Consider the following 115343-nt stretch of genomic DNA (forward strand, 5'->3'; position numbering starts at 1 on the left):
GTCGAGATCCCGGTCGACCCGCGCGCCGGCCTCGATCTCGACGCACTCGCGGATGCGCTGGACACGCATCCGGTGCGCGCGTGCTGGTTCATGACCTCGCTTCACAACCCGACCGGCGCGACGCTGTCCGACGAGCGCAAGCGCGCACTGATCGACCTGCTCGCGTCGCACGAGGTGCCGCTGATCGAGGACGACGTGTTCGGCGAACTGCATTTCGGGCCGTTGCCCACGCGCCCCGCGAAACTGTACGACGATAGCGGGCTGGTGCTGCATTGTGGGTCGTTCTCGAAGTGCCTCGCTCCCGGTTTCCGGGTCGGCTGGGTCGCGGCCGGACGCTACGTGGAACAGATCAGCCATGTGAAGAACGAAAGCGCGCCGGCCGCCGACGTGCCCGCGCAGATGGCCGTCTCGAGCTACCTGCGCGACGGCGCGTACGACCGCTTCCTGCGCCGGCTCCGGCGCAACCTGGCCGCGCACCAGGCGCAGATGCTGGCCGCCGTTCGCGCGTACTTTCCGCCCGACACGGAGGTGTACGCACCGCGCGGCGGGTATTTCCTGTGGATCGAATTGCCGCCGCACGTGGACGCGATGCAGTTGTTCGACGACGCGATGGACAACGGCGTCAGCCTCGCGCCCGGGCCGATCTTTTCCGTGACGGGCGCATTTCACCGTTATGTCCGGCTGAACTACGGCCGGCCCTGGACCCCTGCCGTCGAAGACGCGATGCGGACCATCGGGACGCTCGCCGGGCGGCAACGACAGACGAGGTAGCAACACCATGCAAGTCCTGCTCAACCGGAATGTGCGGACCCGCGACACGCTGCGCGGCGCACTGAACCTGCGTGCCGAGCCGCACGGTGCCGTCAGCCAGCGCTGCCGGGAATGCGGCTTCCTGGCGTTTCGCGCCAGCGAGCAGTGCCCCGTCTGCGGTGTGGGAGACTGGCCGTTCACGCCGCTGCGCGACCGGCGCGGCGACGCACATGCCGAGCAGGCCGCGCCCCCGCACGACACGCAGCGGCCTGTGCCGGCGTGGTCGTCGCGCGTCGCGGCCGCGGTGCGCAGCGCCGCGATCCGGCGGCCGCGCCCGTCCAGTGCGCCGCTGCTGAGCATCCTGACCGTCGTGCTGATGGTCGGCGGCTATGTGACGTTCGACCGGACATGCCGGGCGGACCCCGCCTGTCGCGGCCCGGCTACGCCCGGTGCGACGACGATCGATGCAGGCGTGCACGGCGCCGATGCGCCGACGTTGCCGGTCGTGCCCGTGCCCGTCTATGCGTTTCATCGTGCAGACGATAAGCCGGTCGCCGCACACGAGACGCCGGTCGCGGCCGACGACACGCAGATCGCGGCCGAGCAGCCGCGCGTGGCCCCGCGCGTGGCCGATACGAGCCGGCGCGCAACCTCACGCTCCACCGCACGCGCGACCACGACACTCGCGCGACATGTGCCACCGGTTCGCGAGCCACAACACGCGCGCAACGGCGTCCGCGTCGCCGACTGGAAAGGCGCCCCGGCCCGGCGCACGCATGCGCTCCATCGCGTGAGTGCGCATACACGCCACGGGCGCCGCGCCGCGGCGACCGACATCCAATTGGCCGGGGTCTATCGCGGACACTGAGCGCGCCGCACGCCCACAGCGACAACGGGCGGCACCGTCTCCGGTGCCGCCCGCTTCATGCGCTTCGTGCTTCGTGCGTCAGGCCGCCAGCAAACCGTGCGGATCGATCACGAATTTACGCGGCGCGCCGCCGTCGAACTTCTTGTAGCCTTCCGGCGCCTGATCGAGCGAGATCACCTCGACGTTGACGATCTTCGCGATCGGCAGACGGTCGAACAGGATTGCCTGCATCAGGTTGCGGTTGTACTTCAGCACCGGCGTCTGGCCCGTGAAGAACGAGTGCGACTTCGCCCAGCCGAGGCCGAAGCGGATGCTCAGGCTGCCGTGCTGCGCGGCCTTGTCCTTCGCACCCGGATCGTCCGTCACGTACAGGCCCGGGATACCGATCGCGCCGGCCGGTCGCGTGATTTCCATCAGCGAGTTCAGCACCGTCGCGGGCGCTTCCTCGGAATGGCCCGACGAACCGTGGCCGTGCGCCTCGAAGCCGACGCAGTCGACCGCGCAGTCGATTTCCGGCACGCCGAGAATCTGCTCGATCTGCTCGCCGAGCGACGCGTCCTTTGACAGGTCGACCGTCTCGAAGCCCATTGCCCGCGCATGCGCGAGGCGTTCCTCGTTCATGTCGCCGACGATGGTCACCGCCGCGCCCAGCAGGCGCGCCGACGCGGCCGCCGCCATCCCGACCGGGCCCGCGCCCGCGATATAGACCGTCGAGCCCGGCTTCACGCCCGCGCTCACCGCGCCGTGATAACCGGTCGGCAGAATGTCGGACAGGCAGGTCAGGTCGCGGATCTTCGCCATTGCCTGATCGCGGTCGGGGAATTTCAGCAGGTTGAAGTCCGCGTACGGCACGAGCACGTACTCGGCCTGGCCGCCGATCCAGCCGCCCATGTCGACGTAGCCGTAGGCGCCGCCGGCACGCGACGGGTTCACGTTCAGGCACACGCCCGTATGCGTGTCCTTGCACATCGCGCAGCGGCCGCACGCGACGTTGAACGGCACCGACACGAGATCGCCGAGCTTCAGCGTCTCGACGTCGCGGCCCACCTCGACCACTTCGCCGGTGATCTCGTGACCGAGCACGAGGCCGACCGGAGCGGTCGTGCGGCCGCGCACCATGTGCTGGTCGGAACCGCAGATGTTCGTGCTCACCACTTTCAGGATCACACCGTGGCCGATCGCGCGGCCGGTCGGGTCGACCATTTTCGGATAATCGATCTTCTGTACTTCGACCTTGCCCGGGCCAAGATAGACGACACCTCGATTGCTGCTCATCGTATTGTCTCCATGTCTCGTTGGATGGCGCTGCGGTGCGCCGGCGGGTGCGGCGCTTACGCAACGTGCTGTTCGAGAGTAGTCCCGGAGGCGGGGGCGCCGATGTCTCAAACCCGACATGCGTTTGATCGGTGCCGACATCGATGGCGCAAACGCGAAAGTCGGGCCGGAAAGCGGCCGGAAGGCAGTACCAAGGAAGACGCGGAGCGCGCGGCCCGCAAAGGCCGGCCGGTTCAAGTGATCGGGGCAGCCCGCCCCGCCGGCCGGGCGCGCGTTATCCGCCCTGATTCTCGCGAATGATCGCGGCGGCAGCCGCTTGCGCGTCGCTCGCGACGCCGTCGTGCATGCGCGTGCTGACGGCCGGCGTCGGCGGCTCGCTGTCGAGCGCATGGCCGTCGCGATTGCGCGTATCGACGGTCGCGCGCATCGACAATCCGACCCTGAGCGGATGCGCGGCCAGGTCGCGGGGATCGATCGCGATCACGACCGGCACCCGCTGCACGACCTTGATCCAGTTGCCGGCCGCGTTCTGCGACGGCAGCATCGAGAACGCGCTGCCGGTGCCGGCCGAGAAGCCCTGCACGCGGCCGCGATAGACGACCCGCGAGCCGTACAGGTCCGACACCACGTCGACCGGCTGGCCGATGCGCATGTGGCGGATCTGCCCTTCCTTGAAGTTCGCTTCGATCCACAGCCGGTTCAACTGCACGATCGACATCAGCGGCACGCCGGGCCCGACCTGCTGGCCGACCTGCACCGAACGCTGGCCGACCGTGCCGTCGACCGGCGCGACGATCGTCGTGCGCTTCAGGTTCCGGTACGCGAGCCTGAACTGCGCGGCCGCCTGCACGACGGCCGGGCTTTCGTCGACCGGCAGCTTGCTGCCGAGCGCCCGCGCCGCTTCGAGCTGCGCCTGCGCGGCCGCGAGGTTCGCCTGGGCGCCGGCGACCGCCGCGCGGGCGCGCGCCAGTTCCTCCGGCGCGACGATCTCGACCGAGGCGCCCGAACGCGCGGCGAGCGCGCGCTGCGCGAGCGACAGGTCGGCCTGGCGCGCGTTCACGGCTTCCACGTACATCGTGTTCGAGATCTTCGCGTTCGCGACCTGCCGCACGGCCTGCACGAGCTGCGCCTTCGCCTGCGCGAATGCAACGGACGCTTCGGTGTCGTCGAGCCGCACGAGCGGCTGCCCGGCGCGCACGGCCTGCGTATCGGCGACCAGCACGTCGGTCACCGCGCCCGGGATCTGCGCGGCGACCTGCACGATGCTGCCCGCGACGTACGCGTCGTCGGTGTCCTCGACATAGCGGTCGTGCAGCAGCCAGAACGCGATCCACACGAGCGCGGCCAGCAGCACGACCGCGAAGAACCACGTGAAGCGCTTGCGGCGGGTCGCCCGGCGCGCGTCGAGTGCCGGGTCGTTCAGTGCGGCCGGCTGCGCGGCGGTATGAAGGTTGTCGTGGTGCATCAGTCGCTTTGCGTAACGATCAGGCGGTCATGCTGGAACAGGGGGATCGCGCTCACGCGCGGGTCGGACGAGACGCTGGGTACCGCGCTGCGCGTGTCGGTGCTCACGCTCGCGCTATCGGCTGCCGCACTGCGCGGCGTCACGATCGCCGCCGGCGGGTCGATTGGCGCGGCTCCATTGACGGACGTGGCCGCGCGACGCGCTTCCGTGCCGGCGTTCGTCGCGTTGCGAGCGGCCGCGTTCGTCATCGCGCCGCGCTTCGACCGCGCGCCTTGCGCGGTACGTGTCGCGACCGCCGACGTGGATGCCGACGCCATCGCCGTGCCCGCATCGAACCCACCGCCGAGCGCGCCGACCAGCCCGACGCGCAGCGTCCGTTGCCGCCCGAGCAACGCGATCAGTTGCGCGCGCTCGTCGATCAGCGTGAGGTCCGCGACATCGACGTCCTTCTGCATCAGCACACCGCGCCGATGGCGGTCGGCCGCGATCTGCACGATCTTCTGCGCGGCGGCGACGGCGTCCTGCTGCTGCGCGACGAGCGTCTGCGCGGTCTGCAGCGACGTGACGATCTGCGCAACCTGCCCGAGCGCGTCGTCGACGGTCTTGTTGTACAGCCCGATCGCGACGTCGGCCTGCGCGACGTCCGCACCGAGCTTCGCCTTCAACCGGCCGCGATCGAACACCGGCAGCGAGATCGCCGGGCCGACGGAGCCGGCGATCGCGTCGCGCGAGAACAGGGACGCGGGCGTCAGCGCGAACACGCCGCCGAGCGCGACGAGGTTCACGTCCGGATAGAACTGCGCGCGCGTGGAATCGGCATTCGCGAACGCGGCTTCGACGCGCAGGCGCGCGGCGACGATGTCGGGCCGGCGGCCGAGCAGGTCGGCCGGCAGCCGCCCGGGCAGCGCGCCGCCGGGGAACGCGCCGACGCGCGGCCGCTGCAGCGAGAGCCCACGCTCGGGCCCGCGACCGGACAGCACGCCGAGCTGCAATTGCGCGAGCTTGATCTGCTCGTCGTTCAGCGCCATCTGTTCGAGCAGGCGCGTGCGCTTGATCGACGCGTCGCTCGCGTCGTACGCGTTGTCGAGGCCACGCGCGGTGCGCTCGCGCAGCACGGCCGTCACGCGCTGGCTGATCTTCAGTTTCTGCTGCAGCAGATCGCGCACCGCGTACGCCTGGTCGAGCTGGCAATACACGGTGACGATCGCGACCGCGAGCGTGAGCCGAACCTGCTCGGCCTCGACGCCGGCCGCGTCGCGCAGCGACATCAGGCTCTTCGTCGCCGCGCGGTTCCTGCCCCACAGGTCGAGCTGGTAGGTCAGCCCCACGAACACCGACGACGGCGACACGACCGGATCGCCGAAGATCTCGACCGGCACGCGATAGCCGCCGACGGACACGTCGGCGACGTCGCCCGGCTTCGGCATCCGCGCGCGGCTGACCGTCGCGCCGGCCGTACCGGTCAACCCCGTCAGCGAATCGAATTGCCGAAGCTGCGCCTGCGCGATCCGCAGCCGCGCCTGCGCGACCTGCAGGTCGGGATTGTTCCGCGACGCCTCCGCCACCAGTTCGTCGAGCTGCGGATCCTGCAGTTGCTTCACCCAGTCGGGTGCGGGCCACGCGCCGTCCACGCCGGGGCCCGCGGTGTGCGCCAGCGCGTCTCCGGCCGGTGCGCGCAGCGACAGCGACGGCAGGAACCCCGACGGCACGCAACCGCCCAGCGCCAGCAGCGCGGCCGCCGCGAGCATCGTCCAGCCGCCCTGCTCGCCGCGCGCCGGTCGCCCCAATTTAGTGATGCGTTCCATCGCTTCCCTCAACCCTGCTGGACGCGCTGCGCGCGTGCGGCCAGACGCGGCCGCGCGCGCTCGAGCGGACCGAGCCGGCCGAGCAGGCCGTCCGCGATGCCGTAGAGGATGCCGGTGAGCTTGTCGCGCTTGTCGCGCTCGACGAGCGCGATCTGCACGACCTGCCACACGGTCAGCAGGTTCGGCACCATCGCCACCGGAAAGCGCAGCCCGTACTGCATCCCGAGCTGCACCGCATTACGCGCGCTGTAGTAGCGCCGTTGCCACGAGTGATTCATCGACGTCATTTCGAAAGGACCGAATGCATGCCGCTGCTTCGCGCCGATCCGGTGCTTCAGCACCAGCGACGGCACGACATAGAGCGGCACGTTGCGCGCGAGCGCGCGGAAGCTGTACTCGGTATCGACGTGATCGATGAACAGCGTCTCGTCGAAGCGGCCGAGTACGTCGAACGCGGCGCGCGACACGACGCAGCCCGACGAGATCAGGAACGCGCAGCGCTGCAGCGGCGCGTCGGGCGCGACGCGCAGCCGGCGCAGCGAGATCCCGTTCGTCGCGAGTTCGGGCAGGAAGCTGCGCGCGTTCTCGTCGAAGATGCGCGGGCCGGCGAGGAAGGCGCGCCCCGTGAGCGCCGAGCACACGTCGCGCATCGTCGCGAAGTAACCGGCCGGCACCGACGAATCCTGATCGAACAGCGCAACGGCATCGACGTCCCGCCGAAACAGCGCCGCGAGCCCCGCGTTGTACGCGCCGGCGACGCCGCCGCGGTTGCCGTGATGCAGCAGCGCGATGCCGTCGCGCGCGCACAGCGCGCGGGCGCGCGCATCGGGCTGCGGCGTGTTGTCGACGACCAGCAGCGCATCGCACGCGTGCCGCCACGCGCCGAGCGCCGCGAGCTGCGCGTCGGTCGGGTGATACAGGATCACGAGTGCGCCGAGTGTCGTCATGCCCCTCTCCTCAATGTCCGAGCGAAACCGCGGCGCCGCGCTTCGGCCGCGTCAGCCACATCATCGCGGCGAGCACGACGCAGGTCATGCTCGCCATCCAGAACATGTCGCCCGTCGCCATCATGTAAGCCTGCTGCATCACGACCTGGTGCAGCGTCGACAGCTCACGCACGCCATCCACGCCCATCGCGTTCAGCGTGTGCACGAAGCGCTGCGTGTTCGTCGATGCGTGCGTGACCGATTGCGACACGACGTCGTAGTGATAGGTCGCGCGGTTGTCCCACAGCGTCACGCTCATCGCGGTGCCGAACGCGGCGGACAGCGTGCGCAGGAAGTTCGACAGGCTCGACGCGGCCGCGAGCCGGTCGTCCGGAATGCGCGACAGCGTCGCGGCCGTCAGCGGAATGAAGAAGCACGGCAGTCCGATCCCCTGGATCAGCCCGGGCGCGGCGATCTGCGCGAATGTCATCTTCAGCGTGAAATGTGCGTCCCACGCGAGCACGGCCGCGAACACGACGAAGCCGAACGTCGCGAGCACGCGCGCATCGAAGCGGTGCGCATGCAGGCCCACGAGAATCGAGAACACGAGCGCGAGCACGCCGAGCGATGCGGTGGCGAGGCCCGCGTGAAACGCGTTGTAGCCCATCACCGCCTGCATCCACAGCGGAAACACGACGCCCACCACCGAGAAGCTCATCATCCCGAGCGAGATGATCAGCACGCAGAACGAAAACGTGCGGTCGCGAAACAGGCTCAGGTCGACGACCGGATGCGCTTCGCCCGCCTCCCAGATCAGCAGCGACGCGATCGCGAGCCCGGCGACCACCGCGAGCGTGACGATCAGCGGCGAATCGAACCAGCCCTTGTCGTGCCCGAGATCGAGCATCGCCTGCAGCGAGCCGACGCCGATCACGAGCAGAACGATGCCCGGCACGTCGATCGGGCCGGCCGCGCCGCGCTGCGCGTCGGGGCGCAGCATCGCGGTGCACACGGCGAACGAGAACAGCCCGATCGGCAGATTGATCAGGAAGATCCACGGCCACGAGAAGCTGTCGACGATCCAGCCGCCGACCACCGGCCCGAAGATCGGCGCGAGCAGCACCGTCATCGCCCACAGCGCGAGCGCGACGGTACGCTTGTCCGGCGGGAACGTGCGCAGCAGGATCGTCTGCGACAGCGGCACCATCGGCCCCGAGCACAGCCCCTGCAATGCGCGGCAGACCACCAGCACGTGCAGGTCGCGTGCGAGCCCGCACAGCAGCGACGTCAGCGTGAACAGCAGCACCGCGCCGACGAACAGCCGCCGCTCGCCGACGCGGCGCGCGAGCCAGCCGGTCAGCGGCACCGCGATCGCGGCCGCGACCGAATACGAGCTGATCACCCACGTGCCCTGGCTGTTCGATACGCCGAGACTGCCGGAGATTGCCGGCACCGCGACGTTCGTCACGGTCGAGTCGAGCACTTCGATGAAGGTCGCAAGCGACAGCGCGAACGTCAGGAGTGCGAGCCGTGCGCCGCGCACCGGTGGCGCGACAGGCGCGTCGAACGCGGCGGGCGCCGAGGCATCCCGAAGCGGCGATACCGTGCTCATGCGCCCGCCATCGCATCCGCGGCCGGCGAGATCGCGCGTCCACGTTTCGGTGCAAGGCGCTCGATGAAATCGGCGGCCGTCTCGCAGCCATTCGGCGCGGCGTTGATCAGCGTCCGCGCGCGCTCCGCATACACCGCGAATTCGGGCTCGTTCAGTACGCGCATGAGCGCCGCACCGAGCCGCGCGCCGTCGACCGGCGCGTCGATGCGTATGCCGGCACCGCTCGTCGCGACGCGCTGCGCATTGTCGAACTGGTCGTGCGCGAACGGCGTCACGACCTGCGGGATGCCGGCTTCGAACGCGAGCGCCGCGGTGCCGATCCCGCCGTGATGCACGAGTGCGCGGCAACGCGGCAGCAGCGTGCGCATCGGCACGAAGCGGCGCACCAGCAGCCGGTCGCCGTCCGGTGCTGCATCGTGCGGGCTCAGCAGGATGCCGCGCGCGCCGGTCGCGCGCATCGCGTCGGCAACCGCACGCGCATACGCGGCGTGATCGACGCGCGTCGAGCCGGCCGTGAACACCACGGGCGGCTCGCCGGCCGCGAGAAACGCGTCGAGCGCGGGATCGTCGTCGGGCGTCGCGACGTCGTTGAACAGCGGAAAGCCGCTTTGCAGAAGACGCGCCGGCCAGTCACGCTGCGCCGGCGCGAACCAGTCGGGAAACAGGCACAGCACGCCATCGGTCGAATGCAGCCAGCGGCCCAGCACGCGCCGCGCGGGCGCGAGCCCGAGGTCGCGGCGCGCCGCATTGAGCGCCGGCCCGCACACGCGATCGAGCACCTGCCGCTCGATCAGCGTCATCAGCGCCGCCTTCACCGGCAACGGCCAGCGCGCGGGAATCGTCAGGCGCGGATGCGTCGGCGGCACGTGCGCGGACAGCAGCGTCGACGGCGACACCTGCACCGACACGTACGGCGTGCCGTGCCGCTCCTGCATGAAGCGCGCGGAAAACGCCCATAGCGTGCCGACCAGCACGGTGTCGCGATCGGTCAGTGCGCACAGCGCGTCGTAATGCGGGCGCAGCACGGGGGCGATCACCTGCCACAGCGTGCGAAACGACGTGCGCGGATCCCACAGCGCCGGGTTCGCCATCGCGGCCTCGTACTCGGCCGCGGTGCCGACCGGCACGAACGCGAAACCGCAGCGGCGCACGGTCGCCTCGAACGGCGGATGCGTGCAGAACACGACCTCGTGGCCGCGCATCGCGAGCGCGCGCGCGACGCCGAGCAGCGGATGCACGTCGCCAGCCGAGCCGATCGCGGTCACGATCATCTTCGCCATCGCGCGCCTCGCGGAAAGATCAGTAGAAACCGGGGATCAGCGCCGCGACTTCGCGACGGTACTGCGCGTACGCCGGCCCGAAATGGCCGGTCAGCCAGCTCTCCTCGACGCGCACCTTGTACGCGAGCGACGCGAACACGAGCGCGACGCCAAGCGCGCCGCGCCACTCGCCGCCGATCAGCGCGGCGCCCACCAGCGCGATCAGGCAGCCGGTGTAGATCGGATGACGCACGAGGCCATACGGACCGGTGCGCACGAGCTCGTGGTTCTCCTTCAGCGTGACGGACACGCTCCAGTTGGTGCCGAGATGCAGCCGCGCCCACACCGAGAACAACAGCCCCGCGATCAGCACCGCGAGCCCGCACTGGGCCTGCAGGCCGAAGCGGTGCCAGTCCGGCACGAACGCGCGCAGCGTCGGGTCGGGCAGGATGATCAGCGCGCCGCCGACGATCAGCGGAATCGACTGCAGCGTGCGCGAGCGCGACGCCTCCTTGCGCACGGTCGTCTTCACGGCCTGCGACGTCATGATCCAGTAGGCGAGCCACGCGGCCCACGGAACGACGATGGCGATGGTCTGAACGATATTCACGGCTGGCCTGCCTCGTGTGGATGAGAATTCGGATGCGCGCGGCGTGCGCGGTGCGCGACGTGCCGCGTCACGACGACATGGCCGGCATCGGCGCGGACACGCACGCGTGTGCGGCGCCGAGCCCGACGCCCGCGGCAACGGGCGGCGCGTCGCAGAAGAAGCCGAGCAGCGCGGCACGCGTGGCCTCGCGCTGCGCGCGGCCTTCGATGTCGAGGAAATGACCGGCGTCGGGAATCGTCCCGAAGCGCGCACGCGGCACGTGCGCGGCGAGCTGGCGGACGTCGGCCGGCGTCGTATATTCATCGCGCTCGCCGTTCACGAACAGCAGCTCGGCGCCGATGTTCGAGAACTCGCTCAGGTAGCGCTCCGGCTGCAGCGACAGGATCTGGTCGACGTGGAACGCGACCTGATCCTGCTCGTCGCGCGGCAGGCGCGTCAGGTAGCGGTAGTTGTACAGCTTCATGATGCGCGGCAGGTAGCGGCCGACCGTGTCGTTCAGCAGCTGCGCGGCCTTCAGGTTCTCGCCGGCCGCGATGTGGTCGCGGGCGCGCGTCACGTAGTCGACCATCGCGTCGTTCAGGAACGGCGAGAACGAACAGATCGCCGCGCGCCGCACGCTCGGGCACCCGCGCGCGAGCGCGAACAGCGACGCGACGCCGCCCCACGACACCGACACGAGGAACGCGGGCGCGAAGTGCTCGACCAGATGCTGGAGGATCGCGGCTTCGTCGTCCTTCGTCAGGATGAAGCAGCCGGGGTTGTGCTGGCGCGACTGCCCGGCATACGGCAGGTCGAAGCAGATCGTGTTCATCCGCTCGCCGAGATACTGGACGGTCTGGCCGAACGACGCGGTCGTCGCGAGCGCGCCGTTGACGAGCATCGCCGTGTCGAATGACGGATCGAACACGTTCCGTTCGACGTAGACCTTCAGACCATTCGGCAGCGGGACCACGTGTTTTTCGGTCGGCATCGTCGTTCTCCGGTGGATGCGGCGTCTCGGCGTCGCGGCATGCTGCAGGTGCGCAATGGCTGGCGCCGACCGTGTTCCGGCCGTTGACCCCGCCCATTGCCGACGCACCGCGGAAAATACCCGCGGCGCCGATTCATTCCTTGTGATGCGGCGCCATCCTAATACGGGAAATATTGCTTACTCAAGTCACCCCAACGATTCCCTCTACTCCACCGGGGAATACAAGCGATTCAAATTTTTTCAGCATTTTTTATGGTAGGAGGAATCGGACGAAAAGAGGTCGCAATCGTTTGCGAGTGCGTCATGAGATGCGCCGCGCGACCAACAATATCCTTTAAACTCAACCACATAAATCGTTTAAATCGCCTGATTGAAACGAATTTCCGGAAAATGCGGGCCTCGTCTTCGGCAATTCAAATTTCCGAATCCAAAACCATTCTCACATAGCTCGACATTCTTTCGACATGTAATAAATCGGATTCGGAAACAGCCGAAACTATTGCATCGGCTTTTTCCGATCCGTTTTAAACAAACTTAAAATTATTTAACTGTCTTTCAATTCATTTTTCCGCATCCGCACAATCGCGGCGACGCCGTCGGTTTCCGGCCTCCGACACCAAATCCACCGTCAGACCCCGCTTTTTTATTGATTGAACGATCAATAAAAAACCGCTAAGCTTTCGACTTCCAGGAACGGGCCCGTCCGGGCGAAAGGAGTGCGCGATGCCGAAAGTCGGAATGCGGGAGATTCGCCGCGCACAGTTGATCGACGCCACGCTGCGCTCGATCGACGAAGCCGGCCTGCCCGGCACGACGCTCGCCTCGGTCGCGCAGCGCGCGAACATCTCGACGGGCATCGTCAGCCACTATTTCGGCGACAAGGACGGCCTGCTCGAAGCGACGATGCGGCACGTGCTGCGCGATCTGTGGGCGGCCACCACGCAACGTCGCGTCGCCGCGCGCAAGGATCCGCGTTCGCGGCTGCGCGCGATCGTCGCCGCGAACTTCGACGACACGCAGGTCAGCGCGCCCGTGATGAAGACCTGGCTCGCGTTCTGGTCGCAGAGCATGCACGACGCGATGCTCAAGCGCCTGCAGCACGTCAACACGCGGCGCCTCCATTCGAACCTGTGCGCGGAATTCGCGAAGGCGTTGCCGCGCGCGAAAGCACGGCAAGCCGCCAGCGGCCTCGCCGCGCTGATCGACGGCCTGTGGCTGCGCGGCGCCCTCGCCGGCGGCCCGATCGACACCCGGGCTGCATTGAAGCTCGCCCACGATTACATCGACCTGCTGCTCGCGTCCGACTGACGCGCAGGCAGTCGCCCTCAAGGAGATCCTCATGTCCGTATACGGTTTGCAGCGCCTCTACATCGGCGGCGGTTACGTCGACGCCACCAGCGGCAAGACTTTCGACACCTTCGATCCCGCCACCGGCGAACTGCTCGCGCAGGTGCAGCAGGCGAGCGCGGCCGACGTCGACCGCGCGGTCGCGTCGGCCCGGGAAGGCCAGCGCGAATGGGCCGCGATGACGGCGATGCAGCGCTCGCGGATCCTCCGCCGCGCGGTCGACCTGCTGCGCGAACGCAACGACGAGCTCGCGGCCATCGAGACGCGCGACACCGGCAAGCCGATCGGCGAGACGCTCGCGGTCGACATCGTCACCGGCGCGGACGTGATCGAGTACTACGCGGGCCTCGCGACCGCGATCGAAGGGCTGCAGGTGCCGCTGCGCGCCGAGTCGTTCGTCTATACGCGCCGCGAGCCGCTCGGCGTGTGCGCGGGCATCGGCGCATGGAACTACCCGATCCAGATCGCGTGCTGGAAGACGGCGCCCGCGCTCGCGGCCGGCAACGCGATGGTGTTCAAGCCGAGCGAGGTCACGCCGCTCACCGCGCTGAAGCTCGCCGAAATCTATACGGAAGCCGGCGTGCCGGCCGGCGTGTTCAACGTCGTGCAGGGCGACGGCTCGGTCGGCGCACTGCTCACCGGTCACCCGGACATCGCGAAGGTGTCGTTCACCGGCGGCGTCGAGACCGGCAAGAAGGTGATGTCGCTGGCCGGCGCGTCGTCGCTGAAGGAAGTGACGATGGAGCTCGGCGGCAAGTCGCCGCTGATCGTGTTCGAGGATGCCGATCTCGACCGCGCGGCCGACATCGCGGTGACCGCCAACTTCTTCAGCTCGGGCCAGGTCTGCACCAACGGCACGCGCGTGTTCGTGCACCGCTCGGTCAAGGACGCGTTCACGCAGCGCGTGCTCGAACGCGTGAAGCGGATTCGCGTCGGCAAGCCGACCGATGCCGACACCAACTTCGGCCCGCTCGTGTCGGCCGCGCAGCTCGACAAGGTGCTCGGCTTCATCGACAGCGGCAAGGCCGAAGGCGCGAAGCTGCTCGCCGGCGGCACGCGCCTGACCGACGGTCACTTCGCCAGCGGCCAGTACGTCGCGCCGACCGTGTTCGGCGATTGCCGCGACGACATGAAGATCGTGCGCGAAGAGATTTTCGGGCCGGTGATGAGCATCCTCGATTTCGAATCGGAGGACGAAGTAATCGCCCGCGCGAACGACACGCACTACGGCCTCGCGGCCGGCGTCGTGACCGAAAACCTGTCGCGCGCGCATCGCACGATCCATCGCCTCGAAGCCGGCATCTGCTGGATCAACACGTGGGGCGAATCGCCGGCCGAGATGCCGGTTGGCGGATACAAGCAATCCGGTGTCGGACGCGAGAACGGCATCACGACGCTCGAACACTACACTCGAATCAAGTCGGTACAGGTCGAGCTCGGCCGCTACAACCCGGTGTTTTGAGAACGATAGGAGATACCCCGTCATGACGACACGCGAATACGACTACATCATCTGCGGCGCCGGTTCCGCGGGCAACGTGCTCGCGACGCGCCTGACGGAAGATCCGAACGTCACGGTGCTGCTGCTCGAAGCGGGCGGCCCCGACTACCGCTTCGACTTCCGCACGCAGATGCCGGCAGCGCTCGCCTATCCGCTGCAGGGCCGCCGCTACAACTGGGCCTACGAGACCGACCCCGAGCCGCACATGGACAACCGCCGGATGGAATGCGGCCGCGGCAAGGGGCTCGGCGGCTCGTCGCTGATCAACGGGATGTGCTACATCCGCGGCAACGCGCTCGACTACGACAACTGGTCGACGCACAAGGGGCTCGAGAACTGGACGTATCTCGACTGCCTGCCGTACTTCAAGAAGGCCGAGACGCGCGACGTCGGCCCGAACGACTATCACGGCGGCAACGGCCCCGTGTCGGTCACGACCAGCAAGCCGGGCGCGAACCCGCTGTTCGAGGCGATGGTCGATGCAGGCGTGCAGGCCGGCTATCCGCGCACCGACGACCTGAACGGCTATCAGCAGGAAGGCTTCGGGCCGATGGATCGCACCGTCACGCCGAAGGGCCGCCGCGCCAGCACCGCGCGCGGCTACCTCGACCAGGCGAAGGGCCGGCCGAACCTCGAGATCGTCACGCACGCGCTCGCCGACCGCATCCTGTTCGACGGCAAGCGCGCGTCGGGCGTCACGTACCTGCGCGGCAGCGAGCGCGCGACCGCGCACGCGCGCCGCGAGGTCCTCGTGTGCAGCGGCGCGATCGCGTCGCCGCAACTGCTGCAACGCTCGGGCGTCGGCCCCGGCGCATGGCTGAAGGAACTCGACATCCCGATCGTGCTCGACCTGCCCGGCGTCGGCCAGAACCTGCAGGATCACCTGGAGATGTACATCCAGTACGAGTGCAAGGAGCCGGTGTCGCTGTATCCGGCGCTCAAGTGGTGGAACCAGCCGAAGATCGGCCTCGAATGGATGTTGAACGGCACGGGCCTCGGCGCGAGCAATCACTTCGAGGCGGGCGGCTTCATCCGCACGCGCGACGACGATCCGTGGCCGAACATTCAGTATCACTTCCTGCCCGTTGCGATCAACTACAACGGCTCGAATGCGATCGAGATGCACGGCTTCCAGGCGCACGTCGGGTCGATGCGTTCGCCGAGCCGCGGCCGCGTGAAGCTGCGCTCGCGCGATCCGAACGCGCACCCGAGCATCCTGTTCAACTACATGGCCGAAGCGCTCGACTGGCGCGAGTTCCGCGATGCGATCCGCGCGACGCGCGAAATCATGCGGCAGCCCGCGCTCGACCGCTATCGCGGCCGCGAGCTGAACCCGGGCGCCGACTGCAAGTCGGACAAGGAGCTCGACACGTTCGTGCGGGCCCGCGCGGAAACCGCGTTCCATCCGTCGTGCTCGTGCAAGATGGGCTACGACGACATGGCCGTGGTCGACGAAGAAGGTCGCGTGCACGGGCTGGAAGGGCTGCGCGTCGTCGATGCGTCGATCATGCCGATCATTACCACCGGCAACCTGAACGCGCCGACGATCATGATCGCGGAGAAGATCGCCGACAAGATCCGTGGCCGCCAGCCGCTCGCGCGTGTCGACGTGCCTTACTTCGTCGCGAACGGGGCGATGGCGCGCAATGTCGCGAAGGCGGTGCGGCAGCCGGAGACGGTGTAATCGCACCAGCGCCTCCGCCCCGCGCACAGCGGCGGTGGCGGCAGCAACATGCACGGCTCGCGGCGTTTTCGCCGCGAGCCGTTTTTCATTCGGCGCGCCCGGCGCCAGTACGGAACCGTGTGATGGTCGCCCGCCTCGGCCGCACGCGTTTCGCACGCACGATCGGATTCGCGCGCGACGTCAGGCTCATCGCGCCGCGCAAATGCTCGAACGCGACCTCCTCCTTCCGCCCGAAGCGGCCGACCGCCGGCCACGCCAGCGTTTCATCGAGCCACGCCTGCCACGCGTCGCCGTGAAAGCGGCGCGCGAATTCGCGCACTGTGTCCGGCGCCGCGATCACGATGCCCGCCAGCAGGTAATACGCCCAGAAGCTGCCCGCGCCGACGAGCCGGTCGAGCCGGCACGCGGACACCGCCGCGAGCAGACCGTCCACCGACGCAAGATCGGCGCGGCGTTCGCGAATCGCGCGCGCGACGAGATTGTGCTGACCGCCGTATGCGGCAAAGGAAATCCCCTTGCCGGCGGCCAGCTCCGCGCAGAACATCGCGAGCGCGGCCATCTCGTCGATGCGCGCGGCATCGTCGCGCGGCCCGCACACGCGCAGCACGATCGCATCGATGACGTCCCCCGGCCGTGCCGACGGCTCCACGCACGCCGCCGCGACGGCCGCGCGTCGTTCTCTCAGGTTCTTCGCGCTCGGCGCTTCGCCGTTCGCGGGCCGGGCTCGTGCGTCCTGCTCGTCGGCATCGTCGCTGCCTCGATCCACGCCACGAGCAATCCGCTCGAGCGCGGCCCAGCCGTCGTCGGGATCGTCGAAGGTCCACGCATCGACGAAGCCATGCGCGGCTTCGAATACCGCGCGCGATCCCGGGCAGCATCGCTCCGCGTACGCGAGCTGCCGCGCGTCGGGCACGTGCATGCATGCGCCAGGCGGATCGCTCGCATCGCATGCGCAACCGCCGCCGTCCGTTGCCATCCACGGCGCGAGCGCATGCAGGACGGCGATCGCTTCGTGCGACAGGTTCAAGCCCGCTCGCACGCGTGCCGCGCGCGACGACGGCGGAACGTCAGTCGCGCCGTCGTCGTCGGCCGCCGCCACGCAAGCCGCTTCGGACAGGTGTTCGATCAGATACTGCAGCCACGCGGCCGTGCGCAGCCGGTCAGGCGTCGCACCGCGGGCAGCGCCATACTTCGCTGGGTCGGTGAGCATGTGGCGAATCGGAATGGTTGTGTTGTTTTGGGTTCGGTCGAAGCAGGCGGCACGGTGCGTCGCACCGGCCCCTGGTATGGCCGCCCGCGTCGGATCGCGACGCAGGCGGTCAGCCGGTCGCCGCGCCGATACGCGCGACGACACGAATGCAGCTCGAAACCGGAACGCCCGCCGCGCATCCTTGCACGGCCCTCGTCGATGGCGGGCGCCCGGCCTCGATCACGCGACGCTTACTGCACGTGGAACTTCGGCGACGTGACGACCGTGCCGCCGACCGTACAGTCCGGTGTCAGCACGGCATTGTTGAACGTCAGCGACGAGTTCGGATCGTTCCACGTCGTCACGACCTTGCTCGGCCCGCACGTGCCGAGCAGCGTGACGTTCACCTTCACGTTGTTGATCGACAGCTGCGTCGTACTGTCGGCCTGCCCGGTCCACGGCGACGCGCTGGTCGCGCTGCCGCTGATCAGGCCGCACGTCGCGCCGCCCGTAAACGTCGTCGACGTGATGTTGACGACGCCCGTCGATGAGATCGTGCCGTTGAACGTCGCGTTGCAGGTCGCGTTGATCGACCCCTTGGCCAGGGCCGTAAGGCCCGTCGCAGAGAATGGCTCCCCGTTCGGGTTCATGGCCTGACCGTCGGCGCGCGACACGGTGACGGCGAAAGCAGGCGCGGCCGAAACCGCGGTGAATGCCACTGCAGCAACAAGCGATACGATTTTGCGAATGCTCATTTGAACTGCCCCCTCTCTCTTCACAAATGGCGGCATGCCGCCAGGAACGCGACGTCCCGGCCGGATCGCTCCGGCCGCTCGGTCGCAGGAAGCCGCCGGCACGCGTGCCGCACGGCTCAGAACTTGTAGGAAATGCCGACGAACGTGATCAGCGGATCGGCCTTCAGCCGCGTGCGCGTAGTCGCGAGCGTCGAGCCGTCGGCCGCCTTGATCACGAGCGACGAGTAGGTCTTCAGCGGCATGTAGGTCAGCGTCGCCGTGAGCCCCCAGTGCTTGTCGATCGCATAGCTCGCGCCGACGTTGTAGACCGGCGTGAACGACGACGACGCCTTGCCCTCCACCGACGTCGGCCCCGGCTTGCCGGCGCCGGCCGCGAGCACGCTGCCGAGGTTCTCGTTGATGTCCTTCGCGAAGTTGCCGTTCAGTTCGATGTTGCTGAACCAGCTGTAGGCCACGCCGATCCCGACGAACGGACGGAACTTCGCGGTCGGCGCATTGAAGTAGTACTGCAGAATGATCGTCGGGCTCCACTGCCGCGCATTCTTCACGGCCGGCTGGTTCGACGTCTTGTCCATGTCGACGCTGCCGAGCGAGCCGGCCGGGCCGGGCGGCCGGATCACGCCGTGCCCGGTCAGCGTGAACTCGGGCGGCACGCCGAGCACCGACGTCACCGCGATGTGGTCGGTGAAGAAGTGCGTGAGCGTGAGGCCGACCGTATCGGCGTTGTTGACCGTCAGGCTCGTGCCCGGCGACGTGAACGAACCGGGCAGCCGCAGCGGCCCGTTGATCGGCATGTTCGCGAGATTCGTCGTCAGCCCGTTGGTCGAATCCTGCGGCATGATGTGCAGCCAGCCCAGCGTCGCGACGTTGTCGCCCGCCTGCTGGGCCGATGCGAGCGTCGACACGCCTGCGACGACACCCGCGGCAATCAGCTTCTTCATGAAACCTCTCCCCCTCGTTCTGTCCGGGCGCCGCGCATCCGCGCGCGGCGCCGCCGTGTCTCCATCCGCGTGTGGTCACTGCACGAACGCGCCGACCGTGAAGTACGGATTGCTCGTATCGGCCATGTCGAGGAACCCGAACACGCCGCCGGTGAACACGAACTTGCCGGTCGCCGGCCCCGACGCCGCATCCGCATGCACCGTCGTCACGACGCCCGGCACCTTCTGCGCGTAGTCGAGGTTCAGCGCGCGCGTGAGCGCCGCCTGCGACGCGTTGAACGGATCGAGCAGCGTCGCCTGCGCGCCGACGAGCGCGGTCGCGCGGTAGTTGAACGCACTGTCGACGCCCGTGTACTCGCCGTTCTGCGAGCCCGGCGCGACCGCCGCCTGCGGGCTCAGGAACGAGATGCCCGATTCGTCGTCCGCGCTCGGCGGGCCCTGCGTGAGGTCCGCGTTCGCGGCGCCGGTGCGGATGAAGACCGGCACGAGCTGGTTGCGCAGCTTGCCGACGATCAGGATCCCCTTGCCGGCCTTCGCCGGATCCAGCGCGGCGAGCGTCGGCGGCACCTGCGGCTGGTAGTTCAGCGACTGGAATGCCGGCGCGTCCGGGCGCAGCGTGAACGGCTGGTTCACGGTCGCGCTCGATGCGAACGGCTGCCCGCCGTTCTTCTTGCCGAAGTTGTCCGTTTCGACGTAGCTGCCGTCCGCGTTGATCGTCACCTGCTGGTCGAGCGCCACCGGCTGGAAGTTCTGCGACGGCACCTGGTGGTAGCCGAGCTGGTTGTATGTACCGGCGATCTTCGACAGATCGGTTTCGAGCGACGAGAAGCTGATGAACGGGTAGTACGGGAACGTCGTTTTCGTGATCTTGCCGACACCGATCACGCCGTCGAACTGGATCGTCGCGCCGGGAATCGCGCCGCCCAGCACGCCCTCGCCGAGGAACAGGCGGGCCGGCCGGCTCGGGTCGAGGCTCGCGTTCTGCATCCGGAACGTGCACTGGTTCAGCTTCACGGTCGGCAGGCCGGTCTCGTCGGCCAGCGTGCCGTCGACGACGTTGGCCGGCGCCGTGTCGCGCGTCGGCTGCACGGTACCGGTAGTGGTCGGCACGGGCGACGCGAGGTAGGTCATCCGGTACGTCATCTTCGTCGTGTCGAGCTGCACCTTCACGAGTTCGCCCGAACCCGACCCGCCGATGAACACCGTGTTGTAGTCGATGGACTGCGGGCACAGCCGCACCACCGGCGCGGGCGGCGGGTCGCCGTCGCCGCCGCAGGCGGCCAGCACGGGCGCGAGCGATGCCGCGGCCATCCAATGCTTCACATTCATAGGAATCCTCTTGAATTTCGATTCGCCGGCGGCGACGCATGCGCCGCCGGTGTTCCGTGTTCGTTACGCCGTTACTGGACGAACGCGCCGACCGTGAAGAACGGGTTGATCTTGTTGTTGTTGACGACCATCGCGTAGACATTCCCGGCCGTCACCAGCCAACCGGTGTCGCCCTTGCTGAAGATTGCCACGTTGCCGTTCGCACCCTTCGCGTTGAAGTCCTGCGACGCCGTGACCTTGATCTTGCCGGGCGTGGCCTGCGTGTAGTCGAGCGCGAACTGCGAACTCACGGACGACGTCTGCGGGTCGATGAATGCAGCGGTATTGCCCTGAAACAGTGTGGACGTGTAGTTGGCGGCGAGCGTCGACACGGCGCTGCCGTCCGTGCAGTTTCCGGCCTCGGGCATGAAGAACGTGCCGTTGAACGTGCCGGGCAGGTCCGGATGCGGCACGAGGCTGTCGAAGCTCGGTCCCGAAATCCCCGGTGCCCCATACACGCCGTTGGACGTCACGACGCCGCACGCGGAGGCGCTCGTCGCCCCGATGAAACCGCCCTTCAGCACATTCGTCGCGACGGCCTGCGCGGGCGACAGCATCGAGATGCCGACTTCCGCGTCGGCGACCGACGCCAGCAGGTTGCTTGCATCGGCGTGCGAGTAGCCGACGCGAATCACGATCGGTATCAGCGCCCCGTTCAGCTTGCCGACGATCATCACGCCATGCGCCTGGGTCGGCGACAGCAGCACGAGCGGCTGCTCCTGGCCGGCCGACGGATACGGCAAGCCCGGTTTCGCGCTGCTGACGAACACGTTGTCGGCACTGCCGTCCGTGTTCTTGCGCAGCGTCCACGGCGTACCGGTCGTCTGGCACGAGTAGTCGCTGCCCGGCGTGATCGTGCACGTGCCGTCCGCGCCGAGCGTCTGGTTCCAGTTCACGACATCCGGCTGCCAGCCTTGCGGGGTGGCGGTCTGGTAGCTGCTGCCCGTCGGCGACAGATGAATGCCGACTTCGTTGTACACGCCGGCCACCTTGGTGAAATCCGTCTCGGTGTCGGTAAAGCCGATGAACGGATAGAAATCGAACGTGCGCGACGGCACGGTGCCGATATAGAGACCCGGCGCGAGCGGAATGCCGTCGAACTGAATCGTCGCGCCCGGAATCCCGCCGCCGACCACGCCGTTCCCGACGAACAGCATCGGCGGATCGGTGCGCTTGATCGTCACCGAATACGCACCGTCGCTCGTCGCGCCGCTGTCGAGCACGAACGCGCAGCGGTTCTGCTCGGCCGTCGGCAGGTTGGTCGGATGATGGAACACGCCGTTGATCGTCAGCCCCGCGCGCGTGTCGTTGACCTGCCCCGCCGACGTCGGCACCGACGATTCGATGAACTGCATCTGATAGGTCAGCTTGATCGTGTCGAACTTCACCTTCACGTATTCGCCGCTGCCGGCGCCGCCCGTGTAGGTCGTCGTGTAGTCGAGCGAATCCGGACACAGCTTCGTCACGACGGGCGGCGTCGTTTCGGCGCCGCTCGGCCCGCATGCGCTGCCCGAGCACTGCGGCACGTTGATCGGGCCCGGATCGTCGCCGCCGCCGCAACCGGCGACGAACGGCAGCGCCAGCACGGCGCACGACAGGATCGCCTTCCGCCATTCAGGAATGCAAAGCATCAACCCCTCCTTTTCAGATACGACAGGTCTCGTGCGGACGGGCTGCGTGGCCCGCCGGTTGGTATTGCGCCGCCGCGAGCGTGCGCGGCGCATGACGATGCGCGCCATGCGCGCCGCGCGGCCGGATCGGCAGATGCGATCACGACCGCCGCGGCAGGCAAGCGCAGTCCGGCGGCGCCGTCATGCGGCACGGCGCCAGCGGGACACTCGAAACGGAATGGGGTGCGTCGCTACAGCGGTAACGCGATGCGATGACGCGGGCGTGCGACTCGCGTCGTGCCCGCATCCAGCGAAAAGCGCGGACATGACAGTCCGGCCGGGCCCTCGGATAGGCGTCTCATGTATTGGTCTCCGTACGTACGCTTGATTCGTTATCGTGATGCGTCGTTGGACGAGACTATGATCGGACGATCCGCACAAGTAAATGGATGCAGAGTTCCAAACGTGCGCGAACCGCGCAATCCTAGTGTGTTCAAGCTGCTTGACAGTTTTTCAAACGGCCTTCAATTTATTTGCTCAGACAAATACCGACCCGGTGTAACGCGCAGGGGAACGATGGCGGTCGACTCGCGCACCGGTCGGGCGCAAACGACGCGCATTGTTCGCTCGATTCAAATAAAGCATCCCTTTATTGAATGACGCATGTGCAATTCCCGCAAATCCCGCGCCGGCATCGCATGCCTTTTCCATCGAAATGCATTTCCATCTGCCGATTGCTAATATGGCGGTCCTGCGATCCCGCACCCCAACGCCGTTCGACATGACGCCCGTTCGCCATGCCGCCCCCGACCCCGCCCCCCTCAAGGCAGCGGCGCCGGGCACGTGCGGCGCGCGGCGTCGGACCGACCGGCCGTGCCATCCGTGAGCATGCAACCGATCCTTTCCGTCTCCGACCTTTCCAAGACCTACGCGTCCGGCTTCCAGGCGCTGAAGCACGTGACCCTCGACATCCGCCCGGGCGAGATCTTCGCGCTGCTCGGGCCGAACGGCGCGGGCAAGACCACGCTGATCGGCTCGATCTGCGGCATCGTCACGCCAACCGAGGGCCGCGTGACGGTCGGCGGCCACGACATCCGCGACGCGTATCGCGCGGCGCGCGAAATGATCGGCCTCGTGCCGCAGGAGCTGACCACCGACGCGTTCGAAACCGTATGGGCGACCGTGTCGTTCAGCCGCGGCCTGTTCGGCAAGGCACCCGACCCCGCGCACATCGAGAAGACGCTGAAGGCGCTGTCGCTGTGGGACAAGCGCGACAACAAGCTGATGACGCTGTCGGGCGGCATGAAGCGCCGCGTGATGATCGCGAAGGCGCTCGCGCACGAGCCGCGCATCCTGTTCCTCGACGAGCCGACGGCCGGCGTCGACGTCGAGCTGCGCCGCGACATGTGGAAGCTCGTCGATTCGCTGCGCGACAGCGGCGTGACGATTCTGCTGACCACGCACTACATCGAGGAAGCCGAGGAAATGGCCGACCGGATCGGCATCATCCTCGGCGGCGAACTCGTGCTCGTCGAAGAGAAACGCGAGCTGATGCGCAAGCTCGGGAAGAAGCAACTGACCGTGCAGCTCGAACACCCGCTCGCGGACGTGCCGGCCGAACTCGCCACGTTCGGGCTCGAACGCGCGGACGACGGCGCCGCGCTCGTCTATACGTACGACTCGCAGCGCGACGACGCGAGCATCGCGAAGCTGATCAACGCGCTCGGCTCGGCCGGCATCGGCTTTCGCGACCTGCATACGACGCAGAGCTCGCTCGAGGATATTTTCGTCAGCCTGATCGACAACCGCCGCAACGGCGCACAAGGGGCGTAACGCACATGGCGAACTGGAATCTGCATGGCATCCGCGCGATCTATCGCGCCGAAATGGCCCGCACGCGCCGCACGCTGATGCAAAGCATCATCGCGCCGGTGATCTCGACGTCGCTGTACTTCGTCGTGTTCGGTTCGGCGATCGGCTCGCGCATCAGCGACGTGAACGGGATCGGCTACGGGTCGTTCATCGTGCCGGGCCTCGTGATGCTGTCGCTGCTGTCGCAGAGCATCTCGAACGCGTCGTTCGGCATCTACTTCCCGCGCTTCACCGGCACGATCTACGAGATATTGTCCGCGCCCGTGTCGTACTGGGAGATCGTGATCGCGTACGTGGGCGCGGCCGCGTCGAAGTCGCTGCTGCTCGGGGTGATCATCCTCGCGACAGCCGGTCTGTTCGTGCCGCTGCACATCCTGCATCCGTTCTGGATGGTGCTGTTCCTCGTGCTGACGTCGATCACCTTCAGCCTGTTCGGGTTCGTGATCGGCATCTGGGCCGACAGCTTCGAGAAGCTGCAACTCGTGCCGCTGCTGATCATCACGCCGCTCACGTTCCTCGGCGGCAGCTTCTATTCGGTGGACATGCTGCCGCCCGCGTGGCGCATCGTCACGCTGTTCAACCCGATCGTCTACCTGATCAGCGGCTTCCGCTGGTCGTTCTACGGGCTGGCCGACGTGCACGTGGGGATCAGCCTCGCGGCGACCACGCTGTTCCTCGCGATCCTGCTCGCGATCGTCGCGTGGATGTTCCGCACCGGCTACAAGCTGAAGAACTGACGCAGCGCGTGCTGCCGTGCACCCGGCACGGCCGCTGCGATCGCCGGTTCGCGCATCGGGAGCGGCGCTGCTAGACTGGATCGGAAGATCGACCGCTGCCGCCTGTCGCACCGCAACCAGCGGGGCACGGGCGGCGCGGCTCCCGCCCCTTCCCTGCGCGAGGACCCCGATGAGCGCCTCCCGAATCGACGCCGTTCGCGACGGCCTGTTTCGCGCGACGACCTACGTCGACACGCTGAACCTGTGCTTCAGCCAGTTCTTCGTACGATCGCCGCACGGCGACGTGCTGTGCGTCGAAACGGGCACCCGATCGAATTTCACGCAGCTGAGCGCGGCGCTCGACGGCGTCGGCATCGCGCCGTCGATGGTCAGCAGCGTGATCGTCCCGCACTTCGAGGCGGACGAAATGGGCGCGCTGCCCGATTTCCTCGCGGCCAACCCGGCGCTCGTCGCGTACGGACATCCGATGTGTACATGGGGGCTCGCCGACGTGTTCGGCGTGCGCGCGATTCCGCTGAAGGATGGGGAGCCGACGACGCTGTCGGGCACCGGCGTCGTGCCGGTCTTCACGACGCACGTGCATCAGTGGGATGCGCTCGTCGTGTATCTGCCGGCGTACAAGGCGCTGCTGTCGTCGGACATTTTGATGCGCTTCGGCCGGGAGGACGCCGACGATCCTCTGCCCGAGATCCTTGACGCGATCACGCGCTCCGACTACCTGCCGTCGCTCGCGCACCTGGCGCGCGCGCTGCGCCGCATCCAGGCGCTCGATCTCGACATCATCCTGCCGATGCACGGCCCGGCGATCACGCACGACATTCCGCGCGTGATCGCCGGTGTCATCGCCCACTGCGAGGCGGCCGCGGCGGCGTAGCGCGCGCGGCGCCGCGCGGCCGGCTTTGGCCGGTCAGGCGCCGGTCACGACGAATTCAGCGGCCGCCTTGCTCTGGACCGCTGCCATCACCGCGAGCTCACTTTTGCTGTGCGGCTCGCCGGACGCGACGCCCGTCGCATGCCGGGCCTTCGCGCCGACCGGAAAGAACACGAACGACGCGCCGGCCGGCGCATCGGGCTCGGCCCGCAGGCGTTTGTTCAGGATCTTGAGGTATTTTTTCTTCGAGACTTCCTTCGTTGCCATGGCGCCCTCCACATGAACGTGATGCTGGTCAGCATACCAGTTTTGACAGGCGATTCCGGAGCCCCGCCGCGCGATCGATCTGCACTAGAATGAATCGGCTCACGCGACTCGCCGCGCAGGCCGCGGCCGTCATGTCATTAACGGAGCGTTTCCATGCATGCCGAATTATTCGCGCAGCATCATGATTGCCCGGGCTGGGAAGGCGAAATGGCCCGGCGCGTCGCTGCCTTCGACTGGTCGTCCACCGGTCTCGGCCCGCTCGACGGCTGGTCGGCGAGCCTGATCGCCGCCGTGCGCACCGTGCTCGCGTCGCCGCTGCCGCTGGTGATGCTGTGGGGCCGGCCCGGCTACATGATCTACAACGACGCGTATGCCGGGTTCGCCGGCGGGCGCCACCCCTATCTGCTCGGCCAGCCGGTCGAACTCGGCTGGCCCGAGGTCGCCGAGTTCAACCGCAACGTGATGAACACCTGCCTCGCGGGCGGCACGCTGTCGTATCGCGACAAGGAGCTCGTGCTGCTGCGCAGCGGGCGGCCCGAAGACGTATGGATGGATCTGCATTACAGCCCGCTGCCCGACGACGATGGCGCACCGGGCGGCGTGCTCGCCGTCGTGATCGAGACGACCGAACGCGTGCTCGCCACGCGTCATCGCGAACAGGCGGAAGCGGCGCTGCAGTCGTCCAACGATGCGCTGCGCCGCCTGACCGAAACGCTCGAGCAACGCGTGGCCGATGCGATCGCCGAGCGCGCGGCGGTCGAGGAGCAGTTGCGCCACTCGCAGAAGATGGAAGCGATCGGCAGCCTGACCGGCGGCATCGCGCACGACTTCAACAACGTGCTGCAGGTGATCAGCGGCAACCTGCAGATTCTGGCCGTCGAGCTCGGCGAGCGCGCGAGCGCGCAGCCGCGAATCGAAAGCGCGAACAACGCGGTGCGGCGCGGCGCGCAACTGGCGTCGCACCTGCTGGCCTTCGCGCGGCGCCAGCCGTTGTCGGCGACGGTGCTCAATCCGCATCAGCTGATCCACGGGATGAGCGAGATGCTGCACCGCGCGCTCGGCGAAACCGTGCGGATCGTCACCGCGCTGGCACCCGACGTCGGCAACGTGCTCGCCGATCGACACCAGCTCGAGAACGCGCTGCTCAATCTTGCGATCAATGCGCGCGATGCGATGAGCGGCGACGGCACGCTGACGATCGCCGCGTACAACGACGCGCATCCCACGCAGGCCGGCGGCGCACGGCGCTCGCCATTGCCGGCCGGCGAATACGTGACGTTCGAGATCAGCGATACGGGGGCCGGCATGACGGCCGACGTGCTCGAGCGCGTGTTCGAACCATTCTTCACGACCAAGCCGGACGGCGAAGGCACCGGGCTCGGGCTCAGCATGGTGTTCGGCTTCGTCAAGCAAAGCGGCGGCCATACGTCGATCGAAAGCACGCCGGGCCAGGGCACGACCGTGCGGCTCACATTTCCGCGCTGTCACGATGACTGCGCCGAAGAGCCTGCCCGCGTGCCGCAGCACGACGCCGCGCGCGGCCGCGAAACCATCCTGGTCGTCGAGGACGATGCGGAGGTCCGGCTGACCGTGGTCGACATGCTCACGCAGCTCGGCTACAAGGTGCTGACCGCGTCCGACGGCGAAGCCGCGCTGCAGATACTCGACTGCGACGCGCATATCGACCTGCTGTTTACCGACGTGATCATGCCGGGCCACATCAAGGGCGGCGAACTCGCGCGCCGCGCCGCGCAGCGCACGCCGCCGTTGCCCGTGCTGTTCACGTCCGGCTACACGCGCGACGAGATCTTCCACTCCGGGCGGCTCGATCCCGGCGTCATGCTGCTCGGCAAGCCGTACCGCCGCGACGAACTCGCGGCCCGGATCCGCGACATGCTCGACGCGCATCCCAAGGCGGCGTGAGCGGGTGACTTGCCGGCGTGCGTGCGCCGGTGCGGGCCACGGAGTCGGTCGTCGAGCCCGAAGCTTTGAGGCCCCCTGCCGCACGGACGATATCGGATACGCCGCGGCGCCTCGCCAGTCGCCAGTCAGCGGTCACCGGAATTTTTTTGTCCGCGATGTCGATTCGCGCGAGCGTCGCGCGTCGTAGTGTCGTAACCGATCGATTTGCCGGTCCCCACGGCCGGCCGATAGCGGATTCTCCCTTTCACGTTCAAGGAGCAACGACAATGCGCGTCATGGTGATCGTCAAGGCAACGGCCTCTTCCGAAGCGGGCGCGATGCCCGATACCGAACTGCTGGCCGCGATGGGCAAGTACAACGAGGAACTCGTGAAAGCCGGCGTGATGCTTGCCGGCGAAGGCCTCCATCCGAGTTCGCGCGGCAAGCGCGTGCATTTCTCCGGCAAGGACCGAACGGTCGTCGATGGCCCGTTCGCCGAGACCAAGGAACTGATCGCCGGCTACTGGCTGTGGCAGGTGAATTCGATGGAAGAAGCCGTCGAATGGGTCAAGCGCTGCCCGAATCCGATGCCGACCGAGTCGGACATCGAGATCCGGCCGATCTTCTCGCCCGAGGACTTCGGCGAAGCATTCACGCCGGAGCTTCAGGAACAGGAAGCGCGGCTGCGCGCGGAGATGGATCGTAAGCACGACGCGTGAGCCGGGCCGGACTGCAGTAGGGGCCCGGGTATCCCGGCCGGCGTCTCCGAACAAACGGATCGACGGAGATTGACGGCATCCCACCGAGTAACGTATCGTTTTGTCACGTTACTCGGCGAGGCCCTATCGTCATGCATTCCCGTTTCGACCGTTTTCGCGCGACGCCGCTCGGCGCGCAGCTCGAAGCGCTGATCGCGCAGCCCGAGCGCTATGTCGAATTCGCGGCGCTGTCGCGTGTCGGCGTCGCCGCGATCGGCGCGATCCAGCACGAGATCGCGCGCAAATTCCCCGAAATCGAGGCCGACACGACGGCCCGGCAGTTTTGCGGCGCGATGGTCGCCGACGTGATGCGCCGCCACGGGCACGACGTCGTACAGCCGCGCGGCCGGCTCGGCGGTGCACTGTTCAGCTACGGCGCGGTATTCAGCGCGGATCCGCAGGTGCGCCCGTTCGCCGACGTGGTCGCCGCGCTGGCCGCGATGCCTGCCCGAGTCGCCGCGTATGCCGCGCACGTTCCCGCCGCGCTCGTCACGCGCCGCCCGGCCGGCACGGGCTTCTCGCTCGTCGAACATGCGTGCCACCTGCGCGACCTCGACGCGGTGTTCACCGAACGCATCGATGCCGTGCGCACGCACGCGCTGCCGGTGATCGCGTCCGTCGACGGCACCGCGCTCGCCGCGCAGCGCGACTACCTCGCCCAGCCGCTCGACGACGCGCTCGCCGCGTTCCGCACCGGACGCGCCGCGCTGTGCGCGACGGCGGCCGCGCTGCAACCGGCGGAACTCGCCCGCTGCGGGCTGCGCGACGGCGTGCGCCGGATGTCGCTCGACGAACTCGTGCGCGAACTGCTCGACCACGACCTCACGCACGTGCTCGAACTCGACGAACTGCTCGCCGAACTCGAATTGCCGCCGCTTGCCTCCTCGGCCGCAGAATGAGCGCCCCCACCCCGCCCGTCGTCTTCGTCCACGGTTTCATCGGTACGTTCGACGTGCCCGAATGGCCCGGCCCGCATCTCGCCCCCGACCTGCTCGGCTACGGTATCCACCGCGCCGCGCCGTTCGACGCGATCACGCTCGCCGCTCAGGTCGAGCACCTGCGGCAGGCCGTCGACTCGCACTATGGCGCGCAGCCGGTCGACCTCGTCGGTCACTCGGTGGGCGGCGCGATCGCGATGCTGTTCGCCCACGCGCATCCGGCACGCGTGCGCCGGATCGCCAACGTCGAAGGCAACTTCACGCTCGACGATGCGTTCTGGTCAGCGTCGGTCGGCCGCATGTCGGCCGCGCAAGCCGACGCGATGCTCGACGCACTGCGCGGCGACCCGCTCGGCTGGCTGCGCGGCGCGATCGACGATCCGTCGCCGCGCCAGCTCGACGACGCACGCCGCTGGCTTGCGCATCAGCCGGCAGCGACGCTGCGCGCGATGGGCCGCTCGGTCGTCGCGACGACCGGCGAATCCGGTTATCTGCAGGCGCTCGCGGAAGTGTTCGAGCGCCATCCGGTGTGGCTCGTCGCCGGCGAACGCTCCCGTGCGGGCTGGCATGTGCCGGACTGGGCGCTTGCACGCTGTGCCGGCTTCGAAACGATCGCCAACTGCGGGCACCTGATACCGGCCGAGCGGCCTGCCGCGTTGCGAGAGACGCTCGCGCGCTGTTTCGGCTGACGCGCGCGGCCGCCCCCACCCACCTGACAACCCGTAGGTTTCGCCGAAATATGGTTGAAAGGCGCGGTTGCTAGAGTCGCCGTACAGGGTTTTCCCGATGCGAGGCACAATGAACCTGATACGCGCGTTGTGGCTAGTGCTGCTGCTCGCCGTCGCGAGCCCGGCCATCGCCTTCCAGGCGCGGGTCGTCGCGATTCCGAGTGCCGCGATGAACGAGACGCTGAAGGCGACCGTCGTGCTGCCCGACGACTACGCACGCCTGCGCCACGGCCCGGAACGCGGCGTCGAACGCTTTCCGGTCGTCTATCTGCTGCACGGCTCCGGCGGCGACCACACCGACTGGACCGCGAACACCCGCATCGCCGCGCTGGCCGATCGCTACCGCGTGATCCTCGTGATGCCCGACGGCGGCCACGAAAGCTGGTACATCGACAGCCCGTTCGACTCGGGCAGCCGCTACGAAACCTTCGTCGGCGACGAAGTCGTGTCCTATGTCGACATGCACTTCCGGACGATCGCGACCAAGCGCGCGCGCGCGATCACCGGGCTCAGCATGGGCGGCTTCGGCGCGCTGCGCATCGCGCTCGACCGGCCCGACACGTTCGGTGCGGTCGGCAGCATCAGCGGCGCGGTCGATCCGCGCTGCTGCGAGGACGAACCCGGCATCGACCACGTATTCGGCGACCCCGGCCGCCATGCATCGTTCTGGAACCGCAACGCGATCGTCGAAAGCGCACGCGCGTTCGTCCGCGCGCATCTGGACCTGACGATCGACTGCGGCCGCGACGACGCATTGGTCAGCTCGAACCGCACGCTGCACGAACGGCTCGTCGCGCTCGGCGTGCCGCACGACTATGCGGAGCGTCCGGGCGGCCATACGTGGGACTACTGGGCGCATGCGATCGGCTACCAGATGCGGTTCTTCGCGACGTCGTTCCAGCACGGCGGCTATGCGTAGGATCCGCACACCCGCCTCGCGAGCCATCCGGCGCGCATGACGCAGGCCGGCTGACGCACGCGGCAGCGTTGCCGCGTTGCCGAGTCCTCGCGCCGGCGCATCGCGCGGCAGCCCCGATGGTAGGATGCGCAGGCATCGACCACCCGACTTCCTCCATGCCGCGCGACAACTTTGCCGACCTGCTCGCCTTCATCGCCGTCGCGCGCGAGCGCAGCTTCACGCGCGCCGCCGCCCGGCTCGGCGTGTCGCAATCCGCACTCAGCCATACGATCCGCGCGCTCGAGACGCGTCTCGGCGTGCGGCTGCTCACGCGCACGACACGCAGCGTGGCGCCGACCGAGGCCGGCGAGCGCCTGCTGCAGAATCTCGCGCCGCGCTTCGACGAAATCGAGGACGAACTGTCGGCGCTCGCTGAGCTGCGCGACAAGCCGGCCGGCACCGTGCGCATCAACGCGACCGACTACGTGATCCGCACGCTGCTGTGGCCGAGGCTGTCGCCGATCCTGCGCGACTACCGCGACCTGAAGGTCGAGTTCGTGACCGACTACGGCCTGTCCGACATCGTCGCGCAACGCTTCGACATCGGCGCGCGGCTCGGCGACCAGGTCGCAAAGGACATGATCGCGGTCCGCATCTCGCCCGACCTCAAGATGGCGATCGTCGGCGCGCCCGCGTATTTCGCGGAACGCGAGCCGCCGGCAACGCCGCGGGATCTCGTCGCGCACGACTGCATCAACCTGCGCCTGCCGACGCACGGCGCGCTGTACGCGTGGGAACTCGCGCGCGGCGACGACACGCTGCAGGTGCGCGTCGACGGCCAGGTCACGTTCAACGGCACCTATGAAATGCTCGACGCCGCGCTCGCCGGCTACGGCCTCGCCTACGTGCCGGCCGAACTCGCCGCGCCGCACGTCGAAGCCGGCCGGCTCGTCAGCGTGCTCGACGACTGGTGTCCGACGTTTCCGGGCCATCACCTGTACTACGCGAGCCGGCGGCAATCGTCCCGCGCATTCGCGCTGATCGTCGATGCGCTGCGCCATCCCGGCCATTCATGAAGCGGTTCGATAACTGCATGCACATTGCTGGGGATTATCGATAAGCACGTGGGTGGCTACCATCGTTCGATGTCTAACCAACACGGGCGCTCGCCCGCACGGAGCCTCTTGCATGGATTACCGCTATCTCGGGCGCAGCGCGCTGAAGGTGTCGCCGCTGTGTCTCGGCACGATGATGTTCGGCGGCGAAACCGATGAAGCGACGTCGACGCGCATCATCGACAAGGCGTTCGACCAGGGCGTCAACTTCATCGACACGGCCGACGTCTATCACGCCGGACGCTCGGAAGAAATCGTCGGGCGTGCGATCGCGCGGCATCGCGACAGCTGGGTCGTCGCGACGAAGTTCGGCTATCCGGCCGGACCGGATGCCGGGCCGAACCGTCAGGGCCAGTCGCGCAAATGGATCTACGAATCGGTCGACGCGAGCCTGAAGCGGCTCGGCACCGATTACATCGACATCCTGTATTTCCATCGCACGCTGACCGATGCGCCGCTCGAAGAAGGGATGCGCGCGGTGGCCGACCTGATCCGGCAAGGCAAGGTGCGCTACGTCGGGCTGTCGAATTTCAAGGGCTGGCGCATCGCCGAAATCGTGCGCATCGCCGACCAGCTCGGCATCGATCGTCCGGTGGCGAGCGAACCGCCGTACAACCTGGTCGATCGCACGGCCGAAGTCGAACAGTTGCCGGCGGCCGCGCATTACGGCATCGGCGTCGTGCCGTACAGCCCGCTCGCGCGCGGCGTGCTGACCGGCAAATACGCGCCGGACACGCAACCACCCGCCGATTCGCGTGCGGGCCGCGGCGACCGGCGCATCCAGCAGACGGAATGGCGGCCCGAGTCGCTGCACGTCGCGCAGCAGGTGGCCGCGCATGCGGCGGCGCGCGGCACGACGTCCGTCGCGTTCGCGCTCGCGTGGGTGATGAAGAACCGGATCGTCAGCTCGACGATCGCCGGGCCGCGCACCGAGGCGCACTGGGACAGCTACATCGATGCGCTGACGCTCGAGCTGGGCCCCGACGACGAACGCTTCGTCGATTCGCTGGTGCCGCCGGGACATGCGTCGACGCACGGTTATACGGATCCCGGCTATCCGGTCGAAGGGCGAAAGGTGTGAGGTGCGGCTGCTGACGCGGTGGCGCGTCCGCACGCCGGGCGTGGCGCGACGCGGTAAACAAACGAAAACGATAAACGGAAAGCGACGGCGGCAAAAGCAGAAGCCGCGGCTTCAGTTGCCGTGCGCCGCGTCGGCGTTCACCACGCGATCGAAGAATTCCTGCGCACGCGCCAGTTCGTCCAGCGCGCGATCGAGACGCGACATCGCGCGTGCATATTCGCCGGACGAGATGTCGTCATCGCTTTCGGCGCGCACCGCGCGAAATGCCTGATCGACGTTGCGCGTCGCTTCGACGAAGCGTTGTGCAGCCCGTGCTTCCCGCGAACAGATGTGGGTCGACATCGACACTTCTCCCTCAGGTTGCTGTGTGAAGCAAGCCGACGCTCAGTGTGCGTGTTGCGCATGTCGGCGGCGTGAACGACGGCAGGCAGGCTGTCGACGCACAGCCACCATGCGGCGTGCTTCCGTGGCGATTGTCGCGCGACGCTCGCCGATCCGCTACGGCGAGATTGCAACAAATTCTTGCGCGCGCCGAAATGGCGGCGACACCTACGCGTGTCGTTGCGCGCACATCAGCTTGCTGCCCTGCATCCCGCGCCGCACATGAGCGGCGCCAACATCACGCGCGCCCGATGCGCGGATGCGCGATACCGCCGAACGCGGCCGCTTCAGACGACAGATCGAACAGATCACCAGTGAGCTCGCGCGGATGCTCGACCGCCGGCCGGCTGCGCAGCCTGCCGGCATGCGTGGGCGCGACATAGGCAGCGGCCGTTTCGATCGGCGGCACGTCGAACAGGTCGCGCGTGACGCCGCGCACGGCATCCGTCGGCGACCGGCCGCGCAAGCGCGCGACCAGCTCGACGAAGCGATCGAAATCGCCGGCCCGCGTCGCCTTGTTCACGTCGGCGAGATCGCGCGCCTTCAGCACGCATGGCTGCGCGAGCCGCACGAAATACGGCGCTTCGAGTTCGACCGACAGCGCGAGCGGATAGCTCTTGCCGGTTTGCTCCTTCGCACGCCCGACGCAGTCGACCACGGCCGCGCCCTGCGCGACGCCGAGCGGCTTGCCCGTGCTCACGCTGCGCAGGTGATCGGGGAACACGCGCAATTGCGTGCCGACCGTCAGCGCGGTGGACGATACGCAGACGAGCGCGTAGTGCTGTTCGCGGCGCCGGCCCGACGGCAGCGTCGAGCGGCTCGCGATGAACGTGTGCGGCGGCAGCGGCCGCACCTGGCCGCTCGCATCGACCCATGCATTCCACAGCAGCGCGTCCTCGCGCCTGCGCTCGCCCGAACGCGTGCGCGCCGCGACCGGCGAAAACAGCGCGAGCAGCGAGCCCGTGCGATGCGCGGCGACTTGCGCGCTGCTGCCGAGCGGCTGGTTGATGCCCCACAGAAAACGCCCGCCCCCGAGCCGGCGCTCCCATTCCTTGCGGAGCACGACGGTCGGCAGTTCCTCGCCGGACTCGGTACCGATCTTCGTCCAGCAGAACGTGGGAGGGAGATGTTTCAGTGTCATCGACTTTCTCGGGATACAGCCTCGCTGGTGACAGCAAGCCCATTCAACAACCGTAACTGTATAGGTATAATGCATCGCATGGAAGCCCCGGACCACGATTTTCCTGTACAAGACCTGTTACGCCGTCTGATGGCGGACACGCGCTCATCCAGCGAAATCGCGCGACTTTCCGGGGTCAGCCAGCCGACCGTCTCGCGCCTGCGGCTGTCGAACGGGCATCGGCTGCGGCGCAGCGGCCCATTCAACAAGCTATGCAGTTTCTACGGCGTCGATACTGGGCCGGCGCGCCGCCGTTACAACGATCTGCTGCGCGACGCGATCGTCGACGCCTGGGACGGCTCCGACGAGCACGGGCGCGCGCTGCTGGTCGTGATTCAGGGATTGAAGGATCTGCAGGCGAAGGCCGACGACAGGTGACGGCGCGCATGCGTTCACAACTGCGTGACTGGAAGGAAGGCTGGCGGCAAGTAACCGGCGGGCGGTGGCGAATACGATTCGTCATCGCCCGTTTGCATTGGACGATGCGACACGGAGCAAGCGCAAGCACGTCGCCGCACATGCGCATCGCAAGCGCGCCACACGCCCCCGTCGGCAACGCGCCGAAACTTTATTTACCGTCGGTTAAAAAAGTTTGACACGACGATTTCACTGAGATAAGTTTTGCGCAAGCTTCCGGAAAGCAAACGCGAACCGGCAAGCCATCACGATGCGCGGCGCGGCCCAAACCGCCGATCCGTTTCATTCCGTCGCCGCACGCGCGTCGCGTCGTGTTTCCGCAGCGCAGCACCGCAGCTCGCAACATCCCCGTTTCATCGAATGATGTCGTTCCGTTTCATCTGGAAGGACGAGCAGCCTGCTCCGTGCATTTGATTCGCAGTCCTGCGTGACGCGCATGCGTGGCGCTGCCGCTTTCCCGATGGTGCAGTTTCCTCTTCGTTGCAGGCAGTAATCGGCCCGGCCCGCAGGGGGTGTATCGCGGTCCGGTCGTCCAGACACAATCACAAGAACGAGGTCGGCAATGCAATTTCATTTCAGAGGATCGCGTCGCGCCTGGCTACCCGCGCTCGTCGCAGCGGCGACGCTCGCCGCGTGCGGCGGTGACGACGGCGGCAGCGTGGCGGGCGTATCCGCACTCGCGCAAGGTCAAGGTCAGGATCAACAGGGCGACAGCGCCGCATCGGCGGAAAACGCATCGGGACGCGTGTCGCCTTCCGGCGTTCCGTATGCGAATCCGGCCAGCGGCGGACGCTACCGGCCGGTGATCAGCAACGGCCAGGTACAACCGTCGCTGTCCGGCGGCACGATCGAGGAGAACGCGTGGGTCGACACGCCGGTCGATTCCGACGGCGACGGTACGCGCGACCGCATTCACGTGCGCATCGTGCGTCCGTCCGAAACCGCCAACGGCGCACGCACGCCGGTCATCGTGCTCGCGAGCCCGTACTACGCCGGGCTCGCCGACAGCCCCAACCACGACGTCGACGTCGAACTCGACGGCACGCCGCATCCCGCCGCGGCGGCAGCCGCGCCCGGCGGCGCATCCGCGCGGATCATGGCCGCCGCGCCGCAAGTCCGGATGCTGCAGCAACTCGAAGCGGCCGCGGCCGGCCGTTCATGGATCGAAGGTTATTTCGTGCAGCGCGGCTTCACGATCGTCTATGCCGATTCGCTCGGCACCGCCGGTTCCGACGGCTGCCCGACCATCCTCACGCGCGACGAATCCGTCGCGATGGCGTCGGTGATCCGCTGGCTCGGCCGCGATGCGACCGCGAAGGATGCGAACGGCAAGCCCGTCGTCGCGAACTGGTCGACGGGCCACGTCGGCATGTACGGCGTGTCGTACGACGGCACGCTGCCGAAGATGGTCGCGAGCCTGCGCACGCGCGGGCTCGACGCGATCGTGCCGGTCGCCGGGCTGTCGAACATGTACGGCTACTACCGCTCGGGCGGGCTCGTGCGCGCGCCGGAGGGCTATCAGGGCGAGGACGTCGACGTCTATATCAAGGCGCTGCTGACGAATGCGCATCCGGAGCGCTGCACGCACCTGATCGACGAGGCGCTGCAGCAGGAAGACCGCAAGACCGGCAACTACTCGCCGTTCTGGGCCGCGCGCGACATTCCCACCGCGTACGCGGTCGCGCCGGCGCTCGTCGCGCAAGGGCTGACCGATGACAACGTGCGCACCGACCAGTCGACGTCGTGGTATCTCGCGATGCGGCGTCAGGGCGTGCCGACGCAGCTGTGGCTGCATCGGCTGAAGCATACCGACCCGACCCGCGTGCCGGCGATGGCCGATGCGTGGACCGCGGAGGTGAACCGCTGGTTCACGCGCTACCTGATCGGCGTCGACAACGGCGTGGATCGCGATCCGCGCGCGGTGGTCGAGCAGGCCGACGGCACGCTGCTGAAAGAAGCGGACTGGGCCGCGCGGCACGCCACGCCGGTCGCGTATTTCGCGGGCGGCGACGGCGCCGGCACCGGCACGCTGCTGCGGATGCCAAGCGGCGGCCCGCTCGCGCGCTTCACCGACGATGCGTCGATCCCCGCGCTCACGCTGGCGAACGCCACGACCGGCGAGCATCGCGGCCGCTTCGAGACGGCCGCGTTCACGGCCGCGACACGCCTGTCCGGCACCGCGACCGCACGCGTGCGGCTGACCTTCACCGGCGTCGCGAACGTGACGGCGCTGCTGGTCGACCGCGCGCCGGACGGCACGGCGACGATCGTCACGCGGGCATGGACCGATCCGCGCAATCGCTTGTCGGACTGGTTCTCGGAGCCCGTGCTGCCGGGGATGCCGTATGACCTGAAGCTGACGTTCATGCCGCGCGACTACAAGCTCGAAGCGGGTCACAAGCTCGGCCTCGTCGTGCTGTCGAGCGACAACGAGGCGACGCTGCGGCCGACACCGGGCACGGGTCTCGCGCTCGATCCGGCGGGCACGTCGGTCACGGTGCCGCTGGTGGCGTCCTGACGCTGGAACGTGGCCGCGCACCCCGTGCTTCGCTCGCGCGTTGCACGGTGGTGCGCGGCTCATCGGTTGAGCCGAGCAACGCGTCTTTGCTCCGTCGCCGCCACGGCGTGCTGTTCCAGATTCGCATTGCACTGAACCCGCGCGGTGAGGTCGAGAGATGCCAGCCGCGCACGAACGGCTGCGCGACGAACATGCTGCCGTGGTGGTCGCGTTCCGCAAACTCGTGCACGCGCCGGTAGCGCATGTCCGAATACGCGACGCCGATGCGCGTCGCCAGCGGATTCACATAGCCGCTTGCCGCCGTTCTGCACAGCTCCGATCGACCGCCGCCTGACCGCAGAACGGCACGCTCACAACGGTGTCAGCACCGCCTGCCCGGCAAAATGCCGCGCCGCGTTGTCGAGAAACTGCTGGACCGACCGGTCGAGCGCCTCGGGCGACCAGCCGCCCATATGCGGCGTCAGCACGATATTGTCGAGACCGATCAACGCGCGCGGCGGCTCCGGCTCGCCTTCGTACACGTCGAGCCCCGCGCCCGCGATGCGTTTTTCGCGCAGCGCGTCCGCCAAAGCAGCGGTATCGACAACACTGCCACGCGACACGTTGACGAGAAAGCCGCCCGGGCCGAGCGCGTCGAGCACCGCACGATCAACCAGGTGCCGGGTGCCCGCGCCGCCCGGCGTGGCGACGATCAGGAAATCGGCCCACTGCGCGAGTGCGTCGAGCCGGTCGAAATAGCGGTATGGCGCGGCGTCCTTCCGCGAACGACTGTGATAGCCGACCTCGATGTCGAAGCCGGCCGCACGGCGCGCGCACTTCTCGCCGATCTTCCCGAGCCCGACGATGCCAAGCTTCTTGCCCGATACGTTCGGAGGCATCGGCAGCCCTTCACGCCACACGCCTGCGCGTGTTTTCGCATCGAGCCTCACGACATCGCGCACCGTCGCGAGCAACAGCGCGAACGCGTGGTCGGCGACGCAATCGTCGTTGGTGCCGGCGCCCGTGACGACCGTGATGCCGCGCGCCTTCGCGTGCGCGACGTCGATATGCTCGTAACCCGCGCCGAGCGCGCTGACGAACGTGAGCTGCGGAAGGCGGTCGATGTCGGCAGCCGCGAGGCCCGTGCTGCCGTTGGTCAGTACCGCGCGAATCGTGCCGCCGTGTTCGGCGATCGCGCGTTCGCGTTCGTCGGCGGTCGGGGCATGGCGCACGTCGAACGACGCGGCGATCTCGCGATGCGCTTCGCCGCGCAATGCGATGAGGACCAGCAGTTCTGGCTTCATGTCAGCAAGTGTCCGCAGGCGGGAACGGATTTCAGTGTAACAAGCCCGCATGACGGATGCGGGTAATCCCCACACGGGCTGTGGACACGCCGCCGCACGCGGTTTGCCAAAGCCGGCTCAGTCAAGTAACTTTCGGCGTACGCCCCCGTCCTGGAGATTGGCCTCGATGAAACTCGCTCTGCCCGCCCGGATCCTGGGCCTCGCACTCGCCGCCGCCGTCGCGCCCGGTGCGCATGCCGACACGCCCGTCGTGGTGTCGTCGAAGATCGATACCGAAGGCAACCTGCTCGGCAACGTCATCGCGCAGGTGCTGAAGGCCCACGGCATCCCCGTCACCGAAAAGATCGCACTCGGCACGACGCCGATCGTACGCAAGGCGCTGACGAGCGGCGAGATCGACATCTACCCCGAATACACGGGCAACGCCGCGTTCTTCTTCAACAAGGCCGACGATCCCGCGTGGAAGAACGCAAGCCAGGGTTACGACACCGCGAAGAAGCTCGACTACGCGGCGAATCATCTCGTCTGGCTCACACCGGCGCCCGCGAACAATACGTGGGGCGTCGCCGTGCTCGCGCCCGTCGCGCAATCGCAGCACCTGAAGACCCTCTCCGATTTCGGCAAGTGGACCGTGGGCGGCGGCAAGGTGAAGCTTGCCGCGTCGGCCGAATTCGTGAACAGCCCATCCGCGCTGCCGTCGTTCGAGAAGGCATACGGCTTCAAGCTGAAACCCGACCAGCTCGTCGTGCTGTCCGGCGGCGACACCGCCGCGACGATCAAGGCCGCCGCGAACCAGACCGACGGCGTGAACGCCGCGATGGTGTACGGCACCGATGGCGGCATCGCCTCGAGCGGCCTCGTCGTGCTCGACGACGACAAGCACGTGCAGCCCGTCTATGCGCCGGCACCGGTGATTCGCGAAGCCGCGCTGAAGGCGCATCCGCAGATCGCCGACTACCTGAAGCCCGTGTTCGCGAGCCTCGACCTGAAGACGCTGCAAACGCTGAACGCACGTATCCAGATCAATGGCGAACCGGCGGCCGGCGTGGCCAAGAGCTATCTGAAGTCGAAGGGCTTCGTCAAGTGACGGATCGCGCCGTGGCGTCCGCGCGGCGCATCACGCTCGACAAGGTCGGCATTCTGATCGGTGTCCTGACGATCGTCGCGGTGGTCGGCATGCCCTTCATGGTACTGCGGCCGAACCGCATCGCGGCCGGCACGGGGCTGTCGGTGTTCGCCGCGCTGCCGGCCGCGCAGGGTGCCGCGCTCGCCGCGCTGTGGATCGTCGGCGCGCTGTGGGCCATGACGGCGAGCCGTCCCGCATGGCGGCTCGCGGCCGGCTCCGCGTGGCTCGCGACGCTCGCGTATGCGGTCGGCGCGGCCGCCGCGCACGTCGTCGCGCCCGACGACATGCTCGCGCGCGTGTCGCCCGCGGCGGGCGTCTGGCTGCTGCTGTTCGCGTGGGCCGTGCTCGTCGCGGACGCGCTCGCGCGGCTCGCCTTCGGCCCGTGGCGGCGCCTCGTCGCGCTCGCGGTCGTAATCGCGGCGATATCGGTGCCGCTCGCGAGCGGCTGGTGGGACGGCCTTTCCGTGATGCGCGAATACACGGTGCGCAGCGACGACTTCTGGCGCGAGGCCATCCGGCACGTATCGCTCGCGGGCGGCTCGGTCGCGGCCGCGCTGGTCGCCGGCGTGCCGCTCGGCATCGCGTGCGCGCGGATCGCCCCGGTACGCACCGTCGTGATGCCGGTGCTCAATATCGTGCAGACGATCCCGAGCATCGCGATGTACGGGCTGATGATGGCGCCGCTCGGCCTGCTCGCCGCGCACGTGCCGCTCGCGGCCGCGCTCGGCATCCGCGGGATCGGCGTCGCGCCGGCCGTGCTCGCGCTGTTTCTCTACTCGTTGCTGCCGATCGCGTCGAGCGTCGTGGTCGGGCTCGAGCAGGTGCCGCCGCATGTGACCGAAGCGGCACGCGCGATGGGCATGACGCGCGTGCAGCGGCTGCTCGGTGTCGACCTCGTGCTCGCGCTGCCGGTGATCCTGAGCGGCGTGCGCATCGTGCTGGTGCAGAACATCGGGCTGACCGCGGTCGCCGCATTGATTGGCGGCGGCGGCTTCGGCACCTTCATCTTCCAGGGGATCGGGCAATCGGCCGCCGATCTCGTGCTGCTCGGCGCGATCCCGACGATCGCACTCGCGCTGGCGGCCGCCGTCGTGTTCGAAGCCGCGACCACGCTCGCCAAGGGACGTACTGCATGATCGAGATCGAACGCCTCGGCAAACGCTTTGGCGACATCACCGCCGTCGACGACGTGTCGCTGACGATGAAGCAAGGCACCATCACCGCGCTCGTCGGCGCATCGGGCAGCGGCAAGTCGACGCTGCTGCGGATGATCAACCGGCTGATCGCGCCGACCACCGGCACGATCCGCATCGACGGCGTCGACACCGCGAGCGTTCCGCCCGAGCAGCTGCGGCGGCGCATCGGCTACGTGATCCAGGGGCACGGGCTGTTCCCGCACTGGAGCGTCGCGCGCAATATCGCGACCGTGCCGCGTCTGCTCGGCTGGCCGGCCGCGCGCATCGACGCGCGCGTGCGCGAACTGCTCGAACTGTTTCACCTCGCGCCGTCCGAATTCGCGGACAAGCTGCCGCACGAACTGTCGGGCGGCCAGCAGCAGCGTGTCGGCGTCGCGCGCGCGCTCGCGGCCGAGCCCGCGATGCTACTGATGGACGAGCCGTTCGGCGCGCTCGATCCGATCATCCGCAACAAGGCGCAGGACGACCTCTACGCGCTGCAGCGCCGCCTCGGCATCACCGTCGTGATCGTCACGCACGATATCGAGGAAGCGCTGAAGCTCGGCGACACGATCGCGGTGATGGACGGCGGCCGGCTGCTGCAGGTCGCGTCGCCGGCCGAGATTCTCGGCAAACCGGCGGCGGGCGTGGTCGAACAGCTCGTCGCGGGCGTCGACCGGCCGCTGCGCCTGCTCGCGCTGACGCCGATCGATGCGGTGGCCGAATCCGGTCACGCCGACGGCGAACCGATCGCCGCGACGCGCACGCTGCGCGATGCGGTGTCCGAGCTGCTGTGGCGCGGCGTCGACGCATTGCCGGTCGACGACGGCAACGGGCGCGACGCACGCCGCATCACGCTCGGCGCGATCCGCGCGCACGCGAGGAAGCCCGCATGACGACGCGGCCCGCGCGTTCACCCGTGCCGCGGCGGTTGCCCGCGTACGTCGCGCGCGCGGCCGCGCTCGCGCTATTGCTCGTGCTGCTGTTGCGTCCCGCGTGGCTGCAGGGCGTGTTCGCGCCGTTCGCGGACAACGGCGCGCCGGTCATCTACGATCGCGCGAGCCTGCTCGATCTCACGCTCGCGCACCTCGGCACCGTCGCGCTGTCGAGCCTGATAGGCATGCTGATCGCGATCGCGGCCGGCATCGCGGTCACGCGGCCCGCCGGCGCGGATTTCCTGCCGGTCGCGCGCAGCGTCGTCGACATCGGCCAGACCTTTCCGCCGGTCGCCGTGCTCGCGCTCGCGGTGCCGGCCGTCGGCTTCGGGTTGAAACCCGTGCTGATCGCGCTCGTTCTGTACGGGCTCCTGCCGATTTTCGAGAGCACGATCGCGGGGCTCGAGGACGTGCCGCGCGACGTCGTCGACGCCGCGCGCGGGATGGGGATGAGCGGTTGGCAGCAACTGGTGTCGGTCGAGCTTCCGCTCGCGTTTCCGGTGATCGTGAACGGCATCCGGCTCGCGGTCGTGATCAATCTCGGTACCGCGACGATCGGGTCGACGGTGGCCGCGCGCGGGCTCGGCGATGTCATCATCGCGGGCCTGCAGACCTCGAACACGGCGTTCGTGCTGCAGGGCGGCGTGATCGTCGGGCTGCTCGCCGTGCTGGTCAGCGATGCGATCGGCGCGCTGGCACGGGTGGCGAGTGCGCGGCGGTCGTAGCACGCGCCTGACGTCGCGGCTCTGCGCGCGAAAAAGACGGCGCGACAAAAAATCGGGGCGGGCTTGATCCGGACTCCGATGCGTGTTCGTGCAACGATCCCGTCTGCGCACGGCGCGCGGCGATACAAGCCTACAACGCGCTTTCATCCGAGCCCGTGCTCGAACGCGTCAGACGATTGGCCGATATACTATGCGCCTCCCATTTCCCCGCACTACACCATGCGACGACGGTTTTTCTGGCTGATCGTGCTTTCGCTCGGCATTGCGCAACAGGCTTCGGCGCAGCAGGCGCCCGCGCTGTCTGCGTCCGTGCCCGAAGTGGCCGCATCCGCGCCGGCCGCGGCATCTGCGCCGCTCGCCAACGCCAACGATCAGCCGAACGAAGCAAACCGCCGCATCACGTCGTACCTGACGAAGAAATTCGGTCTCGCGAAGGAGCGCGCCGCGCGGCTCGCCGATATCGTGAGCGTCACTGCGACGAAATATTCGCTGCCTCCCGCACTCGTTTACGCGATTATCTCGATCGAATCGCGGTTCCAGGAAAAGGCGCGCGGCCAGCATGGCGCGACCGGGCTGATGCAGGTCGTGCCGGCCGCCCACCGCGGCCTGCTGCGCAACGTGAAGGATCTGACCGAGCCGAATGCGAACGTCGAGGCCGGCTCCAAGATCCTGTCGGGCTATGTGCGGGCGGCCGGCGGCAACGTGCAGGCCGGGCTCAAGAGCTACGGCGGATCGAATGCGTATGCGGCGAAGGTGATGCAGCGGGTCGACGCGTTCCGGTTCGTGCTCGAACCTGACGACGATGCGAAAGCCGCGAGCGACGGCAACGCGCACATGGTGCCGGTCAGCGATCCGGCGGCAGGGTCGCCCGCCGCAAGCCGCAACGCGAAATAAGCAAGCCGCATGGCCGCACGTTCGTGCGTGGCTATCCTGACGCAGCAGAACGCAGACGGCATCCATCGCCCGTCACGCTCGCGCGAAATGCGTGCGCAGAAACTCGATGAAAACCTGCGTCTTTAATCGTCTTCAGGCGAACGCCGCCCCACGCACGATCGGTGTCGCGGCAATTGCAGGCGAACCGCGCGAGTTCAGAGCAGTTCCACGTTGACCTTGGGCACCATGGGTGCAATGCGAAGCACTCGATCGGCCTGATCCAGAACGTACTCCGAAATACGGCGCACCCATGCCTGCTCGTCGCCCGTATAGACGTCCGATCGCGCCAGCTCGGGAGCCAGTTTCGCAGCCAGGGTTGCCATCCGCGTCATTTCGCGTGCAACGAGTGCCGGCCGGATCTGCGCACGATGTGCGAAGTCTGCGAGCGCGAAAGCGGTCAGTTCCTCGGTACGGAACACGTCTCCGTACGCCATCGCCATGTCTTGTACATACGCGTCTCCGTACACGTTCACGCAGACCAGATCGTACAGCGGCGCCGGATCGAGCCCGCCGCTGCTGACGAAAAACGAAATGTTCTTGCCATGCGCGTCGCTGTTGCCGATCAGCAGTTGCAACAATGCCCAGCGCAGCATGGCCGAACGCGCGGCGGCCGGCGTCTCGAGCGACGGCGTCAACGAGAACAGTCGCTCGAAGCTCACGCCTTCACGGATATTGCGTACGTCCTCGTTGTTACCGAGATTGCGCTCGTACTTGAGCGTCGCCGGTAAATCGAGGGCCTGGCACCCATCGATGATATGAAGTCGCCGCACCGCGCTCACGCGGTGCGGATCGGCCGGGTCGGTCGTCACGATCCGGTCGAATCGTTCGATCAGCAGAATCGGTTCGGGGATGCGCCGAATCTCGACATGCGCGACCGGCAGGCCCATGCGAGCCGCCAGCGTCATGCAGAAATGCTCGTTGGCGACCATGCACGGCGCATTCGGGCTACGCGACTCGGGCTTGAGAATATGCGAGCTGCTGAGCACGCCATCGACAAGCGAGAACTGCTCGCCCTCGACGAGCACCTGCAGTTTGTCCTGATGACCGGCGATCGACAGCCGTACCTGATCGTCCCACACGGCAAACGGGATCGCATCGCGCTTGCGGATACGGTCGGTCAGCTCTTCCACCGAAATCGGCCGGCGCACAGGTTCGGGGCTTTCGGGCACCCGCGCGGCCGAATCGTCGTCGGGAATGAAGCTCAACGCGCCGACCGGCTCCTTGCCGAGCATCCGGATCAGGCCGAAGACATTGTCCTTCGATATCTGATACATCGATGCGGCCACGTCGAGCGCGCGGCCCTCGGGCAGCAAGTTGCCCACGAAGCGCTGGACCGCGCCCGCCCGCGGCTTGCCGCCATCGAGCGGAATGCACGGCGATAACGCGAACGCATCGCCACGCGCGAGCCACGCCGGGTCGTACGAAAAGCCGTAATCGTCGCGACCGGCGTCGTAGGTCAGTTGCCCGACGGGCGAGCCGTCGGTCGACACGCGCAGGCGATGGACCATTACGCGCCCTCGTGCGAATCAGTTGACGCGGCACGCTTCTGCATATGCTCGCGCACTGCGTTGCGCGCCGCCGGTACGTCGCGTTTCGGCACGACGAGCAGATTGAGGCCGAGGCCATCCAGTACCTTGAACAGCTTGTCGACACTCACGGCGCGGCCGTTCTCGAGCCGCGACAGCACGTCCTTGGAGACGCCGAGCATGTCGGCCGCATCATCGATCCGCATCTGGCTCTGCGCGCGTCGGTTGCGCACGAGCGCCCCCAGCGCTGCGAGATCCAGCGCGAGCGGGTCGGGGGCCGCGATCGGTCGCGGTAAGGTACGCGCCATAATTCCGGGATTTCAGGAACAAAGCGCTGGCGCCCCGTGCCCGATCACATAGTTACGAGAATATCGGAATTATAGTCGACCATAGGCCGAAAGCCTAATTATTCCGATATTTCAGGAACAATGCAGAACACAGCGTCTCATCGCCCTTTGTTCCGATATTTCAGGAACTAAAACAAGCGCGGCGACGCTTCCGCGCCGCCGCCCGAGCTGCGACCGAATCGCCCGCGAGCGGGCATCACCCGCTCACAACTGCCCCGCCGCCCCCGTCCACCGCAGGTAATCCCCACGCGTCCAGTCGAGCGACACGCCGACGCGCTTCGTCCCCGGCCGGATCTTCGGCTTGTACATCGACAGCGTCAGCGACTCCAGCGCCGGCCATTCGCGAAACGACAGCACCGCGAGATCGGCGACGAGCGTTTCGAGCAGCCGCGTATGCGGCTTGTGCGACAGGAACGACGCGACACGCGCGCAGTAGCCGTCGTAGTCGATCCACTCACCCTGCTCGCTCGGCTCGCAGCGATACCCGAGCCGCGCATCGATCACGATCGGCTGCGGCGCCTCGTGCTCGTGCGCGTGGATGCCGATTCGCGCGGGCACCTTCAGTTCGTCGACGAACACGCTCCACCCGCGCCCGCGCAGGCGCGGCGCGTCGATCGCCACGAACGGTTCGTCGAACGGCTTCATGATGCGAGCGGCGCCGCGGCGTCGAGCATGATGCGCACGAAATAGTCGGCGAAGCTGCGACGCAGGACGATCTCGAACGTATCGTCGCCGGTCGGGATCAGCGTGATCGGCGACTTGAAGTAGTGCGACTGCGCGCACTGGCCCAGCTTGAGCACGCGCGGATGCAGATCGAGCGGGCAGCCGCGCGCGATCACGTCGCGCACGCGTTCGCCGCTGACCTCGACGACCGTGTAGCCGCTGCCGACGTCGACAGCCGCCGCATACGAACCCTGCACGGCCTCTGCGAGCTGCGCCTCGAGCACGCCCGCCTGGACGGGCCCGTTCGAGCGCACGAGCCACTCGTCGGGACCGAGCCAGAGCACGTCGTACTCGGCGGCGCGCACCACCGTGTTCGGCGCCGACGGCGGCCGGCAGCCGACCACGCGCTCGAACGCGCTGACGAATGCCGGGTCGCTCAGCTCGCCGCGCACGTTCACGAGATCGAGGAACGGCCGCTCGCGCAGCGTGAACTTCTTCGATGCGCGCGCCTGATGCGGCTTCAGCACATCGGCCGAGCCGACGAGCGGCGATTCAAGCGTCACGCCCGCGCCTGCCACCGGCGTCTGGTTTCTCGTTTCATTCCACATGCTGGCGCACCCCTTCGGTATCGTAGAAAACCGGGCTCGAGATCTTCGCGGTGACGCGCTTGCCGTTGGCCAGCGGAATCACGACGCTCTCGCCCATCTTGTTCAGGCCGCCCTTCACCACCGCCAGCGCAATCGAGCGCTTCAGGATCGGGCTGTAATAACTCGACGTCACGTGGCCGATCATCGGCGTCGGATCGACCGTCGACACCTGCGTGTCCTTCGCGATGATCTGCGCGCCTTCCGGCAGCACGAACTGTTCGTCTTCCGTCAGCAGGCCGACGAACTGCTTGCGGCCTTCCTTCGACGTATCCGAGCGCGACAGCGAACGCTTGCCGAGGAAGTCCTTCGACTTCGCGACGAGCCCGCCCATCCCGAGGTCGTACGGCGTAACCGAGCCGTCGGTGTCCTGGCCGACGATGATGTAGCCCTTCTCCGCGCGCAGCACGTGCATCGTCTCGGTGCCGTACGGCGTGATGTCGAACTCGGCACCGGCCGCCATCAGCGCTTCCCACACCGCGCGGCCCGCATTGGCCGGCACGTTCACTTCGTACGCGAGTTCGCCGGAGAAGCTGATCCGCATCACGCGCGCCTTCGCGCCCGCGACGGTGCCGTTCCGGTAGCTCATGAACGGGAACGCGTCGTTGCCGAAGTCGATGTCCTGACACACCTTCTGCACGACCTTGCGGCTCTTCGGGCCGACCACCGCGAACGTCGCCCAGTGATCGGTGACGGACGCGAGCCGCACCTTCATGTCGGGCCATTCGGTCTGCAGCCAGCGCTCGAGCCACGTGAGCACGCGCGCCGCGCCGCCGGTGGTCGTCGTCATCATGAAATGCTGGTCGGCGAGGCGCACCGTCACGCCGTCGTCGAACACCATCCCGTTTTCGTCGAGCATCAGCCCGTAGCGGCACTTGCCGATCTCGAGCTTGTTCCACGGGTTCGTGTACATCCAGTTCAGCAGCTTCACCGCGTCCGGACCCTGGATATCGATCTTGCCGAGCGTCGACGCGTCGAGGATGCCGACACCGTTGCGCACCGCGAGGCATTCGCGCTTCACGGCCGCGTGCAAATCCTCGCCGTTCTTCGGGAAATACCACGGCCGCTTCCAGTTGCCGACGTCCTCGAACAGCGCGCCGTGCTCGACGTGCCATTCATGCACGGCCGTCTTGCGGATCGGGTCGAGGAAATCGCCGGTCTCGCGGCCCGCGAACGTACCGAACGACACCGGCGTGTAGTTCGGGCGGAACGTCGTCGTGCCCGTTTCGGGAATCGTCTTGCCAAGCGCCTGCGCGAGGATCGCCATCCCGTTGATGTTGCCGAGCTTGCCCTGGTCGGTGCCGAAGCCCATCGCGGTGTAGCGCTTCACGTGCTCGACCGACTCGAAGCCTTCGCGTGCGGCCAGCAGGATGTCGGCGGCCGCCACGTCGTTCTGGAAGTCGACGAACTGCTTCGGCCCGCGTGCGGCGTCCTCGCGGCTGCCGACGAGCCACAACGGCTGCAGCGCGCCTTCGACGGTTTCGGCGACCTGCGGCGCGGCCACGCGCTGCGGCGCCGCGAAGCCGGCGGCCTTCGCCGCTTCGACACCCGCGTCGAGTGCGAGCCGCAGCGCACGTGCGAGACCGAACTCGCCCGCAGCCGCACCGACGCTCGCCTCGGCCTGCACGGGCTTGCCCGGCAGGAAGCACGCCTTCTCGTCGTTCCAGCACGCCTTGCCGCCGGACTGCGCGAACAGGTGCAGCACCGGGCTGAAGCCGCCCGACATCGCGACGAGGTCGCACGGCAGCGACTGCAGCTTGCTGCCGGTCTGGCCGTTCGTGTAGGACGCGACGTCGACCGACGATACGCGCCACTTACCCGAAGCGGCCGTCACCACGGCACCGCTCATTACCGTCACGCCCTGCCGCTTCGCGGCGGCAGGCAGCGCGCCGTTCGACGACGCACGCGAATCGACGACCGTCACCTTCGCACCGCATGCCTTCAGGTCGAGCGCGGCTTGGTACGCACGATCGTTGTTCGTGAACACGACCACGTTGCGGCCCGGCATCACGCCGTAGCGATGCACATAGGTGGACACCGCGCCGGCGAGCATCACGCCCGGCAGGTCGTTGTTGCCGAACACGATCGGACGCTCGTGCGCGCCGGTCGCGAGGATCACGCGCTTCGCGCGGACCTTCCACAGCAGCTCACGCGTGCCCTTGCGCATCGACACCGGCTGGTGATCGGTCAGGCGTTGCGTGATCGTCACGAGGTTGTGGTCCTGGTAACCGAACGCGGTGCTGCGCGACAGGATCGTCACGTCGGGCAGCTTGCGCAGCTCGGCCTCGATCTTCTCGACCCATTGCTGCGCCGGCTTCCCGTCGATTTCCGCGCGGCACGACAGCAGGCTGCCGCCGAGCTCGCGCTGGTCGTCGACGAGGATCACGCGCGCACCGGCCGTCGCGGCCGCATGCGCGGCGGCGAGGCCCGACGGGCCACCGCCGACCACGAGCACGTCGCAGTGCGCGTAGCATTTATCGTAGCGATCGGCGTCGAGCACCTCGGGCGCCTTGCCGAGGCCGGCGGCCTCGCGGATCTTCTCTTCGTACTTCGGCCACATGTTGCGCGGCCACATGAAGGTCTTGTAGTAGAACCCGGCCGGCATGAAGCGCGAGAACTTCTGGTTGATCGCGTACTTGTCGTTCTCGAGCGAGGGCTCGGCGTTCACGCTCGTCGCGACGAGGCCCTGGTACAGCTCGATCTCGGTCGCGCGCGCGTTCGGCACCGTGTACGGGCCGGACTCGAGCTGCACGACGGCATTCGGTTCCGCGACGTCCGCCGTCACGATCCCGCGCGGACGGTGGTACTTGAAGCTGCGCGCGACGAAGTGCACGCCGTTCGCGAGCAGCGCGGACGCGAGCGTGTCGCCCTGGAAGCCCTGATACGTGCGGCCGTTGAACGTGAACGTCAGCGGAATCGCGCGATTGATGCGGCCCCCGGTGCCGAGGCGGTCTTTCTGGCTCATTTGCTCGTGCCCTCTTCGTGTGCGTTGCCGGCAGCGGCGCCGTTGGCAGCCCCGCCGAACTTTTCGTAGCCCTTGATATCGTAGGTCACCGTGTCGCGCGTGACCTTGAACCAGCGGCGGCAGCCCTGCGTGTGCAGCCACTGCTCGCGGTGCAGCCCGCGCTTGTTCTCGCGCATGAACACGTATTCGCCCCATTCGCGGTCGGTCATGTTCTCGTTCGCCACCGGGCGCACGATGTCGGCTTCACCGCCGCACGTGAACTCGGATTCGGCGCGCGGCCCGCACCACGGACATTCGATCAGCAACATGTTTCTTTCTCCTTCAGTGCGGGGATTAGTGCGCGACGGCGGCAGCGCCGTGCTCGTCGATCAGGTGGCCGGTGTAGAAGCGGTCGAGTGCAAACGGTGCGTTCAGCGGATGCGGTTCGTCGCGGGCGATCGTGTGCGCGAACACCCATCCCGAGCCCGGCGTCGCCTTGAAGCCGCCGGTACCCCAGCCGCAGTTGAAATACAGGCCCTTCACGTCGGTCTTGGTGATGATCGGGCATGCGTCCGGCGACACGTCGACGATGCCGCCCCACTGGCGGTTCATCCGCACGCGCGAGAACACCGGGAACATCTCGACGATCGCCTGCAGCGTGCTTTCGATGATGTGGAAGCTGCCGCGCTGGCCGAAGCCCGTGTACTGGTCGATACCCGCGCCGATCACGAGGTCGCCCTTGTCGGACTGGCTGATGTACGCGTGCACCGCGTTCGACATGATCACCGAGTTGACCACCGGCTTGATCGGCTCGGACACCAGCGCCTGCAGCGGGTGGCTTTCGATCGGCAGGCGCACGCCGGCCATGTCGGCGAGCGTCGTCGTGTTGCCGGCCGCCACCACCGCGACCTTCTTCGCCTTGATGAAGCCCTTCACCGTATCGACGCCGACCACCGCGCCGCCTTCGCGGCGAATGCCCGTGACCTGGCAGTTCTGGATGATGTCGACACCGGCGCGGTCCGCGCCGCGCGCGAAGCCCCAGGCCACCGCGTCGTGACGCGCGACGCCCGCACGGCGCTGGATCGATGCGCCAAGCACCGGGTAGCGGCTGTTCAGGTTGATCGTCGGCTCGATTTCCTTGATCTGAGCGGGCGTCAGGAATTCGGCGTCGACGCCGTTCAGCCGGTTCGCATTCACGCGGCGCTCGGTGTCACGCACGTCCTGCAGCGTGTGCGCGAGGTTCATCACGCCGCGCTGGCTGAACATCACGTTGTAGTTCAGATCCTGCGACAGCCCTTCCCACAGCTTCATCGCCTTCTCGTACAGCGCGGCCGATTCGTCCCACAGGTAGTTCGAGCGCACGATCGTCGTGTTGCGCGCGGTGTTGCCGCCGCCGATCCAGCCCTTCTCGAGGATCGCGACGTTCGTGATGCCGTGCTCCTTCGCGAGGTAGTAGGCGGTTGCGAGGCCGTGGCCGCCGCCGCCGACGATCACGACGTCGTATTCCTTCTTCGGTTCCGGGCTCTTCCACTGCTTTTCCCAGTTCTCGTGATACGAGAGGCCGTTGCGGAACAGGCTGAATATCGAGTAGCGGCTCATGTTAGTGATCCTTCGTTAGCATTCGATGACGTTCACGGCAAGACCGCCGCGCGACGTTTCCTTGTATTTCGTCTTCATGTCGGCACCCGTCTCGCGCATCGTCTTGATCACCGAATCAAGCGACACGTAGTGCTGGCCGTTCCCCTTGAGCGCCATCCGCGACGCGTTCAGCGCCTTGATCGCGCCCATCGCGTTGCGTTCGATGCACGGGATCTGCACGAGCCCGCCGACCGGGTCGCAGGTCATGCCGAGGTTGTGCTCCATGCCGATCTCGGCCGCGTTCTCGACTTGATCCGGCGTGCCGCCCATCACCGCGGCGAGCGCGGCCGCGGCCATCGAGCACGCGACACCCACTTCGCCCTGGCAACCGACTTCCGCGCCGGAAATCGACGCCGTTTCCTTGTAGATGATCCCGATCGCCGCGGCCGTCAGCAGGAATTCGACGATGCCGGCTTCGTTCGAGCCCGGCACGAATTTCACGTAGTAGTGCAGCACCGCGGGAATCACGCCGGCCGCGCCGTTGGTGGGCGCGGTGACGACGCGGCCGCCCGCCGCGTTCTCTTCGTTGACGGCCATCGCATACAGGTTGACCCAGTCGAGCATCGACAGCGGGTCGCGCAGCGACTCCTCCGAACGCGCACGCAGGTGCCCGTTCATCTCGGCCGCACGGCGCTTCACGCGCATCGGGCCCGGCAGTTCGCCCTCGACCTTGCAGCCGCGCTCGACGCATGCAGCCATCGTGCGCCAGATCGCGAGCAGCCCCGCGCGCACTTCGTCCTCGGGGCGCAGCGCGCATTCGTTGCGCAGCATCACCTCGGCGATCGACAGCCCGTGTTCGCGGCACTGGCGCATCAGGTCGTCGCCGGTACGGAACGGATACGGCACTTCGACCGCCGCGCGCACGCCGTTCACGCGATCGCCGTCGCGATTGACGACGAAGCCGCCGCCGACCGAGTAATACTCTTTCTCGACGAGCAGTTGGCCATGCTCGTCGAACGCCTGGAAGCGCATCCCGTTCGGGTGCACGATGCTCGTGCCGCTCATCAGCTTGCGATAGAAGCCGATGTTCTCCTTCTCGTCGAAGCGGATCGTCTGCTTGCCGAGCAGCGTCAGCGACTTCTCCGCGCGGATCCCGGCGAGCCGCGGCTCGATCAGGTCCGGATCGATCGTGTCCGGGAGATGGCCCTCGAGACCGAGCAGCACCGCCTTGTCGGTGCCGTGGCCCTTGCCCGTTGCACCGAGCGAGCCGTATAGTTCGACCCGCACGCGGCGCACGAAGCCGAGCAGGTTCGCGTCCTCGATGTGCGATGCGAAGCGGCACGCGGCGATCATCGGGCCGACCGTGTGCGAACTGGACGGGCCGATGCCGATCTTGAACAGGTCGAACGCGCTGACGTTCATCTGGCTTCCTCTGGGTGGGCGTACGTGAAATGTCGTTGGCATCAGTACATCAAAGCGTAAAATTGGCAGATAGAACAAAAACGGCATCGGCGTGGGATAGCGCCGCCAAGCCCCGCGCAAGGCGGCCGGAAAGTGCGTTTTGGCGATGGTTCGCGACGCAAAAGCACAAGTCGGCCGGCGCCTGCACCGCCCGGCAGACGTACCCCGCAAACCGAGTGAAACGAGTGAGACCTGCCTTTCCGGCGTGACGAGATTGACCGCGATGACACCCGACGTACCCGCTTCCCCCCTCGCCGAACCGGCGCCGCAGCGCATCCGCTTCGGCATCGTGCTGCTGCCGAACTTCACGCTCACGGCCTTCTCGGGTTTCGTCGACATGCTGCGGCTGTCGGCCGACGACGGCGACTACAGCAAGCCCGTGCGCTGCGCGTGGAGCGTGATCGGCGAAACGCTGGCGCCGGTGCGCGCGAGCTGCGGGATCCAGATCACGCCGTGGGAAACCTTCGATGGGGCCGAACCATTCGACTACGTGGTCGTGGTCGGCGGGCTGCTGCACTCCGGGCCGCAAGCCGGCCCCGAAACGCTCGAGTTCATCCGCCGCGCGGCGGGGGCCGGCGCGACGGTCGTCGGGATCTGCACGGGCGTGTTCACGCTGATGCGCGCGAAGGTGCTCGACGGCTATCGCACTTGCGTGAGCTGGTTCCACTACTGGGATTTCATCGAGCGCTTCCCGAGCGCCGATCCCGACCTGCTGATCGCCGACCGCCTGTTCGTGATCGACCAGCGCCGCATCACCTGCTCGGGCGGCCGCGCGTCGATCGACGTCGCCGCCGCGATCCTGCTGCGTCATTTCGACCATGCGACCGTGCAGAAGGCGCTGCGCATCCTGCTCGTCGGCGAGATGCAGAAAGGCAATGCGCCGCAGCCGCATCCGCCGGGCCTCGAACCGGCCACGCACCCGAAGGTCAAGCGGGCGATTCTTCTGATGGAACAGCATGTCGGGCGCTCGCTGCCGCTCGAGGAACTCGCGTGCAAGCTCGACATGTCGACGCGCCAGCTCGAGCGGCTGTTCAAGGCCGAGACGGGCAGGAGCCCGCAGGCGTTCGCGAAGCAGGTGCGGCTGCGCACCGCCGCGTGGCTGCTGACCAGCTCCGACCGCACCGTCGCCGATATCGCGTCGAGCTGCGGGTTCGCCGACGCGTCGCACCTCGGCCGCGAGTTCCGCAAGCAGTTCGGCGTGCCGCCGGCCACCTATCGCGAGCGCGGCGGTGAAGTCGCGGAAGTCGCGGTGCCGGCCGCGACGGATGCCGATCCCGTCGAAGACATCGCCGACTGACGATCGCGCGCCGTCTCCGGCGCGCTTCCTTTCCTCCTCCGACCGCGCATCGAACCGCGCACGATCGCCGCACGTTCCCCTCTAATTGGAACCGGTTCCAATCAACTTGCCCGACGTTCGCGGATCGTTGATTCAGGGTTATTCCGGATGCTGACGCTCGTCCAAATTTGTATGATGACCACATCACCTTACAAACCAGAGCGCCATGTTCGAGAAAATTCCCGCCCGTGCGATGAGCGATCACGTCGCGAAGCAGCTGCTCAAGCAGATCGAAGCCGGCAGTTTCTCGGCCAGCGGCAAGTTGCCGACGGAAGCCGTGCTTGCGCAGGAATTCGGCGTGAGCCGCACCGTGATCCGCGAGGCGATCTCGCGGCTGAAGAACGAAGGCGTGGTCGAGCCGCGCCAGGGCAGCGGCGTGTACGTGAACCAGCACGGCGCAATCCGGCCGCTGCGGATCGACTACGCGGAAGCCGTCGAGGCCAGCTCGCTGCCGCACCTGCTCGCGGTGCGCCGCGCGATCGAGGCTGAAGTCGCGGCCGAAGCCGCGCTGCACCACACCGCCGACGACATGGCCGACATCGACGACGCGCTGCGCAAGATCGACGCTGCGGCGGCCGAAGGGCGCGACGGCGTCGCGGAAGACGTCGCGTTCCACCGCACGATCGCGGCCGTCACCGGCAACCCGTATTTCCTGAAGACGCTGCAGTTCCTGAACCAGTACCTCGAGGCTGGCGTGAAGGTCACGCGGCGCAACGAAGCGACGCGCGAGGATTTCTCGCGGCAGGTGCGCGAGGAACACGCGGCGATCGCCGACGCGATCCGCGCGCGCGACCCGATGGCGGCGCGCAACGCGGCACGCACGCACATGTACAACGCCGCGCGCCGTCTCGCGGAAGCCGGCATCTGCTGAAGCCGGCGGCGGTGCCCGAGCGGGCGCCGCCATCGTCCCGAACCTCTTCCCGAATCGATCAAGGTTGACCATGTCACGAAATGTTGGAGTCATCGGCCTCGGCGCAATGGGCCTGGGCGTCGCCCGCTCGCTGCTGCGCGCGGGGTTCCGCGTGCACGCATGCGACGTACGCGACACCGTGCTGCAGGCGTTCGCAGCCGAAGGCGGCGTGGCCTGCGCGCGCCCGGCCGAACTCGGCGCGCAGTGCGACGTCGTCGTCACGCTCGTCGTCAATGCCGCGCAGACTGAAACGGTGCTGTTCGGCGAGCACGGCGCGGTCGCGGCGATGAAGCCGGGCGGCGTCGTGATCGCGAGCGCGACCGTCGCGCCCGACTTCGCGGTTGCGCTCGGCGCGCGCATCGAGGCCGCGGGCCTGCAGATGCTCGACGCCCCGGTGTCCGGCGGTGCCGCGCGCGCGGCGTCGGGCGAGATGACGATGATGACGTCGGGCCCCGCCGCCGCGTATGCGGGCTGCGACGACGTGCTCGCCGCGATGGCCGGCAAGGTGTATCGCCTCGGCGACGCGCACGGCATCGGCTCGAAGGTGAAGATCATCAACCAGCTGCTGGCCGGCGTGCATATCGCGGCGGCCGCGGAGGCGATGGCGCTCGGCCTGCGCGAAGGCGTCGACGCCGACGCGCTGTACGACGTGATCACGCACAGCGCCGGCAATTCGTGGATGTTCGAGAACCGCGTGCCGCACATCCTGAACGGCGACTACACGCCGCTGTCGGCCGTCGACATCTTCGTGAAGGATCTCGGCCTCGTGCTCGATACCGCGCGTCGCAGCAAGTTCCCGCTGCCGCTGTCGGCCACCGCGCACCAGATGTTCATGAGCGCGTCGAGCGCCGGCCACGGCGGCGAGGACGATTCCGCCGTGATCAAGACTTTCCCCGGCATCACGCTGCCGCCCGCCCGCTGATTCGAACGACGCTCCTGCCATGACCGCTTCCGCTTCCCGTCCCCTGCTCGGCTGCATCGCCGACGATTTCACCGGCGCGACCGATCTCGCGAACATGCTCGTCAAGAGCGGCATGCGTACCGTGCAGACGATCGGCGTGCCCGCCGACGGCGCCGCGCTCGACACCATGGTCGACGCCGATGCGATCGTCGTCGCGCTGAAGTCGCGCACGATTCCCGCCGCCGACGCCGTCGCGCAATCGCTCGCCGCTTACGCATGGCTGCGCGCGCAGGGCTGCCGGCAATTCTTCTTCAAGTACTGCTCGACGTTCGACTCGACCGACGCGGGCAACATCGGGCCCGTCGCCGACGCGCTGCTCGATGCGGCCGGCGGCGATTTCGCGATCGCGTGCCCGGCGTTCCCCGAGAACGGCCGCACGATCTTTCGCGGCCACCTGTTCGTCGGCGACGTGCCGCTGAACGAATCGGGCATGGAGCACCACCCGCTCACGCCGATGAAGGACGCCAACCTCGTGCGCGTGCTGCAGCGGCAGACGACGTCGAAGGTCGGACTGATCCGCTACGACACGATCGCGCAGGGCGCGGCCGCCGTGCGTGCGCGCATCGACGCGCTGCGCGCGGACGGCACGCGTTTCGCGATCGCCGACGCACTGTCGGACCACGACCTCCACGTGCTCGGCGAAGCGTGCGCGAACCTGCCGCTCGTCACGGGCGGCTCTGGCGTCGCGCTCGGTCTGCCGGAGAATTTCCGCCGCGCGGGGCTGCTGCCCGAGCGCGACAACGCGGCGTCGCTGCCGCGCATCGACGGGTTGTCGGCCGTGCTCGCCGGCAGCGCGTCGAAGGCGACCAACGCGCAGGTCGCCGCGTGGCGCGAAAGCCGTCCGAGCTTCCGGATCGATCCGCTCGCGGCATCGCGCGGCGAACCCGTCGTCGACGACGCCCTCGCATTCGCACGCTCGCACCTGCCGCAACCCGTGCTGATTTATGCGACCACGTCGCCCGACGAAGTGAAGGCCGTCCAGCAGGCGCTCGGCGTCGAAGCGGCCGGTCATCTCGTCGAAAGCACGCTCGCGGCGATCGCCCGCGGCTTGCGCGAGCTCGGCGTGCGCAAGTTCGTCGTCGCCGGCGGCGAGACGTCCGGCGCGGTCGTGCAAGCGCTCGACGTGCAGTCGCTGCAGATCGGCGCGCAGATCGATCCGGGCGTGCCGGCCACCGCCACCATCGACGCGCAGCCGCTCGGCCTCGCGCTGAAGTCCGGCAACTTCGGCACGGTGGACTTTTTCGACAAGGCGCTGCGCGCGCTCGACGGAGCCGCATGATGCGCGACGAAGCGAAACTGCGCGAAGAAATCTGCGTCGTCGGCGCGAGCCTGTATGCGCGCGGCCATGCGGTCGGCAGCGCCGGCAACATCAGCGCGCGGCTTGCCGACGGCTGGCTGATCACGCCGACCGATGCGTGCCTCGGCCGGCTCGACCCGAACGACATCGCGAAGGTCGGCCTCGACGGCCAGCCGCTATCGGGCGGCAAGCCGTCGAAGACGCTCACGCTGCATCGCGGGATCTACGCGCGCAACACGGAAGCCAACGGCATCGTCCACACGCATTCGACGCATCTCGTCGCGCTGACGCTCGCGGGCGTATGGCGCGACACCGACGTGCTGCCGCCGATCACACCGTACTACGTGATGAAGGTCGGCCACATTCCGCTGATCCGCTATCGGCGCCCCGGCGACCCGGCCGTCGCGGCCGAAGTCGCGGCGCTCGCCGACCAGGTGCGCGGCGTGCTGCTCGAGCGCCTCGGCCCGGTGATGTGGGGGCAGTCGGTGTCGCACGCGTCGTATGCGCTCGAGGAACTCGAGGAAACCGCGCGGCTGTGGCTGATGACGCATCCGAAGCCCGAGCCGCTGTCCGACGCCGCACTCGACGAACTGCGCCAGACCTTCGGCGCGCGCTGGTAGCGCGACGCATCGCGCACAGGCCACGCGCCAACGACGTACCGATTCCCATGCCCGCCGTGTGCGCGGGCCCTTGCCTCAGCACACACACATGATCCGGCGGCGTACGCGCCGCCGGCACACAACATCGATGGAGACGACGATGACTGCTCTCGACGCGGCCGCAAGCCGCTCGCCCGCCGCGCCCGCCCAATCGGCCGAGCTCGACCGCACCTACAAGAAAGTGTTCTGGCGCATCGTGCCGTTCCTGATGCTCTGCTACGTGGTCGCGTATCTCGACCGCGTGAACGTCGGCTTCGCGAAGCTGCAGATGTCGCAGGACCTTGCGTTCAGCGAAACCGTTTTCGGCCTTGGCGCCGGCATCTTCTTCCTCGGCTACTTCCTGTTCGAGCTGCCGAGCAACCTGCTGATGCACCGCCTCGGCGCGCGCATCTGGATCGCGCGGATCATGATCACGTGGGGCCTGCTGTCTGCCGTGTTCGCATTCGTCAGGACACCGACGCAGTTCTACGTGCTGCGCTTTCTGCTCGGTCTCGCGGAAGCCGGCTTCTATCCGGGCGTGATCCTGTATCTCACGTACTGGTTCCCGTCGCATCGCCGCGCGAAGATCATCGCGGTGTTCATGTCGGCGATTCCGGTGTCGGGCATCTTCGGCAACCCGTTGTCGGGCTGGATCATGGAACGCTTTCACGGCGGCTCCGGCTTTCACGGCTGGCAGTGGATGTTCGTGATCGAGGCCGTGCCGGCCCTGCTCATCGGCATCGCGACGATCCTGTATCTCGACAACGGCATCCGCGGCGCGAAGTGGCTCGACGAGCGCGAGAAGCAGCTGCTCGAGGATGAAATCGCCGCGCAGCCGCAGGAACAGCACAAGCACGGCCATTCGCTGAAAGCCGTGTTCGCCGACCCGCGCATGTGGTGGATGTCGCTGATCTACTTCGCGTTCGTCACCGGCCAGTATGGGCTCACGTTCTGGATGCCGACGCTCGTCAAGTCGACCGGCATCACCGATACGCTGCAGATCGGCCTGCTGTCGGCGATTCCGTTCGTCGTCGCGATCGTCGTGATGAACCTGTTCGGCCACAGCGCGGACAAGCACCGCGAACGCCGCTGGCACCTGATCGTGCCGGCGCTGATGGGCGCCGTCGGGTTTGCGGTCGCCGCGTCGTACTCGCACAATACGGCGGTGTCGATCGTGTTCCTGTCGCTCGCGGCGGGCGGCGTGCTGACCTGCGCACCGCTGTTCTGGTCGCTGCCGACCGCGTTCCTCGCCGGCTCCGCCGCTGCCGCCGGGATCGCGATCATCAACTCGGTCGGCAACCTCGCCGGGTTCGCGAGCCCGTACGTGATCGGCTACCTGAAGGACCTCACGCACAGCACGTCGTCCGGCATGTACGTGCTCGCGTCGATGCTCGTGATCGGTGCGATCGCCGTGTGGCTCACGCCCGCGAAACTCGTGAACCGCTGAGCCTGCCGCCATTCGACTCGGGGCGCCGTGCGCCCCGCTCCATTCATTCACAGGAACCGCTGCCATGCCCCGCTTCGCCGCCAACCTCTCGATGATGTATACCGAGCACGCGTTCCTCGAACGCTTTGCCGCCGCCGCTTCCGACGGCTTCAAGGCCGTCGAGTACCTGTTCCCGTACGACTTCGCCGCCGAGGACATCCGCGCGCGGCTCGACGCGCACAATCTCGAGCAGGCGCTGTTCAACGCGCCGCCCGGCGACTGGGCCGCCGGCGAGCGCGGGATCGCGTCGTTGCCGGGCCGCGAGGACGAGTTCCGGCGCGGCATCGACCAGGCGCTCGACTATGCGCGCGTGCTCGGCAACAAGAAGCTGCACGTGATGGCCGGGATGGTCGCGCCGGGTGCCGAGCGCGCGCGCCATCGCGACACCTACCTGGCGAACCTGCGGCATGCGGCGCAGGCCGCGTTCGCACACGGCATCACGATCCTGATCGAGCCGATCAACCAGCGCGACATGCCCGGCTATTTCCTGAGCCGCCAGGACGATGCGCACGAGATCTGCGCGGAAGTCGGCGCGCCGAACCTGAAGGTGCAGTTCGACTGCTATCACTGCCAGATCGTCGAGGGCGACCTCGCGATGAAGCTCAAGCGCGATTTCGCGGGCATCGGCCACATCCAGATCGCCGGCGTGCCCGAGCGCCACGAGCCGGATATCGGCGAGCTCAACTATCCGTACCTGTTCGCGCTGATCGACGCGCTCGGCTACGACGGCTGGATCGGCTGCGAGTATCGCCCGAAGGCCGGCACGTCCGAAGGCCTCGGCTGGCTCAAGCCGTACCTGTAATTCAAGCATTCCTAAGAGGGCAACGAACATGAAAGTACTGATCACCGGCGGCGCCGGCTTTCTCGGCCAGCGTCTTGCGCGCAAGCTGCTCGAGCGCGGCGAGCTGACCGGCCCCGATGGCCGGACCGGCAAGATCGACGAGCTGGTGCTGCTCGACGTCGTCGAAGGCGGCGATTTCGGCGACGCGCGCGTGACGTCGATCGTCGGCGACATCGCCGATCGCGCGGTGCTCGAAAGCGCGATCGACACGCAAACGGGCGCGATCTTCCATCTCGCGGCGATCGTCAGCGGGCAGGCCGAAGCCGATTTCGATCTCGGCATGCGGATCAACCTCGACGCGTCGCGCACGCTGCTCGAGGTGTGCCGCGCGCGCGGCCATCGTCCGCGCGTCGTGTTCACGAGCTCGGTGGCCGTCTACGGCGGTGTACTGCCCGACGTCGTGCAGGACGACACCGCGCTGAATCCGCAATCGTCATACGGTGCGGAGAAGGCGATCGCCGAACTGCTGCTGTGCGACTACGCGCGGCGCGGCTTCGTCGACGGCCGCGTGCTGCGGCTGCCGACCATCAGCGTGCGGCCGGGCCGCCCGAACGCGGCCGCGTCGTCGTTCGCGAGCGGCATCATCCGCGAGCCGCTGAACGGCGAGGAAAGCGTGTGCCCGGTGCCGGGTTCGACGCGCTTGTGGCTGCTGTCGCCGCGCGGCGCGATCGACGCGCTCGTCGCCAGTTGTGAAATCGACAGCGAGAAGCTCGGCAACAAGCGCGTGATCAACCTGCCCGGCCTGTCGGTGTCGGTCGACGAGATGATCGCGGCGCTGCGCGAAGTCGCGGGCGACGACGTCGTGAAGCTGATCCGTCATGTGCCGGACGAACGCGTCGAGAAGATCGTCGGAAGCTGGCCGGGCCGCTGGGACACGACGCGCGCGGAAGCGCTCGGGCTGAAGGGCGACACGTCGTTCGCGGACGTGATCCGCAGCCATATCGCCGACGAACGGCGTTGACGGCCGCGCCGCCGGGCGGGCAAGCGGCCGCCCGCGCGGCAGGGATCATCGGGCCGCATCGGCGCGGCCTGGCGGATTCCCCGAAGCGCATCGATGCGCGGCCGCGGCGGCGCGCAATCGACGGCATGGCCGTGCGTGCGGTTCGATCAGATCGCGTGCCGCGCACCGCATGCGTAGTGTCGTGACGCGAACACGACGGCCTGAAGATGCACACGTACATGTCGACACCTAGTTGTCGAGCTGCGCGGGCATGACGGAGGCCGGCGCATCCGCGGCAGCCGCAGCCGCCGCCGCCATCCTCGCGCGATCCTGCTCGGCGAGCTTCGCCTGCGCGGCCTGAATGTCCGCGGGATATTCGCCGTCATCGCCCTTCGACGGGTCGTAACCCGCCGCTTCCAGACGAATCAGCTCGTCGCGAACCTGTGCGCGCGTGAGCGGCGCATTCGATTGCGCGAATGCGGACTGACCGGAAATCGCGCCGATCATCATCAGTAGTGCGATACAAGTTTTCATCATGAACTCCTTCAATGTTTCGTGCGGATCAAGCGTGATGAATGTCGAACCCGGCGCAGCGGGCCGTCAGGTCAGCTTCCGAAATACGGCGTGCAGAAGCTCTCGGGCCCCACGCATGCGGACGGGCGCGGACGGGACGGCAGGGCCACCGGCCTTCCCGCATCGGAAGCCGCCGCCGGATCGCTGCCGATCGCGGTCTCGGCCTGATGCTGCGGCATCTGTTCGGCCTGCTGCTGGAACAGCGGGCTAACCGCCGGATACGACGTGTCGGTCACGAAGCGCAACCCATTGTTTTCGGCGTCGATCAGTTCCTGCCTGACCTGCGCGCGCGTCAGTTCCTGGGCCGACGCGGGCGTCGCGACACTCGCGACGGAAATCGCCGCCACCATGGCGGCCACCAGCCAATGCTTGTTCATGCTCCACTCCTTCGAAAGTCAACGAGACGACGTGCTACATCCCGTATGACGACGGCCGGTGCGCGTTTATTCCCGGAATTCCCGGGGTGCCTGTTACGGACGTTCACCGAACTGTCATTCTTTCGTCAGCCGGCGTAACCTGACGTAATGCGGCCCCACCGCGCGTGGGGCAGACTGACGACACCTTGTGGATCGGTCCTCGATCATGTCCGTTGCCTACGACTACGCAGCCGGCCTGCTTCGCACGCTGTACGACCGCCATATCGATAGCGGCGCGGTGCTCGACACGGCCGCGTTCCCCGATGCCGAGCGATTCATCCATGCGTGGCCGGCCATCCGCGCCGAAGCGCTCGACGTCGCGCGCGACCTGCCGCGCATCCCGCGCTTTCACGAGATCATGCGCGAGCAGCACGACATCTCGGCCAACGATGCGCGCGACTGGCGGATGTTCATCATGCAGGCGTACGGCCAGCCGTTCCCGCGCAACCTGTCGCGCTGCCCGACCGTCGAATCGATCATCGCGGCGTCGCCGGACGTATTGTCCGCGTCGCTGTCGTTCCTCTCGCCGGGCAAGCACATCCCGCCGCACCGCGGGCCGTTCCGCGGCATCCTGCGCGGTTATCTGGTGCTGTCGATGCCGAAGCGCGCGGACGGCACGCCGGCCGCCGTGCTGAAGGTCGACGGCCACGAATACCGGCTCGACGAAGGCCGCTTCCTGCTGTGGGACGACACGTTCGTGCATGAAGTGTGGAACGACAGCGACGAAGTCAGGATCGTGCTGCTGCTCGATATCCGCCGGCGCGGCATGCCGCGCTTGCTGACGTGGCTGTCGAATGCGGTGATCGGCATCGTGCGGATCGGAATCCGGATACGCGGGCGGTCGATTCCGGTCTAGCAAGGCACCGGCGCACGCGCGTTGCGATCAATCGTCGCGCGCAAGACGCGTCATGACCTCCGTGAGCGCCTGAATCGCGGGTTGCGCGGCGCGTTGCACCGGGTAGACAAGGTAGTAGCCCAGACCATTGCGCACCACCTCGGAAAACGGCGCGACCAGCGTGCCGGCAGCCAGCCGATCCGCCGCCATGCGCGGATCGCCGATCGCGACGCCGTGCGCCTGGGCCGCGGCCGTCAGTGTCAGTTCGAGCGTATCGAATACGAGCCCCGTGCGCGGGTCGATCTGCGTGGCGCCCACGGCGTCGAGCCAGCATCGCCATTCGTCGCGATTGCGCGCGGGATGCAGCAGCGTCGCCTGCGCGAGATCGGCTGCCGACTGCAGCGACGCGCCAACCTCGCGCGTACACATCGGCGTCAGGTATTCGTCGAATAGCGGGACCGCCACCATGCCCGCCCAGCTGCCGGTGCCGCGCACGACGATCGCATCGAAATCGGCGTCGGTGAAATCCGGTGTGTCGTCCGCCGACGTGTGAATGCGCAATTCGGTCCGCGGCGATGCGTGATTGAGCGCCGACAGCCGTGGCAGCAGCCAGCGAATCGCGAACGTGGAAGGCAGCCGCAACGTCAGCGTCGACGCGGCATGCGCATGGGCGTGAGCGTGTCGCGCCAGTTGCGCGAGGACGTCGACGGCCACCGTCAGCAGCGCGTCGCCTTCCGTGGTCAACGTCAATCCCGACGGATGACGGACGAACAACGCACATCGGTAGTGCGCTTCCAGTTGCTGTACCTGACGGCTCACCGCCCCCTGGGTCCGGCACAGATGCTCGGCGGCCCGGTTGAAGCTGCCCAGTTCGGCGGCGGCGACAAACGCCTGGAACGCCGTGAGCGGTGGCAGCGCGCGCGTCAGATCCGCGAGCGGGTATGCGCGGGCGGCATGCCCGGGTTGCGGATTTTTCGTTTGTTCGGTCATCGCGGCATCGCTATCGTGGTTGCACCGGCGCGACGGCTGTCGCGGACGGCTCGTCAACAATCAGCGGAGAAATATCATGGTTTCGTCGTCCGACGCACTTTACACGCGACAGGTCGATACCTACCTGAAGACACTCGAGCGCGGCGACGTCGCCGCGATCTGTGCATTGTTCACGCCGGACGCGCGGATATTTTCGCCGTTTCTCGGCTGGATGGCACCGCAGCCCTTCTTCGAAAAAGTCGCGGCGGCATCCGGACAAAGCCGGATCACGCCGATCGACATCTGCGTCAGCGCGACGGGCGCACGCCGGGCCACCGGCTATTTCACCTACGACTGGGGACTGAAAGACGGCTCCGCGGTGCAATTCGAGTGCGTCGACGTATTCGAATTCGACGAGGACGCGCGCATCCAGCGCATGATCATCGTCTATGACACGCATCCGATTCGAAGCACGGTCGGCGACAAGTACGCGTAACCGGGCAAGCGCGGGCACGTGCCATTGCCGCGGCGCAGCAACGGCTGCCTGAGCCGCCGACCGCACGGCGATGTCGCTGCCGAGCCGATCGATCGCCTAAACTACAGACCGTCCCCCTGCGCGGCTCCTGCCAGCCCCTGCCATGGCCCACCTCTTCTTCGCGGCGTCGATCCAGCGGCATATCGACACGCCCGAGCGCGACGTCGACGCACGTACGCTCGGCGAAGCGCTTGAAACCGTCTTCGGCGAACAGCCGCGGCTGCGCGGCTACATCGTGGACGACCAGGGTGCGCTGAGAAAGCATCTGTCGGTGTTCATCGACGGCCAGCCGGTGCGCGACCGGCAACACCTGTCCGACGCGCTCGGCGACGCAAGCCGCGTCTATGTCGTGCAGGCGTTGTCCGGCGGGTAAAGGGACGCATCGTCATCGAAGCAAGCGCCCGATCGCGCACAGGAGACACCCGACATGAACGATCGACTGCTCGTCGCGACCCGCAAGGGCCTGTTCGTGCTGCACGTCGACGGCAACGGCGGCTGGTCGCTCGGCGAGCCGCACTTCATCGGCGAACCGGTCAGCATGGCCCTGGCCGACCCGCGCGACGGCACGCTGTATGCGGCGCTCAACCTCGGCCATTTCGGCGTCAAGCTGCATCGCCGCCGCGCCGGCGCGGCCGACTGGGAAGAATGCGCGGTTCCGGTATATCCGCCACAGCCCGCCGACGCGCTGCGCGCCAACGTCGGCGCACATGCCGGCGACGCCGACGCGGGCGACGAAGCGCCCGCCCCGCCCCGGCCGCCATGGACACTTCAGCAGATCTGGTCGCTCGAAGCCGGCGGCGCCGACGAGCCGGGCGTACTGTGGGCCGGCACGATACCGGGCGGGCTGTTCCGCTCCGGCGATGGCGGCGATTCGTGGGCGCTCAACCGCGCATTGTGGGACCGCCCGGAGCGCCCCGAGTGGTTCGGCGGCGGCTACGACGCGCCGGGCATCCATTCGGTGATGGTCGATCCGCGCGACAGCCGGCACGTGACGATCGGCATCTCGTGCGGCGGCGTGTGGCAGACGTTCGACGGCGGCGCGAGCTGGCGCGTGAGCGCCGACGGCATGGAAGCCGATTACATGCCGCCCGAGCGGCGCGGCGAGCCCAACGTGCAGGACCCGCATCGCGTCGTGCAGTGCGCGGCCAATCCCGATGTGCTGTGGACCCAGCATCATTGCGCGATCTTCCGCTCGACCGACGGCGCCGCGCACTGGCAGCGCATCGAAGCGCAGCCGTCGAGCTTCGGCTTCGCGGTCGCCGTGCATCCGGCCGACCCCGACACCGCGTGGTTCGTCCCGGCCGTGAAGGATGCGTGCCGGATTCCGGTGAACGGCCGGTTCGTCGTCACGCGCACGCGCGACGGTGGCCGCAGTTTCGAGAGCCTGTCGAACGGGTTGCCGCCTGCACCGGCCTACGACCTCGTGTATCGGCACGGGCTCGCGGTGGATGACACCGGCACGCGTCTCGCGATGGCGTCGACGACGGGCGGGTTATGGACTTCCGGTGACGGCGGCGAGAACTGGCGGCAGGTTTCAGCGCATTTGCCGCCGGTGTATTGCGTGCGGTTCGGGTAACGACGCGGCTCAAGCGGCCGGGCCGTGGAAGCAGCCCTCTCGCGACCGGCATCGAGACGACACTGCCTCGATGCCGGTGCGGGACGTGGATGCCCTGCCGCTCAATGCACGCCGAGATAAGCCTTCACCGCCGGCAGCCCCGGCTTGCCGTCAAGCGTCGTCACGCCGGCCAGCCACTTCTCGAGCGATTGCGGGTTCGCCTTCAGCCACGCGGCGGCGGCCTTGTTCGGGTCTTCCTTGTTCATGATCGGCACCATCACGTGGTTCTCGATCGCCGTCGTGAACTGCAGGTTCGACACGAACTTCGCGACGTTCGGGCAGCGCTGCGCGTAGTCGGGCGGCGTGGCAGTCAGCACCTTCGCCTCGCCGTAGTTCGGGCCGAACACGTCGTCGCCGCCGGTCAGGTAATCGATCTTCATCTGCACGTTCATCGGATGCGGTTCCCATCCCAGAAACACGATCCACTGTTTGTCGCGGGCCGCACGATTCACCTCGATCAGCATGCCGGCCTCGCTCGACTCGACCAGCTTGAACTTGCCGAGGCCAAACTGATTCGTGTCGATCATCTTCTTGATCAGCGCATTGCCGTCGTTGCCCGGCTCGATCCCGTAGATCTTGCCGTTGAGCTTGTCCGCGTACTTCTGGATGTCGGCGAACGACTTCAGGCCGCCCTGATACACGTAGTCAGGCACCGCGAGCGTGTATTTCGCACCGGTCAGGTTCGGCGTGGCGAGCACCTTGATCGTGCCGGCCTTCGTGAACGGCTGGATGATCGGGTCCATCGTCGGCGACCAGTAGCCGAGGAACACGTCGATCTGCTTGCTCTTGATGCCGGCGAACGTGATCGGCACCGACGCGATCGTCTTGGTCGGCGCGTAGCCGAGCCCCTGCAGCATCGTCGACGCGAGGCCGGTGGTGGCCGCGATGTCGGACCAGCCGACGTCCGCGAAGCGCACGTTCTTGCACACGGGCGGGTCGGCCGCATACACCGCCGACATCGGCGCGGCGATCCCGATCCCGCATACCGTTGCGATCAATAGGCGCTTCATCTGTCTTCTCCTCAAAGTGACGTCGTTTTTCATGGTTGCGGGATCGATGGTTGAAGCCGCGCGCCGCGATCCCGGCGGCGTCGCGGACCGAACGGTTCGCGCGGGCCGTGTCAACGCCCCGGCAGCCGCCGTTCGTAGCTCGGTGCGTGACCGAATTGCGCGCGGTACGCCTTGCTGAAGTGACACGGCGAATGGAATCCGCACGTCGTCGTCACGCGCGCGATCGACGCGTCGGTCGTGCGCAGCAGGTCGCGCGCGCGCTTGAGCCGCAGCGTCAGGTAATAGTGGGTCGGCGATACGTTCAGGTACACCTTGAACATGCGCTGCAAGTGCCGCTGCGACAGCCGCACGAGCCGCGCGAGCTCCTCGAGCGACAGCGGCTCCTCGATGTTCGCCTCCATCAGGCGCACGACCTCGATCAGCTCCGCGCGCGAGAAGCCGACGCGCGCATCGACCGGAATCGGCTGCGTGTCGGTCGAGCTGCGGATGCGCTCGAGGATGAACTGTTCGGACACCTGCGCGGCGAGCTGCTGGCCGAAGCGCATGCCGACGAGGTTCAGCATCAGGTCGAGCGGCGCGGTGCCGCCGGTGCAGGTGAGCCGGTCGCGATCGACGACGAACAGCTCGTCGGCGAACCCCACCTGCGGAAACTCCGCATGCAGCGCGGACAGGTTCTCCCAGTGCACGGTGCAGCGATAGCCGTCGAGCAGCCCGCCGGACATCAATGCATACGCGCCGGTGCAGATGCCGCCCAGCGGCAGCCCGCGTTCGGCGAGCGCCGCGAGCGTATCGCGCGCGCCGTCGTCGACCACGTCGCGGATGCGAATCCCGCCGCATACGATCATCACGTCGGGCAGGTTCGTGTAGTCGAGCGCCTGGGTCGGCCGCACCGCGATGCCGTTGCTGGCATGCACGGGGGCGCCGTCGAGCGAATAGATCGACCACTGGTAATGGTCGGCGCGCCCGACGTAGTTCGCCATCCGAAGCACTTCGACCGCGCTCGAGAACGCGATCATCGAGAAATTCGGCAGCGTAAGAAAGCCGAAATGGGCGAGGGACGAAACCGGTGAAACGCAAGCGGCGGGCACGGCGGCAGCGGCGGACGTCACATCGGGCTCCTGGCGAACGGTTGAGCAGGTTGCAGGACGCCAGTTCCGCGGCGCACGCCGCGGAAAACCGGTGTCGAATCGGAGAAGGCGGCCGGAAGACGCACCGGCCGCCGGTGGCTCAGGCTTGAGCGGGCGCGCCCTTCGCGCGGAACACCTGCTTCAGGCCCGAGAACAGCGGTGCTTTCACGGTGCCCGGCGCGCGGCCGAAGCTTTCGGTGATGCGGTCGAGAATGATCGCGAGCAGCACGACCGACAGACCGCTTTCGAACCCGAGGCCGATGTCGAGGCGCTGGATACTCGCGAGCACGTCGTTGCCGAGGCCGCCCGCGCCGACCATCGACGCGATGATCACCATCGACAGCGCCATCATGATCGTCTGGTTCACGCCCTGCATGATCGACGGCAGCGCGTTCGGGAACTGCACCTTGTACAGCAGCTGCCACGGCGTGCAGCCGAACGCCTGGCCGGCTTCGACGATCTCGCGGTTCACGTGACGGATGCCGAGGCTCGTCAGGCGCACGGCCGGCGGCATCGCGAAGATCACCGTCGACAGGATCCCCGGCACGCGGCCGAGACCGAACAGCATCGCGGCCGGAATCAGGTAGACGAATGCGGGCATCGTCTGCATCAGGTCGAGGATCGGACGCACGATCGCGGCGACCAGCTTGCTCTTCGCGGCCCAGATGCCGAGCGGAATGCCGAGCACGAGGCTGATGATCGTCGACGACAGCGTGAGACCGAGCGTGATGACCGTCTGGTCCCAGAAGCCCGTCGCGAAGATCAGCAACAGAGATAAGGTGGTGAACAGCGCGAAGCGCCAGCCCACGCGCCACAGTCCGACGCCGATGAAGATCGCCATCATCAGCCACATCGGGATCGCCTGAAGTCCGTGCTCGACGAACGCGGCGAGGCCCTCGATCGCGCGGCCGATCGCATCGAACGTTGCCGCGTCATGGTCGAGCAGGTAGTGAACGGACCGGTCGACCCAGGTACCGAGCGGAATCATTTCAGACATGGGAACCTCGCGAACGCGTGATGGCTTTCAGGATGAGTGCGCGGTCGACCGAACCGCAGTAACAGCCGTCGTCGTCGACGACGGGCAGTGCATTCGGGCTTGCGACCACGCGCGCGACGACATGATCGAGCGTCGCGTCGCGCCGGATGCTTTCGATCGGCCGCACGGACGGCGTGTCCTGACCGAGCGCATCGCGCGTGACGAAGCCGCGGATCTTGCGTGCGGCGTCGAGCACGAACGCGTATTCGGCGCTGCCGTTCAGCGTCGCCGCGACGTTCGCCGCATCGAACTTCGACATGGTCGGCACGGCGCCCGTCTGCATCAGGTCGCCGGCGGTGAGGTAGCGGCTGGTGTCGATGCCGTCGAAGAACGCGCGCACGTAGTCGTCGGCCGGGTTCGCGATGATGTCCTGCGGCGTGCCGACCTGCACGAGCCGGCCGCCTTCCATGATCGCGATGCGGTTGCCGATGCGCAGCGCCTCTTCCAGATCGTGCGACACGAACATGATCGTGCGGCGCTGTTCCTTCTGCAGTTGCAGCAGCACGTCCTGCATTTCGCGGCGCTTGAGCGGATCGAGCGCGGAGAACGCCTCGTCCATGATCATCAGCGACGGGTTCACGGCGAGCGCGCGGGCCAGGCCGACGCGCTGCTGCATCCCGCCCGACAGCTCTGACGGCAGCTTGTGCGCGAACGGTGCGAGACCGACCTGCTCGAGCACGTCCATGGCCCGGCGTTCGCGCTCCTTCTTGCCGACGCCGCCGACCTCGAGGCCGAACGCGGCGTTCGACACCACGGTGCGATGCGGCATCAGCGCGAACGACTGGAACACCATGCTCATGTCCTTGCGGCGCAGCGCGGTCAGCTCCGAGCGGCGTGCCGACGCAACGTCGAGCCCGTCGATCAGCACCTTGCCGGCGCTGGGATCGACCAGCCGGTTCACGAGGCGGATCAACGTGGATTTGCCGGAGCCGGACAGGCCCATCAGCACGAATATTTCGCCTTCCTGCACGTCGAACGATACGTTGTGCACGCCGACGACCTGACCGGTACGCTTGAGCACATCGTCTTTCGTTGCACCGGCGGCGAGCATGTCGAGCGCCTGCTGCGGGTTACTTCCAAATACCTTGCACAGACCTTCGACCACGACCTTGGGGGCATCCATTGAAACCTTCTCCTCGTGTAGCGGGGACTAACGCGTCGCATAGCGTGCCTACATAGTTGCCAGAAAAAACCCCGACCTGCCGACGAATTACGACAAACGCTTGCGCAAATACGACACGGCCTCCAGCCCCGCCGGGCGGGCCGCAGCGCCCGGCGGCACCCGTTTGCGGCGACGCAATACGCGCACAGCCAGCACTGGCGGGCATCGGGTGTCGGACTTGTGCGCAGCAGCGCGGTGCGCATCGCATGGCGTTTTGCGCCAATTCGCGTCGAGGGGCGCGTCGTTTTACGACAATTTCACGTCCGTTCCGGGGCCGCTCTGCTCAGACGAAAGAAAACACTGGTTTCACCCGAAAAAGCATGACCGTGCAAAAGGCCGCGCGGCGACACCGAACGGCGCACGCCGTGATACCGCGCCAACCCTGAAAATCCGCGACGAGCGCTGTGATACATTCCCCGCAAACACGCTGATCGCGACGTTGCCGTGGGCCTTTTACCGATGGTACGCCGATGACGCGCGCGTGCCGGTTCGCCTGCCGGCCATACCGAAACAGCCTCGATCAGGCCGCGCGATGATCGAAGGACGATAACGAAATGAGAGAGGGAGCAAGGCGATGAATTGGGCCTTTGCCGCAATCGGCTTCATCGCGGGCGGTATCGCCGCATTATTCGGGGATTTCTCGGTCGCCAACGGCTCGCTGCTGGGTGCGGTGGCCGGGTTCTGCATCGGCCACGCGCTGCGGCAACGCACGCGCAACGGCGGCGACACGCCACCCGGCGCGTTCGCGATGTCCGCACCGTCCGCAACCCCGCAATCCCCACCCGTTCTGCTCGCCGACCGCGTCGCGCGCCTCGAAGCGACGGTCGAGACGCTGACGCGCGAGCTCGATGTGCTGCGCGGCCAGCTCGCCGGCGCGAAAGCCGGTGCTGCCGCGACCGGCAGCGCCACGCAGGCCCCGTCGGCCACGCCGGCTACCGTCCCGCCGCCCGCCCCGCTTCCGCCGCGACCCTCCGTGCGGCCCGCCGTCGCGAGCGCCGGCACGCCAGCGTCGACGTCCATGCCGACTCCCGCGCCGACGCCCGCGCCGGCAGTCGCCGCGCGGACGAGCGACGCGCCGGCCGCCGCCGCTGCACCGACGAATGCACCCGCAGCCGCAGCCCGCCCGATCCCGCCCGCGCCCCGCGAACCCGGCATCGCCGAGCGCGGATTCCGCGCCGCGCGCGACTGGCTGCTCGGCGGCAACACGGTCGTGCGCGTCGGGATCATCGTGCTGTTCTTCGGCGTCGCGTTCCTGCTCAAGTACGCGGCCGACAACAGCATGCTGCCGATCGAATTCCGTCTCGCCGGCACGGCGCTCGCCGCGGCCGCGCTGCTCGCGATCGGCTGGCGCGTGCGTGCACGCCGCGCCGCGTATGGCCTCGTGCTCCAGGGCGGCGGCATCGGCATCCTGTACCTGACGATCTTCGCCGCGACCAAGCTCTACGCGCTGCTGCCCGTCGGCGCCGCGTTCCCGCTGATGGTCGCGGTGTGCGCGCTGAGCGCGTTTCTCGCGGTGAAGCAGAACGCGTTGCCGCTCGCGTTCATGGGCAGCGCGGGCGGCTTTCTCGCGCCGGTGCTGCTGTCGACCGGCCAGGGCAACCATGTCGCGCTGTTCAGCTACTACGCACTACTGAATGCAGGCATCTTCGCGATCGCGTGGTTCAAGGCCTGGCGTCCGCTGAACCTGCTCGGCTTCGTGTTCACGTTCACGATCGGCTCGGCGTGGGGCGTGACGGCCTACCGCCCCGCGCTGTTCGCGAGCACCGAGCCGTTCCTGATCCTGTTCTTCCTGATGTATGTCGGCATCGCGCTGCTGTATGCGGTGAAACGCGAGCTGGCGTTGCGGCACTATGTGGACGGCACCCTCGTGTTCGGCACGCCGATCGTCGCGACCGCGCTGCAGGCGGCGCTCGTGAAGGACATCCCGTTCGGGCTCGCGTGGAGCGCCGTCGCGCTGTCGGCGTTCTACGTCGCGCTCGCCGCGTGGCTCGCGCGGCGCCGCGAGCGCCTCGCGCTGCTGTTCGAATCCACGCTCGCGCTCGCGGTGATCTTCGCGACGCTCGCGGTGCCGCTCGCGTTCTCGGGCCCGACGACCAGCGCCGCGTGGGCGATCGAAGGCGCGGCCGTCGTCTGGCTCGGCGTGCGCGAGAAACGCCTGCTGCGGTTCGGCTTCGGGCTGCTGATGCAGGTGGCCGCGGCCGGCGCATTCTTCACGAGCCTGCTCGGGCCGGCCGACACCACCGCGCTGCCCGTGCTCAACGGCCCGACCATCGCGATGCTGCTGATCGCGCTCGCCGGCCTGTTCACCGGCTGGTGGCTGCACGGACGCGACGAAGCGCGCGCGTGGCACGCGTGGATGCCGGAGGTCGGCGCCGCGGCTGCCGCGTGGGGGCTGCTGTGGTGGGTCGGCGGCGGGCTGCATGAGATCCTCGTCTACGCGAGCCGTCACGTCGATCTGCATGCGGACCGCTTCGTCGTCGACGCGACCGCGCTGTTCGCGGCCGGCACCGCGTGGCTGGCACACGTCGCGCGCCGCAAGCTCGCGTGGCCGATCGCAGAATGGCCGGCGCTCGCGCTGACGCCGGTGCTCGCGCTGCTCGCGTGGCGCGCGTTCGATTCGCACGAAGCGCCGCTGTCGGGCATGGGCGCGTTTGCGTGGCCGATCGCCGTCGTCGCGTGCTATGCGCTGCTGCTGCGACAGTCGCGCGGCACGACGGCCGCGGGCGCAGCAGCGGAGACGGACAGGTCGGCCGTGGCAGCCATCCCCGCCCCCGTGCTCGCGCCGCTGCACACGCTGATGTTCTGGACGTTGTGCGGGCTGTTCTCGCTCGAAGGCTTCTGGCGCCTGCGCGCGTTCGTGCCCGAAGGCGCGTGGAGCTGGAGCGCGTGGGCCTATGGCTTCGGCGCGCTGCTCCTGCTGGTGGCGGGCCCCGGCTCGCGCCTGCGCTGGCCGGTTGCCGCGTTCCCGCGTGCGTACCAGGTATGGGGTGCCGCACCGCTCGCCGGGCTGCTGGGACTGTGGAGCATCGCCAGCGTGACGAGCGACGGCGACGCGTCGCCGCTGTTCTGGCTGCCGCTGCTCAATCCGCTCGACGTCGCGCAACTGCTGATCTTCGTCGCGTTCGCGACCTGGCTGCGCCGCCTGAAGACGCTCGACATCACGTGGCATCCGCTTGCGGCCGACCTCGCGGCGCTCGCGACCGTGTTCCTGTGGTTCAACGCGCTGCTGCTGCGCACGCTGCATCACCGTTTCCACCTGGCCTACGACATCGACACCGTGCTGTCGTCGTTCGGCATCCAGCAGGTGTTCATGGTCGGCTGGAGCCTGTTCGCGTTCGCCGGGATGTGGCTCACGCGCCGTGACGGCATCGCGCGCGTGTGCGCGCTCGCGTCGCTGCCGCTGATCGTCGTGATGTGGGTCTGGACCTTCTATGCGAACTTCACGCAGGACGGCGGAAGCTGGGCGCGCATTCCGCTGCTCAATCCGCTCGATCTCGTGCTCGTGGTGGTCTATGCGCTCGCCGCGTCGTGGTTCGTGCGCGCGCGCAAGCTCGGCTGGTCGTTCGACAACTATCGCATCGAGCTGCTGAGCGGAGCGGGCGCGACCGCATTCCTGTGGCTGAACGCGATCCTGCTGCGCACCTTGCATCACTGGGCCGGCGTGCCGTACGAATTCGGCGCAATGGCCGAATCGACGCTCGTGCAGGCTTCGGTGTCGGTGTACTGGACGCTCTGCGCGCTCGCGATCACGATCTGGGCCACGCGCCGCGGGCTGCGTCCGCTGTGGTTCGTCGGCGCCGCGCTACTCGCGCTCACGGTAATCAAGCTGTTCCTGTTCGACCTGTCGCACGTGACCGGCATCAAGCGCATCGTGTCGTTCATCGGCATCGGCGTGCTGCTGCTGTTGATCGGCTATTTCTCGCCGCTGCCGCCGAAGGCCGCGCTCCAACCGGACGACGCACGATGAAGCGACTCGCAGCCCTGCTCGGCCTGAGCCTGCTGACATCGTTCGCGGCGGCCGACGCCACGCCGGGCGCCGAACGCGTCGCACGACGCTTCTCGCTCGATCTCGACGGCAGCGCCGCGTATTACCAGCTCACCGTGCCGCAAGCCGTGTATGCGGCGAGCCGGCGCGACGATCTCGGCGACGTACGCATCTTCAACGGCGCCGGCGAGCCCGTGCCGTATTCGCTCGATGCGCCCGCGGCGGCGGCCGTGCCGCCGTCGCGCACGCCAGTGCACTGGTTCCCGCTGCCGCCCTCCCGCACCGACGACGGCAGCGCGCCGCTCGGCGTGTCGGTCGCGCCGGACGGCTCGCTGCGCGCGGCCGTTACCGCACCGGCTCGCGTGAAGCACGCGGCGGATCTCGTCGACCTGTCGCATGCCGACGGCGAGGTCGACGCGGTGCTCGTGCATGTGAGCGACGACAGCTATCAGGGGCGCGTCGCCGTCGAAGCGAGCGACGACCTGCGCAGTTGGCGCTCGCTCGGCAGCACGCAACTGCTGAAGGTCGGACGCGGCGACGACATGCTGGTGCAGGAACGCATCGTCCTCGAAGGCACGGGGTCGCGCTACCTGCGGCTCGACTGGCTCGACGGTGCGCCCGCGATCGCGTCGATCGAGATCGAAACACAACCGCACGATGCGCGCACGGCGGACGCCGCAGCCGTGCCGCGCCAATGGCGCGATGCCGTGCACGTGCGGGCCGGCGGCGCGCCCGGCGAGTATCTGTTCGACACCGACGGCGCGTATCCGGTCGACCGCGTGCGCATCGACCTGCCGCAGCCGAATACGGTTGCGCGCGCAACCTTGCAGAGTCGTCCGGACGCGCAGGCGCCGTGGCGCGACGTCGCCGGCGCCGTGCTGTTCCGGCTGCAGGGCAAAGGCGCCGAACAGCGCAACCCGCCGCTGGCGTTCGCGCCGAATCCGGATCGCGCGTGGCGGATCGTCGTCGACATGCGCAACGGCGGCCTCGGCAGCGGTCAACCGGCCGTCGCGGTCGGCTGGCATCCGGCCGCGCTGACCTTCGTCGCGCGCGGCACGCCGCCGTTCACGCTCGGCGTCGGCAACGCATCGCTGCCGTCGTCGGCCGTGAGCCGCGATGCGCTGCTGGTTGGCATGGCGCCGGAAGTGCGGCCCGCGCGCGTCGGCGCGGCATTGCCGGCCCCGGCGGTCGAGCCTGAACGCGCCGCCGATACGGATGCGACGCGCCGTTACGTGCTGTGGGGCGCGCTGGTCGTTGCGGTCGGTGTGCTCGGTACGATCGCATGGCGCCTCGCGAAAGGCGGCCGCGACGAGTAACGTCGCCCCGCATTCGTGTCCTTCTTGATGCGCCGTTTACCGCACGCGCCTGGTTTTATCGACAATCGCAACGCGCGATCGCGTACGATCGTCGCGAGAATTCGTCGGCCGGGTCTCTCTCGGTACTGGCATGCGCGCCACGCGATCAAGCACGCCGTTATCGGCCCACGAAGCGCCCATGCTGGCGCGGCCGCCACGGCGACGAGCGGCAGCTCGCGGCGCCGGCCGCACGCCGTGCTGCCCATCCGGTGACACGGCGCACGTGCGGGTCGCGCCGGGTCAGCGCGGCCACGCGCGACGGCAACGCATACGCGAGACGCCGCACGGCCGCCGCGCGCGCAGCCAGCCGCGACGCCGGCAACATGCGGCGCGCGAAGCGCGCGACGGGCCGCTTGCAGAGGATCGCGCTGTCGTAGCGCTTGCCGGCGAAGCGCATCGTGTCGACGACCTCGAAACCCTGCGCGCCGTAGAACGCCAGCAGGTGCGAAGCGGGATGCGGCGTATCGAGCGCGAGCAGCGTATAGCCGCGCAACGCGGCCCACTGCTCGGCAAACGACAGCAGCAACGCGCCGATCCCGCGGCTCTGGCAGTCGGGATCGACGGCCACCTGCCGCACGCTCGCGACGCCTTCGCACCGGTACAGCGAACAGGCCGACGACGGATCGGTCGCATACAGCGTGGCCGTACCGACCACACGTCCGCCGCACACGGCGACGTAGCACTCGCCCGCTTGCGCGCGGCGGCGCGTGACGTCTTCGTCCTGGTCGACGCACGTGCAGTTCAGCCCCATCGCGCCGAGCCGCGCGAATGCGCGATGCAGCATCGGCGTGAGTTGCGCATAGCTGTCTACTGCCGGATCGAAACGCCGGACGATCACCCGATCGGCGCACACGGAAGGCAGCGCGGCAGCGGACCGTTCGGCGATCGCGTTCCAGGGTATCGACATTGCAATACTCCGTGGTTGGGATGCCCGAAGTCTATGAGCGCGCCGGCCGCCGTCACAAGAAAAAATGTCGTAAAAGTTTGGGGAAATGCGCGCGGGGCGAGACGATTGCGACGATACGTGCGGCGGCTTTCGCGTGGCGCTTCGAGAACGCATGAACGAACGCCGATCGTTGTTCGCGCAAGCAACGTCGCGTGCGTCGTTGACACGTGCGACGACTCCATCCAGACTCGCTGCTCCCCCACCGTACCGAGCACGCTCATGGTCACCTGCTTCCTTCGCTACGTCATCGATCCGTACAAGCTCGAGCAGTTCGAAACCTACGGCAAGATGTGGATTCCGCTCGTCGAGCAATTCGGCGGCACGCATCACGGCTACTTCCTGCCATCCGAAGGCGCCAACAACATCGCGCTCGCGATGTTCTCGTTCCCGAGCCTCGCCGAATACGAGCGCTATCGCGAACGCTCGATGGACGATCCGGCCTGCCAGGCCGCGTTCCGCTACGCGGAGGAAACGCGCTGCATCGTCAGCTACGAGCGCAGCTTCTTCCGGCCGGTGTTCGAGTAACCGCCGCGCATCGCGCCCCCTTTCCGGCGGCGGACGAAAAAAAGCCCCGCCAGCATCCGCGCGGCGGGGCCAACCCATGTCAGTAGAGACATCATGGAGGAGACGGGCCCATCTTATCGAGGGCCGTGCGCCGTCCCAACCAAGCATTTCTGCTATCCATCTGCATCGCCGCGCGCACGCTCGACCCGCGTGCAACGCATATCGATAGAACGAAAAGTCGTTTTCAGAGTGGCGGCGGGGTCGTTACCATCTGGTTTTAAGCCTGTGCTTAGCCGGGCAAGCCATCCCAAGGAGCGCCCCTTGACTGCATTCGATCAACACCGCCGTCCGTTCGTGGTCGGCATCGGCGGCACCACCCGCGCCGCGTCGTCGACCGAGCGCGCGCTGTCGTTCGCGCTGCGCGGCGCGCAAGCCGCCGGCGCACGCACGCGCCTGTTCGACGGCCCGTTCCTGCATACGCTGCCGCACTACGCCCCCGAACACAAGACGCTGACCGACGCGCAGCGAGAGCTGATTGACACCGTGCGCGAAGCCGATGCGATCGTCATCGCGACGCCCGGCTATCACGGCGGCGTGTCCGGCCTCGTCAAGAACGCGCTCGACACGCTCGAGGAACTGCGCGCCGACGAGCGCCCGTATCTCGACGGCCGCGCGGTCGGCCTGATCGTCACCGCCTACGGCTGGCAGGCTGCCGGCACCGTGCTGACGTCGCTGCGTTCGATCGTCCACGCACTGCGCGGCTGGCCGACGCCGTTCGGCGCCACCGTGAACACGCTCGAAACGCGTTTCGACAGCGCCGACAGCTGCTCGGATCCGAAGGTCGTCGCACAGCTCGAGACCGTCGGCGCGCAAGCAGCGGAATTCGCGCTCGCGTTCGCGTCGCATCGCGCGGCTTCGCACGCCGCGTCGGTCGACGTGCTCGCTCCCGTGCTGAAGATCGCCAACCACTGACCGCAGTCTTCCCGCCGCCCGCGCCCGGCCGACGACGTTCGCCGCGCGCGGGCGATGCGCGTCCGAAGCGCCGGCCGCACCGCGCCGACGCCTCTGCTCCGTTCCGGCTCCCCGCCCCGATAATGATTCGGCCCGCCACGTGATTTGCATTGGCCGAAAGATTGGTTCACGCGGGCGGCGGGTTTTCGTACGCTGAAAGCCCGAATCCTCCCTGCGTACGCCATGAACCGCACGATCCGCTACAAGGGTTACGAAGTCGCCCCCGCCGCCGCCCGGCTGCCGAACGGGCTGTTCGCCGCGAACCTGACGATCGAGAAGGCAAGCGGCGGCCCGTCGCCGCGCGCCGTGTCGTTCGACGCGATCGATTTCTTCTTCGAAGAGGAACACGCGCTCGCATATGCGTCCCGCTGGGGACGCCTCTGGGTCGACACGCAGGCCTGAGCGCAGCGCCCGCAGCGAGGGTTCGCACGAAAATACGCGATGACGGAAGCTATGCAAGAATCTTTCGTCTTGTAATCGCATAACAACAGCCATGTCCGACACGCTGCAGGACGAGCATGTAGCGGCAGATTACGCCATGCGCAACTGGACCTTCGAGCGTCAGGGTCCGGTCAGGATCGGTTCCGATGCGCACCGGCAGATGTTCTGCCACATGCTGCTCGATACACACAACCCGTACAAACCGGCCGTCATCGACTGGCCCCCGCTCAAGCCCGACGAACTGAAGCGGCTCACGTCGCTGCCGATCTGGGACATCGCCGTCCAAACCGAGGGCCGCGCGTCGATCCGCGTGGCAACGTATGCGGCGACGATCGACGATCCGCTGCTGCGCCGCGCGCTCGAGATGGACGGCGGCGAGGAGGCACGGCACAAGGTCGTGCTGTCAAAGCTCGTCGAGGCATACGGCATCCGGCTCGCGCCGGAGCCGCCCTACCCGGCGCCGAAGGATCCCGAGTGGTCATGGATGATGACGGGTTTCAGCGAGTGCATCGACAGCTTCTTCGCGTTCGGCCTGTTCCGCTCCGCGCAGCGCTCCGGCTATTTCCCGCCCGAACTCGTCGACACCTTCGAGCCCGTGATCCAGGAGGAAGGCCGCCACATTCTGTTCTTCGTGAACTGGTACGCGTGGTACTGGCGCAATTTGCCGTGGTGGCGCCGGCCGTGGTTCTTCACGCGCGTCGCGGCCGTGTGGGTGCACCTGGTCCGCGACCGCATCGGCATCGCCCGCGGAATCGACGCCGACGGCGTCGCGCGCGATGCGAACTTCCCGGCGACGAGCACCGCCGACATCGGCGAAACGCTGAACCCGCGCGAGCTGATCGAGCTGTGCCTGACCGAGAACGACCGGCGGATGGCCGGGTACGACAAGCGACTGCTGCGCCCGATGTTCGTCCCGCGCATGGCGCGCCTCGCGCTGCGGTTTCTGCGGAAGTAACGCTGCGGCGCACGGCGGCGGGTTGCTGGCGGCGCGGATTGGCGCACGCGGTCGCCTGCCGGCGCCTTCTCCTGGACGGTGTGCCGCGGCGGCCGGACGGGGCTGGGCAATCCGACTCGCCGGGGCGCGGTTGCCGGCCGCGCGTCTGCTTCCCGCCTACGAAAACGAACACACTGGGGCCCGGATTCGTTGCGCAACGCGCGACGTGACGTTGGCTTCCTCCCTCCAACTGACGGCGCGGATCGGCCGCATTCGCACGTCACCTCTCCTCCCGCGGGACGCCTTCCCCGGAAACAGGATCAAGTCGTTGTGGCGACGATCCGACATTTCCCGCTCGCTGAATCTGATCCTGCAAGGGGGCGCGGTTCCAAGCTCGCCCAGACAGGCGATCTGACACCCGTCCAATCGTCCCCTCAATAGAACAAATTCGAAACGACGTTTCGATTACCGGGCGCGATGGGTCCGTAGCACTTTTTTACAACTTTGTGACACCGACCGCCGTGGAATGCCCGTCCCACGGGCGCGCGCGGCCGGGGCGATGCGCAAATCAGCATATGCGCAAGTCCCTGTTTTTAATGTTTTACCGAATTTAAAGAGACTGACTTAATACAATTGAAAATCACACCAAAACGTTGAATTAATAAATTAACAAGCCACACAGATGCACGCGAGTTAGCATTCGTCACAACATTACAAACCAGAAAGAATTACCTCCATCGCAAACGTTTGCGGTTTCACTCTTGTTACACTTTGAGGCGGAGAAAGTGTTACCCGCCCCACAAATCAAGTCTATCTAGTTGATTTTTATGCGATATTTCCTCTGCACAGGATTCAGCAACAGTCATACACGAAGCATTCCACGCACTTTCAAATACATTACTTTCGGATGCATCAAAACACGATCCATTAACCATCTTTTAACTTTTCAAACGCCCCATTTTTCACTTTTTGTCAATCTCCAAATATCACCTCAAATAAACTCCGCCCATCAATTTTGAGATCTCGCGCGATCGCACGGCATATTCATCTAACGAAAGAGACCGGTGTGTGGCGTGATTATTTGGAGGTAGCAGGGAATGAACCGCACATACCGCTCGATCTGGAACGAAGCTCTTGGCGCCTGGGTCGCGGCATCCGAACACGATTCGGCACGGGGTAAGCCGAACAAGTCGGCCGTTGTGGTCGCCGCCGTCGCGGCACTGACGATCGGGCTGCCCGGCTTCGCCGAGGCTAATACGCTCAACACACAGCAGACCTGCTTTACGGGCAGCAACAGCGCGGTCGGCCGCGTGAATCCGGGCGGCACGCAAAACCAGGCCGGCGACGGCTCCGGCACGTATTCGGTCGTGGCCGGGTGTAACTCCAACGGCAACGGCTGGACCGGCGTCACGGTTTATGGCTCGTTCGCGCAGGCGACCGGCAACGGCGCGGTCGCCACCGGCATGCAGTCGTCGGCGGGCCTGTGGGGCGTCGCGGCCGGCCTCGAAACCACCGCCAGCGGCACCGGTGCAACCGCGCTCGGCTTCGGCTCGACGGCGAGCGCGCTGAACTCGGTCGCGATCGGCGGGGCGGGCGGCAACGGTACGACGCCGCTCTCGCAGGCAAACTCGACGCTCGCGTCGGGCGCGGGCTCGATCGCAATCGGCAGCAACGCAACGAAGGGCGCGCAGTCGTCCGCCTCGGACGGCATCGCGATCGGCGGACAGTCGTCCGTCGCATCGACCGCCACGTCGGGTATCGCCATCGGCCGCGGCGCGACCGTCAACGGGGTGTATGGCATCGCACAAGGCGACGGCGTCATCTCGGGCGCGACGGGCCAGAACGTCGCGATCGGTTCGTCCGGCACGACCGCGAACAGCGCCACGGCTACCGGCGGCGCGGTCGCGATCGGCAGAGGCCAGGTTGCAAGCGGCGACGGCGCCGTTGCGATCGGCGATCCGAACAGCGCGACCGGCACGGGCGCACTGGCGATCGGCGCGAACAACACGTCGAGCGGTTCGGGCGCCCTCGCGCTCGGCAATGGCAACTCGGCGAGCGGCACGGGCGCCGTCGCGCTGGGCAACAGCAGCACGGCGACCAACAGCTCGGTTGCCATCGGCAACGCCGCGACCGCGAACGTCGCGAATTCGGTCGCCCTCGGCGGCGGTTCGGTGACGACCAGCGCCGCATCGGCGACGACGGGCGGCACGACGACCGTCAGCAACACAACGATCGGTGGCCAGACGTTCGGCAATTACGCGGGCGCGGGATCGGCAGGCGGCGTCGTCAGCGTCGGTCAGCCGAATGCGGAACGCCGGATCCAGAACGTCGCGGCGGGCCTCGTCAGCGCGACGAGCACCGACGCGATCAACGGCAGCCAGCTCTTCGCCGTGGCAAGCACCACGACGTCGAGCATTACGAGCTTGTCGACTTCCGCTTCGACTGGTATTAACTCGTTGTCTACAGGTCTGAGTTCGACCAATAGTTCGGTTACGTCGCTTTCGTCGTCAACGTCGACTGGGTTGTCGTCGGCTAGCAGCTCGATCGGCTCGCTCTCGACCTCGACCTCGACCGGCATCAACTCGCTGTCGACCGGCCTCAGCTCGACCAATAGCTCGGTTACGTCGCTTTCGTCGTCAACGTCGACCGGTCTCTCGTTGGCTAATAGCTCGATCGGCTCGCTCTCCACGTCGACCTCGACCGGCATCAACTCGCTGTCGACCGGCCTCAGCTCCACCAATAGCTCGGTTACGTCGCTCTCGTCGTCCACGTCCACCGGACTCTCGTCGGCCAACAGCTCGATCGGCTCGCTCTCCACGTCGACCTCGACGGGCATCAACTCGCTGTCGACCGGCCTCAGCTCGACCAATAGCTCGGTTACGTCGCTTTCGTCGTCAACGTCCAGCGGACTCTCGTCGGCTAATAGCTCCATCGGCTCGCTGTCCACGTCGACCTCGACCGGGCTGTCGTCCGCTAATAGCTCCATCGGTTCGCTCTCGACCGGCCTCAGCTCGACCAACAGCTCCGTTACTTCGCTGTCGTCGTCGACCTCGACGGGGCTTTCGTCGGCAAACAGCTCGATCTCGTCGCTCTCCACGTCGACTTCGACGGGGATTAACTCGCTGTCGACTTCCACTTCGACAGGTCTGAGCTCCACGAACAGCTCCGTGACTTCGCTTTCGTCGTCGACTTCGACAGGTCTCTCGTCGGCAAACAGCTCGATCTCGTCGCTGTCTACCTCCACTTCGACGGGTCTCAGCTCCACGAACAGCTCGGTTACTTCACTTTCGTCGTCGACATCGACGGGTCTTTCGTCGGCAAACAGTTCGATCGGCTCGCTCTCGACTTCCACTTCGACGGGTCTCAGCTCGACCAATAGCTCCGTTGCTTCACTGTCGACTTCCACCTCGACCGGCATCAATTCCTTATCCACGGGCCTGAGCTCGACCAACAGCTCAGTTACGTCGCTCTCGTCGTCGACCTCGACAGGTCTTTCGTCGGCAAACAGTTCGATCGGCTCGCTCTCGACATCCACGTCCACGGGTCTCAGCTCGACAAACAGCTCCGTTGCTTCACTGTCGACTTCCACCTCGACCGGAATCAACTCGTTGTCCACGGGCCTGAGCTCCACTAACAGCGCCGTCACTTCGCTTTCGAGCTCCACGTCGACTGGTCTCTCGTCGGCGAATAGCTCGGTCTCGTCGCTGTCGACTTCCACTTCGACAGGTCTCAGCTCGACAAACAGCTCCGTTGCTTCGCTGTCGACTTCCACCTCGACCGGCATCAATTCCTTGTCCACGGGCCTGAGCTCCACCAACAGCTCCGTCGTTTCGCTGTCGACCTCCACGTCGACCGGCCTCTCGTCGGCAAACAGCTCGATCGGTTCGCTGTCGACGGGCCTCAGCACGGTCACGACCAAAACCGACAATCTCGGCAACAGCACCGCAGCAGCCCTCGGCGGCGGCGCAAGCTACAACCCGGCGACCGGCTCGGTTTCCGCTCCGTCGTACACCACGTACAACGCGAACGGGACGACGTCGACCGCCAACAGCGTCGGCTCGGCAATCGACAGAATCAACAACCAGGGCATCAAGTACTTCCACGCGAATTCGACGGGCACGGACAGCCAGGCGCTCGGCACCGACTCGGTCGCGATCGGTCCGAACGCCATCGCCAACAACAGCGGCGACGTCGCGCTCGGCAGCGGCTCCGTCACCGGCACCCCGAACGCAACGCCGACCGGTACCGTCGGCGGCGTGACGAGCACGTTCGCGGGCGGCAATCCGACCAGCGTCGTGAGCGTCGGCGACGCGAGCACGGGCACCACGCGTCAGATCACCAATGTCGCGGCAGGTCAAATCACGGCGACCAGCACCGATGCGATCAACGGCTCCCAGCTCTTCGCGACCAATTCGGCGGTGAATTCGCTGTCGACGACGGTGTCGTCGTCCAGCAACGCAATCTCGTCGCTGTCGACCGGCATCACTTCGTTGTCGACAGGCCTCAGCTCGACTAACAGCTCGGTTACGTCGCTCTCGTCGTCCACGTCGACCGGTCTGTCGTCGGCGAATAGCTCGATCACGTCGCTGTCTACGTCGACCTCGACGGGTATCAACTCGTTGTCCACGGGCCTGAGCTCCACGGATAGCTCGGTCACTTCGTTGTCGACCTCGACGTCCACCGGCCTCTCGTCGGCGAATAGCTCGATCACGTCGCTCTCCACCTCGACCTCGACGGGCATCAACTCGTTGTCGACGGGTCTGAGCTCCACGGATAGCTCGGTCACTTCGTTGTCGACCTCGACGTCCACCGGCCTCTCGTCGGCAACCAGTTCGATCGGTTCGCTGTCTACGTCGACTTCGACCGGTATCAACTCCTTGTCCACTGGCCTGAGCTCGACCGATAGCTCGGTGGCTTCGCTGTCGACTTCCACGTCGACGGGTCTGTCGTCGGCAACCAGCTCAATCGGTTCGCTGTCCACGTCGACTTCGACCGGTATCAACTCGCTGTCCACCGGCCTCAGCTCGACCGACAGCTCCGTCGCTTCGTTGTCGACCTCCACGTCGACCGGCCTCTCGTCGGCCACCAGCTCGATCGGTTCGCTGTCCACGTCGACTTCGACCGGTATCAACTCGCTGTCCACCGGCCTCAGCTCGACCGACAGCTCCGTCGCTTCGTTGTCGACCTCCACGTCGACCGGCCTCTCGTCGGCCACCAGCTCGATCGGTTCGCTGTCCACGTCGACTTCGACCGGTATCAACTCGCTGTCCACCGGCCTCAGCTCGACCGACAGCTCCGTCGCTTCGTTGTCGACCTCCACGTCGACCGGCCTCTCGTCGGCCACCAGTTCGATCGGTTCGCTGTCCACGTCGACTTCGACCGGTATCAACTCGCTGTCCACCGGCCTCAGCTCGACCGACAGCTCCGTCGCTTCGTTGTCGACCTCCACGTCGACCGGCCTCTCGTCGGCCACCAGCTCGATCGGCTCGCTGTCGACGTCGACTTCGACGGGCATCACCTCGCTGTCCACGGCCCTCAGCTCGACGGATAGCTCAGTGGCTTCGCTGTCGACCTCCACGTCGACGGGTCTGTCGTCGGCAACCAGCTCAATCGGTTCGCTGTCCACGTCGACTTCGACGGGCATCACCTCGCTGTCCACGGGCCTCAGCTCGACCGATAGCTCGGTTGCTTCGCTTTCGACCTCCACGTCGACTGGCCTCTCGTCGGCGACGAGCTCGATCGGTTCGCTGTCCACGTCGACCTCGACGGGTATCAACTCGTTGTCGACCGGCCTCAGCGCGACCGATAGCTCGGTGGCTTCGCTCTCGACCTCCACGTCGACTGGCCTGTCGTCGGCAACCAGCTCGATCGGGTCGCTGTCCACCTCGACTTCGACTGGCATCAATTCGCTGTCGACGGGTCTGAGCACGACCGACAGCACGGTAACGTCGCTCTCGACTTCGACGTCGACTGGCCTCTCGTCGGCCACCAGTTCGATCAGCTCGCTGTCCACGTCGACCTCGACCGGCCTGTCGTCCGCAACCAGCTCGATCGGGTCGCTGTCCACGTCGACTTCGACGGGCATCAACTCGCTGTCCACGGGCCTCAGCGCGACCGATAGCTCGGTGGCTTCGCTGTCGACTTCCACGTCGACCGGGCTGTCGTCGGCGACGAGCTCGATTGGTTCGCTGTCCACGTCGACCTCGACGGGCATCAATTCGTTGTCGACTGGCCTCAGCTCGACTGACAGCACGGTAACGTCGCTCTCGACTTCGACGTCGACTGGCCTGTCGTCGGCAACCAGCTCGATTAGTTCGCTCTCCACCTCGACGTCGACGGGCATCAACTCGCTGTCGACGGGCCTCAGCACGACCGATAGCACGGTAGCGTCGCTCTCGACTTCGACGTCGACTGGCCTCTCGTCGGCCACCAGTTCGATCAGCTCGCTGTCCACGTCGACCTCGACCGGCCTGTCGTCCGCAACCAGCTCGATCGGGTCGCTGTCCACGTCGATTTCGACGGGCATCAACTCGCTGTCCACGGGCCTCAGCTCCACCGATAGCTCGGTGGCTTCGCTTTCGACTTCCACGTCGACGGGTCTGTCGTCGGCAACCAGTTCGATCGGTTCGCTGTCCACGGGCCTCAGCTCGACCAATAGCTCGGTGGCTTCGCTCTCGACCTCCACGTCGACCGGGCTCTCGTCGGCGACCAGCTCGATCGGCTCACTGTCCACGTCGACGTCGACGGGTATCAACTCGCTGTCCACGGGCCTCAGCTCCTCCGACAGCTCGCTCACGTCGCTCTCGACCTCCACGTCGACCGGCCTGTCATCGGCAACCAGCTCTATCGGCTCGCTGTCCACGTCGACTTCTACCGGCATCAACTCGTTGTCGACGGGCCTCAGCTCGACCGATAGCTCGCTCACGTCGCTCTCGACTTCAACGTCGACGGGTCTCTCGTCGGCGACCAGCTCGATCAGCTCACTGTCCACCTCGACCTCGACCGGCCTCTCGTCGGCCACCAGCTCAATCGGCTCACTGTCCACCGGCCTCAGCTCGACCAACAGTTCGCTCACGTCGTTGTCCACGTCGACCTCCACCGGAATCAACTCCCTGTCGACGGGCCTGAGCTCCACGAACAGCTCGGTCGCATCGCTGTCGACCTCGACGTCAACCGGCCTCTCGTCGGCGACAAGCTCGATCAGCTCGTTGTCCACCTCGACCTCAACCGGCCTCTCGTCCGCCACCAGCTCGATCGGTTCGCTGTCCACCGGCCTCAGCTCGACCGACAGCACGGTAACCTCGCTGTCGACCTCCACGTCGACGGGTCTGTCGACAGCCACCAGCTCGATCACGTCGCTGTCGACATCGACGTCGACCGCGATCGACGCCGCGAAGACGCACTACTACAGCGTCAACGACAACGGCACGCAGCAAGGCAACTACGCCAACGACGGCGCAACGGGCGTCAACTCGCTCGCAGCCGGCGTGAACGCGAGCGCCGCAGGCGCCAGCAGCGTCGCGGTCGGCGATGGCTCGAACGCGCAGACGGCGGGTGCAGTCGCGATCGGTCAGAACGCATCGGCCACCGGCGGCAAGGCGGTGTCGATCGGCTCCGGCAACACCGCGAGCGGCGACGGCGCGGTCGCGATCGGCGATCCGAGCATCGCAACGGGCACCGGCGCAGTGGCGATGGGCGCGAACGACACGGCGACCGGCAGCGGCGCAGTGGCGCTCGGCAACGCGAACACCGCAACCGGCGACAGCGCGCTCGCCCTCGGCAGCTCGAGCCAGGCCACCGCGGACAACACGATCGCGCTCGGCAACAAGGCAGTCGCCAGCGCCATCGGCGCCCAGGCCTACGGCTCGGCTGCATCGGCCACCGCGGCGGATGCGCTCGCCTTCGGCACGAACGCCACGGCGAACGTCGCGAACTCGATCGCCCTCGGTGCGAACTCGGTCACGAGCGCGGCAGTCGGCACCTCGAGCGCCACGATCGGCGGCGTCTCATACCTGTTCGCGGGCAGCTCGCCGGTGGGCGTGGTGAGCGTCGGCCAGCCGGGGCAGGAACGCCAGATCACGAACGTCGCGGCAGGCCGGATCTCGGCCACCAGCACGGATGCGATCAACGGCAGCCAGCTCAACGCGACGAACCAGGCAGTCAGCAGCCTGTCCACGTCGACGGCGTCGAACATCTCGTCGCTGTCGACCGGCATCGGTTCGCTGTCCACGGGCCTCAGCTCGACCAACAGCTCGGTGACGTCGCTGTCCACGTCGACGTCGACGGCGATCAGCTCGCTGTCGACGGGCCTCAGCTCGACGAACAGCAATCTGACGTCGCTGTCCACGTCGACCTCGACCGGCATCGGCTCGCTGTCGACCGGCCTGAGCACGACGAACAGCACGGTGGCGTCGCTGTCGACGGGCGTGACGAACCTGGGCGATCAGGTTTCCCAACTGTCGACGACGATCAACAACAACACGACGCGCTCGTTGAGCAACAACGGTGTCGCGGTCGACATGAACGGCACAGGCAACGATCGGCCGACCGTCACCGCCGGCACGAACTCGGTGGCGATCGGCGCGAATTCGAATGACGGCGGTCGTTCGAACGTGGTGTCGGTCGGCAGCGACACGCAGCAGCGCCAGATCACGAACGTCGCGCCGGGCACGCAAGGCACCGACGCGGTGAACGTGAACCAGCTGACGCAGGTGCAGACGACGCTGTCGACGGCACTGTCGGGCCAGCAGACGCAGATCAACTCGCTGGGTTCGCAACTGCAGCAGACCGACCAGATGGCGAAGCAGGGTATCGCGGCCGTCGGCGCGATGGCGTCGATCCCGCAGCTCGATCGCGACGCCAACTTCGGGATGGGTGTGGGCACATCGACCTTCCTCGGCCAGAAAGCGATGGCGGTCAACATGCAGGCGCGGATCACCGAGAACCTGAAGGCGTCGATCAACGGCGGCTTCAGCGGCGGTCAGAAGGTGATCGGCGCGGGCATGCTGTATCAGTGGAAGTAACGCGTCGCGCCGCCACGCCGCCGGCTCGCGAGCCGGACGGCGCGCGGCGGCCGCGACGGCACGACGAGCCCGCCGCGCAACCCGCGGCGGGCCTCGGTCAACCCAAGCTTTGAGGACGTAACCGTGAACAAACTCGCTCTTGCGCTCGCACTTTCCGCAACGGCTCTCGCCGCGTGCTCGACCGCATCCGGCCCGACCTTCAGTGCATCCGAACTGCAGCCGCGCGATGGCGCGCGCACTTTCCAGGTGGACTGCCACGGCCTGTTGTCGGGCCCGCAGACCTGCATGAAAGCCGCCCGCAAGATCTGCGGCGATCAGCCGGTGCGCACCGTCGACTCGGCCCGCGCGCTGCGCGACGGCTCGGATCCCGCGACGCTGGCGTTCCAGTGCGGCGCCGCACCGGCCGAAGCGGCGTCGGCCGCCGAGCCCGCACCCGCGCCTGTCGCGGTCGAACATGTGAACCTCGCGGGCGACGCGCTGTTCGCGACGGGCCTGGCCACGCTCACGCCGGCCGCGCGCGCATCGCTCGACAAGTTGTTGAGCGAGCGCGAAGACCGTACGTATACACAGGTCACGGTCACCGGCCATACGGATTCGGTCGGCAACGACGCCGCCAATCTCGCGCTGTCGAAGCGCCGCGCGGAAACCGTCGCGGGCTACCTGAAAGCGCACGGGCTGAACGCGCAAACCGTGTCGGTCTCGGGCCGCGGCAGCGCGGATCCGGTCGCGTCCAACGCGACGGCCGAAGGCCGCGCGAGCAACCGCCGCGTCGACATCTCGCTGCAACGCTGAGCCGCGGGCCGTCGCAGTCGCACCCTCGCGTGACGGCCCTGACCCGCAGCGCCCACCGCGCTGACAGCCCTTGATCAGCGCGCCGGCGGCTATGTCAAAGTTCGTCAGCCCCCTCCACAAACCGCTGACTTCCGTGCCACAATCGCCGCAGACAGCTGCCGGGGCGTTCCGCCCGCGTCGCGCGCCGTGCCAGTCCCGCCCGACGACCCACCGGAATCCGCCGGCCGCCCGCGATCCGCGTCGCTCGACTCGTTGTCGAGCGCCCGCCGGCGCGAACGCAACCACGACAATCCACGGCGCGCCGTTACGCGGCCAGGCGCTCGACGCCACGGCCGAACGCACGACGCCGCAGAGGAAACCAACCGGTGACGGACATCAATCAAGCCGCCTCGCGCGGCGCCCGCAAGCAACGGCCGGCTGTCGGCATCTCGCTGTTTGCGCGGGACGGCCAGGCGATCTGGGAAAACGGCATTCACCAGAACATCGCGTACCTCGCGATGATGCTCAAGCGCTCGGACCGCGTCGGCCCCGTCTATTTCCTGAACGGCGGCGACGCGAACGCACTGCCGCTCGGCCTCGAACTCGACGGCCTCGACGTGCCGCTCGTGAAGCCCACCGACGTCACGCACGAACTCGACGTCGTGATCGAGATGGGCGCGCAACTGCCGCTCGAATGGCTCAGGCACGTGAAGGCGCTCGGCACGAAGCTCGTCGCGTGCTACGTCGGTCACACCTACAGCGGTCTCGCCGAAACGCCGATCTTCGACAAGCCGTCGGGGCACATCTTCAACGGCACGCAGTTCGACGAAGTGTGGGTGCTCGAGAAGTCGCAGAAGATCGACGTGCCGCTCTTGCGCACGCTCACGCGCGCGCCGGTTCATACGATTCCGCATCTGTGGTCGCCGTACTTCCTCGATCGTCGCATCGCCGCGCTGGCAAGTGAAGGCGTCACGTTCGGCTATCGGCCCGGCCGCCGTCCGTGGCATCTCGCCACGCTCGAGCCGAACATCTCGGTCGTGAAGTCCTGCCATTACCCGATGCTCGTGTGCGACGAGTTCTACCGCGCGCATCCGGATGCCGTGCAGCATCTGTTCGTCGTCAACGCGATGCACATGAAGGCGCATCGGACCTTCGTGCACTTCGCGAACAGCCTCGACCTCGTGCGCCAGCACAAGGCGACGTTCGAGCCGCGCATCGACCTGCCGGGCTTCATGGCGCGCCATGCGGATGCCGTCGTGTCGCACCACTGGGAAAATCCGCAGAACTACCTGTACTACGACGTGCTGTACGGTGGCTATCCGCTGATCCACAACTCGACGCTGCTCGGCGACGCCGGCTATTACTACCCGGACTTCGATTCCGTCGCGGGCAGCCACGCGCTGCGCGATGCATGGCTGCATCACGACGAGCGGCTCGACGACTATCGCGCGAAAGCCGACCGGCTGCTGCAATCGGTCTCGATCGACAACCCCGCGAACCTGGACGCGTTCGTCACGCGCCTGGTCGCCTGAACCGGAGCATACGCATGTCGGACTCCAATGCCCGTCAAGCGCCCGGCGAGGGCAAGCGTCTCGTCGTCGGCGTGTCGCTGTTCGTGCGCGGCGCCGGCCAGTCGCTGTGGGAAAACGGCATCTTCCAGAACTGCCTGCTGCTGATCCTGCTGCTGCGTCAGTCGCCGCACGTCGCTCAGGCCGTGATGGTGAACGGCGGCGAACAGCTCGCCGATCCGCAGTTGATGCTCGGCGAATGGGACGTGCCGCTGCTGTCGATGGACGAAGCGCTGCAGCGCTGCGACGTGCTGATCGAAATGAGCGCGCAGTTCAGCGCCGATTACCTGCGCGCGTTCCGCGACCGCGGCGGCAAGGTCATCACGATGCGCGTCGGCAACGACTACGTGATCGACATCGAGCGCGCGATGTTCGACAAGCCATCGGGCTTCCTGTTCTCGGGCGCGCCGTACGACGCGGTGTGGACGATTCCGGAATTCGAGCGCTCGTGCCTGCACTATTACCAGACGGGCCTGCGCGCGCCGGTGACGATCGTTCCGCACATCTGGCATCCGATGCTGTTCGACAAGGCGCGCGCGACGCTCGGCGCCGGCCTGTCGTTCGGTTATCGGCCCGGCAAACCGCGCTGGCGCGTGACGATGTTCGAGCCGAACATCTGCATGGTGAAGACGAGCATCATCCCGATGCTGGTGACTGAAGAGGCGTATCGCGCGAAGCCCGAATTCCTCGAGTTCGTGCGCGTGTGCAACACGTTGCACCTGAAGGAACATGCGACGTTCGTCCACTTCGCGAAGAGCCTCGACATCGTGAACCACGGGATCACGACGTTCGAAAGCCGCTACGCGGTGTACGAGTTCATGGCGGCCTACGGCGACGCGGTGGTGTCGCACACGTGGGAAAACGCGCAGAACTACCTGTACTACGAGCTGCTGTACGGCGACTATCCGCTGATCCACAACTCGCCGTTCCTCGGCAAGGCCGGGTATTTCTATCCGGACTTCGATTGCCAGGCCGGCGGCCGCGCGCTGCTGCAGGCGTTCGACGAACACGACGCGAACCTGGAAGCGTATCGCGAGCAATCGAAGCACGTGCTCGACTCGGTCAGCATCTACAACCCCGACAACGTCGCCGCGTATTCCGACGCGATCGCGTCACTCTATCGCGACGCATGATGCGCCGCCCTCTCCCCGCTTCGGACTCCGACATGAACGCATACCGGCCCCTCTCCCGCGCGAAATGGTTGATCGGCTGCGCCGTCGCATCGCTCGCGATCGGCGCGCACGCGCAGGCCGGCGGCGAATCGGCGGACGCACTGCTGCGCGACGCCGACGCGGTGTTCAAGCAGCTCGATGCCGGCCAGTACGGCGCGGTGTGGGCCGATTCCGCCGCGTTCGTGAAGGCACGCATCAAGCAGGACCAGTTCGCGGCGGACATGCAGCGCGCGCGCCAGTCGGTCGGAACGGTCCGTCATCGCGGCTGGGCGCAGGTCACGCGCATCCGCTACACGAACGCACCGGCAACGCCCGACGGGCTTTACGCGAACGTCGACTACGCGACGACGCTCACGACCGGCACCACCGTGTACGAAAAGCTGAGCTTTCGACTCGACGACGACGGTCGCTGGCACCTGACCGGCTATGTGCCGCGCCAGGGGCAGGATTTCACGCCGTAAGCTGTACTGCGTGCGAAGTCATCGTCGCGATTACGATCAACGTGCAACGCGACGCAGCGCAGTCGCGGATGATGGGCGCGTTCATCGAACCGTCTCACACGAAAGCCGATGCGCGCCGGGCATGCGGAGGTTTCGGTAAGAACTGACGCGGTGCACTTGCCGATGCCCGCGATCGGTGAGCGTCAAGCGCGGCGCGCAAGCGACCGCGAGGCTTGCACGCCGCCATTGGCGCGCCGTGCGGCAAACGCGCGGCCATGCCGGCGTCCGATCCGCGCGAGCCTCATGAAACAGCCGAGTGCGGCGCCGCTGACCTGACCGGCGCGCCTCGCGAGGCTACCCGATACACCGCAAGCGATCGCCGAATCCTCGCCGCAGGCGCCCGCAAACACGCCGGCGTAGTAGTGCCGTGCCGCGAGTTCGCGGCCGTCGGCGTCGAGCGGCTTCATCCGGTGAATGCGGTGCGCAACGGCCTGCAGGCCGTCGAGATACGGCGCGACGTCGATCGGCGTATCGGTCGATTCGGCACCGAGCTGCCACACCATGTCGGCCAGTTCGGCGATCGCGACGAGTTCGCGCGGATCGGCCGCCTGCGTGCCCGTTCCGTGCCCGATCTTGTTCGTCGCCGCCATGCCCACGCCCCTTTGCGATCCATCGTTACCCGATACCTGCGCCCGGCGCCCGCGCTGCTGCGTCATGCGGCGGCCGGCGACCGCCAGCTGAAGCGAACGCCCTGCGCCCACGCGACGCCGGAGTCCAGGATGATCTGCCGGTCGGTCTCGTTCTCCACGCCTTCGACGACGACGTGCCGCGCGCTTTCATGCGCAAACGCGATCAGCCGGCGAAACTGGTAGCGCCCGATCGCGTTGCGCTTGATCAGCGACAGCACCGACTTGTCGAGCTTCACGATATCGGGGTTGCCGACCACCAGGTTGTTCAGCGCGCTGAAGCCGACGCCGAAATCGTCGATCGCGACGCGGCATCCGGCCTGGCGAAACCGATTCACGAACGACCGGCCCGCGACGGGGTTCAGCGGCCCCGTCTCGGTGATCTCGACGACCAGCCGCGCCGCGACCGACGGCTCGCGCTCGAGCCGCCTGAAGATGGGCAGCCACGCGTCGTCCACCGCCGCGCTCGCCGCCGCGACGTTGCAGCCATACACGGCCTGCGGATCGGCACGCAGCGCGTCGATCGTCCGGCCCACCACGAGCCGGTCGAACCAGCGCATCAGCCCGAGCGACTCGAGGCGCGGCAGGAACGCGAGCGGCGGCAACGCGTCGCGCGAGCCCCAGCGCAACCGCGCGAGGCATTCGTGATACAGCACGCCGCCGGACAGGTCGGCGCGGCAGACCGGCTCGCGCGCGAACCCGAGCCGGCTTTCGACGAAACTGCGTACCGACGCAAGGTCGGGGTGATCGTCAGGCGCGCCGAACACGAGATCGATTTCGTCCCGATTCGCTACGCTGTTCGCCTCCAGGCGAGGTTCGACCGCATTCATCCGGCGCTCCGGCAATTGTCGGGCCGCCGATGACGGCCCGCGCTCTCGATACATGTGGCGCGCGCGACCACGACACGCGCCACCGCCTACCCGGCCCATCCTCTTGTTTCGATCTTTTCAGGGAGCGTACTTTTTATTTCGGCGCACCGTCAAATCCGATATTGTCAACGATATTCAAATACCGAAAATACACCACGCATGCACGTCGCCGACAGTGCGGCAGGCCACACAAAACCATCGACGATATTGCGCGCTCAAACGCATTTGGCAAAAATCGATTTATCGATGGTCTCGCTTCAAAATCAGGCGACCGTTATTTCGTATGATTAATATCCGGCAGCGAAGCCGTATCCGGACATGTCGCCCGCAGTCGCCGCGAGGCCTTGCTGGCTGCGCCTCCAGCCGGAACCCATCGGGCATTCGGTCCTCGGAGCATTCAATTTTGTCTTTTCAAACGATATTGAAAATGACCAAACGATAGTCCGCCGAAATAAAACGACGCTATTGGTCCGAGCAATATGGCATTTGTCGATTGAAAGATTTTTAACGATCTTTTCGATTTGTTAACCTATAAAATGATTTCTGACGGTCTTCCCTCGGAGCCGTCAATTTCGTGCCTTCAAAAACCGTCGAATCTTCCCCGGTCCGGCGGTTTCTTTTTTACGGCATGATTTTCATCAGACATTAACGTGGGACCCGCCGGCTGCGGCAGGCGTCACGCAAACTCAAACTCAAACTCAAGCAGCCGTCGCGCCGATCAGATTGGCGAGCAGCGCGTCGTATTCGCCGACGAGCGCGGGGTTAGCCGACGTATAGCGGCCGAGGATCTCGCGCTGGCGCCGCGTGTACCTTTGCCAGTCGTCGTCGTGCGTGTGCAGCGCGTGCAGCAGCGCCTGCGCGCCCTGTTGCACGTCGTTGTCCGGATAGTAGTAGCCGAGATCAGGCGCGAGGCTCGCGTTGTGCACGAGCGGATAGCCCTGCCAGCACACGTCGAAATAGAAGTAATTGAGCGGATTCGACCATTGATGCGACACAACGATGTCGGTCAGGTCGGCCAGGAACAGCGGCGTGTCGAAGCGTCCGACGAAGCTCGCCTTGCCCGCGCGCACGATGTCCAGATAGTTCATCAGCATCACGAACTCGGGGCTGTCGTGCGCGAGACGATCGGCGTTCGTCACGTGCGTGAAGCAGATCGCATCGGGGTCACTGCGATACGCTTCGTCGATGATCAGCATCGGGTACACGCAGAACTTCACGACGTTGTGGTTCGGCTCCATCACCGTGAGCCGCTTGCCCGGCTCGCCGCGCGGCCGGTATTCGCCGTGCTCGGGCAGCGATGCCGCACGCGCGCTGAGGAACATCGGATCCCATACGAACGGCACGACGCGCCCCGGGCAGCGACGCAGCGACTGCAGGAACGGCAGCGACGACGGCGCGATCTGCGGAATCGCCCACACCTCGTCGTAGCCGCGGTTGATGAACAGTGAATCCCACAATCGCCGACCGAACAGCATCGACTCCATCGCGTTGATGTACTCGACGCCGCAGCAATAGCTGACGATCTTCGCGCCGCGCGCCTTCAGGTAGTCCGTCTGCGCGGCGTCGATCTGGCCGCCGAGCTCGATCACGACGTCGAGCGCATCCTTCATGTCGGCGAATGCGCGCGTGTCGAACACGGTGCGATCCCACGGCAGCGCGTCGGTGAGCGGCACGTCGGTCGTGTTGACCAGCGTCACGCGATAGCCATGCGACGACGCCATCAACAGCTTCGCGAGAAACAGCGCGTTCTGCTTGATGCCATTGATCCACAGGCTTTCGTCGGGGGCGCGCAGACCGATCGTGATACCGATGCGCAGGCCGTTCAGGACAGGAGACGTCATCGTCGGCGGGACGGGAAATTGAATGGACGCAGTGTAGCGCGCGGCACGCGGCCACGCGAGAATCCGTCAGTCTAGCGAAGCGCGGGCCGCAGGACTGTCATGCATGGTCATACGCAGTGCGGACGGTGCCGGCTGCGCGGCACAGGATTCGCCACGCGCGCCGCCGCCGGCCGGATGCGACATGGCCGGCGTCGCGTCGCGAGACGCTCCGCCGGCCATGTGCGGCACACACTCCGGTCAGTCTTCCGCCATCACCAGCAACTGCGCGCCATCCGCGACCTGATCGCCGACGCCGTACAGCACTTCCGCGACAACGCCCGCGCCCGGCGCGCCGATCGTGTGCTCCATCTTCATCGCTTCCATCACGATCAGCGGCGTGCCGGCCTCGACCTTCTGGCCCGGCTCGACCAGCACCGCGATCACCTTGCCGGGCATCGGCGCGGTCAGGCGGCCGCCGCCATGTTCGGCATCGCCCGCGTGCGCGAGCACGTTGCGCCATTCGAACGTCTCGGCGACACCCTGCGTGAATACGTGGAAACTGTCGCCGTCCGCATACACGCGGCCGCTGCTGCGCACGCCGTCGAGCGTCACGTCGAAGTCGAGCGGCGTCGCGCCGCGCGTCCATGCAAACGGCTGCGCGGCCGCGTCGCCGGTGGCGAGGCTCGCGTGGCCGCCATTGTCGTCGTAGGTGACCGTCACGTCCGCTTCACGATCGGGTGCGTGCCATTCGACCGTGCGGCGATAGCCGCCGTTCAGCCGCCAGTCCGGCAGCGCATGCCACGGCGAGACGCCTTGCTGCGCGGCCGCCCCGCGCTCGCGCGCGAGCAGCGCCGCGCAGGCCAGCGCCAGCGTCGCACGCGGCGACGGTTGCGGCGCGAACAGCGCATCATGGTTGCGCTCGATCAGGCCGGTGTCGAGATTGGCGGTCGCGAACGGCTCGCTCGCGACGATCCGCTGCAGAAACGCGGCGTTCGTGTGCAGGCCGACCACTTCGCAAGCCCGCAGCGCGCGCAGCATCGTGCCGAGCGCTTCCGCGCGGTCCGCGCCATGCACGATCAGCTTCGCGATCATCGGATCGTAGAACGGCGTGATCGCATCGCCTTCGCGCACGCCGCTGTCGATGCGAACCGGTGCGCCGATCGCGAACTCGACGCCTTCCGGCAGCCGCAGATGCTTCAGTGTGCCGGTGGACGGCAGGAAGCCGCGCGCCGGGTTCTCCGCGTAGAGTCGTGCCTCGATCGCATGGCCCTGCACGCGCAGTTGGTCCTGCGTCAGCGGCAGCGGCTCGCCCGCTGCGACGCGCAGTTGCCACTCGACGAGATCGAGCCCGGTAACCATCTCGGTGACCGGATGCTCGACCTGCAGGCGCGTGTTCATTTCCATGAAGTAGAACGCGTCGGCCGTCATGATGAATTCGACGGTGCCCGCCCCGACGTAATGCACCGCGCGCGCGGCCGCGACGGCCGCCTCGCCCATCGCGCGACGCAGGTCGTCAGGCAGGCCCGGCGCCGGCGCTTCCTCGAGCACCTTCTGGTGACGGCGCTGCACCGAGCAGTCGCGATCGAACAGGTAGACGGTGTTGCCGTGCGTGTCGCCGAACACCTGCACTTCGACGTGACGCGGGCGCGTCAGGTATTTCTCGATCAGCACGCGGGCGTTGCCGAAGCTGCTCGCGGCCTCGCGCTGGCACGACGCGAGCGCTGCCCGGAAGTCCTCCGAGCGCTCGACCACGCGCATCCCCTTGCCGCCGCCGCCCGCGCTCGCCTTCAGCAGCACCGGGTAGCCGATCTCGTCGGCTTCGCGATGCAGGTTGTCCGTGTCCTGGTCGTCGCCGTGATAGCCGGGCACGAGCGGCACCGCGGCCGCGTGCATCAGCGCCTTCGCGGCCGCCTTCGATCCCATCGCCGCGATCGCGTCGACCGGCGGCCCGATGAACACGATGCCGGCCGCTTCGCACGCGTGCGCGAAATCCTCGTTCTCCGACAGGAAGCCGTAGCCGGGATGGATGGCCTGCGCGCCGGTCGCGCGCGCGGCCTCGATGATGCGCAAGCCGCGCAGGTAGCTGTCCGCGGCCGCCGCGCCGCCGATATGCACGGCTTCGTCGCATGCGGCGACGTGCTTCGCGTTCGCGTCCGCGTCGGAATAGACGGCGACGCTCGCGATCCCGAGACGTTTGCACGTCGCGGCGACGCGGCAGGCGATTTCGCCGCGGTTGGCGATCAGAATCTTGTCGAACATGGCTTCGGTGTCGTCCGGAAAGTTATTGGCACGCCGTCATTCACGCCACGAAGGCGTGCGCTTCTCGAGGAACGATGCGATCCCTTCGCGTGCTTCCGCGCCGGCGCGGGTGCGCGCGATCCAGTCGGCGGTCTGCTCGATCAGCGTCGCGTCGAGCGGCCGGCCGGCCACGTCGGCGACGAGCCGCTTGCACGCCCGCACCGCGTCGGGGCCGTTCGCGACGAGCGCCGCGGCCAGCTTCGCGACCGTTTCGTCGAGCGCGTCGGCCGGCACCGCGTCGTGAATGAAGCCGAGCGACGCGGCGCGCGCGCTGTCGAACACTTCGGCCGTCGTGAAGTAGCGGCGCGCCGCCCGCTCGCCCATCGCGCGCACGACGTACGGCGCGATCGTCGCGGGAATCAGCCCGAGCCGCGCCTCGGACAGGCAGAACTTCGCGCCGTCGACGGCGATCGCGATGTCGGCCGCCGCGACGAGGCCCACGCCGCCCGCATACGCGTCGCCGTGCACGCGCGCGATCACCGGCTTGCCGCAGCGATGGATCGCCTCGAGCATCCGCGCGAGCTTGCGCGCATCGGCACGGTTCTCGTCGTCCGAGTAACCGGCCATCTTCTTCATCCAGTTCAGGTCCGCGCCCGCGCAGAACGCGGCGCCTTCCGCCGCGAGCACGATCGCGCGCACGCCCTCGTGCGCGTCGAGCCACTCGAACGCGGTGGTCAGCTCGGCGATCGTCGTCTCGTCGAACGCGTTGCGCACGGCGGGGCGCGCGAGCGTGACGGTCGCCACGCGGTCGGCCTCGTGTACCTTGATCGTTTCGTATCGCATCGGTCAGCCCTCCCGGCCGTTACATGCGGAACACGCCGAAGCGCGTGTCCTCGATCGGCGCGTTCATCGACGCGGCGAGGCCGAGCCCGAGCACGTCACGCGTCTGCGCGGGGTCGATCACACCGTCGTCCCACAACCGCGCGCTCGCGTAGTACGGATGCCCCTGGCGCTCGTACTGGTCGCGGATCGGCTGCTTGAACGCGTCCTCCTCCTCGGCCGACCACGCGCCGCCCTTCGCCTCGATGCCGTCGCGGCGCACGGTCGCGAGCACCGACGCGGCCTGCTCGCCGCCCATCACCGAAATGCGCGCGTTCGGCCACATCCACAGGAAGCGCGGGCCGAACGCGCGGCCGCACATCCCGTAGTTGCCCGCACCGAACGAGCCGCCGATGATCACCGTGAACTTCGGCACCTTCGCGTTCGACACGGCCGTCACCATCTTCGCGCCGTGGCGCGCGATGCCTTCGTTCTCGTACTTGCGGCCGACCATGAAGCCCGTGATGTTCTGCAGGAACACGAGCGGAATCTTGCGCTGGCAGCACAGCTCGATGAAATGCGCGCCCTTCACGGCCGATTCGGAGAACAGGATGCCGTTGTTCGCGATGATCCCGACCGGATGGCCCCAGATGTGCGCGAAGCCCGTGACGAGCGTCGTGCCGAAGCGCGCCTTGAATTCATCGAACTCCGAATCATCGACGATGCGCGCGATCACCTCGCGCACGTCGAACGGCTTGCGCGTGTCGACCGGAATCACGCCGTACAGGCTCTTCGCGTCGTAGCGCGGCGGCTTCGGTTCGCGCAGCGCGAGCGGCGACGCGATCTTCGGCGCGAGATGACCGACGATGTTGCGCGCGATCGACAGCGCATGCGCGTCGTTCTGCGCGAGATGATCGACCACGCCCGACAGGCGCGTATGCACGTCGCCGCCGCCGAGATCCTCGGCGCTTACTTCCTCGCCGGTCGCGGCCTTCACGAGCGGCGGGCCGCCGAGGAAAATCGTGCCCTGGTTCTTCACGATGATCGACTCGTCGCTCATCGCCGGCACGTACGCGCCGCCCGCCGTGCACGAGCCCATCACGACCGCGATCTGCGCGATCCCCGCGGCGGACATCGTCGCCTGGTTGAAGAAGATGCGGCCGAAGTGGTCGCGATCGGGAAACACGTCGTCCTGGTTCGGCAGGTTCGCGCCGCCCGAGTCGACGAGGTACACGCACGGCAGCCGGTTTTCCGCGGCGATTTCCTGTGCGCGCACGTGCTTCTTCACGGTGATCGGGTAGTAGGTGCCGCCCTTGACGGTCGCGTCGTTGCACACGATCACGCACTCGCGGCCCGCGATCCGGCCGATGCCGGTGATCACGCCCGCGCCGGGCGCGTCGTCGTTGTACATGCCGTTCGCCGCGAGCTGCGAGAACTCGAGGAACGGTGCGCCGGGATCGAGCAGTTGCGCGATCCGGTCGCGCGGCAACAGCTTGCCGCGTGACAGGTGCTTGTCGCGCGCGGCCTGGCCGCCGCCTTGCGCGAGCTGTTCGATCTTCGCGCGCAGGTCGGCGACGACCGCCTCCAGCGCCGCGGCGTTCGTGCGGAATTCTTCCGAACGCGGGTTCAGTTTCGATTCGATGATCGGCATCGACGGGGCTCCGTTCGCGTGACGTGGGGCGTTACATCGTTTCCGCGAACAGCTCGCGGCCGATCAGCATCCGGCGGATCTCGCTCGTGCCGGCGCCGATCTCGTACAGCTTCGCATCGCGCCACAGACGGCCCACCGGGTATTCGTTGATGTAGCCGTTGCCGCCGAGGATCTGGATCGCCTCGCCGGCCATCCACGTGGCCTTCTCGGCGGTATAGAGGATCACGCCCGCGCAGTCCTTGCGCACCTGGCGAATATGGTCGCTGCCCGCCGAGTCGAGATGGCGGCCGACCGCGTACAGGTAGGCGCGGCATGCCTGGAACGTCGTGTACATGTCGGCGACCTTGCCCTGGATCAGCTGGAACTCGCCGATCGACTGGCCGAACTGCTTGCGGTCGTGGATATACGGGACCACCGCGTCGAGACACGCGGCCATGATGCCCGTCGGGCCGCCCGAGAGCACCGCGCGCTCGTAGTCGAGGCCGCTCATCAGCACCTTCACGCCGCCGTTGAGCTGGCCGAGGATGTTCTCCTCCGGCACCTCGACGTCCTGGAACACGAGCTCGCCCGTGTGCGACCCGCGCATGCCGAGCTTGTCGAGTTTCTGCGCGACCGAGAAGCCCTTCATCCCCTTCTCGACGATGAACGCGGTGATGCCGCGCGAGCCGGCGTCGATGTCCGTCTTCGCGTAGACGACGAGCGTGTCGCAATCGGGGCCGTTGGTGATCCACATCTTCGTGCCGTTGAGCACGTAGCGGTCGCCGCGCTTGTCAGCACGCAGCTTCATGCTGACGACGTCGGAGCCCGCGTTCGGCTCGCTCATCGCGAGCGCGCCGATGTGTTCGCCCGACACGAGCTTCGGCAGGTACTTCTGCTTTTGCGCGTCGGTGCCGTTGCGGTGGATCTGGTTCACGCACAGGTTGGAGTGCGCGCCGTACGACAGGCCGATCGACGCCGATGCGCGCGAGATCTCCTCCATCGCGACCATGTGCGCGGTGTAGCCCATGTTCGCGCCGCCGTATTCCTCGGCCACCGTCATGCCGAGCACGCCGAGATCGCCGAACTTCTTCCACAGATCCATCGGAAACTGGTCGGTGCGGTCGACCTCCGCCGCGCGCGGCGTGATTTCCTTCGCCGCAAACGTCGCGACGGCGTCGCGCAGCATCTCGATGTCTTCACCGAGCATGAATTGCACGCCGGGCAGGTTGATCATGTCTCCTCCGTCTCCAGAAAGTGGGTCGCACGCGCCGATTTCTGAGTTTAGCTCAAATCGGATCAATGCGTCGATTCATTAAGCCAATACACCGGAAATTTTGCACAGTTTCGCGCCTCGTCCGGCTTGGCGTCAATCGTTTTTTGAGTGATACTCAGATATCATCGCAGCATGACAGCCGCTCCCGCCGACACCATGACCGCAACTGCCAGACCCGACCGCGCCGACCCGTCGCGCGCACCCGCCGGGCGCAAATCCCAGCAGCGCGTGCAGGACATCCTGCGCGCCGGTCGTGAAGTGTTCGCCGAAAAGGGTTACGAGCATGCGACGGCCGCCGAGATCGCGCAGCGCGTCGGCGTGTCGGAGGCGACTGTGTTCAGCTATTTCCGCGGCAAGCGCGAGCTGTGCGCACGCGTGATCGCCGATTGGTACGACGAAATCATTGCCGCGTTCGAGCATGGGATGCCGGTGGAGGCATCGGTGCAGCAGCAGTTCGCGTTCATCGTGCGCACCCACCTGCGGCTGATGCTGGTGAACGGCACGGGGCTGTGCGCGCTGGTGCTGTCGGAAGGTCGTGCGAAGCAGCATGCACTGAGTGACGAGCTGACCGCGCTGCAGCGCCGCTACACGGCGCCGCTGATGGACGTGCTCGCGCGCGGCCAGGCGGCCGGGCAGGTGCGCCGCGACATGCCGCTGAGCCTGCTGCGCTCGATGGTGTTCGGGCCAATCGAGCACGTGCTGTGGGATGCGATCCTCGGCCACCGCAAGCTCGATACGGAAACGACGGCCACGCAGCTGGTCGACATGCTGTGGGCGGCCGTGCAGCCGCCCGCGCCGGAGCAGGCGGCGTTGGTGCGCTTCAGGAACGAGGTCGCTGAAGCCGTGCGGCGGCTGGAAGGGCAAGCGTCACGCGCGTGACGCAAGCGGGTTTCGCCAGCCTTCACCTGCCCCCGCCGCTTCTACTTCATCTCGCGGACCCGGCCGCTACGAATCCTCGCTCACCCGCAGCGGCGCGCGGCTCTGCTCGTTGTTCAGATGGACGAACTTGCGCAGCAGCCGCATCAGTTCCTCAGAATCGTCCTCTCCCATCCCGTCGAACAGGCCGGCACGCAGTTCCTTCACCGACGGAATCAGGTGCGTGAGCAGTTCGACGCCCGCCGGCGTCAGCAGCAGGCGCCGCTGACGCCGCGGCAGCACTTCGCGGACGATCAATCCTTTCGCTTCGAGCCGGACCGCGAGATCCGCGGTGGTCGACGTGTCGAGCGCCACCCGCTGCGCGAGCGTCACCTGGTCGAGCCCCGGGCATTCGTAGAGCATCCGCAGGACCGCGTACTGCACCGGCGTCACGTCCCGGCCCAGCTTTTCATAGAACATCGCAACCGCGATCTGATGGGCGCGCCGGATCAGGTGCCCGGGTTCGTCGTACAGATCGAGCGGGAATGCCGGCGCGTCGGCGGGATTCGTTTTTTCCATGGATGAGTCGATGACATAGGCGGCGCACGCCGTTGCGTGCACCGACGGCATGGCGCTGCCTCGCGCCATTCCCGGGAAAACCAGTATACCGCCCGCCTTGCTCCCGCCAATCTCGATGAGTACACTGAATCACATTCAGTACACGGAATGACGACGTGCCGCGTATCGGCGGCACCGCCCTGAAGGAGACGATGAACGTGTTTCTCAAGAACGCTTGGTATGTGGCCTGCACGCCCGATGACATCGACGGCAAGCCGCTGGGCCGCAAGATCTGCAACGAGCCGATGGTGTTTTACCGCGCGGCGGACGGCCAGGTCGCCGCGCTCGAGGACTTCTGCCCGCACCGCGGCGCGCCGCTGTCGCTAGGGTTCGTGCGCGACGGCGTGCTCGTGTGCGGCTATCACGGGCTGGAAATGGGCTGCAACGGCAAGGCGGCCGGCATGCCGGGCCAGCGGGTCGGCGGCTTCCCGCCGATTCGCAGCTTCCCCGTCGTCGAACGGTACGGCTTCATCTGGGTGTGGCCGGGCGAGGCGTCCGAAGCCGATCCCGCCAGGCTGCCCGCGCTGTCGTGGGCCGAGGATCCGGCCTGGGCGCACGGCGGCGGCCTGTATCACATCCGCTGCGACTACCGGCTGATGATCGACAACCTGATGGACCTCACGCACGAAACGTACGTGCATGCGACGAGCATCGGCCAGAAGGAAATCGACGAAGCTGCGCCGAAGACGACCGCCAACGGCGACGAAGTCGTCACGAGCCGCTTCATGCAGAACGTGATGCCGCCGCCGTTCTGGCGGATGGCGCTGCGCGGCAACGGGCTGGCCGACGACGTGCCGGTCGACCGCTGGCAGATCTGCCGCTTCACGCCGCCGAGCCACGTAATGATCGAAGTGGGCGTCGCGCATGCGGGCCACGGCGGCTACGACGCGCCGGCCGAGCTGAAGGCATCGTCGATCGTGGTCGACTTCATCACGCCGGAGACGGACACCTCGATCTGGTACTTCTGGGGGATGGCGCGCAACTTCCGGCCCGACGATCACGCGCTGACCGCCGAAATCCGCGAAGGCCAGGGCAAGATCTTCGCCGAGGATCTCGAGATGCTCGAGCGCCAGCAGCTCAACCTCGAGCAGTGGCCGGACCGCAAGCTGCTCAAGCTGAACATCGACGCCGGCGGCGTGCTGTCGCGCAAGGTGATCGAGCGGCTGCTCGCCGACGACCAGGCGTCGAGCCCGCAGCGCCCCGTGATTCCGGTCGCGCAGATCAAGGAGGCGTCATGAGCGATGCGACGCTGATGGTGCGGGTCGCCCGCAAGTGGCAGGAAGCGCGCGACATCTGCGGCTTCGAATTCGTCAGCGACGACGGTTCGCCGTTGCCGCGCTTCGACGCCGGCGCCCATATCGACGTGCATTTGCCGGGCGGCCTCGTGCGCCAGTACTCGCTGTGCAATCACCCGGAGCACGGCGATCGCTATCAGATCGCGGTGCTGCGCGATGCCGACGGCCGCGGCGGGTCGCGCGCCATTCACGACGAAGTGCGGCAAGGCGATACCGTGCGGATCGGCCTTCCGCGCAATCAATTCCCGCTCGCGCCCGACGCGCCGCACCACCTGTTGCTCGCGGGCGGCATCGGCGTCACGCCGATTCTCTGCATGGCGGAACGGCTGTTCTCGTCCGGCATCTCGTTCGACATGCACTACTGCGCGCGCTCGACCGACCGCATGGCCTTCGTCGACCGGATCAACGCGGCCGGGTTCCATGACCGCGCGCGCTTCCACGTCGACGACGGCGACCCCGCGCAACGCTTCGACCTGGCCTCGGTGCTCGCCGCGGCACCTGACGGCACGCACCTGTACGTCTGCGGCCCGCGCGGCTTCATGGATGCGGTGCTGAGCGCCGCGCGCGAGCGCGACTGGGCGGACGAGCGGCTGCATTACGAGTTCTTCGGCGGCGCGGTTGCGTCGTCCGGCGCGGATCGCGCGTTCCAGGTCAGGATCGCGAGCAGCGGCAAGGTGATCGACGTGCCGGCCGAATGCACGGTGGTCGCGGCGCTGGCGGCCAACGGCGTCGACGTTCTTACGTCGTGCGAGCAAGGCGTATGCGGCACCTGCGTGACGCGCGTGCTGGAAGGCGAGCCCGATCATCGCGACTCGTATCTGACGGAAGCGGAACAAGCGGCCGGCGATCAGTTCATGCCGTGCTGTTCGCGATCGCGAAGCGACCTGCTGGTACTCGATCTGTAGACGGACCGCGCGGCGCGCGGCGGAAAACCACAATACTGGAGACGATCAATGGCGCATCATGCCGCACCACCAATCAATACTACTAAGTTTCCGGTCGACCGTTGGTGGGTCGCCGCGCTGTCATCCGAACTGACGGACAAACCCGTGGCGCGCACGCTGCTCGACCGCCCGGTCGTACTGTTCCGCTTGCCGTCCGGTGAAGTCGGTGCGCTGGAGGATCGCTGCTGCCACAAGTCGCTGCCGCTGTCGTGCGGCTCGCTCGAAGCGCGCGGCCTGCGCTGCGGTTATCACGGCCTGCTGTTCGACCGCGGCGGCGCCTGCGTGGAGATTCCCGGCCAGGACCGGATTCCGGCGAAGGCATGCGTGGCATCGTATCCGGTGCGGGAACAGGACGCCATCGTGTGGATCTGGATCGGCGCCGACGCGCACGCTCAACCGACCTGCGCGCCGCCGCGCTATCCGTTCCACGCGGATCCGCACTACCGGTTCGGCGGCGGCCACTACCATTACAACGCGCCGTATCAGCTGATTCACGACAACCTGATGGACCTGAGCCACCTCGGCTATGTCCACCTGAAAACGATCGGCGGCAACGCGTCGCTGCACATGGGCGCGGAAACCCGCGTCAGCACCGACGGCGACACGGTGACGCTGGTCCGCCGCATGCCCGATTCGGAGCCGCCGCCGACCTACACGGCGGCATGGCCGTTCGCGGGGCGCGTCGATCGCTGGCAGGAAATCGAATTCCACGTGTCGCACATCCGGATCTGGACCGGCGCGATGGATGCCGGCACCGGCGACCTGCACGATCCGGCGCGCGGCGGCTTTCACATGCGCGGCTTCCACGGCATCACACCCGAGACGGACACGACGACGCACTACTTCTGGACCGTCGCGACCAATCCGCAGCACGACATCGAACGCGTCGCGCGCACGGTCATCGAGCAATCCGCGGCGACGTTCGACGAGGACAAGACCGTGATCGAGGCGCAATACCGGAACCAGCTGCGGTTCCCGGACCGCCGCCAGATCGACATTCATGTGGACGCGGGCCCCAATCGCGCGCGGCGCGTGATCGAGCGGCTGCTGCTGCAACCCGAACCCGCGTAGCCAGCGCGCCAGCGCGCGTATCCCGGGCTGCCCGTCAGCCCACGCATTCGCTTTCGTCCCATTCGCTACGGCAGTGCGTCGATTTCATCCCCATCAATTAGTCATACTATTCTTATGAAGGATCTTTGACGTGAGCGCAAATATCCGCAATACGATCGACGAATCCCCGATGAGCGCGTTTCAGACGATGGCGGTCACGGCCTGCGTCGTGCTGAACATGCTCGACGGCTTCGACGTGCTGGCCATCGCGTTTGCCGCGCCGCATCTGGCCGCCGAATGGAAACTGAGCGGCAAGGAAATCGGCCTGCTGCTGAGCGCCGGGCTGGCCGGCATGGGCATCGGCTCGGTGCTGATCGCGCCGTTGGCCGACCGCGTCGGCCGCCGCCGCATCATCCTGCTGTGCCTCGCCGTGATCTCGACCGGGATGCTGGCCTGCGCGGCTACCCACAGCACGCTGCAACTCGCGGCCGCGCGTGCGTACACGGGGCTCGGCATCGGCGGCATGCTGGCGAGCCTGACCGTCATCAGCGGCGAGTACGCGTCGAACAAATGGCGCAGCGCCGCGATCGGCATGCAGTCGACCGGCTACGCGATCGGCGCCACCGCCGGCGGCGTCATCGCCGGTTACCTGCTGTCGACGTGGGGATGGCGCAGCGTGTTCGCGTTCGGCGGCATCCTGACGTTGATGTCGATCCCGATGGTGCTCGCGCTGCTGCCGGAATCGCTCGACTTCCTGCTGGCGCGGCGTCCGGACGACGCGCTGCTGAAGATCAACCGCATCCTCGCGAGAATGAAGCGCGCGCCGATCGACACGCTGCCGGCCGCGGCCGCTTCCGTCGACACGGCGAACCCCGCGTCGAGCTGGACGGCCGTGCTGCGCGCACCGCTCACGCGCCGCACGATCGCGCTGTGGATCGCGTTCTTTCTCGTGATGGGGAGCTTCTACTTCGTCGTGAGCTGGACGCCGAAACTGCTGGTCCAGGCCGGCATGTCGGCATCGCAGGGCGTGACCGGCGGCGTGCTGCTCAATCTCGGCGGCATCGCGGGCGCGTCGCTCTTCAGCCTGCTGTCGACGCGGTTCGGCCTGCGCAACCTGCTGGGCGCGACGCTGCTGCTGGGCGGCGTGCTGATGGTCGTGTTCGGCGCGAACACCGGCTCGCTCGGCATCGGCATGACGGTCGCGGTGTTCCTCGGCGCCGTGATCAATGCGTGCGTGGCCGGCATGTATGCGCTGTCGCCGACGCCGTATCCGACCGAGATCCGCACGACCGGCATCGGTCTCGCCGTCGGCATCGGCCGCCTCGGCGCGATCCTGTCGCCGATGACGGTCGGCGCGCTGCTGGACGACGGCTGGTCCGTGTCCCATCTCTATCTCGCGTTCCTCGTGCCGCTGGCCGGCGCGGCCATCGCCGTCGCCGTGGCGGGCGGGCGCGCCGCGGCACTGCACCGGCAACGCGATCCGGCGCTGTCGTAACGCACGACACCCGCAGGCTCGACCGATACCCGTCGGTACCCCCGGCATGTCCGGGGCAATCAAAAAAACGATAAGTAGATCTACATACTGTTTGGAGACAGCCATGAAAACGAAACTGGGCGTCGCGCTCGCGACGGCGATGGCGCTGGCCGGACCGGCCTCCGCGCAAAGCAGCGTCACGCTGTACGGGATCATCGATACCGGCGTGTCCTACTACAACAACGCCGCGCACGGCGGGTCGTTCACCGGGATGCCGACGCTGACGGGCGAGGTTCCGTCACGCTGGGGCCTGAGAGGCACGGAGGATCTCGGCGGCGGCTACCAGGCCTTCTTCGTGCTCGAAAACGGCTTCCAGCCCGGCACCGGCGCATTGAACTATGGCGGGCGCCTGTTCGGGCGGCAGGCCAACGTGGGCGTAAACAGTCCGTTCGGCGCGCTGACCCTCGGCCGTCAGATGAACATGACGATGATCGTGCTGACCAATGCCGACGTGATCGGCCCGTCGATTCATTCGATGGCGGATTTCGACTCCTACCTGCCGAACTCGCGCAGCGACAATGCGATCGGCTACAAGGGCACGTTCCACGGCGTGACGCTCGGCGCCACCTACAGCTTCGGCCGCGACGCGGCCGGGCCGGCTGGACCGTCGGCGACGGGCTGCGCCGGCCAGGTGCCCGGCGACATCGTCGCGTGCCGGCAGTACACGGCGATGCTCGCCTATGACGCGAGCAATTTCGGGCTGGCCGCGTCGCACGACGTGATGCGCGGCGGCGGCGGCGCGCTCGCACCGCTGAACAATCCGGCGTACACCGACACGCGCGACATCGTCGCCGGCTACGTGAAGATCGGCCCCGCGAAACTCGGCGCCGGCTGGATCCGCCGCAATCTCGCGGCGGCCGCACACCTGCAGGCCGACATCGTGTTCGCGGGCGGCACGTACTACGCAACGCCCTACCTCGCGCTCGACCTGCAGGGCGTGCGCTACCTGCAGCGTCGCGAAAACAGCGAAGGCACGAACGCCACGCTGCTCGTCGGCCGCGCGAACTATTTCCTGTCCAAGCGGACGACCGTCTATACGTCGGTGGGCTACATGTTCAACAGCGCCACCGCCGCCAATGCGGTGGCCGCGGGTGGAACCGTCGCGACAGGCCGCAACCAGTTGGGCGTCATGGCCGGGATTCAGCAGAAATTCTGACGGCCCGGGCAGCGCCGTTGCGGCGGCTCGCCGCCGCTCGCGATCCCCGCGTGCCGGACGTCAGCCCTCCAACCGGCAATGCGCGAGCTTCAGCCCCGGCAACACGGGCGCATCGATATAGCCTTCGTTCACGCAGCTGAAGCGGAAATTCGCGGACGCCGTGAACGGCTTGATCTCGCCGCCGGGGAATTTCGGTTTCAGCGCAGCCTGATCGGCCACGTCGAAGTGCGCATCGAACTGTTCGCCGTCGGTCGTCAGCGCGCCGAAGTACGTGCCGCCCGGGTCGCTGCCCATCCGGATCACGGCGCCGACGAACACGAGGCGCTTGCCGTCGTACTTCGTCTTCGCGGCGGCCATGTCGCGCGTGTAGGCCTCGATCACGGCGCCGTAATGCGCGTCGATCGCGGGCTCGGCGGCCGAAGCCGCGCAAGCGGTCTGCTGAATGCCCGCCAGCAGCGCGCAGGCCGCAAGCGTCACCGCCGCGAACGGCGCGGAAATCTTGTTCATGGGTGGTCTCCCCTCTAGCGTGGTGATTGAAGTGATTGAAGCCCGGCGCTACGCCGGATGAATTCGCTTCCGTTGCTTTATGCGTTCGAATGGCGGAACACGGCTGCGATCACTTCATCACCCGCACGGTTGACCGCGCTGCACGCGCTGTGACAGGAAGATGACATGGTGCGGCCCCCGGCTCTCATTGGATTTCACTGCGTCTGATTTTGGCCGCTACGGTAGCAGACGGCCGACGGCCCGGCAATCGCGGTTCACGGTCCGTATCGGCCTCGTTACAATTGCAAACGATTCTCATTACCTATATCATGCGCATCCTGCCGCAGCGCCGCAGTGAAGCGCTGCGGCCTGTGCCTCCGTCCTTAGCACTCCGTCACTCATCGATTCATGCCATCCCGTCGAACGTCCCGCCGCGCGCGGACCTTGCGCCCGTGGCGCGCGAGCCTGCCTGCCCTGATCACCCTTTGCGTCGCCAGCGGCGCGCATGCCGAGGCGGAGCCCGCCCAGGCGGCATCCGCGCCCGCACCGGCATCCGTATCGCCACCCGAACGCGAACTGCCGACGATCAGCGTCAACGCATCGGCGGTCGCCGATCCGACCGTCGGCTATCAGCCGCGCACCAGCAGCATCGCCGGCGGCGACGCGCGCCCCATCAAGGAGATCCCGCAAGCGGTCGCCGTGGTCAGCAGCAGCGTGATGCAGGACCAGCAGGCGCGCTCGCTCGACGACGTGCTCAGCAACATCAGCGGCATCACGCAGACCAACACGCTCGGCGGCACGCGCGACGCGTTCATCAAGCGCGGTTTCGGTTCGAACAACGACGGCTCGGTGCTCGTCGACGGCGTCCGCACGCCGGTGCTGCACAGCTATCTCGCGACGATCGACCGCGTCGAAGTGCTGAAGGGCCCGGCTTCGCTGCTGTACGGGATGCAGGACCCGGGCGGCGTGATCAACCTCATCACGCGCAAGCCGGAGGACACGTTCGGCGGCTCGATCTCCGCATCGCGCACGAGCCACGGCGGCAGCAGCGCGCAGTTCGACCTGACGGGCCCGCTGGGCAAACCCGGCCAGGTCGCGGGCGGCACGCTCGCGTTCCGGCTCACCGGCGAATACGACACGAGCCGCTACTGGCGCAGCTTCGGCCGCGAACGCAACGCGCTGATCGCGCCCGCGCTGTCGTGGCACGACGCGAACACGTCGATCGACGTCAGCTACCAGTACGTCGACTACACGATGCCGTTCGATCGCGGCACCGTGCTCGTGAACGGCCGCCCCGACGATGGGCTGCGCTATCGCCGCTACGACGAACCGTGGGCGCAAAGCAGCGGGATCCAGGAAACGCTGCGGGCGCGCGTCGAGCACCGCTTCTCCGACGCGTGGCGCGTGCGCGCGACGTACGGCTGGGGCCGCGACCGCTACGATCAGTACATCGCCCGCGGCACCGCCTTCAACAGCGCGACCGGCGCGATGACGCGCACGGCCGACGCGAACCTCGGGCGCAACGACTCCGACCAGATCGCGACGCTCGGCCTGCTCGGCAACCTGACGCTCGCGGGGATGAATCACGCGCTCTACATCGGTGGCGAATACGAACGGCAGCGCAGCTTCCGCGGCGACACGATCCGCGGCAAGGCGATCAAGGGCTTCGATCTCTACGATCCCGTCTACGGCCTGCTCGCGCCGGGCGGCACGCCGAACGTGAAGTCGAGCGATTCGCTGTCAAAGGTCCACACGTATTCGATGATCGTGCAGGACTCGGTGAAGATCACCGACCGGCTCACCGCGGTCGGCGGGCTGCGCTGGGAGGACTGGCAGCAGGAATCGGGGATGGGGCGGCCGTTCGCGTTCGCCGACCGCTCGCACGGCAACGTGTGGCTGCCGCAGTTCGGGCTCGCGTATGCGCTCACGCCGTCGCTGACCGCGTATGCGAACGTGAGCCGCTCGTTCAAGCCGAACGTCGCGTCGAATGTCACGTCACCGCTCGCGCCGGAATTCGGCCGCGTGCTGGAAGCCGGCCTGAAGTTCGACCTGAAGCCCGGCATCACCGGCACGCTCGCGGCCTACCAGATCGACAAGCGCAACGTCGCGGTAACAGTGGACGACATCACGTCGACGATCGGCACCGCGCGCTCGCGCGGGATCGAGCTCGACGTTGCGGGGCAGATCACGCGGCACCTGAGCCTGATCGGCAGCTACGCGTACACGAACGCGAACGATCGCGACAGCAACACGTCGCTCGTCAACGTCGCGCGTCACACCGGCAGCCTGTTCGCCGTGTATGACACGGCGATCGCCAACCTGCCCGGCCGCTGGCGCTTCGGCGGCGGCGCGCGGCTCGTCGGCGCACGGCCCGGGGACACCGCGAACAGCTTCACGCTGCCCGGCTACGTGACCGTCGATGCGTTCGCGGCCTATGAAACGACGATCGGCAAGTTCCCGACGCGCATCCAGCTCAACGTGAAGAACCTGCTCGACAAAACCTACTATCCGTCGAGTAACAGCAACCTGATCGTCGCGGTCGGCGAGCCGCGGCTCGTCACGCTGACGACGACAGTGTCGTTCTGACACACCGTCGCACCGGCCGGCCGGGCCGCGCGACACGCGCGACGCACGCGACGCACGCCGGCCGGCGACACGAACCGGTATGAACTGAACGCGCGATCAACCGCCCCCGAAATCGAGCAGGATCTTGCAGCTTTCCGCGGGATTGTGCTCGGCCATCTCGAACGCCTGCGCGACGTCGCGAAAGCCGACCTTGTGCGTGACGATGTGCTCGGGCTCGATCAGCCCGCGCGCAATCCAGTCGATTACCTGCGGGAACATCGCGCAGTTGAGCCGCGATGCGGCGAGCGTCAGCTCCTTCTTCGTCAGCTCGGCCTGCACGATCGCCGACGGCTCCGACGAAAACCCGAGCACGCCGATCCGGCCGGCCGGCGCAGCGATCGTCACGGCCTCCTCGAGAATCGACGGATGGCAGACCGCATCGAAGATCAGCGTCGGGCCGCCGTCGACGCCGCGCTTGGCCAGCGCGTCGGGCAGCGACTCGACGCTCGTGTTGATGATCTCGTCTTCCGCCGCGCCGCACTTGCGCGCGAGTTGCAGCCGCGCGTCGAGCCGGTCGGTGATGAACGCGCGAATGCCGTACACGCGCTTGAGCACCTGCAGGATCGTCAGCCCGACGGTGCCGGCGCCGTAGATCAGCGCGACATCGCCCGGCAGCACGCCGGTGCGCGACGTCGCGTTCGCGGCCACCGCGAACGGCTCGACGATCGCCGCGCAGGTGTCGGCGATCGCGTCCGGAATCCGGTACGCATTGCCGGCCGGCACGCACGTGTACTGGCTGAAGCCGCCGTCACGATGCACACCGAGCACGCTCAGGTGCCGGCACACGTTGCGCCGGCCGATCGTGCACGCGTGGCAATGCCCGCAGCTGATCACCGGATCGACCGCGACGGTCTCGCCGAGCCGAGCGGCATCGACGCCCGCGCCAACCGACTCGATCGTGCCGACGAATTCATGGCCGATGATGCGCGGGTACGACACGAACGGATTCTTGCCGTGAAAGATGTGCAGGTCCGACCCGCAGATGCCCGCATAGCGCACCTTCACGCGCACCTCGCCGGCGGCGGGCACGGGCAGCGGCACTTCACGCACGCCCATGCTGTTCGGACGATCGACAACGACGCTCAACATTTCGGTTCTCTCCTTCGGTCTTCGCGGCTCACCAGTTCCACATCGAGCCGTCGCGCAGCCGTGCAACCGGCAGGTAAGCGCGCTCGTACGGATATTTCGCGGCCAGCGTCTCGTCGATGTCGACGCCGAGGCCCGGCACGTCGTCCATCACGAGATAGCCGTCCTCGAAGCGGTAGTTGTGCGGAAACACTTCATCGGTCAGCGCGCTGTGCGGCATCAGTTCCTGGATGCCGAAGTTCGGCGCCCACAGCCCGAAGTTCACGGCCGCCGCCATGCAGACGGGCGACAGGTCCGTCGCGCCGTGGAAGCCGGTGCGCACCTGGTACATCGCCGCGTAATCGGCGATGCGCCGCACGTGCGTGATGCCGCCCGCGTGCGCGATCGTCGCGCGGATGTAGTCGATCAGCTGGTCGCGGATCAGGTCCTTGCAATCCCAGATCGAGTTGAACACCTCACCGACCGCGAGCGGCGTCGTCGTGTGCTGGCGGATCAGGCGGAATGCGTCCTGGTTCTCCGCGGGCGTCGCGTCCTCGAGCCAGAACAGCCGGTGCGGCTCGAGGTCGCGGCCGAGCCGCGCGGCCTCGATCGGCGTGAGCCGGTGATGCGCGTCGTGCAGCAGGTGCGGCGCATCGCCGACCGCGTCGCGCACCTTGCGGAACAGTTCCGGCGTGTGACGCAGGTAGAGCGCGGTGTCCCACGGCTCCTCGGGCGGCAGCCCCTTCTCGGCCGGCTCGTACGCGCCGGCCGTCTTGCCGACGCCGTACACCTTGTCGAGCCCCGGCACGCCCGACTGCACGCGGATCGCGCGATAGCCGGCCTCGATGTGCGCACGCACCGCGTCGACCGCTTCCTCGTGATCGCGCCCGTTCGCGTGGCCGTACACCATCAGGCCGTCGCGGCTCTTGCCGCCGAGCAGCCGGTAGACCGGCATGCCCGCGAGCTTGCCCAGGATGTCCCACAGCGCCATGTCGATCGCGGCGATCGCCGTCATCGTCACGGGCCCGCGCCGCCAGTACGCGCCGCGATACAGGTATTGCCAGATGTCCTCGATGTTGCGCGGGTCGCGGCCGACGAGGCACGGGAACACGTGGTCTTCCAGGTACGCGCGCACCGCGAGCTCGCGCCCGTTGAGCGTCGCGTCGCCGAGGCCGTGGACGCCCTCGTCGGTCACGATCTTCACCGTCACGAAGTTCCGGCCCGGACACGTGACGATGGTCTGCAAGCGTTCGATTTTCACTGCGCTCCTCCAGCGGGCGATTCAGATGTCAGTCGACAAAGTAATGCGGCGCGCGGCTGCGCACGTCCGGCAGGTGCGAGCCGATCCGGTCGACGTGCGCCGCGACCGACGCGCCGAGCAACGCCATGTTGCGCGACGCGATGTGCGCGAGGATCTGTTCGTGTTCCTGCAGCGCGCGGCGCGCGTGATCCTCGACGCGATCGAGCAGCAGCCAGCGCACGCGGTCGAACTGGCGCTTCATCGGCTGCAGCATTTCCCATACGTGCGGCCGGCCCGCGAACGCGAACATCCGCCCGTGCATCGCCTCGTCGAGATCGAAGAACGCTTCGACATCGCCGGCGGCC

Annotated in this window: 97 protein-coding genes and 1 pseudogene (2 of these 98 only partly in view); 52 read left to right on the forward strand and 46 right to left on the reverse strand. The window is 67.3% G+C overall.

What is annotated here, in order from left to right:
* Together ABIC50_RS17335 and ABIC50_RS17340 are read left to right on the forward strand one after the other, a co-directional pair.
* Window positions 1-771 carry the 3' portion of an aminotransferase-like domain-containing protein gene (locus ABIC50_RS17335; protein WP_354165913.1) on the forward strand. Its footprint begins 636 nt before the window's first position, so the window shows 771 of its 1407 coding nt (coding positions 637-1407); the start codon falls outside the window, past its left edge; its stop codon occupies window positions 769-771.
* A 7-nt stretch (window positions 772-778) separates the two neighbouring features.
* Entirely contained in the window at window positions 779-1618 is an 840-nt protein-coding gene (locus tag ABIC50_RS17340) for an ATP-dependent serine protease (protein ID WP_354165703.1), read from the forward strand.
* Between the two features lie 78 nt (window positions 1619-1696).
* Here ABIC50_RS17340 and fdhA read toward each other — a convergent pair whose 3' ends face one another.
* The 8 genes from fdhA to ABIC50_RS17380 all read right to left on the reverse strand — a co-directional run bounded on the left by fdhA (window position 1697) and on the right by ABIC50_RS17380 (window position 11540).
* Window positions 1697-2893 (reverse strand): formaldehyde dehydrogenase, glutathione-independent, encoded by a 1197-nt coding sequence (gene fdhA / locus ABIC50_RS17345; protein WP_006755768.1) that lies wholly within the window; start codon window positions 2891-2893, stop codon window positions 1697-1699.
* A gap of 274 nt (window positions 2894-3167) precedes the next feature.
* Complete coding sequence (locus ABIC50_RS17350) at window positions 3168-4358, reverse strand: HlyD family secretion protein (RefSeq protein WP_175671140.1); 1191 nt, start codon at window positions 4356-4358, stop codon at window positions 3168-3170.
* Window positions 4358-6163: an efflux transporter outer membrane subunit gene (locus ABIC50_RS17355; protein ID WP_354165706.1), complete on the reverse strand. Its 1806-nt coding sequence runs from the start codon at window positions 6161-6163 to the stop codon at window positions 4358-4360. Before ABIC50_RS17355 ends, ABIC50_RS17350 begins: the two co-directional genes overlap by 1 nt.
* Window positions 6164-6171: 8 nt before the next feature.
* A complete protein-coding gene (locus ABIC50_RS17360; protein ID WP_354165709.1) occupies window positions 6172-7110 on the reverse strand; it encodes a glycosyltransferase family 2 protein in 939 nt (312 codons plus the stop codon).
* Between the two features lie 10 nt (window positions 7111-7120).
* A complete protein-coding gene (locus ABIC50_RS17365) occupies window positions 7121-8701 on the reverse strand; it encodes a DHA2 family efflux MFS transporter permease subunit (protein WP_354165712.1) in 1581 nt (526 codons plus the stop codon).
* Entirely contained in the window at window positions 8698-9981 is a 1284-nt protein-coding gene (locus tag ABIC50_RS17370; RefSeq protein ID WP_354165715.1) for a glycosyltransferase, read from the reverse strand. The genes ABIC50_RS17365 and ABIC50_RS17370 overlap by 4 nt, the downstream gene beginning before the upstream one ends.
* Window positions 9982-10000: 19 nt before the next feature.
* Window positions 10001-10570, reverse strand: a complete 570-nt coding sequence (locus ABIC50_RS17375) for a methyltransferase family protein (protein WP_229081451.1) — start codon at window positions 10568-10570, stop codon at window positions 10001-10003.
* Window positions 10571-10637: 67 nt separating this feature from the next.
* Entirely contained in the window at window positions 10638-11540 is a 903-nt protein-coding gene (locus ABIC50_RS17380) for an alpha/beta fold hydrolase (RefSeq protein WP_175676316.1), read from the reverse strand.
* Between the two features lie 723 nt (window positions 11541-12263).
* Between ABIC50_RS17380 and betI the strand changes: the two genes are divergently transcribed.
* From betI to betA, 3 genes are read left to right on the forward strand one after another with little or no spacing between them, the layout of a single operon-like run.
* On the forward strand, window positions 12264-12848 hold the full coding sequence (betI, locus tag ABIC50_RS17385) for a transcriptional regulator BetI (protein WP_011659481.1): 585 nt from the start codon (window positions 12264-12266) through the stop codon (window positions 12846-12848).
* Window positions 12849-12879: 31 nt separating this feature from the next.
* The gene (betB, locus tag ABIC50_RS17390) at window positions 12880-14349 is read left to right on the forward strand and encodes a betaine-aldehyde dehydrogenase (RefSeq protein WP_175658803.1); all 1470 of its coding nucleotides are present in this window, start codon (window positions 12880-12882) and stop codon (window positions 14347-14349) included.
* A gap of 22 nt (window positions 14350-14371) precedes the next feature.
* Window positions 14372-16072 carry a choline dehydrogenase gene (betA, locus tag ABIC50_RS17395; RefSeq protein ID WP_354165718.1) on the forward strand — a complete coding sequence of 567 codons (1701 nt, stop codon included), beginning with the start codon at window positions 14372-14374 and terminating at the stop codon, window positions 16070-16072.
* 85 nt (window positions 16073-16157) lie between these two features.
* Here betA and ABIC50_RS17400 read toward each other — a convergent pair whose 3' ends face one another.
* The 5 genes from ABIC50_RS17400 to ABIC50_RS17420 form a co-directional block, all read right to left on the reverse strand.
* Entirely contained in the window at window positions 16158-17282 is a 1125-nt protein-coding gene (locus ABIC50_RS17400) for a hypothetical protein (RefSeq protein ID WP_354165721.1), read from the reverse strand.
* Window positions 17283-17512: 230 nt separating this feature from the next.
* On the reverse strand, window positions 17513-18016 hold the full coding sequence (locus ABIC50_RS17405) for a PraA/PraB family alkane oxidation protein activator (RefSeq protein ID WP_354165724.1): 504 nt from the start codon (window positions 18014-18016) through the stop codon (window positions 17513-17515).
* A gap of 116 nt (window positions 18017-18132) precedes the next feature.
* Entirely contained in the window at window positions 18133-18957 is an 825-nt protein-coding gene (locus ABIC50_RS17410) for an OmpW/AlkL family protein (RefSeq protein WP_354165726.1), read from the reverse strand.
* Between the two features lie 75 nt (window positions 18958-19032).
* Entirely contained in the window at window positions 19033-20286 is a 1254-nt protein-coding gene (locus tag ABIC50_RS17415) for a DUF2957 domain-containing protein (protein WP_354165729.1), read from the reverse strand.
* 71 nt (window positions 20287-20357) lie between these two features.
* Window positions 20358-21956, reverse strand: a complete 1599-nt coding sequence (locus ABIC50_RS17420; protein WP_354165731.1) for a DUF2957 domain-containing protein — start codon at window positions 21954-21956, stop codon at window positions 20358-20360.
* 867 nt (window positions 21957-22823) lie between these two features.
* On the opposite strand from ABIC50_RS17420, the gene ABIC50_RS17425 reads away from it, so the two are divergent.
* From ABIC50_RS17425 to ABIC50_RS17435, 3 genes are all read left to right on the forward strand, one after another.
* Window positions 22824-23768: an ABC transporter ATP-binding protein gene (locus ABIC50_RS17425; RefSeq protein WP_012366752.1), complete on the forward strand. Its 945-nt coding sequence runs from the start codon at window positions 22824-22826 to the stop codon at window positions 23766-23768.
* Between the two features lie 5 nt (window positions 23769-23773).
* On the forward strand, window positions 23774-24544 hold the full coding sequence (locus ABIC50_RS17430; RefSeq protein ID WP_105831839.1) for an ABC transporter permease: 771 nt from the start codon (window positions 23774-23776) through the stop codon (window positions 24542-24544).
* Window positions 24545-24713: 169 nt separating this feature from the next.
* The gene (locus ABIC50_RS17435; RefSeq protein WP_011659492.1) at window positions 24714-25418 is read left to right on the forward strand and encodes an oxygen-binding di-iron domain-containing protein; all 705 of its coding nucleotides are present in this window, start codon (window positions 24714-24716) and stop codon (window positions 25416-25418) included.
* 33 nt (window positions 25419-25451) lie between these two features.
* On the opposite strand, the gene ABIC50_RS17440 is transcribed toward ABIC50_RS17435, so the two are convergent.
* On the reverse strand, window positions 25452-25682 hold the full coding sequence (locus ABIC50_RS17440; protein WP_126225976.1) for a hypothetical protein: 231 nt from the start codon (window positions 25680-25682) through the stop codon (window positions 25452-25454).
* Window positions 25683-25835: 153 nt separating this feature from the next.
* Between ABIC50_RS17440 and ABIC50_RS17445 the strand changes: the two genes are divergently transcribed.
* The 7 genes from ABIC50_RS17445 to ABIC50_RS17475 all read left to right on the forward strand — a co-directional run bounded on the left by ABIC50_RS17445 (window position 25836) and on the right by ABIC50_RS17475 (window position 33102).
* The gene (locus tag ABIC50_RS17445) at window positions 25836-27605 is read left to right on the forward strand and encodes an ATP-binding protein (protein ID WP_354165733.1); all 1770 of its coding nucleotides are present in this window, start codon (window positions 25836-25838) and stop codon (window positions 27603-27605) included.
* Between the two features lie 266 nt (window positions 27606-27871).
* Window positions 27872-28303 (forward strand): YciI family protein, encoded by a 432-nt coding sequence (locus tag ABIC50_RS17450; RefSeq protein WP_105831842.1) that lies wholly within the window; start codon window positions 27872-27874, stop codon window positions 28301-28303.
* 131 nt (window positions 28304-28434) lie between these two features.
* A complete protein-coding gene (locus tag ABIC50_RS17455) occupies window positions 28435-29241 on the forward strand; it encodes a DinB family protein (protein WP_354165736.1) in 807 nt (268 codons plus the stop codon).
* Entirely contained in the window at window positions 29238-29969 is a 732-nt protein-coding gene (locus tag ABIC50_RS17460) for an alpha/beta fold hydrolase (RefSeq protein WP_175663316.1), read from the forward strand. The genes ABIC50_RS17455 and ABIC50_RS17460 overlap by 4 nt, the downstream gene beginning before the upstream one ends.
* A 109-nt stretch (window positions 29970-30078) precedes the next feature.
* Window positions 30079-30927 carry an alpha/beta hydrolase gene (locus ABIC50_RS17465; protein WP_175658794.1) on the forward strand — a complete coding sequence of 283 codons (849 nt, stop codon included), beginning with the start codon at window positions 30079-30081 and terminating at the stop codon, window positions 30925-30927.
* Between the two features lie 155 nt (window positions 30928-31082).
* Window positions 31083-31982 carry a LysR family transcriptional regulator gene (locus tag ABIC50_RS17470; protein WP_354165739.1) on the forward strand — a complete coding sequence of 300 codons (900 nt, stop codon included), beginning with the start codon at window positions 31083-31085 and terminating at the stop codon, window positions 31980-31982.
* Between the two features lie 112 nt (window positions 31983-32094).
* Window positions 32095-33102, forward strand: coding sequence for an aldo/keto reductase (locus ABIC50_RS17475; RefSeq protein ID WP_354165742.1), 1008 nt, complete (start codon window positions 32095-32097; stop codon window positions 33100-33102).
* A gap of 111 nt (window positions 33103-33213) precedes the next feature.
* On the opposite strand, the gene ABIC50_RS17480 is transcribed toward ABIC50_RS17475, so the two are convergent.
* Together ABIC50_RS17480 and ABIC50_RS17485 are read right to left on the reverse strand one after the other, a co-directional pair.
* Window positions 33214-33444 carry a hypothetical protein gene (locus ABIC50_RS17480; RefSeq protein ID WP_354165745.1) on the reverse strand — a complete coding sequence of 77 codons (231 nt, stop codon included), beginning with the start codon at window positions 33442-33444 and terminating at the stop codon, window positions 33214-33216.
* Window positions 33445-33721: 277 nt separating this feature from the next.
* Complete coding sequence (locus tag ABIC50_RS17485) at window positions 33722-34624, reverse strand: hypothetical protein (protein ID WP_126225981.1); 903 nt, start codon at window positions 34622-34624, stop codon at window positions 33722-33724.
* Between the two features lie 78 nt (window positions 34625-34702).
* On the opposite strand from ABIC50_RS17485, the gene ABIC50_RS17490 reads away from it, so the two are divergent.
* Together ABIC50_RS17490 and ABIC50_RS17495 are read left to right on the forward strand one after the other, a co-directional pair.
* Window positions 34703-35041 (forward strand): helix-turn-helix domain-containing protein, encoded by a 339-nt coding sequence (locus tag ABIC50_RS17490; protein WP_041491522.1) that lies wholly within the window; start codon window positions 34703-34705, stop codon window positions 35039-35041.
* A gap of 601 nt (window positions 35042-35642) precedes the next feature.
* Entirely contained in the window at window positions 35643-37598 is a 1956-nt protein-coding gene (locus ABIC50_RS17495; RefSeq protein WP_354165748.1) for a Xaa-Pro dipeptidyl-peptidase, read from the forward strand.
* Here the strand turns inward: ABIC50_RS17495 and ABIC50_RS17500 are convergent.
* The gene (locus ABIC50_RS17500; RefSeq protein WP_354165750.1) at window positions 37573-37884 is read right to left on the reverse strand and encodes a hypothetical protein; all 312 of its coding nucleotides are present in this window, start codon (window positions 37882-37884) and stop codon (window positions 37573-37575) included. The two genes, ABIC50_RS17495 and ABIC50_RS17500, sit on opposite strands and share 26 nt — an antisense overlap.
* 64 nt (window positions 37885-37948) lie before the next feature.
* Window positions 37949-38881, reverse strand: coding sequence for a 2-hydroxyacid dehydrogenase (locus tag ABIC50_RS17505; protein ID WP_354165753.1), 933 nt, complete (start codon window positions 38879-38881; stop codon window positions 37949-37951).
* Window positions 38882-39047: 166 nt separating this feature from the next.
* On the opposite strand from ABIC50_RS17505, the gene osmF reads away from it, so the two are divergent.
* The 5 genes from osmF to ABIC50_RS17530 all read left to right on the forward strand — a co-directional run bounded on the left by osmF (window position 39048) and on the right by ABIC50_RS17530 (window position 43736).
* The gene (gene osmF, locus ABIC50_RS17510) at window positions 39048-39968 is read left to right on the forward strand and encodes a glycine betaine ABC transporter substrate-binding protein OsmF (RefSeq protein ID WP_105831854.1); all 921 of its coding nucleotides are present in this window, start codon (window positions 39048-39050) and stop codon (window positions 39966-39968) included.
* Window positions 39965-41143, forward strand: coding sequence for an ABC transporter permease (locus ABIC50_RS17515; protein ID WP_354165755.1), 1179 nt, complete (start codon window positions 39965-39967; stop codon window positions 41141-41143). The genes osmF and ABIC50_RS17515 overlap by 4 nt, the downstream gene beginning before the upstream one ends.
* Complete coding sequence (locus tag ABIC50_RS17520) at window positions 41140-42078, forward strand: ABC transporter ATP-binding protein (RefSeq protein ID WP_354165758.1); 939 nt, start codon at window positions 41140-41142, stop codon at window positions 42076-42078. Before ABIC50_RS17515 ends, ABIC50_RS17520 begins: the two co-directional genes overlap by 4 nt.
* A complete protein-coding gene (locus ABIC50_RS17525; RefSeq protein WP_354165761.1) occupies window positions 42075-42842 on the forward strand; it encodes an ABC transporter permease in 768 nt (255 codons plus the stop codon). The genes ABIC50_RS17520 and ABIC50_RS17525 overlap by 4 nt, the downstream gene beginning before the upstream one ends.
* Window positions 42843-43061: 219 nt before the next feature.
* Window positions 43062-43736 (forward strand): lytic transglycosylase domain-containing protein, encoded by a 675-nt coding sequence (locus tag ABIC50_RS17530; RefSeq protein WP_229081435.1) that lies wholly within the window; start codon window positions 43062-43064, stop codon window positions 43734-43736.
* 194 nt (window positions 43737-43930) lie between these two features.
* On the opposite strand, the gene ABIC50_RS17535 is transcribed toward ABIC50_RS17530, so the two are convergent.
* From ABIC50_RS17535 to ABIC50_RS17570, 8 genes are all read right to left on the reverse strand, one after another.
* Complete coding sequence (locus ABIC50_RS17535; protein ID WP_354165763.1) at window positions 43931-45283, reverse strand: HipA domain-containing protein; 1353 nt, start codon at window positions 45281-45283, stop codon at window positions 43931-43933.
* Complete coding sequence (locus ABIC50_RS17540; protein WP_011659510.1) at window positions 45283-45609, reverse strand: helix-turn-helix domain-containing protein; 327 nt, start codon at window positions 45607-45609, stop codon at window positions 45283-45285. The genes ABIC50_RS17535 and ABIC50_RS17540 overlap by 1 nt, the downstream gene beginning before the upstream one ends.
* Window positions 45610-45852: 243 nt before the next feature.
* Entirely contained in the window at window positions 45853-46293 is a 441-nt protein-coding gene (locus tag ABIC50_RS17545; RefSeq protein ID WP_006749884.1) for a dihydroneopterin aldolase, read from the reverse strand.
* The gene (locus ABIC50_RS17550; RefSeq protein WP_354165766.1) at window positions 46290-46919 is read right to left on the reverse strand and encodes a sarcosine oxidase subunit gamma; all 630 of its coding nucleotides are present in this window, start codon (window positions 46917-46919) and stop codon (window positions 46290-46292) included. Before ABIC50_RS17550 ends, ABIC50_RS17545 begins: the two co-directional genes overlap by 4 nt.
* Window positions 46909-49920 (reverse strand): sarcosine oxidase subunit alpha family protein, encoded by a 3012-nt coding sequence (locus ABIC50_RS17555; protein WP_175702920.1) that lies wholly within the window; start codon window positions 49918-49920, stop codon window positions 46909-46911. Before ABIC50_RS17555 ends, ABIC50_RS17550 begins: the two co-directional genes overlap by 11 nt.
* Window positions 49917-50228 carry a sarcosine oxidase subunit delta gene (locus tag ABIC50_RS17560; protein ID WP_011659514.1) on the reverse strand — a complete coding sequence of 104 codons (312 nt, stop codon included), beginning with the start codon at window positions 50226-50228 and terminating at the stop codon, window positions 49917-49919. Before ABIC50_RS17560 ends, ABIC50_RS17555 begins: the two co-directional genes overlap by 4 nt.
* A 25-nt stretch (window positions 50229-50253) precedes the next feature.
* Entirely contained in the window at window positions 50254-51498 is a 1245-nt protein-coding gene (locus ABIC50_RS17565; RefSeq protein WP_006480591.1) for a sarcosine oxidase subunit beta family protein, read from the reverse strand.
* A gap of 15 nt (window positions 51499-51513) precedes the next feature.
* The gene (locus tag ABIC50_RS17570; protein WP_006749888.1) at window positions 51514-52899 is read right to left on the reverse strand and encodes an L-serine ammonia-lyase; all 1386 of its coding nucleotides are present in this window, start codon (window positions 52897-52899) and stop codon (window positions 51514-51516) included.
* Window positions 52900-53161: 262 nt separating this feature from the next.
* Here ABIC50_RS17570 and ABIC50_RS17575 point away from each other — a divergent pair, with 262 nt between their 5' ends.
* The 8 genes from ABIC50_RS17575 to denD all read left to right on the forward strand — a co-directional run bounded on the left by ABIC50_RS17575 (window position 53162) and on the right by denD (window position 61368).
* The gene (locus tag ABIC50_RS17575; RefSeq protein ID WP_354165769.1) at window positions 53162-54235 is read left to right on the forward strand and encodes a GlxA family transcriptional regulator; all 1074 of its coding nucleotides are present in this window, start codon (window positions 53162-53164) and stop codon (window positions 54233-54235) included.
* A gap of 205 nt (window positions 54236-54440) precedes the next feature.
* On the forward strand, window positions 54441-55145 hold the full coding sequence (locus ABIC50_RS17580; protein ID WP_354165772.1) for a FadR/GntR family transcriptional regulator: 705 nt from the start codon (window positions 54441-54443) through the stop codon (window positions 55143-55145).
* Between the two features lie 70 nt (window positions 55146-55215).
* Entirely contained in the window at window positions 55216-56106 is an 891-nt protein-coding gene (ltnD, locus tag ABIC50_RS17585) for an L-threonate dehydrogenase (protein WP_354165773.1), read from the forward strand.
* A gap of 19 nt (window positions 56107-56125) precedes the next feature.
* On the forward strand, window positions 56126-57424 hold the full coding sequence (gene otnK / locus ABIC50_RS17590) for a 3-oxo-tetronate kinase (RefSeq protein WP_354165776.1): 1299 nt from the start codon (window positions 56126-56128) through the stop codon (window positions 57422-57424).
* Window positions 57424-58062, forward strand: coding sequence for a 3-oxo-tetronate 4-phosphate decarboxylase (gene otnC, locus ABIC50_RS17595; RefSeq protein WP_354165915.1), 639 nt, complete (start codon window positions 57424-57426; stop codon window positions 58060-58062). The genes otnK and otnC overlap by 1 nt, the downstream gene beginning before the upstream one ends.
* A 139-nt stretch (window positions 58063-58201) precedes the next feature.
* Window positions 58202-59527: an MFS transporter gene (locus ABIC50_RS17600; RefSeq protein ID WP_354165779.1), complete on the forward strand. Its 1326-nt coding sequence runs from the start codon at window positions 58202-58204 to the stop codon at window positions 59525-59527.
* A 64-nt stretch (window positions 59528-59591) separates the two neighbouring features.
* Window positions 59592-60368, forward strand: coding sequence for a 2-oxo-tetronate isomerase (gene otnI, locus ABIC50_RS17605; RefSeq protein WP_229063241.1), 777 nt, complete (start codon window positions 59592-59594; stop codon window positions 60366-60368).
* 28 nt (window positions 60369-60396) lie between these two features.
* Window positions 60397-61368, forward strand: a complete 972-nt coding sequence (gene denD, locus ABIC50_RS17610) for a D-erythronate dehydrogenase (RefSeq protein ID WP_354165781.1) — start codon at window positions 60397-60399, stop codon at window positions 61366-61368.
* Between the two features lie 228 nt (window positions 61369-61596).
* Here denD and ABIC50_RS17615 read toward each other — a convergent pair whose 3' ends face one another.
* The gene (locus ABIC50_RS17615) at window positions 61597-61881 is read right to left on the reverse strand and encodes a DUF4148 domain-containing protein (RefSeq protein WP_354165784.1); all 285 of its coding nucleotides are present in this window, start codon (window positions 61879-61881) and stop codon (window positions 61597-61599) included.
* Between the two features lie 71 nt (window positions 61882-61952).
* Window positions 61953-62297 (reverse strand): DUF4148 domain-containing protein, encoded by a 345-nt coding sequence (locus ABIC50_RS17620; RefSeq protein WP_354165787.1) that lies wholly within the window; start codon window positions 62295-62297, stop codon window positions 61953-61955.
* 205 nt (window positions 62298-62502) lie between these two features.
* Between ABIC50_RS17620 and ABIC50_RS17625 the strand changes: the two genes are divergently transcribed.
* Window positions 62503-63192 (forward strand): aspartyl/asparaginyl beta-hydroxylase domain-containing protein, encoded by a 690-nt coding sequence (locus ABIC50_RS17625; protein WP_105831866.1) that lies wholly within the window; start codon window positions 62503-62505, stop codon window positions 63190-63192.
* 27 nt (window positions 63193-63219) lie between these two features.
* Here the strand turns inward: ABIC50_RS17625 and ABIC50_RS17630 are convergent, their stop codons facing one another.
* Complete coding sequence (locus tag ABIC50_RS17630; protein ID WP_354165789.1) at window positions 63220-64161, reverse strand: LysR substrate-binding domain-containing protein; 942 nt, start codon at window positions 64159-64161, stop codon at window positions 63220-63222.
* 76 nt (window positions 64162-64237) lie between these two features.
* Here ABIC50_RS17630 and ABIC50_RS17635 point away from each other — a divergent pair, with 76 nt between their 5' ends.
* The 3 genes from ABIC50_RS17635 (at window position 64238) to ABIC50_RS17645 (ending at window position 66251) form a co-directional block, all read left to right on the forward strand.
* Window positions 64238-64636 (forward strand): nuclear transport factor 2 family protein, encoded by a 399-nt coding sequence (locus ABIC50_RS17635; RefSeq protein WP_175790589.1) that lies wholly within the window; start codon window positions 64238-64240, stop codon window positions 64634-64636.
* Window positions 64637-64778: 142 nt separating this feature from the next.
* Window positions 64779-65048 (forward strand): MoaD/ThiS family protein, encoded by a 270-nt coding sequence (locus ABIC50_RS17640; protein WP_011659529.1) that lies wholly within the window; start codon window positions 64779-64781, stop codon window positions 65046-65048.
* A gap of 54 nt (window positions 65049-65102) precedes the next feature.
* Window positions 65103-66251: a WD40/YVTN/BNR-like repeat-containing protein gene (locus ABIC50_RS17645; protein ID WP_354165791.1), complete on the forward strand. Its 1149-nt coding sequence runs from the start codon at window positions 65103-65105 to the stop codon at window positions 66249-66251.
* A 101-nt stretch (window positions 66252-66352) separates the two neighbouring features.
* On the opposite strand, the gene ABIC50_RS17650 is transcribed toward ABIC50_RS17645, so the two are convergent.
* From ABIC50_RS17650 to ABIC50_RS17665, 4 genes and pseudogenes are all read right to left on the reverse strand, one after another.
* Window positions 66353-67300 (reverse strand): choline ABC transporter substrate-binding protein, encoded by a 948-nt coding sequence (locus tag ABIC50_RS17650; RefSeq protein ID WP_006757406.1) that lies wholly within the window; start codon window positions 67298-67300, stop codon window positions 66353-66355.
* A 110-nt stretch (window positions 67301-67410) separates the two neighbouring features.
* On the reverse strand, window positions 67411-68409 hold the full coding sequence (locus ABIC50_RS17655) for a GlxA family transcriptional regulator (RefSeq protein ID WP_006749908.1): 999 nt from the start codon (window positions 68407-68409) through the stop codon (window positions 67411-67413).
* A 118-nt stretch (window positions 68410-68527) separates the two neighbouring features.
* Window positions 68528-69424, reverse strand: coding sequence for a choline ABC transporter permease subunit (gene choW / locus ABIC50_RS17660; RefSeq protein ID WP_006749909.1), 897 nt, complete (start codon window positions 69422-69424; stop codon window positions 68528-68530).
* Window positions 69417-70826: pseudogene (locus tag ABIC50_RS17665) on the reverse strand (quaternary amine ABC transporter ATP-binding protein); the annotation flags it as partial. The pseudogene ABIC50_RS17665 and the gene choW, both read right to left, overlap by 8 nt.
* A gap of 373 nt (window positions 70827-71199) precedes the next feature.
* Here ABIC50_RS17665 and ABIC50_RS17675 point away from each other — a divergent pair.
* Together ABIC50_RS17675 and ABIC50_RS17680 are read left to right on the forward strand one after the other, a co-directional pair.
* On the forward strand, window positions 71200-74592 hold the full coding sequence (locus tag ABIC50_RS17675) for a DUF2339 domain-containing protein (protein ID WP_354165793.1): 3393 nt from the start codon (window positions 71200-71202) through the stop codon (window positions 74590-74592).
* Window positions 74589-75926: a DUF3999 domain-containing protein gene (locus ABIC50_RS17680; RefSeq protein ID WP_354165796.1), complete on the forward strand. Its 1338-nt coding sequence runs from the start codon at window positions 74589-74591 to the stop codon at window positions 75924-75926. Before ABIC50_RS17675 ends, ABIC50_RS17680 begins: the two co-directional genes overlap by 4 nt.
* Before the next feature lie 157 nt (window positions 75927-76083).
* Here ABIC50_RS17680 and ABIC50_RS17685 read toward each other — a convergent pair whose 3' ends face one another.
* Entirely contained in the window at window positions 76084-76872 is a 789-nt protein-coding gene (locus ABIC50_RS17685; protein WP_354165798.1) for a GNAT family N-acetyltransferase, read from the reverse strand.
* A gap of 258 nt (window positions 76873-77130) precedes the next feature.
* Here ABIC50_RS17685 and ABIC50_RS17690 point away from each other — a divergent pair, with 258 nt between their 5' ends.
* The 9 genes from ABIC50_RS17690 (at window position 77131) to ABIC50_RS17730 (ending at window position 92796) form a co-directional block, all read left to right on the forward strand.
* Complete coding sequence (locus ABIC50_RS17690) at window positions 77131-77436, forward strand: NIPSNAP family protein (RefSeq protein ID WP_105833164.1); 306 nt, start codon at window positions 77131-77133, stop codon at window positions 77434-77436.
* A 300-nt stretch (window positions 77437-77736) separates the two neighbouring features.
* Window positions 77737-78387 (forward strand): NADPH-dependent FMN reductase, encoded by a 651-nt coding sequence (locus ABIC50_RS17695; protein ID WP_041491524.1) that lies wholly within the window; start codon window positions 77737-77739, stop codon window positions 78385-78387.
* A gap of 222 nt (window positions 78388-78609) precedes the next feature.
* The gene (locus tag ABIC50_RS17700) at window positions 78610-78828 is read left to right on the forward strand and encodes a hypothetical protein (protein ID WP_006749916.1); all 219 of its coding nucleotides are present in this window, start codon (window positions 78610-78612) and stop codon (window positions 78826-78828) included.
* Between the two features lie 91 nt (window positions 78829-78919).
* Complete coding sequence (locus ABIC50_RS17705) at window positions 78920-79822, forward strand: ferritin-like domain-containing protein (protein WP_354165800.1); 903 nt, start codon at window positions 78920-78922, stop codon at window positions 79820-79822.
* A gap of 1076 nt (window positions 79823-80898) precedes the next feature.
* Window positions 80899-88824: an ESPR-type extended signal peptide-containing protein gene (locus tag ABIC50_RS17710; RefSeq protein WP_354165916.1), complete on the forward strand. Its 7926-nt coding sequence runs from the start codon at window positions 80899-80901 to the stop codon at window positions 88822-88824.
* A gap of 123 nt (window positions 88825-88947) precedes the next feature.
* Window positions 88948-89616 (forward strand): OmpA family protein, encoded by a 669-nt coding sequence (locus tag ABIC50_RS17715; RefSeq protein WP_354165803.1) that lies wholly within the window; start codon window positions 88948-88950, stop codon window positions 89614-89616.
* A gap of 365 nt (window positions 89617-89981) precedes the next feature.
* Window positions 89982-91127, forward strand: coding sequence for a DUF2827 domain-containing protein (locus ABIC50_RS17720; RefSeq protein ID WP_354165805.1), 1146 nt, complete (start codon window positions 89982-89984; stop codon window positions 91125-91127).
* Window positions 91128-91141: 14 nt separating this feature from the next.
* Window positions 91142-92296 (forward strand): DUF2827 domain-containing protein, encoded by a 1155-nt coding sequence (locus ABIC50_RS17725; protein ID WP_354165807.1) that lies wholly within the window; start codon window positions 91142-91144, stop codon window positions 92294-92296.
* Between the two features lie 32 nt (window positions 92297-92328).
* Window positions 92329-92796: a DUF4019 domain-containing protein gene (locus ABIC50_RS17730; RefSeq protein WP_105833158.1), complete on the forward strand. Its 468-nt coding sequence runs from the start codon at window positions 92329-92331 to the stop codon at window positions 92794-92796.
* Between the two features lie 182 nt (window positions 92797-92978).
* Here ABIC50_RS17730 and ABIC50_RS17735 read toward each other — a convergent pair whose 3' ends face one another.
* The 7 genes from ABIC50_RS17735 to ABIC50_RS17765 all read right to left on the reverse strand — a co-directional run bounded on the left by ABIC50_RS17735 (window position 92979) and on the right by ABIC50_RS17765 (window position 102071).
* Window positions 92979-93425, reverse strand: coding sequence for a hypothetical protein (locus ABIC50_RS17735; RefSeq protein WP_354165809.1), 447 nt, complete (start codon window positions 93423-93425; stop codon window positions 92979-92981).
* Between the two features lie 62 nt (window positions 93426-93487).
* Window positions 93488-94291 carry an EAL domain-containing protein gene (locus tag ABIC50_RS17740; protein ID WP_175666549.1) on the reverse strand — a complete coding sequence of 268 codons (804 nt, stop codon included), beginning with the start codon at window positions 94289-94291 and terminating at the stop codon, window positions 93488-93490.
* A gap of 737 nt (window positions 94292-95028) precedes the next feature.
* A complete protein-coding gene (locus ABIC50_RS17745; protein WP_354165812.1) occupies window positions 95029-96171 on the reverse strand; it encodes a DUF2827 domain-containing protein in 1143 nt (380 codons plus the stop codon).
* 237 nt (window positions 96172-96408) lie between these two features.
* Window positions 96409-98409: an acetyl/propionyl/methylcrotonyl-CoA carboxylase subunit alpha gene (locus ABIC50_RS17750; protein ID WP_354165814.1), complete on the reverse strand. Its 2001-nt coding sequence runs from the start codon at window positions 98407-98409 to the stop codon at window positions 96409-96411.
* 36 nt (window positions 98410-98445) lie between these two features.
* Entirely contained in the window at window positions 98446-99231 is a 786-nt protein-coding gene (locus ABIC50_RS17755) for an enoyl-CoA hydratase/isomerase family protein (protein ID WP_126226019.1), read from the reverse strand.
* A gap of 19 nt (window positions 99232-99250) precedes the next feature.
* Window positions 99251-100858: a carboxyl transferase domain-containing protein gene (locus tag ABIC50_RS17760; protein WP_011659550.1), complete on the reverse strand. Its 1608-nt coding sequence runs from the start codon at window positions 100856-100858 to the stop codon at window positions 99251-99253.
* A gap of 31 nt (window positions 100859-100889) precedes the next feature.
* The gene (locus tag ABIC50_RS17765) at window positions 100890-102071 is read right to left on the reverse strand and encodes an isovaleryl-CoA dehydrogenase (protein ID WP_175654252.1); all 1182 of its coding nucleotides are present in this window, start codon (window positions 102069-102071) and stop codon (window positions 100890-100892) included.
* A 171-nt stretch (window positions 102072-102242) separates the two neighbouring features.
* Between ABIC50_RS17765 and ABIC50_RS17770 the strand changes: the two genes are divergently transcribed.
* Entirely contained in the window at window positions 102243-102989 is a 747-nt protein-coding gene (locus ABIC50_RS17770) for a TetR/AcrR family transcriptional regulator (protein ID WP_175654251.1), read from the forward strand.
* Between the two features lie 66 nt (window positions 102990-103055).
* Here the strand turns inward: ABIC50_RS17770 and ABIC50_RS17775 are convergent, their stop codons facing one another.
* Complete coding sequence (locus ABIC50_RS17775; RefSeq protein ID WP_041490208.1) at window positions 103056-103544, reverse strand: MarR family winged helix-turn-helix transcriptional regulator; 489 nt, start codon at window positions 103542-103544, stop codon at window positions 103056-103058.
* A gap of 197 nt (window positions 103545-103741) precedes the next feature.
* On the opposite strand from ABIC50_RS17775, the gene ABIC50_RS17780 reads away from it, so the two are divergent.
* The 5 genes from ABIC50_RS17780 to ABIC50_RS17800 all read left to right on the forward strand — a co-directional run bounded on the left by ABIC50_RS17780 (window position 103742) and on the right by ABIC50_RS17800 (window position 109562).
* Window positions 103742-104821 (forward strand): aromatic ring-hydroxylating dioxygenase subunit alpha, encoded by a 1080-nt coding sequence (locus tag ABIC50_RS17780; RefSeq protein WP_354165918.1) that lies wholly within the window; start codon window positions 103742-103744, stop codon window positions 104819-104821.
* Window positions 104818-105783: a PDR/VanB family oxidoreductase gene (locus tag ABIC50_RS17785; protein ID WP_354165816.1), complete on the forward strand. Its 966-nt coding sequence runs from the start codon at window positions 104818-104820 to the stop codon at window positions 105781-105783. The genes ABIC50_RS17780 and ABIC50_RS17785 overlap by 4 nt, the downstream gene beginning before the upstream one ends.
* Before the next feature lie 48 nt (window positions 105784-105831).
* On the forward strand, window positions 105832-106893 hold the full coding sequence (locus ABIC50_RS17790) for a Rieske 2Fe-2S domain-containing protein (protein WP_354165818.1): 1062 nt from the start codon (window positions 105832-105834) through the stop codon (window positions 106891-106893).
* 130 nt (window positions 106894-107023) lie between these two features.
* Window positions 107024-108367 (forward strand): MFS transporter, encoded by a 1344-nt coding sequence (locus tag ABIC50_RS17795; protein WP_354165820.1) that lies wholly within the window; start codon window positions 107024-107026, stop codon window positions 108365-108367.
* 103 nt (window positions 108368-108470) lie between these two features.
* Entirely contained in the window at window positions 108471-109562 is a 1092-nt protein-coding gene (locus tag ABIC50_RS17800; RefSeq protein WP_354165821.1) for a porin, read from the forward strand.
* Window positions 109563-109622: 60 nt separating this feature from the next.
* On the opposite strand, the gene ABIC50_RS17805 is transcribed toward ABIC50_RS17800, so the two are convergent.
* A complete protein-coding gene (locus ABIC50_RS17805; RefSeq protein WP_354165824.1) occupies window positions 109623-110069 on the reverse strand; it encodes a hypothetical protein in 447 nt (148 codons plus the stop codon).
* Between the two features lie 387 nt (window positions 110070-110456).
* Here ABIC50_RS17805 and ABIC50_RS17810 point away from each other — a divergent pair, with 387 nt between their 5' ends.
* Window positions 110457-112634, forward strand: a complete 2178-nt coding sequence (locus ABIC50_RS17810) for a TonB-dependent siderophore receptor (protein WP_354165826.1) — start codon at window positions 110457-110459, stop codon at window positions 112632-112634.
* Window positions 112635-112730: 96 nt separating this feature from the next.
* On the opposite strand, the gene ABIC50_RS17815 is transcribed toward ABIC50_RS17810, so the two are convergent.
* The 3 genes in view from ABIC50_RS17815 to ABIC50_RS17825 are tightly spaced (at most 28 nt apart) and all read right to left on the reverse strand, a layout consistent with a single transcriptional unit that may run on beyond the window.
* Entirely contained in the window at window positions 112731-113762 is a 1032-nt protein-coding gene (locus ABIC50_RS17815) for a Zn-dependent oxidoreductase (RefSeq protein ID WP_354165828.1), read from the reverse strand.
* Window positions 113763-113790: 28 nt separating this feature from the next.
* Window positions 113791-114999 carry a D-mannonate dehydratase ManD gene (gene manD / locus ABIC50_RS17820; protein ID WP_354165831.1) on the reverse strand — a complete coding sequence of 403 codons (1209 nt, stop codon included), beginning with the start codon at window positions 114997-114999 and terminating at the stop codon, window positions 113791-113793.
* 28 nt (window positions 115000-115027) lie between these two features.
* Window positions 115028-115343, reverse strand: partial view of a GntR family transcriptional regulator gene (locus ABIC50_RS17825; protein WP_165753781.1) — the final stretch only. 416 nt of this gene lie beyond the right edge of the window; only the last 316 of its 732 coding nucleotides appear in the window; its start codon lies beyond the right edge, outside the window; its stop codon occupies window positions 115028-115030.

The sequence above is a fragment of the Burkholderia sp. 567 genome, from assembly GCF_040545115.1.
Taxonomy (GTDB): domain Bacteria; phylum Pseudomonadota; class Gammaproteobacteria; order Burkholderiales; family Burkholderiaceae; genus Burkholderia; species Burkholderia ambifaria.

Excerpts from the sequence above, each read along its gene's own strand:
- ABIC50_RS17340 (WP_354165703.1), top strand. The coding sequence starts at position 779 with ATGCAAGTCCTGCTCAACCGGAATGTGCGGACCCGCGACACGCTGCGC.
- fdhA (WP_006755768.1), bottom strand. The coding sequence starts at position 2,893 with ATGAGCAGCAATCGAGGTGTCGTCTATCTTGGCCCGGGCAAGGTCGAA.
- ABIC50_RS17350 (WP_175671140.1), bottom strand. The coding sequence starts at position 4,358 with ATGCACCACGACAACCTTCATACCGCCGCGCAGCCGGCCGCACTGAAC.
- ABIC50_RS17355 (WP_354165706.1), bottom strand. The coding sequence starts at position 6,163 with ATGGAACGCATCACTAAATTGGGGCGACCGGCGCGCGGCGAGCAGGGC.
- ABIC50_RS17360 (WP_354165709.1), bottom strand. The coding sequence starts at position 7,110 with ATGACGACACTCGGCGCACTCGTGATCCTGTATCACCCGACCGACGCG.
- ABIC50_RS17365 (WP_354165712.1), bottom strand. The coding sequence starts at position 8,701 with ATGAGCACGGTATCGCCGCTTCGGGATGCCTCGGCGCCCGCCGCGTTC.
- ABIC50_RS17370 (WP_354165715.1), bottom strand. The coding sequence starts at position 9,981 with ATGGCGAAGATGATCGTGACCGCGATCGGCTCGGCTGGCGACGTGCAT.
- ABIC50_RS17380 (WP_175676316.1), bottom strand. The coding sequence starts at position 11,540 with ATGCCGACCGAAAAACACGTGGTCCCGCTGCCGAATGGTCTGAAGGTC.
- betI (WP_011659481.1), top strand. The coding sequence starts at position 12,264 with ATGCCGAAAGTCGGAATGCGGGAGATTCGCCGCGCACAGTTGATCGAC.
- betB (WP_175658803.1), top strand. The coding sequence starts at position 12,880 with ATGTCCGTATACGGTTTGCAGCGCCTCTACATCGGCGGCGGTTACGTC.
- betA (WP_354165718.1), top strand. The coding sequence starts at position 14,372 with ATGACGACACGCGAATACGACTACATCATCTGCGGCGCCGGTTCCGCG.
- ABIC50_RS17400 (WP_354165721.1), bottom strand. The coding sequence starts at position 17,282 with ATGCTCACCGACCCAGCGAAGTATGGCGCTGCCCGCGGTGCGACGCCT.
- ABIC50_RS17405 (WP_354165724.1), bottom strand. The coding sequence starts at position 18,016 with ATGAGCATTCGCAAAATCGTATCGCTTGTTGCTGCAGTGGCATTCACC.
- ABIC50_RS17410 (WP_354165726.1), bottom strand. The coding sequence starts at position 18,957 with ATGAAGAAGCTGATTGCCGCGGGTGTCGTCGCAGGCGTGTCGACGCTC.
- ABIC50_RS17415 (WP_354165729.1), bottom strand. The coding sequence starts at position 20,286 with ATGAATGTGAAGCATTGGATGGCCGCGGCATCGCTCGCGCCCGTGCTG.
- ABIC50_RS17420 (WP_354165731.1), bottom strand. The coding sequence starts at position 21,956 with ATGCTTTGCATTCCTGAATGGCGGAAGGCGATCCTGTCGTGCGCCGTG.
- ABIC50_RS17425 (WP_012366752.1), top strand. The coding sequence starts at position 22,824 with ATGCAACCGATCCTTTCCGTCTCCGACCTTTCCAAGACCTACGCGTCC.
- ABIC50_RS17430 (WP_105831839.1), top strand. The coding sequence starts at position 23,774 with ATGGCGAACTGGAATCTGCATGGCATCCGCGCGATCTATCGCGCCGAA.
- ABIC50_RS17435 (WP_011659492.1), top strand. The coding sequence starts at position 24,714 with ATGAGCGCCTCCCGAATCGACGCCGTTCGCGACGGCCTGTTTCGCGCG.
- ABIC50_RS17440 (WP_126225976.1), bottom strand. The coding sequence starts at position 25,682 with ATGGCAACGAAGGAAGTCTCGAAGAAAAAATACCTCAAGATCCTGAAC.
- ABIC50_RS17445 (WP_354165733.1), top strand. The coding sequence starts at position 25,836 with ATGCATGCCGAATTATTCGCGCAGCATCATGATTGCCCGGGCTGGGAA.
- ABIC50_RS17450 (WP_105831842.1), top strand. The coding sequence starts at position 27,872 with ATGCGCGTCATGGTGATCGTCAAGGCAACGGCCTCTTCCGAAGCGGGC.
- ABIC50_RS17455 (WP_354165736.1), top strand. The coding sequence starts at position 28,435 with ATGCATTCCCGTTTCGACCGTTTTCGCGCGACGCCGCTCGGCGCGCAG.
- ABIC50_RS17460 (WP_175663316.1), top strand. The coding sequence starts at position 29,238 with ATGAGCGCCCCCACCCCGCCCGTCGTCTTCGTCCACGGTTTCATCGGT.
- ABIC50_RS17465 (WP_175658794.1), top strand. The coding sequence starts at position 30,079 with ATGAACCTGATACGCGCGTTGTGGCTAGTGCTGCTGCTCGCCGTCGCG.
- ABIC50_RS17470 (WP_354165739.1), top strand. The coding sequence starts at position 31,083 with ATGCCGCGCGACAACTTTGCCGACCTGCTCGCCTTCATCGCCGTCGCG.
- ABIC50_RS17475 (WP_354165742.1), top strand. The coding sequence starts at position 32,095 with ATGGATTACCGCTATCTCGGGCGCAGCGCGCTGAAGGTGTCGCCGCTG.
- ABIC50_RS17480 (WP_354165745.1), bottom strand. The coding sequence starts at position 33,444 with ATGTCGACCCACATCTGTTCGCGGGAAGCACGGGCTGCACAACGCTTC.
- ABIC50_RS17485 (WP_126225981.1), bottom strand. The coding sequence starts at position 34,624 with ATGACACTGAAACATCTCCCTCCCACGTTCTGCTGGACGAAGATCGGT.
- ABIC50_RS17490 (WP_041491522.1), top strand. The coding sequence starts at position 34,703 with ATGGAAGCCCCGGACCACGATTTTCCTGTACAAGACCTGTTACGCCGT.
- ABIC50_RS17495 (WP_354165748.1), top strand. The coding sequence starts at position 35,643 with ATGCAATTTCATTTCAGAGGATCGCGTCGCGCCTGGCTACCCGCGCTC.
- ABIC50_RS17505 (WP_354165753.1), bottom strand. The coding sequence starts at position 38,881 with ATGAAGCCAGAACTGCTGGTCCTCATCGCATTGCGCGGCGAAGCGCAT.
- osmF (WP_105831854.1), top strand. The coding sequence starts at position 39,048 with ATGAAACTCGCTCTGCCCGCCCGGATCCTGGGCCTCGCACTCGCCGCC.
- ABIC50_RS17520 (WP_354165758.1), top strand. The coding sequence starts at position 41,140 with ATGATCGAGATCGAACGCCTCGGCAAACGCTTTGGCGACATCACCGCC.
- ABIC50_RS17525 (WP_354165761.1), top strand. The coding sequence starts at position 42,075 with ATGACGACGCGGCCCGCGCGTTCACCCGTGCCGCGGCGGTTGCCCGCG.
- ABIC50_RS17530 (WP_229081435.1), top strand. The coding sequence starts at position 43,062 with ATGCGACGACGGTTTTTCTGGCTGATCGTGCTTTCGCTCGGCATTGCG.
- ABIC50_RS17535 (WP_354165763.1), bottom strand. The coding sequence starts at position 45,283 with ATGGTCCATCGCCTGCGCGTGTCGACCGACGGCTCGCCCGTCGGGCAA.
- ABIC50_RS17540 (WP_011659510.1), bottom strand. The coding sequence starts at position 45,609 with ATGGCGCGTACCTTACCGCGACCGATCGCGGCCCCCGACCCGCTCGCG.
- ABIC50_RS17545 (WP_006749884.1), bottom strand. The coding sequence starts at position 46,293 with ATGAAGCCGTTCGACGAACCGTTCGTGGCGATCGACGCGCCGCGCCTG.
- ABIC50_RS17550 (WP_354165766.1), bottom strand. The coding sequence starts at position 46,919 with ATGTGGAATGAAACGAGAAACCAGACGCCGGTGGCAGGCGCGGGCGTG.
- ABIC50_RS17555 (WP_175702920.1), bottom strand. The coding sequence starts at position 49,920 with ATGAGCCAGAAAGACCGCCTCGGCACCGGGGGCCGCATCAATCGCGCG.
- ABIC50_RS17560 (WP_011659514.1), bottom strand. The coding sequence starts at position 50,228 with ATGTTGCTGATCGAATGTCCGTGGTGCGGGCCGCGCGCCGAATCCGAG.
- ABIC50_RS17565 (WP_006480591.1), bottom strand. The coding sequence starts at position 51,498 with ATGAGCCGCTACTCGATATTCAGCCTGTTCCGCAACGGCCTCTCGTAT.
- ABIC50_RS17570 (WP_006749888.1), bottom strand. The coding sequence starts at position 52,899 with ATGAACGTCAGCGCGTTCGACCTGTTCAAGATCGGCATCGGCCCGTCC.
- ABIC50_RS17575 (WP_354165769.1), top strand. The coding sequence starts at position 53,162 with ATGACACCCGACGTACCCGCTTCCCCCCTCGCCGAACCGGCGCCGCAG.
- ABIC50_RS17580 (WP_354165772.1), top strand. The coding sequence starts at position 54,441 with ATGTTCGAGAAAATTCCCGCCCGTGCGATGAGCGATCACGTCGCGAAG.
- ltnD (WP_354165773.1), top strand. The coding sequence starts at position 55,216 with ATGTCACGAAATGTTGGAGTCATCGGCCTCGGCGCAATGGGCCTGGGC.
- otnK (WP_354165776.1), top strand. The coding sequence starts at position 56,126 with ATGACCGCTTCCGCTTCCCGTCCCCTGCTCGGCTGCATCGCCGACGAT.
- otnC (WP_354165915.1), top strand. The coding sequence starts at position 57,424 with ATGCGCGACGAAGCGAAACTGCGCGAAGAAATCTGCGTCGTCGGCGCG.
- ABIC50_RS17600 (WP_354165779.1), top strand. The coding sequence starts at position 58,202 with ATGACTGCTCTCGACGCGGCCGCAAGCCGCTCGCCCGCCGCGCCCGCC.
- otnI (WP_229063241.1), top strand. The coding sequence starts at position 59,592 with ATGCCCCGCTTCGCCGCCAACCTCTCGATGATGTATACCGAGCACGCG.
- denD (WP_354165781.1), top strand. The coding sequence starts at position 60,397 with ATGAAAGTACTGATCACCGGCGGCGCCGGCTTTCTCGGCCAGCGTCTT.
- ABIC50_RS17615 (WP_354165784.1), bottom strand. The coding sequence starts at position 61,881 with ATGAAAACTTGTATCGCACTACTGATGATGATCGGCGCGATTTCCGGT.
- ABIC50_RS17620 (WP_354165787.1), bottom strand. The coding sequence starts at position 62,297 with ATGAACAAGCATTGGCTGGTGGCCGCCATGGTGGCGGCGATTTCCGTC.
- ABIC50_RS17625 (WP_105831866.1), top strand. The coding sequence starts at position 62,503 with ATGTCCGTTGCCTACGACTACGCAGCCGGCCTGCTTCGCACGCTGTAC.
- ABIC50_RS17630 (WP_354165789.1), bottom strand. The coding sequence starts at position 64,161 with ATGACCGAACAAACGAAAAATCCGCAACCCGGGCATGCCGCCCGCGCA.
- ABIC50_RS17635 (WP_175790589.1), top strand. The coding sequence starts at position 64,238 with ATGGTTTCGTCGTCCGACGCACTTTACACGCGACAGGTCGATACCTAC.
- ABIC50_RS17640 (WP_011659529.1), top strand. The coding sequence starts at position 64,779 with ATGGCCCACCTCTTCTTCGCGGCGTCGATCCAGCGGCATATCGACACG.
- ABIC50_RS17645 (WP_354165791.1), top strand. The coding sequence starts at position 65,103 with ATGAACGATCGACTGCTCGTCGCGACCCGCAAGGGCCTGTTCGTGCTG.
- ABIC50_RS17650 (WP_006757406.1), bottom strand. The coding sequence starts at position 67,300 with ATGAAGCGCCTATTGATCGCAACGGTATGCGGGATCGGGATCGCCGCG.
- choW (WP_006749909.1), bottom strand. The coding sequence starts at position 69,424 with ATGTCTGAAATGATTCCGCTCGGTACCTGGGTCGACCGGTCCGTTCAC.
- ABIC50_RS17675 (WP_354165793.1), top strand. The coding sequence starts at position 71,200 with ATGAATTGGGCCTTTGCCGCAATCGGCTTCATCGCGGGCGGTATCGCC.
- ABIC50_RS17680 (WP_354165796.1), top strand. The coding sequence starts at position 74,589 with ATGAAGCGACTCGCAGCCCTGCTCGGCCTGAGCCTGCTGACATCGTTC.
- ABIC50_RS17685 (WP_354165798.1), bottom strand. The coding sequence starts at position 76,872 with ATGTCGATACCCTGGAACGCGATCGCCGAACGGTCCGCTGCCGCGCTG.
- ABIC50_RS17690 (WP_105833164.1), top strand. The coding sequence starts at position 77,131 with ATGGTCACCTGCTTCCTTCGCTACGTCATCGATCCGTACAAGCTCGAG.
- ABIC50_RS17700 (WP_006749916.1), top strand. The coding sequence starts at position 78,610 with ATGAACCGCACGATCCGCTACAAGGGTTACGAAGTCGCCCCCGCCGCC.
- ABIC50_RS17705 (WP_354165800.1), top strand. The coding sequence starts at position 78,920 with ATGTCCGACACGCTGCAGGACGAGCATGTAGCGGCAGATTACGCCATG.
- ABIC50_RS17710 (WP_354165916.1), top strand. The coding sequence starts at position 80,899 with ATGAACCGCACATACCGCTCGATCTGGAACGAAGCTCTTGGCGCCTGG.
- ABIC50_RS17725 (WP_354165807.1), top strand. The coding sequence starts at position 91,142 with ATGTCGGACTCCAATGCCCGTCAAGCGCCCGGCGAGGGCAAGCGTCTC.
- ABIC50_RS17730 (WP_105833158.1), top strand. The coding sequence starts at position 92,329 with ATGAACGCATACCGGCCCCTCTCCCGCGCGAAATGGTTGATCGGCTGC.
- ABIC50_RS17735 (WP_354165809.1), bottom strand. The coding sequence starts at position 93,425 with ATGGCGGCGACGAACAAGATCGGGCACGGAACGGGCACGCAGGCGGCC.
- ABIC50_RS17740 (WP_175666549.1), bottom strand. The coding sequence starts at position 94,291 with ATGAATGCGGTCGAACCTCGCCTGGAGGCGAACAGCGTAGCGAATCGG.
- ABIC50_RS17745 (WP_354165812.1), bottom strand. The coding sequence starts at position 96,171 with ATGACGTCTCCTGTCCTGAACGGCCTGCGCATCGGTATCACGATCGGT.
- ABIC50_RS17750 (WP_354165814.1), bottom strand. The coding sequence starts at position 98,409 with ATGTTCGACAAGATTCTGATCGCCAACCGCGGCGAAATCGCCTGCCGC.
- ABIC50_RS17755 (WP_126226019.1), bottom strand. The coding sequence starts at position 99,231 with ATGCGATACGAAACGATCAAGGTACACGAGGCCGACCGCGTGGCGACC.
- ABIC50_RS17760 (WP_011659550.1), bottom strand. The coding sequence starts at position 100,858 with ATGCCGATCATCGAATCGAAACTGAACCCGCGTTCGGAAGAATTCCGC.
- ABIC50_RS17765 (WP_175654252.1), bottom strand. The coding sequence starts at position 102,071 with ATGATCAACCTGCCCGGCGTGCAATTCATGCTCGGTGAAGACATCGAG.
- ABIC50_RS17770 (WP_175654251.1), top strand. The coding sequence starts at position 102,243 with ATGACAGCCGCTCCCGCCGACACCATGACCGCAACTGCCAGACCCGAC.
- ABIC50_RS17775 (WP_041490208.1), bottom strand. The coding sequence starts at position 103,544 with ATGGAAAAAACGAATCCCGCCGACGCGCCGGCATTCCCGCTCGATCTG.
- ABIC50_RS17785 (WP_354165816.1), top strand. The coding sequence starts at position 104,818 with ATGAGCGATGCGACGCTGATGGTGCGGGTCGCCCGCAAGTGGCAGGAA.
- ABIC50_RS17790 (WP_354165818.1), top strand. The coding sequence starts at position 105,832 with ATGGCGCATCATGCCGCACCACCAATCAATACTACTAAGTTTCCGGTC.
- ABIC50_RS17800 (WP_354165821.1), top strand. The coding sequence starts at position 108,471 with ATGAAAACGAAACTGGGCGTCGCGCTCGCGACGGCGATGGCGCTGGCC.
- ABIC50_RS17805 (WP_354165824.1), bottom strand. The coding sequence starts at position 110,069 with ATGAACAAGATTTCCGCGCCGTTCGCGGCGGTGACGCTTGCGGCCTGC.
- ABIC50_RS17810 (WP_354165826.1), top strand. The coding sequence starts at position 110,457 with ATGCCATCCCGTCGAACGTCCCGCCGCGCGCGGACCTTGCGCCCGTGG.
- ABIC50_RS17815 (WP_354165828.1), bottom strand. The coding sequence starts at position 113,762 with ATGTTGAGCGTCGTTGTCGATCGTCCGAACAGCATGGGCGTGCGTGAA.